Annotated in this window: 107 protein-coding genes and 2 tRNA genes (2 of these 109 running past the window's edge); 64 read left to right on the top strand and 45 right to left on the bottom strand. The window is 37.9% G+C overall.

Features of this window, described 5'->3' with window-relative positions:
• The 4 genes from AC0JIQ_RS10405 to AC0JIQ_RS10420 all read left to right on the top strand — a co-directional run.
• On the top strand, positions 1-552 hold the 3' portion of the coding sequence (locus AC0JIQ_RS10405; protein ID WP_474201604.1) for a hypothetical protein. Its footprint begins 81 nt before the window's first position; 552 of the gene's 633 nt are visible here — the last part of the coding sequence; the start codon falls outside the window, past its left edge; the stop codon is at positions 550-552.
• Positions 549-1,457, top strand: a complete 909-nt coding sequence (locus tag AC0JIQ_RS10410) for a pseudouridine synthase (RefSeq protein WP_474201605.1) — start codon at positions 549-551, stop codon at positions 1,455-1,457. The genes AC0JIQ_RS10405 and AC0JIQ_RS10410 overlap by 4 nt, the downstream gene beginning before the upstream one ends.
• Before the next feature lie 109 nt (positions 1,458-1,566).
• Positions 1,567-1,881 (top strand): type II toxin-antitoxin system RelB/DinJ family antitoxin, encoded by a 315-nt coding sequence (locus tag AC0JIQ_RS10415; protein ID WP_004661385.1) that lies wholly within the window; start codon positions 1,567-1,569, stop codon positions 1,879-1,881.
• A gap of 98 nt (positions 1,882-1,979) precedes the next feature.
• Positions 1,980-2,423 carry a GNAT family N-acetyltransferase gene (locus tag AC0JIQ_RS10420; RefSeq protein WP_005215389.1) on the top strand — a complete coding sequence of 148 codons (444 nt, stop codon included), beginning with the start codon at positions 1,980-1,982 and terminating at the stop codon, positions 2,421-2,423.
• On the opposite strand, the gene AC0JIQ_RS10425 is transcribed toward AC0JIQ_RS10420, so the two are convergent.
• On the bottom strand, positions 2,424-3,140 hold the full coding sequence (locus AC0JIQ_RS10425) for a pseudouridine synthase (RefSeq protein WP_474201606.1): 717 nt from the start codon (positions 3,138-3,140) through the stop codon (positions 2,424-2,426). It lies immediately after the preceding gene.
• A 246-nt stretch (positions 3,141-3,386) separates the two neighbouring features.
• Between AC0JIQ_RS10425 and AC0JIQ_RS10430 the strand changes: the two genes are divergently transcribed.
• Both AC0JIQ_RS10430 and AC0JIQ_RS10435 read left to right on the top strand, forming a co-directional pair.
• Complete coding sequence (locus AC0JIQ_RS10430; protein WP_474201607.1) at positions 3,387-3,902, top strand: glycine zipper domain-containing protein; 516 nt, start codon at positions 3,387-3,389, stop codon at positions 3,900-3,902.
• 144 nt (positions 3,903-4,046) lie between these two features.
• The gene (locus AC0JIQ_RS10435; protein ID WP_474201608.1) at positions 4,047-5,048 is read left to right on the top strand and encodes an LLM class flavin-dependent oxidoreductase; all 1,002 of its coding nucleotides are present in this window, start codon (positions 4,047-4,049) and stop codon (positions 5,046-5,048) included.
• A 40-nt stretch (positions 5,049-5,088) separates the two neighbouring features.
• Here the strand turns inward: AC0JIQ_RS10435 and AC0JIQ_RS10440 are convergent, their stop codons facing one another.
• Both AC0JIQ_RS10440 and ppsR read right to left on the bottom strand, forming a co-directional pair.
• Positions 5,089-5,805 carry a hypothetical protein gene (locus AC0JIQ_RS10440; RefSeq protein WP_474201609.1) on the bottom strand — a complete coding sequence of 239 codons (717 nt, stop codon included), beginning with the start codon at positions 5,803-5,805 and terminating at the stop codon, positions 5,089-5,091.
• A 66-nt stretch (positions 5,806-5,871) separates the two neighbouring features.
• On the bottom strand, positions 5,872-6,708 hold the full coding sequence (ppsR, locus tag AC0JIQ_RS10445; protein WP_004661375.1) for a posphoenolpyruvate synthetase regulatory kinase/phosphorylase PpsR: 837 nt from the start codon (positions 6,706-6,708) through the stop codon (positions 5,872-5,874).
• 158 nt (positions 6,709-6,866) lie between these two features.
• Here ppsR and ppsA point away from each other — a divergent pair, with 158 nt between their 5' ends.
• The 14 genes from ppsA to alr all read left to right on the top strand — a co-directional run bounded on the left by ppsA (position 6,867) and on the right by alr (position 22,174).
• Positions 6,867-9,245: a phosphoenolpyruvate synthase gene (gene ppsA / locus AC0JIQ_RS10450; protein WP_004661374.1), complete on the top strand. Its 2,379-nt coding sequence runs from the start codon at positions 6,867-6,869 to the stop codon at positions 9,243-9,245.
• Positions 9,246-9,310: 65 nt separating this feature from the next.
• A complete protein-coding gene (locus tag AC0JIQ_RS10455; RefSeq protein ID WP_474201610.1) occupies positions 9,311-10,072 on the top strand; it encodes an RDD family protein in 762 nt (253 codons plus the stop codon).
• Between the two features lie 300 nt (positions 10,073-10,372).
• Positions 10,373-11,425: a ubiquinol oxidase subunit II gene (gene cyoA / locus AC0JIQ_RS10460; protein WP_004661372.1), complete on the top strand. Its 1,053-nt coding sequence runs from the start codon at positions 10,373-10,375 to the stop codon at positions 11,423-11,425.
• Positions 11,426-11,428: 3 nt separating this feature from the next.
• On the top strand, positions 11,429-13,420 hold the full coding sequence (gene cyoB, locus AC0JIQ_RS10465; protein WP_050040339.1) for a cytochrome o ubiquinol oxidase subunit I: 1,992 nt from the start codon (positions 11,429-11,431) through the stop codon (positions 13,418-13,420).
• Between the two features lie 4 nt (positions 13,421-13,424).
• Entirely contained in the window at positions 13,425-14,045 is a 621-nt protein-coding gene (cyoC, locus tag AC0JIQ_RS10470; RefSeq protein WP_004661370.1) for a cytochrome o ubiquinol oxidase subunit III, read from the top strand.
• Positions 14,045-14,374, top strand: coding sequence for a cytochrome o ubiquinol oxidase subunit IV (locus AC0JIQ_RS10475; protein ID WP_004661369.1), 330 nt, complete (start codon positions 14,045-14,047; stop codon positions 14,372-14,374). The genes cyoC and AC0JIQ_RS10475 overlap by 1 nt, the downstream gene beginning before the upstream one ends.
• 10 nt (positions 14,375-14,384) lie before the next feature.
• Positions 14,385-15,263, top strand: a complete 879-nt coding sequence (cyoE, locus tag AC0JIQ_RS10480; RefSeq protein ID WP_050040340.1) for a heme o synthase — start codon at positions 14,385-14,387, stop codon at positions 15,261-15,263.
• A gap of 87 nt (positions 15,264-15,350) precedes the next feature.
• Complete coding sequence (locus AC0JIQ_RS10485) at positions 15,351-17,462, top strand: tetratricopeptide repeat protein (protein ID WP_474201611.1); 2,112 nt, start codon at positions 15,351-15,353, stop codon at positions 17,460-17,462.
• 6 nt (positions 17,463-17,468) lie between these two features.
• Positions 17,469-18,206 carry a DUF3142 domain-containing protein gene (locus AC0JIQ_RS10490; protein WP_474201612.1) on the top strand — a complete coding sequence of 246 codons (738 nt, stop codon included), beginning with the start codon at positions 17,469-17,471 and terminating at the stop codon, positions 18,204-18,206.
• A 128-nt stretch (positions 18,207-18,334) separates the two neighbouring features.
• The gene (gene rpsF, locus AC0JIQ_RS10495) at positions 18,335-18,718 is read left to right on the top strand and encodes a 30S ribosomal protein S6 (RefSeq protein WP_004654408.1); all 384 of its coding nucleotides are present in this window, start codon (positions 18,335-18,337) and stop codon (positions 18,716-18,718) included.
• Between the two features lie 11 nt (positions 18,719-18,729).
• Positions 18,730-18,957 carry a 30S ribosomal protein S18 gene (rpsR, locus tag AC0JIQ_RS10500; protein ID WP_000090661.1) on the top strand — a complete coding sequence of 76 codons (228 nt, stop codon included), beginning with the start codon at positions 18,730-18,732 and terminating at the stop codon, positions 18,955-18,957.
• A 12-nt stretch (positions 18,958-18,969) separates the two neighbouring features.
• Positions 18,970-19,416 (top strand): 50S ribosomal protein L9, encoded by a 447-nt coding sequence (rplI, locus tag AC0JIQ_RS10505; protein WP_004661365.1) that lies wholly within the window; start codon positions 18,970-18,972, stop codon positions 19,414-19,416.
• A 182-nt stretch (positions 19,417-19,598) separates the two neighbouring features.
• Positions 19,599-21,044, top strand: a complete 1,446-nt coding sequence (gene dnaB, locus AC0JIQ_RS10510) for a replicative DNA helicase (protein ID WP_004661364.1) — start codon at positions 19,599-19,601, stop codon at positions 21,042-21,044.
• 59 nt (positions 21,045-21,103) lie between these two features.
• On the top strand, positions 21,104-22,174 hold the full coding sequence (gene alr, locus AC0JIQ_RS10515; RefSeq protein WP_474201613.1) for an alanine racemase: 1,071 nt from the start codon (positions 21,104-21,106) through the stop codon (positions 22,172-22,174).
• Between the two features lie 45 nt (positions 22,175-22,219).
• Here alr and AC0JIQ_RS10520 read toward each other — a convergent pair whose 3' ends face one another.
• From AC0JIQ_RS10520 to AC0JIQ_RS10535, 4 genes are all read right to left on the bottom strand, one after another.
• Positions 22,220-22,954 (bottom strand): proteasome-type protease, encoded by a 735-nt coding sequence (locus tag AC0JIQ_RS10520; protein WP_050040389.1) that lies wholly within the window; start codon positions 22,952-22,954, stop codon positions 22,220-22,222.
• A gap of 18 nt (positions 22,955-22,972) precedes the next feature.
• On the bottom strand, positions 22,973-23,752 hold the full coding sequence (locus AC0JIQ_RS10525; protein WP_474201614.1) for a transglutaminase family protein: 780 nt from the start codon (positions 23,750-23,752) through the stop codon (positions 22,973-22,975).
• Positions 23,749-24,351, bottom strand: a complete 603-nt coding sequence (locus tag AC0JIQ_RS10530; RefSeq protein WP_474201615.1) for an alpha-E domain-containing protein — start codon at positions 24,349-24,351, stop codon at positions 23,749-23,751. Before AC0JIQ_RS10530 ends, AC0JIQ_RS10525 begins: the two co-directional genes overlap by 4 nt.
• A gap of 85 nt (positions 24,352-24,436) precedes the next feature.
• Positions 24,437-25,987 carry a circularly permuted type 2 ATP-grasp protein gene (locus AC0JIQ_RS10535; RefSeq protein WP_474201616.1) on the bottom strand — a complete coding sequence of 517 codons (1,551 nt, stop codon included), beginning with the start codon at positions 25,985-25,987 and terminating at the stop codon, positions 24,437-24,439.
• A 212-nt stretch (positions 25,988-26,199) separates the two neighbouring features.
• Between AC0JIQ_RS10535 and AC0JIQ_RS10540 the strand changes: the two genes are divergently transcribed.
• Positions 26,200-27,210, top strand: coding sequence for a helix-turn-helix transcriptional regulator (locus AC0JIQ_RS10540; protein WP_005215362.1), 1,011 nt, complete (start codon positions 26,200-26,202; stop codon positions 27,208-27,210).
• A gap of 373 nt (positions 27,211-27,583) precedes the next feature.
• On the opposite strand, the gene AC0JIQ_RS10545 is transcribed toward AC0JIQ_RS10540, so the two are convergent.
• The 5 genes from AC0JIQ_RS10545 to AC0JIQ_RS10565 form a co-directional block, all read right to left on the bottom strand.
• Positions 27,584-28,903, bottom strand: a complete 1,320-nt coding sequence (locus AC0JIQ_RS10545; RefSeq protein WP_474201617.1) for an adenylosuccinate synthase — start codon at positions 28,901-28,903, stop codon at positions 27,584-27,586.
• A 58-nt stretch (positions 28,904-28,961) separates the two neighbouring features.
• On the bottom strand, positions 28,962-30,128 hold the full coding sequence (locus AC0JIQ_RS10550) for an ATP phosphoribosyltransferase regulatory subunit (protein WP_474201618.1): 1,167 nt from the start codon (positions 30,126-30,128) through the stop codon (positions 28,962-28,964).
• A 203-nt stretch (positions 30,129-30,331) separates the two neighbouring features.
• Positions 30,332-31,393: a hypothetical protein gene (locus AC0JIQ_RS10555; RefSeq protein WP_474201619.1), complete on the bottom strand. Its 1,062-nt coding sequence runs from the start codon at positions 31,391-31,393 to the stop codon at positions 30,332-30,334.
• Positions 31,394-31,470: 77 nt separating this feature from the next.
• Complete coding sequence (locus AC0JIQ_RS10560) at positions 31,471-31,785, bottom strand: hypothetical protein (RefSeq protein WP_474201620.1); 315 nt, start codon at positions 31,783-31,785, stop codon at positions 31,471-31,473.
• A 39-nt stretch (positions 31,786-31,824) separates the two neighbouring features.
• Positions 31,825-32,850 carry a type I glyceraldehyde-3-phosphate dehydrogenase gene (locus AC0JIQ_RS10565; RefSeq protein ID WP_474201621.1) on the bottom strand — a complete coding sequence of 342 codons (1,026 nt, stop codon included), beginning with the start codon at positions 32,848-32,850 and terminating at the stop codon, positions 31,825-31,827.
• A 253-nt stretch (positions 32,851-33,103) separates the two neighbouring features.
• On the opposite strand from AC0JIQ_RS10565, the gene alaS reads away from it, so the two are divergent.
• From alaS to csrA, 3 genes are all read left to right on the top strand, one after another.
• Positions 33,104-35,794, top strand: a complete 2,691-nt coding sequence (gene alaS / locus AC0JIQ_RS10570; RefSeq protein WP_474201622.1) for an alanine--tRNA ligase — start codon at positions 33,104-33,106, stop codon at positions 35,792-35,794.
• 66 nt (positions 35,795-35,860) lie between these two features.
• Positions 35,861-37,141 (top strand): aspartate kinase, encoded by a 1,281-nt coding sequence (locus AC0JIQ_RS10575; RefSeq protein WP_004661340.1) that lies wholly within the window; start codon positions 35,861-35,863, stop codon positions 37,139-37,141.
• A gap of 240 nt (positions 37,142-37,381) precedes the next feature.
• The gene (gene csrA, locus AC0JIQ_RS10580) at positions 37,382-37,645 is read left to right on the top strand and encodes a carbon storage regulator CsrA (RefSeq protein ID WP_004661337.1); all 264 of its coding nucleotides are present in this window, start codon (positions 37,382-37,384) and stop codon (positions 37,643-37,645) included.
• Positions 37,646-37,723: 78 nt separating this feature from the next.
• On the opposite strand, the gene rnhB is transcribed toward csrA, so the two are convergent.
• From rnhB to AC0JIQ_RS10595, 3 genes are all read right to left on the bottom strand, one after another.
• A complete protein-coding gene (rnhB, locus tag AC0JIQ_RS10585; RefSeq protein ID WP_474203252.1) occupies positions 37,724-38,290 on the bottom strand; it encodes a ribonuclease HII in 567 nt (188 codons plus the stop codon).
• A 60-nt stretch (positions 38,291-38,350) separates the two neighbouring features.
• Positions 38,351-38,716, bottom strand: coding sequence for a hypothetical protein (locus AC0JIQ_RS10590; protein WP_336937257.1), 366 nt, complete (start codon positions 38,714-38,716; stop codon positions 38,351-38,353).
• Between the two features lie 146 nt (positions 38,717-38,862).
• Entirely contained in the window at positions 38,863-39,237 is a 375-nt protein-coding gene (locus AC0JIQ_RS10595; protein ID WP_004661331.1) for a hypothetical protein, read from the bottom strand.
• 215 nt (positions 39,238-39,452) lie between these two features.
• Here AC0JIQ_RS10595 and AC0JIQ_RS10600 point away from each other — a divergent pair, with 215 nt between their 5' ends.
• A complete protein-coding gene (locus AC0JIQ_RS10600; protein WP_474201623.1) occupies positions 39,453-40,007 on the top strand; it encodes a cytochrome b in 555 nt (184 codons plus the stop codon).
• A gap of 43 nt (positions 40,008-40,050) precedes the next feature.
• Here AC0JIQ_RS10600 and AC0JIQ_RS10605 read toward each other — a convergent pair whose 3' ends face one another.
• The 4 genes from AC0JIQ_RS10605 to AC0JIQ_RS10620 form a co-directional block, all read right to left on the bottom strand.
• A complete protein-coding gene (locus tag AC0JIQ_RS10605) occupies positions 40,051-41,049 on the bottom strand; it encodes an adenosine deaminase (RefSeq protein ID WP_474201624.1) in 999 nt (332 codons plus the stop codon).
• Positions 41,050-41,130: 81 nt separating this feature from the next.
• Positions 41,131-42,450 carry an NCS2 family permease gene (locus tag AC0JIQ_RS10610; RefSeq protein WP_346511121.1) on the bottom strand — a complete coding sequence of 440 codons (1,320 nt, stop codon included), beginning with the start codon at positions 42,448-42,450 and terminating at the stop codon, positions 41,131-41,133.
• Positions 42,451-42,780: 330 nt separating this feature from the next.
• Positions 42,781-42,978 (bottom strand): hypothetical protein, encoded by a 198-nt coding sequence (locus AC0JIQ_RS10615; protein WP_004661327.1) that lies wholly within the window; start codon positions 42,976-42,978, stop codon positions 42,781-42,783.
• A 333-nt stretch (positions 42,979-43,311) separates the two neighbouring features.
• Positions 43,312-45,516, bottom strand: coding sequence for a TonB-dependent receptor (locus AC0JIQ_RS10620; protein ID WP_474201625.1), 2,205 nt, complete (start codon positions 45,514-45,516; stop codon positions 43,312-43,314).
• Positions 45,517-45,802: 286 nt separating this feature from the next.
• Between AC0JIQ_RS10620 and AC0JIQ_RS10625 the strand changes: the two genes are divergently transcribed.
• On the top strand, positions 45,803-47,866 hold the full coding sequence (locus AC0JIQ_RS10625; RefSeq protein WP_474201626.1) for a TonB-dependent receptor plug domain-containing protein: 2,064 nt from the start codon (positions 45,803-45,805) through the stop codon (positions 47,864-47,866).
• A 165-nt stretch (positions 47,867-48,031) separates the two neighbouring features.
• A complete protein-coding gene (locus AC0JIQ_RS10630) occupies positions 48,032-48,256 on the top strand; it encodes a DUF6500 family protein (protein ID WP_046738726.1) in 225 nt (74 codons plus the stop codon).
• 9 nt (positions 48,257-48,265) lie between these two features.
• Here the strand turns inward: AC0JIQ_RS10630 and AC0JIQ_RS10635 are convergent, their stop codons facing one another.
• From AC0JIQ_RS10635 to AC0JIQ_RS10645, 3 genes are read right to left on the bottom strand one after another with little or no spacing between them, the layout of a single operon-like run.
• Positions 48,266-49,738 (bottom strand): sulfite reductase subunit alpha, encoded by a 1,473-nt coding sequence (locus AC0JIQ_RS10635; RefSeq protein WP_474201627.1) that lies wholly within the window; start codon positions 49,736-49,738, stop codon positions 48,266-48,268.
• Positions 49,739-49,748: 10 nt separating this feature from the next.
• On the bottom strand, positions 49,749-50,339 hold the full coding sequence (locus AC0JIQ_RS10640; RefSeq protein ID WP_087546779.1) for a PepSY-associated TM helix domain-containing protein: 591 nt from the start codon (positions 50,337-50,339) through the stop codon (positions 49,749-49,751).
• 34 nt (positions 50,340-50,373) lie between these two features.
• Positions 50,374-51,951: a DUF2271 domain-containing protein gene (locus tag AC0JIQ_RS10645; RefSeq protein WP_474201628.1), complete on the bottom strand. Its 1,578-nt coding sequence runs from the start codon at positions 51,949-51,951 to the stop codon at positions 50,374-50,376.
• 312 nt (positions 51,952-52,263) lie between these two features.
• Between AC0JIQ_RS10645 and AC0JIQ_RS10650 the strand changes: the two genes are divergently transcribed.
• The 4 genes from AC0JIQ_RS10650 (at position 52,264) to AC0JIQ_RS10665 (ending at position 57,376) form a co-directional block, all read left to right on the top strand.
• Positions 52,264-53,145, top strand: coding sequence for a DUF4198 domain-containing protein (locus AC0JIQ_RS10650; protein WP_250748492.1), 882 nt, complete (start codon positions 52,264-52,266; stop codon positions 53,143-53,145).
• Positions 53,146-54,071: 926 nt separating this feature from the next.
• The gene (locus AC0JIQ_RS10655; protein WP_474201629.1) at positions 54,072-55,073 is read left to right on the top strand and encodes an AraC family transcriptional regulator; all 1,002 of its coding nucleotides are present in this window, start codon (positions 54,072-54,074) and stop codon (positions 55,071-55,073) included.
• A 97-nt stretch (positions 55,074-55,170) separates the two neighbouring features.
• Positions 55,171-55,794: a sterol desaturase family protein gene (locus AC0JIQ_RS10660; RefSeq protein ID WP_474201630.1), complete on the top strand. Its 624-nt coding sequence runs from the start codon at positions 55,171-55,173 to the stop codon at positions 55,792-55,794.
• 133 nt (positions 55,795-55,927) lie between these two features.
• A complete protein-coding gene (locus AC0JIQ_RS10665; protein ID WP_474201631.1) occupies positions 55,928-57,376 on the top strand; it encodes a hypothetical protein in 1,449 nt (482 codons plus the stop codon).
• A 65-nt stretch (positions 57,377-57,441) separates the two neighbouring features.
• Here the strand turns inward: AC0JIQ_RS10665 and AC0JIQ_RS10670 are convergent, their stop codons facing one another.
• On the bottom strand, positions 57,442-57,774 hold the full coding sequence (locus AC0JIQ_RS10670) for a DMT family transporter (protein WP_474201632.1): 333 nt from the start codon (positions 57,772-57,774) through the stop codon (positions 57,442-57,444).
• Between the two features lie 102 nt (positions 57,775-57,876).
• Entirely contained in the window at positions 57,877-59,757 is a 1,881-nt protein-coding gene (gene mnmG / locus AC0JIQ_RS10675) for a tRNA uridine-5-carboxymethylaminomethyl(34) synthesis enzyme MnmG (protein ID WP_346511109.1), read from the bottom strand.
• Between the two features lie 252 nt (positions 59,758-60,009).
• Between mnmG and AC0JIQ_RS10680 the strand changes: the two genes are divergently transcribed.
• The 9 genes from AC0JIQ_RS10680 to AC0JIQ_RS10720 all read left to right on the top strand — a co-directional run bounded on the left by AC0JIQ_RS10680 (position 60,010) and on the right by AC0JIQ_RS10720 (position 69,265).
• Positions 60,010-60,324: a hypothetical protein gene (locus tag AC0JIQ_RS10680; RefSeq protein WP_474201633.1), complete on the top strand. Its 315-nt coding sequence runs from the start codon at positions 60,010-60,012 to the stop codon at positions 60,322-60,324.
• Between the two features lie 200 nt (positions 60,325-60,524).
• Positions 60,525-61,430, top strand: coding sequence for a 50S ribosomal protein L11 methyltransferase (gene prmA / locus AC0JIQ_RS10685; RefSeq protein ID WP_050041886.1), 906 nt, complete (start codon positions 60,525-60,527; stop codon positions 61,428-61,430).
• 14 nt (positions 61,431-61,444) lie between these two features.
• A complete protein-coding gene (locus AC0JIQ_RS10690) occupies positions 61,445-62,308 on the top strand; it encodes a DUF3426 domain-containing protein (RefSeq protein WP_250748475.1) in 864 nt (287 codons plus the stop codon).
• Positions 62,309-62,683: 375 nt separating this feature from the next.
• A complete protein-coding gene (fis, locus tag AC0JIQ_RS10695) occupies positions 62,684-62,953 on the top strand; it encodes a DNA-binding transcriptional regulator Fis (RefSeq protein ID WP_001086304.1) in 270 nt (89 codons plus the stop codon).
• Between the two features lie 80 nt (positions 62,954-63,033).
• The gene (purH, locus tag AC0JIQ_RS10700) at positions 63,034-64,608 is read left to right on the top strand and encodes a bifunctional phosphoribosylaminoimidazolecarboxamide formyltransferase/IMP cyclohydrolase (RefSeq protein ID WP_474201634.1); all 1,575 of its coding nucleotides are present in this window, start codon (positions 63,034-63,036) and stop codon (positions 64,606-64,608) included.
• Positions 64,609-64,714: 106 nt separating this feature from the next.
• Entirely contained in the window at positions 64,715-66,001 is a 1,287-nt protein-coding gene (gene purD, locus AC0JIQ_RS10705; RefSeq protein WP_474201635.1) for a phosphoribosylamine--glycine ligase, read from the top strand.
• A gap of 601 nt (positions 66,002-66,602) precedes the next feature.
• Positions 66,603-67,478, top strand: coding sequence for a MetQ/NlpA family ABC transporter substrate-binding protein (locus tag AC0JIQ_RS10710; protein ID WP_474201636.1), 876 nt, complete (start codon positions 66,603-66,605; stop codon positions 67,476-67,478).
• Between the two features lie 69 nt (positions 67,479-67,547).
• Positions 67,548-68,573 carry a methionine ABC transporter ATP-binding protein gene (locus AC0JIQ_RS10715; RefSeq protein ID WP_474201637.1) on the top strand — a complete coding sequence of 342 codons (1,026 nt, stop codon included), beginning with the start codon at positions 67,548-67,550 and terminating at the stop codon, positions 68,571-68,573.
• The gene (locus tag AC0JIQ_RS10720; RefSeq protein ID WP_004661291.1) at positions 68,570-69,265 is read left to right on the top strand and encodes a methionine ABC transporter permease; all 696 of its coding nucleotides are present in this window, start codon (positions 68,570-68,572) and stop codon (positions 69,263-69,265) included. Before AC0JIQ_RS10715 ends, AC0JIQ_RS10720 begins: the two co-directional genes overlap by 4 nt.
• 57 nt (positions 69,266-69,322) lie before the next feature.
• On the opposite strand, the gene AC0JIQ_RS10725 is transcribed toward AC0JIQ_RS10720, so the two are convergent.
• Together AC0JIQ_RS10725 and AC0JIQ_RS10730 are read right to left on the bottom strand one after the other, a co-directional pair.
• The gene (locus AC0JIQ_RS10725; protein WP_004661290.1) at positions 69,323-70,189 is read right to left on the bottom strand and encodes an arginase family protein; all 867 of its coding nucleotides are present in this window, start codon (positions 70,187-70,189) and stop codon (positions 69,323-69,325) included.
• Positions 70,183-71,169: a hypothetical protein gene (locus AC0JIQ_RS10730; RefSeq protein WP_474201638.1), complete on the bottom strand. Its 987-nt coding sequence runs from the start codon at positions 71,167-71,169 to the stop codon at positions 70,183-70,185. The genes AC0JIQ_RS10725 and AC0JIQ_RS10730 overlap by 7 nt, the downstream gene beginning before the upstream one ends.
• A gap of 372 nt (positions 71,170-71,541) precedes the next feature.
• On the opposite strand from AC0JIQ_RS10730, the gene gloB reads away from it, so the two are divergent.
• The 8 genes from gloB to AC0JIQ_RS10770 all read left to right on the top strand — a co-directional run bounded on the left by gloB (position 71,542) and on the right by AC0JIQ_RS10770 (position 82,880).
• Positions 71,542-72,273 (top strand): hydroxyacylglutathione hydrolase, encoded by a 732-nt coding sequence (gene gloB / locus AC0JIQ_RS10735; RefSeq protein WP_474201640.1) that lies wholly within the window; start codon positions 71,542-71,544, stop codon positions 72,271-72,273.
• A 286-nt stretch (positions 72,274-72,559) separates the two neighbouring features.
• Positions 72,560-72,766 carry a hypothetical protein gene (locus tag AC0JIQ_RS10740; RefSeq protein WP_004661287.1) on the top strand — a complete coding sequence of 69 codons (207 nt, stop codon included), beginning with the start codon at positions 72,560-72,562 and terminating at the stop codon, positions 72,764-72,766.
• A 297-nt stretch (positions 72,767-73,063) separates the two neighbouring features.
• On the top strand, positions 73,064-74,446 hold the full coding sequence (gene ahcY / locus AC0JIQ_RS10745; protein ID WP_474201641.1) for an adenosylhomocysteinase: 1,383 nt from the start codon (positions 73,064-73,066) through the stop codon (positions 74,444-74,446).
• 74 nt (positions 74,447-74,520) lie between these two features.
• On the top strand, positions 74,521-75,357 hold the full coding sequence (metF, locus tag AC0JIQ_RS10750; protein WP_004661285.1) for a methylenetetrahydrofolate reductase [NAD(P)H]: 837 nt from the start codon (positions 74,521-74,523) through the stop codon (positions 75,355-75,357).
• 21 nt (positions 75,358-75,378) lie between these two features.
• Complete coding sequence (locus tag AC0JIQ_RS10755) at positions 75,379-76,101, top strand: 16S rRNA (uracil(1498)-N(3))-methyltransferase (RefSeq protein ID WP_474201642.1); 723 nt, start codon at positions 75,379-75,381, stop codon at positions 76,099-76,101.
• A 115-nt stretch (positions 76,102-76,216) separates the two neighbouring features.
• On the top strand, positions 76,217-79,093 hold the full coding sequence (locus tag AC0JIQ_RS10760) for an EAL domain-containing protein (protein ID WP_474201643.1): 2,877 nt from the start codon (positions 76,217-76,219) through the stop codon (positions 79,091-79,093).
• 192 nt (positions 79,094-79,285) lie between these two features.
• Entirely contained in the window at positions 79,286-81,556 is a 2,271-nt protein-coding gene (locus AC0JIQ_RS10765; RefSeq protein ID WP_474201644.1) for an NADP-dependent malic enzyme, read from the top strand.
• A gap of 97 nt (positions 81,557-81,653) precedes the next feature.
• The gene (locus tag AC0JIQ_RS10770; RefSeq protein WP_474201645.1) at positions 81,654-82,880 is read left to right on the top strand and encodes a multifunctional CCA addition/repair protein; all 1,227 of its coding nucleotides are present in this window, start codon (positions 81,654-81,656) and stop codon (positions 82,878-82,880) included.
• A gap of 74 nt (positions 82,881-82,954) precedes the next feature.
• Here AC0JIQ_RS10770 and tsf read toward each other — a convergent pair whose 3' ends face one another.
• The gene (gene tsf / locus AC0JIQ_RS10775; protein ID WP_004661274.1) at positions 82,955-83,833 is read right to left on the bottom strand and encodes a translation elongation factor Ts; all 879 of its coding nucleotides are present in this window, start codon (positions 83,831-83,833) and stop codon (positions 82,955-82,957) included.
• Positions 83,834-83,970: 137 nt separating this feature from the next.
• Entirely contained in the window at positions 83,971-84,723 is a 753-nt protein-coding gene (gene rpsB / locus AC0JIQ_RS10780) for a 30S ribosomal protein S2 (protein ID WP_004661273.1), read from the bottom strand.
• Between the two features lie 222 nt (positions 84,724-84,945).
• Here rpsB and map point away from each other — a divergent pair, with 222 nt between their 5' ends.
• From map to AC0JIQ_RS10800, 4 genes are all read left to right on the top strand, one after another.
• On the top strand, positions 84,946-85,770 hold the full coding sequence (gene map, locus AC0JIQ_RS10785) for a type I methionyl aminopeptidase (protein WP_004661270.1): 825 nt from the start codon (positions 84,946-84,948) through the stop codon (positions 85,768-85,770).
• A 194-nt stretch (positions 85,771-85,964) separates the two neighbouring features.
• Positions 85,965-87,020: an OmpW/AlkL family protein gene (locus AC0JIQ_RS10790; protein WP_474201646.1), complete on the top strand. Its 1,056-nt coding sequence runs from the start codon at positions 85,965-85,967 to the stop codon at positions 87,018-87,020.
• Positions 87,021-87,406: 386 nt separating this feature from the next.
• Positions 87,407-88,756 (top strand): MFS transporter, encoded by a 1,350-nt coding sequence (locus AC0JIQ_RS10795; protein ID WP_004661267.1) that lies wholly within the window; start codon positions 87,407-87,409, stop codon positions 88,754-88,756.
• Between the two features lie 90 nt (positions 88,757-88,846).
• Positions 88,847-90,061 (top strand): alginate export family protein, encoded by a 1,215-nt coding sequence (locus AC0JIQ_RS10800; protein WP_474201647.1) that lies wholly within the window; start codon positions 88,847-88,849, stop codon positions 90,059-90,061.
• 195 nt (positions 90,062-90,256) lie between these two features.
• Here AC0JIQ_RS10800 and AC0JIQ_RS10805 read toward each other — a convergent pair whose 3' ends face one another.
• A complete protein-coding gene (locus AC0JIQ_RS10805; protein WP_474201648.1) occupies positions 90,257-91,441 on the bottom strand; it encodes a trypsin-like peptidase domain-containing protein in 1,185 nt (394 codons plus the stop codon).
• Positions 91,442-91,636: 195 nt separating this feature from the next.
• On the opposite strand from AC0JIQ_RS10805, the gene AC0JIQ_RS10810 reads away from it, so the two are divergent.
• The 4 genes from AC0JIQ_RS10810 to AC0JIQ_RS10825 all read left to right on the top strand — a co-directional run bounded on the left by AC0JIQ_RS10810 (position 91,637) and on the right by AC0JIQ_RS10825 (position 93,473).
• Positions 91,637-92,395, top strand: a complete 759-nt coding sequence (locus AC0JIQ_RS10810; protein ID WP_474201649.1) for a Nif3-like dinuclear metal center hexameric protein — start codon at positions 91,637-91,639, stop codon at positions 92,393-92,395.
• 144 nt (positions 92,396-92,539) lie between these two features.
• A complete protein-coding gene (locus AC0JIQ_RS10815) occupies positions 92,540-93,166 on the top strand; it encodes a superoxide dismutase (RefSeq protein WP_004670542.1) in 627 nt (208 codons plus the stop codon).
• 146 nt (positions 93,167-93,312) lie between these two features.
• A tRNA-Asn gene (locus AC0JIQ_RS10820) sits at positions 93,313-93,388 on the top strand.
• 9 nt (positions 93,389-93,397) lie between these two features.
• Positions 93,398-93,473 (top strand) — tRNA-Asn (locus AC0JIQ_RS10825).
• A gap of 111 nt (positions 93,474-93,584) precedes the next feature.
• Here AC0JIQ_RS10825 and AC0JIQ_RS10830 read toward each other — a convergent pair.
• From AC0JIQ_RS10830 to AC0JIQ_RS10880, 11 genes are all read right to left on the bottom strand, one after another.
• The gene (locus AC0JIQ_RS10830) at positions 93,585-94,241 is read right to left on the bottom strand and encodes a MiaE family protein (RefSeq protein ID WP_474201650.1); all 657 of its coding nucleotides are present in this window, start codon (positions 94,239-94,241) and stop codon (positions 93,585-93,587) included.
• A gap of 4 nt (positions 94,242-94,245) precedes the next feature.
• Complete coding sequence (gene pdxJ / locus AC0JIQ_RS10835; protein ID WP_474201651.1) at positions 94,246-94,974, bottom strand: pyridoxine 5'-phosphate synthase; 729 nt, start codon at positions 94,972-94,974, stop codon at positions 94,246-94,248.
• 55 nt (positions 94,975-95,029) lie between these two features.
• Positions 95,030-95,737, bottom strand: coding sequence for a DNA repair protein RecO (gene recO, locus AC0JIQ_RS10840; protein ID WP_346511092.1), 708 nt, complete (start codon positions 95,735-95,737; stop codon positions 95,030-95,032).
• A 9-nt stretch (positions 95,738-95,746) separates the two neighbouring features.
• The gene (locus AC0JIQ_RS10845) at positions 95,747-95,944 is read right to left on the bottom strand and encodes an NF038104 family lipoprotein (RefSeq protein WP_474201652.1); all 198 of its coding nucleotides are present in this window, start codon (positions 95,942-95,944) and stop codon (positions 95,747-95,749) included.
• A gap of 26 nt (positions 95,945-95,970) precedes the next feature.
• Complete coding sequence (gene era / locus AC0JIQ_RS10850; protein WP_474201653.1) at positions 95,971-96,996, bottom strand: GTPase Era; 1,026 nt, start codon at positions 96,994-96,996, stop codon at positions 95,971-95,973.
• Between the two features lie 4 nt (positions 96,997-97,000).
• A complete protein-coding gene (gene rnc / locus AC0JIQ_RS10855) occupies positions 97,001-97,696 on the bottom strand; it encodes a ribonuclease III (protein ID WP_251117847.1) in 696 nt (231 codons plus the stop codon).
• Positions 97,665-98,042 carry a DUF4845 domain-containing protein gene (locus AC0JIQ_RS10860; RefSeq protein WP_474201654.1) on the bottom strand — a complete coding sequence of 126 codons (378 nt, stop codon included), beginning with the start codon at positions 98,040-98,042 and terminating at the stop codon, positions 97,665-97,667. The genes rnc and AC0JIQ_RS10860 overlap by 32 nt, the downstream gene beginning before the upstream one ends.
• A 24-nt stretch (positions 98,043-98,066) precedes the next feature.
• Positions 98,067-98,930 carry a signal peptidase I gene (gene lepB, locus AC0JIQ_RS10865; RefSeq protein ID WP_474201655.1) on the bottom strand — a complete coding sequence of 288 codons (864 nt, stop codon included), beginning with the start codon at positions 98,928-98,930 and terminating at the stop codon, positions 98,067-98,069.
• Positions 98,931-98,999: 69 nt separating this feature from the next.
• Positions 99,000-100,817, bottom strand: a complete 1,818-nt coding sequence (lepA, locus tag AC0JIQ_RS10870) for a translation elongation factor 4 (protein ID WP_336937301.1) — start codon at positions 100,815-100,817, stop codon at positions 99,000-99,002.
• 157 nt (positions 100,818-100,974) lie between these two features.
• Positions 100,975-101,424 (bottom strand): acyl-CoA thioesterase, encoded by a 450-nt coding sequence (locus AC0JIQ_RS10875; RefSeq protein ID WP_474201656.1) that lies wholly within the window; start codon positions 101,422-101,424, stop codon positions 100,975-100,977.
• 118 nt (positions 101,425-101,542) lie between these two features.
• Positions 101,543-102,919, bottom strand: a complete 1,377-nt coding sequence (locus AC0JIQ_RS10880; RefSeq protein ID WP_005215282.1) for a Do family serine endopeptidase — start codon at positions 102,917-102,919, stop codon at positions 101,543-101,545.
• Between the two features lie 372 nt (positions 102,920-103,291).
• Between AC0JIQ_RS10880 and nadB the strand changes: the two genes are divergently transcribed.
• Positions 103,292-104,941, top strand: a complete 1,650-nt coding sequence (nadB, locus tag AC0JIQ_RS10885; RefSeq protein WP_474203253.1) for an L-aspartate oxidase — start codon at positions 103,292-103,294, stop codon at positions 104,939-104,941.
• 85 nt (positions 104,942-105,026) lie between these two features.
• Here the strand turns inward: nadB and AC0JIQ_RS10890 are convergent, their stop codons facing one another.
• The 4 genes from AC0JIQ_RS10890 to pabC all read right to left on the bottom strand — a co-directional run bounded on the left by AC0JIQ_RS10890 (position 105,027) and on the right by pabC (position 108,036).
• On the bottom strand, positions 105,027-105,467 hold the full coding sequence (locus AC0JIQ_RS10890) for a hypothetical protein (RefSeq protein WP_474201657.1): 441 nt from the start codon (positions 105,465-105,467) through the stop codon (positions 105,027-105,029).
• A 70-nt stretch (positions 105,468-105,537) separates the two neighbouring features.
• The gene (gene tmk, locus AC0JIQ_RS10895; protein WP_474201658.1) at positions 105,538-106,143 is read right to left on the bottom strand and encodes a dTMP kinase; all 606 of its coding nucleotides are present in this window, start codon (positions 106,141-106,143) and stop codon (positions 105,538-105,540) included.
• Between the two features lie 8 nt (positions 106,144-106,151).
• Positions 106,152-107,222 carry an endolytic transglycosylase MltG gene (gene mltG, locus AC0JIQ_RS10900; protein WP_005215277.1) on the bottom strand — a complete coding sequence of 357 codons (1,071 nt, stop codon included), beginning with the start codon at positions 107,220-107,222 and terminating at the stop codon, positions 106,152-106,154.
• Position 107,223: 1 nt separating this feature from the next.
• A complete protein-coding gene (gene pabC / locus AC0JIQ_RS10905) occupies positions 107,224-108,036 on the bottom strand; it encodes an aminodeoxychorismate lyase (RefSeq protein ID WP_474203254.1) in 813 nt (270 codons plus the stop codon).
• 404 nt (positions 108,037-108,440) lie between these two features.
• Between pabC and AC0JIQ_RS10910 the strand changes: the two genes are divergently transcribed.
• The 6 genes from AC0JIQ_RS10910 (at position 108,441) to AC0JIQ_RS10935 (ending at position 113,949) form a co-directional block, all read left to right on the top strand.
• On the top strand, positions 108,441-109,448 hold the full coding sequence (locus tag AC0JIQ_RS10910) for a sulfate ABC transporter substrate-binding protein (protein ID WP_288402721.1): 1,008 nt from the start codon (positions 108,441-108,443) through the stop codon (positions 109,446-109,448).
• A 34-nt stretch (positions 109,449-109,482) separates the two neighbouring features.
• On the top strand, positions 109,483-110,085 hold the full coding sequence (locus AC0JIQ_RS10915) for an RBBP9/YdeN family alpha/beta hydrolase (RefSeq protein WP_087546814.1): 603 nt from the start codon (positions 109,483-109,485) through the stop codon (positions 110,083-110,085).
• Positions 110,086-110,163: 78 nt separating this feature from the next.
• Entirely contained in the window at positions 110,164-110,997 is an 834-nt protein-coding gene (gene cysT / locus AC0JIQ_RS10920) for a sulfate ABC transporter permease subunit CysT (RefSeq protein WP_005215272.1), read from the top strand.
• A complete protein-coding gene (gene cysW, locus AC0JIQ_RS10925) occupies positions 110,994-111,878 on the top strand; it encodes a sulfate ABC transporter permease subunit CysW (protein WP_050041906.1) in 885 nt (294 codons plus the stop codon). The genes cysT and cysW overlap by 4 nt, the downstream gene beginning before the upstream one ends.
• A gap of 11 nt (positions 111,879-111,889) precedes the next feature.
• Positions 111,890-112,960 carry a sulfate/molybdate ABC transporter ATP-binding protein gene (locus AC0JIQ_RS10930; RefSeq protein WP_005215270.1) on the top strand — a complete coding sequence of 357 codons (1,071 nt, stop codon included), beginning with the start codon at positions 111,890-111,892 and terminating at the stop codon, positions 112,958-112,960.
• A 65-nt stretch (positions 112,961-113,025) separates the two neighbouring features.
• Positions 113,026-113,949: a CysB family HTH-type transcriptional regulator gene (locus tag AC0JIQ_RS10935; protein WP_004661220.1), complete on the top strand. Its 924-nt coding sequence runs from the start codon at positions 113,026-113,028 to the stop codon at positions 113,947-113,949.
• Between the two features lie 107 nt (positions 113,950-114,056).
• Here AC0JIQ_RS10935 and carO read toward each other — a convergent pair whose 3' ends face one another.
• Positions 114,057-114,812: an ornithine uptake porin CarO type 5 gene (carO, locus tag AC0JIQ_RS10940; RefSeq protein ID WP_005215268.1), complete on the bottom strand. Its 756-nt coding sequence runs from the start codon at positions 114,810-114,812 to the stop codon at positions 114,057-114,059.
• A 290-nt stretch (positions 114,813-115,102) separates the two neighbouring features.
• Here carO and dapD point away from each other — a divergent pair, with 290 nt between their 5' ends.
• Positions 115,103-115,343, top strand: the start of a protein-coding gene (gene dapD / locus AC0JIQ_RS10945) for a 2,3,4,5-tetrahydropyridine-2,6-dicarboxylate N-succinyltransferase (protein ID WP_004661218.1). It continues 581 nt past the right edge of the window; the window shows 241 of its 822 coding nt (coding positions 1-241); its start codon is at positions 115,103-115,105; its stop codon lies beyond the right edge, outside the window.

Here is a 115,343-nt window from a genome sequence, read left to right on the forward strand (position 1 = left end):
GGCGGTCGTCTCCATAACTCAGATAAACAGATTATTAAACAATGGGCAACACAGTCATGGATTCATTGTTTAACAACATTCGGTAATATTAAAAGAGAAGTTTTTGGTGATTCTTATTCAGAATTATTTTTTTTAGATGAAGTCACAGCTTTATCTGCAGGACATCGTCCATGTGGCGAATGCCAAAGAAAACGTTATCAAGAGTTTAAAAAAATCTGGTTAAATATCAACAATACAGACCGATCAATTTCAGCAAAAGAAATGGATAAACGTATCCACCAAGATCGAATCAATGCTGAAAAAAAGCAGCATACAGTCCAAGCAAATCTTTCAAAACTGCCTATTGGAACTTTTTTCGAATATGCTTCTGAAGCGATCGTAGTTTATAAAGAAAACTGTTATTTGATTTGGTCTTTTGATGGCTATCAAAAGAAAATTGAATTACCCCAAAATCTTACAGTTACTGTATTAACACCTCAAACTTTTGTAAAAATGTTTGACCATGGATATGTCCCAAATTTTCATTCTTCAGCATCACTAAAAATAATATGAATACAGTTGAAAATTTTATCCCTCCAATGATCAATGGTGTTAGTGCCAGTAAAGTCTTTTTACCTCAAAATATTTCGGCACACACCATTTTTGAATATCTTTGCCAACACTTTCCACATATTCAATCAAGCGAATGGCAACAACGTTTTAGCGATGAATTAATCTATGCTGCGAATGGTGAAAAATTAAAAATAGACAGTATCTATACGCCCAATAACCATATTTTTTATTATCGTTTCCTAGCTCAAGAAATTCATGTGCCTTTTCAGCATGAGATTTTATACGAAAATGAACATTTACTCGTCGTTGATAAACCCCACTTTCTAACAATGACACCATCAGGACAATACGTTCAAGAAACATTACTCGTCCGCTTAAAGAAACAAACAGGCTATGAAGCACTGACGCCAATCCACAGATTAGATCGAGAAACAGCAGGTGTCGTTTTATTCTGCAAAAAGCCAGAACAAAGAGGAATATACCAACAGCTTTTTGCAGATCGAAAAGTACAAAAAATCTATCATGCGATTGCAGCTTATCGAGCTGAATTACATTTCCCGCAGATATTACAGCTCCATTTAGAAAAAGGTCAGCCGTTTTACACGATGCAAATTAATTCTGAAAAACCTCAGAATTCTGAAACTTTGATAGAGCTTCTGGAACACAATCAACATTACGCAAAATATCAGCTTAAACCCAAGACAGGTAAACAACATCAATTGCGTGTGCACCTTAATTACTTAGGTATTCCAATTTTAAATGATTCATTTTATCCAGTTGTCGCACATAAAGCTGATGATGACTTTGAACAACCGCTCCAGTTGTTGGCAAAACAGATTTATTTTATAGATCCCGTTTTAAATCAAGAAATGCATTTTAATTCTAAATTTGAATTGACACTGTAAATACAACGTAATGACAAAATTTCTATTTTTTCACTTCAAAAATATTGAAATTACATTGCAATGGTTTAGAATACATGACGATAATTAAAAATATTTGGTCGTATTCTGTATGCGAAAAACAGAAGTTTATCAAGTTCGCCTTGATTCACAGGAAAAGAAACAAGCTTTTGCTGTTTTTAAGCAGCTAGGTATATCCCCTGCTCAAGCTGTTCGTCTTTTCTTTAAACAAGTTGTGTTGACGAAATCAATTCCTTTTGCAATTGAAAATCAAAACATTAATATGGAACAGTTACTCAAGCTCCGTAAATCTAAAAATGCAGCAATAAATGATCCTGCAGCTGCTGTAGATTTGGATGTTGAAGACGATCATGAAGATCTATTTGAAGAATTAAATGCACTGTTAGGCGAAAGTGACAAAACTTAACAATGTTGCATTTATAAACAAGTTTTTATTTTTTAAGCTTAAATTTTTTCGTTATTCTGACAGTCCAAATAAAATTATAAGTGCAAGGATGGACAGGAATGATTGTTAAACGAGCAACAAAAGAAGATCTTCACCAACTTGCTGTCTTGTTTGATGAATACCGTCAATTCTATGGTACATCATCCAATGTTGAACAATCCTATCAATTTCTAAAACATCGTTTCGAAAATAAAGATAGTGTCATTTTCATTCACGTCAAAGATGATGTCCTCACAGGCTTTGTTTTACTGTACCTTGCTTTTTCGTCTGTTTCTTGCGAAACCTATTATATTTTAGATGATGTTTATGTAACCCCATCTTATCGAAAACAAGGATCGGCTAAACAATTAATTGACACTGCAATCCTTTTTGCTCGCCATGAAAATGCACAAAGAATTAGTCTTGAAACACAAAAAAATAATTATGAGTCTCGCCGTCTTTATGAACAAATGGGATTTATTCAAGATGATGAATTCAAAACCTTTCACTGTTTTTTAAAATAGTTATTCATCATCTAAGGCAATATTTTGACTCAATTGTTTTTGAGAAGATGTAAGATAAATCCATTCACCTTCTGGTAATTCAGGAAGCTCAAGTAATCCTATTTGCTGGCGGTGTAAGAGCTCAACTTTATTTCCTACTGCTGCAAGCATACGTTTAACTTGATGGTAGACACCTTGATGAATTGTCATTGCCAATTGATGCGTGGAAAATAGTTGAAGATTGGTTGCGGCATAAATACCTTTTTCATTCCTTAGCTCAACTCCCTGTTCTAAAGCCATTAATTGCTCAGCTGAAATCGGATCGGCAGTCGTTACATGATAAACTTTTGGCACATGCTTACGGGGATTGGTTAAAGCTTGTAAATATTGACCATCATCAGTCAATAACAATAATCCAGTAGTATCTTGGTCTAGTCTTCCCACACATTGAATACCCCGATGGATCAAAATTTCAGGTAGTAAGCTAAATACACTTTTATGATGCGTTGCCTGATGTGAACATTCATAACCGTTCGGTTTATTTAAAACAATGTAGAGATGTTCTCGATATTGGTATTCTTCGCCAAATACTTGAAAGCAAAGCTGATCCGTATTTATATTCTGTTTAGGGTTTTCACAAACTTGTCCTTCAATCTGCACAGAACCATTTTTAATTAACTGTTGGCAATACTTTCTTGAACCAAAGCCTTGCGATTGCAAAATTTTTTCCAACAGCATAACTACATCCTCATCTCAAACTGAGTCTATTGTACTCGATTCAGCTAGGCATCGTTGCTTACAGCATACTCATTCTTATTTTTTATAATTTATTCACAATCTGTTCATTTGTAATAGAACATATACAAAACTCTCGCCAAACTCTCTCAATCATCCTATTGCGCTCCATATTTTCACTTAAAAGTCTTGTTACATTTGTCTCAAGCAAAAGAATACTGTCCAAAAGAATGGATAAGGAGTTTCACCATGAAATCGAATATGTGGTTATGTAGTGTCATCTTGGCAACCTCTTCAATGATGACCGTTGCACATGCAGATAATACAGCACGTGTTGCAGCAACTTCAGCACTCGGTAGTATTGTTGGTACAGCAGTTGGTAAACAACTTGGCGGTAATACGGGTGCCATGATTGGTTCCGCAATTGGTGGTGCTGGTGGTGCTGCGGCATCAAGCAATAAACGTGATCGCACTGAAGCCGCAATTGGTGGTGGACTTGGCGGTGTTGGTGGTTACACCGTTGGACGTAATGTCGGTGGAACGAATGGCGGCTATATTGGCGCTGGTTTGGGTGCAGCAGGTGGTGCGGCTTTAGGTCAAAAAGTTGGTCAAGATCGTGAAGAAGACCGTCGCTACGAAAATCGTCATTCTTACGATGACCGCCGTTATAACAACCGTCGTTCTTATGATGATCGTGGATACTATAAATCTCGTCATCATTACCGTCATGATAATGGCTATCACCGTGGTTGGTATAAGGATTAATCATCAAATCTTAACATTTTCTCTTTTGGCGCCTTCGGGCGCTTTTTTTATTTTATCCAATTTGCAACAAATATCGACAATATTCGATATACAAAAACAATCTAATATCGTATTATTTCGATATATGATTTTGAGAGTCAAAAAATGAAGTCACTACAAGAGATCAAATTTTCAATTTTGGAGTTAGCTCCTGTCAGAGACGATAAAAGTATTGAATTTTCACTTCGTCATGCACTAGAACTTGCTCAACATGCTGAAAAGCTTGGTTATGAACGTTTCTGGTTAGCTGAACATCACAATATGGATGGAATTGCGAGTTCCGCAACGGCAGTTTTACTAGGATTCATCGCAGCAAATACACACAAAATTCGCTTAGGTTCTGGTGGCATCATGTTACCTAATCACGCACCATTAGTTGTTGCAGAACAATTCGGGACTTTAGCAACACTTTATCCTAATCGTTTTGAACTTGGTTTGGGGCGTGCTCCAGGAACTGATCAAATGACGATGCGTGCATTACGACGCGGGCGTCAAGAAACCGAAGATCAATTTCCTCAAGATGTAATGGAAATTTTGCAATATTTTAAAGTACCACAACCAAATCAAAAAATAATTGCAACGCCAGGTCAAAATACCCATGTCCCTGTTTGGTTACTTGGCTCAAGTTTATTCAGTGCACAATTGGCCGCAAAGCTCGGACTTCCCTATTCTTTTGCATCACATTTCGCTCCACGTATGTTAGGTCAAGCAATCGAAGTTTACCGTGAGAATTTTCAAGCATCTGAATATCTTGATAAACCTTATGTTTCAATGGGTGTACCAACAGTCGTTGCGGCAACTGATGAAGAAGCACAATATTTAGCAACTAGTTCTTATCAAAGAATTTTAAATCTGATTCGTGGCAATAGCCTAAAGTTAAAACCACCAATTGATTCAATCGAAGGATTGGCTTCAGTTTCAGAACAGATGGCGATTCAAAATTTTTATGCGATGGCACAAATTGGTTCAAAAGAAACTGTGAAAACTGGATTAAATAAGATTGCTAGTCAATACGATGTTGATGAATTCATTTTTACATGTGATATTTATGATACTGAAAAACGACTAGAAAATTTTAGTTTGTTGATGGATCTTAAAAACAAATAATTTCTCATTTTCAAGTAAGCATTATTCACAACAATAATGCTTACTCCACCACACCCATATATTGATAAGCAGTATTGTTTTTACTGTAACGTAAATATTTTCCTTGTGGTTTATAATTTTTATCTAACAACATAATATAAATATTATTCAAATTCTTATCCATTCGAATATAATCAGGTATATCACTCGGCCCTTCATGATTTTTACAGTCAAAATCAACTTTGATGTGATCAAATTTTGCTGTTTTTGTCTGAAAAATTTTTATCGGTTGAATTCTCCCTGTCTTAATAGGTTGAAACGCATGAATTGCATAAGCTCCGATACAACTACTCCCTTTATAATAGTTTTCAACCAAATAAATAGGTTGTTTAACGAAATCAGATTGTTTTACATCTAAGATAAAGCCCGTATCTATAGGCGTTAAAGTAAATTTCCGTTCATTTTGAGTTTGCACATAAGAAGAATATTCCCCCATAGTACCTCCACTTCCCACATCGAAAGTATAAAACTTTAAACGTTTATCAGGTGAATAATGAATACGTAGATTATATTGGTCTTGAAATGTAGGAAAAGTATAATTAAAACTTCTAGAATCACTTTCTATTTTTGCAATGATTTCTGATTCAATCGATTGATTCACTTCGTAGAAGTCTTTTTGCGTATAGTATTGAATTAATTTTTTCTCAAATTGAGCTAACGTTTCTGCGTGTGTTTCTGAAATTAGAATTAGTGATAATAAAAATACAATTTTTTTCATTATTATTTCCTGTGGATTGGATTCTTCAAAAAGCGCAGAAAGTTCTACGCCTTTTGAATGGCACAATTATCCAATACGACGTTTTAAACCAGTTAACTGTAAAATACGCGTTGAAATCTCTTCAATCGACATTTCAGTGACGTTCAAATACTTAATACCTTCAGAAATATAAATACCCTCAATGGCACGTAATTCCATTTGGCATTGACTAAAACTTGCATAACGACTATTGGCTTTTCGTTCGCTACGAATAGCGACCAACCGCTCAGCATCAATCATTAAACCAAAGAGCTTATTTTTGTGTGCTCGTAGCACAGCAGGTAGACGATTATCATCTAAATCTTCTTCAGTTAAAGGATAGTTCGCAACACGAATTCCAAACTGTAATGATAAATAAATCGAGGTTGGTGTTTTCCCAGATCGAGAAACGCCAACTAAAATCAAGTCAGCTTTATCATAATGACGAGTTCGAGCACCATCATCATTGTCTAATGCAAAATGTACTGCATCAATACGAGCCTTATAAGATTCAGAATCTGTTACAGCATGGGTCTGTCCAACTAAAGTTGTCGGTGGTGTCCCCAACTCTTGCTCAAGTTTACTAATCAATCCCTCGAAAACATCCAAATTTACGGCTTTAGCTGTATTAATAATTTCACGGACATGTGGGTCTACCAATGTGTCAAAAACAAGTGGTAAACATCCATCTCTTGATTGGCATCCATTGATGTCAACAACCACATTCATTGCAGCTTCTTCAGTGGTAATATAAGGCATAATATGAATATCAAAATCGACATTCGGAAATTGCGCAAGTAGTGAATGTCCAAGGGTTTCTGCGGTAATTGCAGTACCATCCGAAATAAAAAATACACTCCGTTTAATTTGTTTACTTTCGGGCATCAAAATTCTCCTTAAACATTTGTCTTAGTGCTCTATAATCTTTATAGTAAACTCATCTAACATGACTGTCGCTTAGTAAAATACTAAATCTAAGCACATTCGTATAATTTCATACCAATGATGGTCATTCATACTGCAAAAAAAGTGGAGTAAATACTTTGGAAGCGCGCGTAATCGGTCTGGAAAAATTAGGGAAACACGATGTCGAACTCGTAGGTGGGAAAAACTCATCTTTGGGTGAAATGATCAGCCATTTATCCAATGCTGGTGTATCGGTACCTGGTGGTTTTGCAACAACTGCAGCTGCCTATCGTGAGTTCTTGGATCAAAGCGGCTTAAATGCTCGAATTCAGGCTGAACTTGAGCAGCTAAATGTTGATGATGTAAACGCACTTATAGAGACAGGTGCTAAAATCCGTAAATGGATCGTTGATACTCCACTTACTGCTAATTTAGAACAAGAAATTCGTGACGCGTTTACAGCACTTTCAAACGGTAATCCAGACATCGCTGTTGCTGTACGTTCTTCTGCGACTGCAGAAGATTTACCTGATGCTTCTTTTGCAGGACAACAAGAAACTTTCTTAAACATTCGCGGAATTGATAACGTTCTTATCGCGATTAAAGAAGTTTTTGCTTCGCTTTATAATGACCGTGCCATCGCTTACCGTGTACACCAAGGTTTTGAACACAGTGTTGTTGCCCTATCTGCGGGTGTACAACGTATGGTTCGTTCAGAGACTGGTGCTGCAGGTGTAATGTTTACGCTTGACACAGAATCTGGTTTTCGTGATGTGGTATTTATTACTGCATCATACGGTCTGGGTGAAATGGTTGTTCAGGGAGCTGTTAACCCTGACGAATTCTATTTGTCAAAACCATTGTTAAATGCAGGTAAACACTCAGTTTTACGCCGCAATCTCGGTTCTAAACACCAAAAAATGATCTATGGTGAAGAAGGCGCTGCAGGTAAATCCGTTGTTGTGGTTGATGTTGAAAAACCAGAACGTCAACAGTTTGCATTAAATGATCATGAATTACATGAATTGGCAAAACAAGCCTTAATCATCGAACAACACTATGGCTCACCGATGGATATCGAATGGGCAAAAGATGGCGATGATGGTCAAATCTATATCGTTCAAGCACGTCCTGAAACTGTAAAAAGCCGTCAAAATGTCGGCACCATGGAACGTTACTTATTAAAACAACGCGGTACTGTCATCTGTGAAGGTCGTTCAATCGGTCAACGCATTGGTTCAGGTAAAGTGCGTGTTGTAACGTCGATTAAAGAAATGGATAAGGTTCAGGACGGTGACGTACTTGTATCTGACATGACTGACCCAGATTGGGAACCAGTGATGAAGCGCGCTGCAGCGATTGTGACCAATCGTGGTGGTCGTACTTGTCACGCTGCAATCATTGCACGTGAGTTAGGTGTACCAGCAATCGTGGGTTGTGGTAATGCAACAGAAGTATTAACTGATGGTCAAGAAGTAACCGTTTCTTGTGCTGAAGGTGATACAGGCTTTATCTATGAAGGCGCATTAGATTTTGAGGTTCAACGCAACTCAATTCACTCAATGCCAAAACTCCCATTTAAGATCATGATGAATGTTGGTAATCCAGACCGTGCATTTGACTTTGCTCAAATTCCAAATGAAGGGATTGGTCTTGCACGTCTTGAATTCATCATTAACCGTATGATCGGTGTACATCCTAAAGCGCTTCTCAATATTGACAGCCTACCACGTGAAACGCGTGCTGCTGTAATGACACGTACATCTGGTTATTCTTCGCCAATCGAATTCTATGTAGAAAAGTTAGTTGAAGGTATTTCAACACTTGCAGCTGCATTTGCTGAAAAACCAGTCATCGTTCGTATGTCTGACTTTAAATCAAATGAATATGCGAACTTAATTGGCGGTAAATTATACGAGCCAGAAGAAGAAAACCCAATGTTGGGCTTCCGAGGTGCAAGTCGTTACGTATCTGACAACTTCCGTGACTGTTTTGAGCTTGAGTGCCGTGCTTTGAAGAAAGCCCGTGATGAAATGGGTTTAACCAATATTCAAATCATGATCCCATTCGTGCGTACAGTGTCTGAAGCAAAACGTGTGATTGAGTTGCTTGCTCAAAATGGTTTAAAACGTGGTGAAAATGGTCTAAAAATCATCATGATGTGTGAGCTTCCAACCAATGCTTTATTGGCTGAACAGTTCCTTGAACATTTTGATGGTTTCTCAATTGGTTCAAATGACTTAACACAATTAACACTTGGTCTTGATCGTGATTCTGGTATCGTATCTCACTTATTTGATGAGCGTGATCCAGCGGTTAAAGCCCTTCTTTCTATGGCAATTCATGCATGCCGTAAAGCAGGAAAATACGTTGGTATTTGTGGTCAAGGTCCTTCAGACCACCCTGACCTTGCTAAATGGCTCATGGAACAAGGTATTGAATCTGTGTCACTTAACCCTGACTCAGTGCTTGATACTTGGTTCTTCCTTGCTGAAGAACAAATCAAGAAAGCCTAGTCTTTTTTAAAAAAGACCCTTTCGTAGGGTCTTTTTTCATCTTTAGTCATTGAGAATTTTTAATTATGCAAATTTACTTGGCTCGTAATAACCAACAAGCTGGACCTTATAGTTTAGACCAACTGAACCAAATGCTTTCTAGCCAACAAGTATTACTTACAGACTTGGTTTGGCACGAAGGTATGAGTGAATGGAAAACTCTTGGCGAACTCACTCAAGGAAAACTTGTCTACGAACCTGTAGGTTATTCATTATTCAATCATCAAATTAACAATCAAACTGAGCAGTCAACTTTTAAAATTAAAGTTGAAAAAAAAACATCTGAACTCGCCTCATTTCATTCTCGTGCACTCGCTAAAGTGATTGACTTAACACTTTGGCTTCCAATGGCCGCTATACCATCTTTTTTCTTTAACGAAAGCCAGTACACAGAATTATTTAAAATTCAAAAGCAATTACAAGCAAGCCAAGTCGCTTCAAGTGAAGCAGTTGAGTTGCAGCATCAACTTATGCAGCTTATTCCAAATGAAGCATGGATGAGTATTTTTGTTTATTTGATCCTCATGCTAATGCTACAAGCTTTTTTAATTGCGAAGTCAGGACAAAGCATTGGTAAAAAAATAACCAAAATTAAAATCGTAGATGCTGAAACACATACGGCAGTCAATACGATTAGAGCTTTTTGGTTGAGAAGTGCTTTATTTATCATTCTGAATTTATTGTTTATGCCATTTATTACCATTATCGACTATGCTTTCTTTGCATTTAATAAAAATCGCCAAACTTTGCACGATAAATTGGCAAAAACTAAGGTCGTAAAGCAATAATTTTTAATTAACTAAGCAAAAGAGGATTTATTCCTCTTTTTTGCTCTATAAAATTGATATTTATAGAAAAAATATACATTTCAATAACAATTCCTACAAAATAAATCAGGTTTTAAAACAAGTATTTCTGACTGTGTTAGATGTAGCTTAGTTTTTCAATATGAGGCATAATGCCCGACAACGTAGCGGTGTCGCATGATTGCTAAGCATTTCACAAAAAATTCTTATCAATCATGCGACACTTTAATCGCTATCCCATAATTTAAATTAGGGAATGGGACTCTTCACCGAGGTTGTAAAATGAGACAAACGATTTTAGCTGTATTGTCTTTATCAACGATGGCTGCACTCTTAACTGGGTGTGGTGGTGATATGGTACTTCTAAACAATAAAGGTCCAGTTGGTCAAGGTCAAAGTAGCCTGATGATGACTGCGATCTATCTAATGCTATTGGTGGTGATTCCATCAATCGTTATGGCATTATGGTTTGGTTGGCAATATCGCGCATCGAATAAAGATGCAGACTATAAACCTACTTGGGCACACTCTACGACAATTGAGATCGTTGTTTGGGGTGTTCCTGTCATTATTATTGGTATTTTAGCTTGGTTAACTTGGTGGGGTTCCCACAAGTACGACCCTTACCGTCCGTTAGAATCAGATAAAGCACCATTAACTATTCAAGCTGTCGCTGAACAGTTTAAATGGATTTTTATCTATCCTGAGCAAAACATTGCAACGGTAAACGAAGTACGCTTCCCAGAAAAAACGCCTGTAAGCTTTAAGATTACTTCTAACTTTACGATGAACTCATTCTTCATCCCACAGTTAGGTGGTCAGATCTATGCAATGGCGGGTATGCAAACTCACCTTCACTTGTTAGCAGATGAACCAGGTGTTTTCCGTGGTTTCTCAGCAAACTATTCAGGTTACGGTTTCTCTCAAATGCGCTTTAAAGCACACAGCGTAACTGAAGCTGAATTTGCAAAATGGGTAGAAGCTGTTAAAGCTGGTAATGGTACAAGTATCAATGCTGAAGCAATTCAAAAAGGTACACTTGACCAAGCTGAGTTAGCAACGCTTAAAGATGGTGATCGTTCTAAGCATCAGATCGAGCATTTAGTGAATCGTGCTAAAGCTGCTGGTGATGAAGAAGCACTTGCTAAAGCTGAAGCAATGAAACCGTTCCCGACTAAGCCACACCCTGTGACTTATTACTCTTCTGTTGAGCCTAAGTTGTTTGAAACAATCATCAACCGTTATATGAGTAACTATCACGGTGCTGACCACTCTGCTGGACATGCAACAGCAGAAACTCATGCTGCAGCTGAACACGCTGCTCAAGGGGAATAAGACATGGATATGATTTTTGGTAAACTGGGTTGGGACTCTATCCCGACAGAGCCAATTGTACTTGTCACCATGGTCCTTATGGCACTTGGTGGAATTGCAGTTCTTGGCGGTATTACCTATTTCAAAAAATGGGGATACTTATGGAACGAGTGGTTTACATCAGTAGACCATAAGAAAATTGGTATCATGTATATCATCGTATCAGTAGTCATGCTTTTGCGTGGTTTCGCCGATGCGATCATGATGCGTTTACAACTTTTCCTCGCGAAAGGCGGTGGTGAAGGTTATTTACATCCTGACCACTACGACCAGATTTTCACCGCTCATGGTGTAATCATGATCTTCTTCGTAGCGATGGGTCTCGTTGTCGGTATGATGAACATCTCAGTACCATTACAAATCGGTGCTCGTGACGTTGCATTCCCATTATTAAACTCTTTAAGTTTCTGGTTATTCGCAGGCGCTGCTGGTTTGATGATGGTTTCACTTGTATTAGGTGAATTTGCTGCGACTGGTTGGATGGCTTACCCTCCTCTATCTGGCATTCAATATTCTCCTGGTGTCGGTGTTGACTACTATATCTGGGCACTCCAAGTTTCTGGTTTAGGTACTCTTTTATCTGGTGTTAACTTCTTTGTTACCATCATTAAAATGCGTGCACCTGGCATGAAATTAATGGACATGCCTATTTTCACATGGACTTCACTGTGTACGGCTGTATTAATCATTGCATCATTCCCTGTATTAACAGGTACGCTTGCAATGCTTACTTTAGACCGTTACTTCGGTTTCCATTTCTTCACTAATGAGCTTGGCGGTAGCCCAATGCTTTACGTGAACTTGATCTGGACATGGGGTCACCCTGAAGTATATATCTTGGTATTACCAGCATTTGGTTTATACTCAGAAATCGTTGCAACCTTCTCTCGTAAAGCGTTGTTCGGTTACAAGTCTATGGTGTATGCAACTATCGCAATTACTGTACTTGCGTTCGTTGTATGGCTTCACCACTTCTTCACCATGGGTGCTGGTGCGAACGTTAACGCGTTCTTCGGTATCATGACCATGGTTATTGCGATTCCTACAGGTGTGAAAATCTTCTCTTGGTTATTCACGATGTATAAAGGTCGCATCACCTTTACTACTCCAATGTTATGGACGCTTGGCTTCCTAGTAACATTCGGTATTGGTGGTTTAACTGGTGTACTTATGGCTGTTCCGCCTGCGGACTTCCTTGTACACAACTCACTCTTCTTGATCGCTCACTTCCATAACGTAATTATCGGTGGTGTGGTGTTTGGTATGTTTGCCGGCATCATCTTCTACTGGCCGAAAATGTTTGGTTGGAAGCTCAACGAAGCATGGGGTAAAGCTGCGTTCTGGTTCTGGTTCTTCGGTTTCTATTTTGCATTCATGCCACTTTATATCCTTGGTTTCATGGGTATGACTCGTCGTTTGAATACATATGACAACCCAGAATGGGATCCATACTTAGCGATCGCATTATTTGGTGCTGTTCTTGTTGCTATTGGTATTGCATGTTTCTTAATGCAAATCATCGTTGGTTTCTTACAACGTAAAGACAACATGGACTACACAGGCGACCCTTGGGATAGTCGTACACTCGAATGGTCTACGTCATCTCCTGCTCCGTTCTATAACTTTGCACATGTACCAGAAGCTAGCGGTGTTGACCGTTTCTGGACTGACAAAGAAAATGGCGTAGCATATGCACGTAACACTAAATATGAAGACATCCACATGCCGACTGATCGTGCTGCTGGTTTCGTGATTGCAATGTTCATTACTGTACTTGGCTTTGCTCTCATTTGGCATATTTGGTGGCTAGTCGTTGTTTCATTCGTTGCTGCAGTTGTTAGCTTGATCGTAAGCTCATTCACTAAGAATGTTGATTATTATGTTCCTGCTGCTGAAGTAGAGCGTATTGAAAACGAACGCTATGCATTACTTGAAAAACACTTGAAGAAGGACTAAGGAAATGGCTGAAGTACTTCATCACGACAACCACGGTCACGATGGTCATCACGAACATGATGATACCGACTTAACCGTCTTTGGTTTCTGGACATACTTGATGAGTGACTTGATTCTTTTCGGATCACTCTTCATCGCGTTCGCTGTATTGAGCAGTCATGTCCCACCTGGTACTCCAAGTGCAAAAGACTTATTCAGTGAATCATTGGGTTATGTATTAGGTGAAACCTTTGCCCTTTTGATCTCTTCTGTAACTTTTGGTTTTGCAGTACTTGCATCTTATAAAAAGAATGTAAATCAAGTCATCACTTGGTTATTCATTACATTCCTTTTCGGTGCAACCTTCATCGGTATGGAAATCAATGAATTCCATCACCTTGTTCATGAAGGTCACGGTCCAACTCATAGTGCATTCTTATCTTCATTCTTTACTTTGGTTGGTACACACGGTATCCACGTAACTTCTGGTTTAGTGTGGATGTTAGTATTGATGTATCAAATCAAAAAGAATGGTTTGACCTTACCGAATACACGTCGTCTTGCTTGCTTAAGCTTGTTCTGGCACTTCCTTGACATCGTTTGGATCTGTGTATTCAGCGTCGTTTACTTACTGGGAGTTCTCTAATGAGTGGTCATGACCATAATGCTGCAGGTGCGTCGCACGGTAACTTTAAGCAATACACTGTTGGGTTTATCCTATCTGTTATCCTCACCATCATCCCATTCGGGATGGTGATGGCGGGTGGTTTTAGCCGTGGCATCTTAGTTACTGTTATCGCAATCGCTGCTGTTGCTCAGGTAATCGTACAACTTGTGTATTTCTTACACATGAATACATCATCTGAACAGCGCTGGAACCTTATTGCATTTATCTACACTATCTTATGTATTGCTGTACTTTTAGTCGGCTCTGTGTGGATTATGAATTACCTACACTACAACATGATGATCTAAACTGATTGTCATGTGGAAAAAGTATTTATTCCTGACTAAACCAGGAATTCTCTTCGGTAATTTTATTACCACCTTGGGCGGCTTCTTTTTAGCCGCCCAAGGCTCTATAGACTTCCTCTTATTATTAATTACATTACTTGGAACAACTTTTGTGGTTGCTTCTGGTTGTGTAGTCAATAATGTTATTGATCAAGACATCGATCAAAAAATGCAACGCACAATGAATCGTGCTCTTGTTAAGAAAACCATATCTCCTACTATTGCGATGTTTTATGCTCTTGTCTTAGGTGTGATTGGTTTTAGCATGCTCTGGTTCTATGTGAATGCCTATGCATTTTTATTCGCAGTCATTGGTTTTGTCGTCTATGTCGGTTTTTATAGTTTGTGGACGAAACGTACCACGATCCATCAAACCGTGATTGGTAGTATTTCTGGAGCGAGTCCACCTGTTATTGGTTATACGGCTGTAAGTCATCATTTCGATATGGCTGCTCTTCTCATTTTTATTGCATATGCCTTATGGCAAATGCCGCATTCATGGGCAATTGCGATTTATCGTTTTGAAGATTACAAAAATGCAGGCGTGCCTATTTTACCCGTTGCACGTTCTATTCATAGAACTAAAATCGAATCGCTGATCTATGTGGTTTTATTCACTGTTGCGATGAATGCTTTGTATATATATGGATATACCAATATTATTTTCTTGGTCATCTGTAATGCACTTTGTATTTACTGGTTTTACATTGGTATTTTAGGATTCAAAGCTGAAGATGATCAGCTTTGGGCAAAACGCTTTTTCCTTTTTTCAGTAATCTTAATTACTGTGATTAGTTTGAGCTTTAGCTTTACATTTAAAAGCCCTGCACCCTTCCTCCCTATTTTTTAAAAAGATAGAGACTTCTCTGTCTTTTTATTCCCTGCTTCAATTGTTATCATTTCGTGCAATAAAAACATTTCACCCTTTATTGCCTAAATGAAACTACAAAACAAATTTATATTCAAATCAATTGTCTATTCTTCACTTTCACTCGTAATTTACTATAGCCCAATCACCTATGCTGGTGTAGAGCAATTTTGCGAGCCAAACCTTGCCATAAATGACAAAAATTTAAACGGTTGTAGCAATCTTCCTGTGTTATATCCAGCAAATGATAGTCAAACCAATATGACATTATTACTCAGCGACTTAGGGCTTGCGACAATTAAGCCGATGACAGCTGACGCCAATTTATGGGATGCGGTATATGGAATGGTACCTTTTGATGCAGCGAATCTGTCATCTCTAACTCAGAATAAAATGCCAAATCAAAGAAAACTATTAGAAAGAAATGAAACTGTTTTTGACGAACGTTGCACGAGCTTTGATTCAGGTAATCAAGCTTTTAATACACAAGTGCAAAATAATAAAGCGATCCCAAATCTAGAAAAGCAAATTTTGATTTCTGAACGCAAGAAAATGAATCAGTGTGGTGACAAAATTGAATTGATTGCGATTAATCCAAATTGGTCAATCACAACACGTCAATATGCTTCTTATTTAAATGCGAGCATTTTGTTTTATAATAGCAATTATTCAGCAGCGACTAAAATTTATACCGTCTTAACTACCGTCGAAGATACATGGTTAAAAGAAACATCACAATATATGTTAATTCGAACATCGTTGAATTCAGCCTATGCAACTGGTGTAGATAAATATGGTGATGTCTATTTAGACAATATTAACCAAAATTTACTTAAACAATTCTTGGATAATATTAATGCCTATTTAAAAGCCTATCCAAATGGACAATATGTCGCGAGTGCTCGTGGTTTTATGCGTCGTGGTTTTTGGCTTTCAAAACGCCAAGATTTATTAGTTAATGAAATTGTCTGGCAACTCAAAAATCCGACATCAAAATTTTATAATTTGGAGATGAGTGAACTTCCCGCCGAAATTGATCGCCGAATATTTGATAGCTCAGCTTTTAATGTTAACAATCTAAAAGATCCTTTCTTTTTGGCAGTATATGATTTGATGCATATGCGTGAATCGAGTTCAGCGAATTATCGTCCGATTTCTTGGGCACAACTGAATGCACAAAAAGATTTTTTCAAAACCCAACCTGAACTATTTCAGTATTTACAAGCTGCTCACTTATTTTTTGTTCAAAATAAAGCTCAAGAAGCTCAAAATTACTTAGCTAAAGCAAATGCTAAAAATAGTAGTTATTTGCAGTTAAGCCAAACTTTTTTGAGAGGACAAATTTTAGAAAAAATTGGACAACCTCAAAATGCTGAAGAATATTGGCGTCAGCAACTTGCACAGGCCAAAGACAGTTATCAACGCGGTTTATTTGAAACAGCATTATCCAATCATTTGGCAATAAAACAGGACTATTCAGCATTTATAGGAAAAAAAGCTCAAATTACTCAGCCGAACCTACAGAGAAATTTTATTACCCAAATCGCAGATACAAACAGTTTGCAAAAATTGATTCAATCTGAACAAAGCAACATCAATCAAAAACAAGCTGCGATCTACACCCTTCTAAGTAAAAGCTTAGTACATCAACAATTCGAATTGTTTAAACAAAGCTATGCTTTTATGCCCAAAAATGCCATGCAATATAAAGGTTATAACAGTGACAATGAACAATTGAAGAACAAACCAGATTTTTCTAATTTCATTTGGAATGGAGCGAACATTACACCACAACTAAGATGCTCAAATTTAGAGACTTTAGTTAACCAATTGGCTCAGACACCTAAAGATTCATTATTAAATGTTTGCTTAGGAGAATATTTCCGTAGCGAACAAGGATATTCGTTGCAGCAACTTTCTTATAATGAAAAACAAACATCAAATTTTTCAGGCAAAATTTTTGCTCGTGGTCAGATTTATCAAGATCTCATCAAATCATCAAACAAAAGCGATTTACAAGCTTACGCCCTTTATCGCGCAATACAATGTTATGCGCCAAGTGGTATTAATGATTGTGGGGGTAATGAAGTAAACAAATCTATCCGCAAACAATGGTTTGATCAAATCAAAACAGATTATCCAAATACTAGTTGGGCAAAATCACTGAAATATTATTGGTAATTGACGATGTTGAAGTGGCTGAAAGCGATCATTTTCACTTTTTTTATTTTTAACTTATTTGCTTGCCAACCTGCACAATCTGCAAAGTCAACAATTGATGCTAATCATTTCGATTCATTTTGGATTTGGGGAAACATTCAATCTGCGCCTTACTTAAGTAAGGCGAAAGAACTGTATATTTTGCAAGGAGAAATTCGATATTCAAAACAAAAACACAGCTCTATATTGATCCCACAGGGTGTTTCTATCCTAAAATTACCACGTCAGAAAATTTGGTTAGTTTTTCGAACACATCATCTGGCTTGGAACGAACAAAACTATCAAACTGTTTTCCAACGTTTAGAACATTGGAGAAATCAAGGGAATCAAGTTCAGGGAATTCAAATTGATTTCGACAGTCGAACCAATGATTTAAAAGAATATGCCCTTTTTCTAGAAAGTTTCAGAAAAAGACTCCCTCCCTCTTATCAACTTAGCATTACAGGATTACTTGACTGGACAAATTTTAAGGATCAGAAAACTTTAACTATTTTGAGAAATAATATCAGTGAACTTGTGGTCCAAACCTATCAAGGTACAACCACCATTCCCAATTACCCACAATATTTAAAACGTATCTCTGCAATGCAACTGCCTTATAAAATTGGTTTTGTACAAAATGGGTTACGTCAAAATAACTCAAACGATTTTAATGACCCTCATTTTAAAGGCTATGTCATCTTTTTACTTCGATCTAAAACATGAATTTACTTGCGATTTAAATGAAATGTGTCTAAAATCCCAGCTTCGCAATTTGCGACATAACTTTTTAGTTATGACTCCTTGCTTCTGACTTTTTAGTTAGGGGCTGCTTAAACCGTAAGGAGCTGACAATGCGTCACTACGAAATCGTACTATTGGTACACCCAGACCAAAGCGATCAAGTTGTAGGTATGGTTGAACGCTATATCTCTCAGATCAAAGAAGCTGAAGGTCAAATTCACCGTTTAGAAGATTGGGGCCGTCGCCAATTGGCTTACCCAATCAACAAGATTCACAAAGCACACTACATTCTTATGAATGTTGAATGTGGTCAAACGACTCTTGATGAATTAGAAGAATTGTTCCGTTATAACGATGCAATCATTCGTAACATCATCATCCGTCGTGAACACGCAATTACTGAAGAATCTTTACTTGCTAAGAGTGCTGAAGAGAAACGTGCGCGTAAAGCTCAACGTGAAGAAGCACAACAAGCAATTCAAGAAGCTGAATAAGGAGAACCTCAATGGCACGTTTTTACCGTCGTCGCAAGTTCTGCCGCTTTACAGCTGAGAATGTTGCGTACATCGACTACAAAGATATCGACACTTTAAAACAGTACATCACTGAAAACGGCAAGATTGTTCCTAGCCGTATTACAGGTACTAAAGCTCGTTATCAACGTCAATTAGCGTTAGCTATTAAACAAGCTCGCTATTTGTCTTTGATTCCGTACACTGACAACCATAAGTAAGTGAGGTGAGCTGTGGACGTTATCTTATTACAACGCATTAAGAATCTTGGTAAATTAGGCGACAAAGTATCAGTTAAAGCTGGTTACGGTCGTAACTTCTTGATTCCTCAAGGTAAAGCAGTTGCTGCTACTGAAGCAAACACTTCTGCTTTTGAAGCACGTCGTGCTGAACTTGAAAGACAAGAAGCTGAAGTATTAGCTGCTGCGAATGCACGTGCTGAACAATTGAACGAAGTTAACATTGTAATCACTGCGAAAGCTGGTGACGAAGGTAAACTTTTCGGTTCTATCGGTACTCGTGACATCGCTGATGCTTTAACTAATGCTGGTCTTGTTGTTGACCGTGCAGAAGTTCGTTTACCAAACGGTGCGCTTCGTCACACTGGTGAATTCAACATCGCAATCCAATTGCATCATGATGTTGTTGCTGAAGTTCTCGTTACTATCGTATCTGAGTAATTTCTGCAAAGAAAAGAGCATGTTTTTACATGCTCTTTTTTTATGCCTAAAATTTTATATTTTTAGTACACTCTACTTTTCCACCAATTAAACAATTTTCTTCCAATTAAATTCTCCTGTCTGTGTCCATTTGGATTAAGATAGTCAGTCGTTACAGTTTCATCTTTTTATTAGGTCTTGCTATGTCACAGGCGAATGCCAATTTTACGAAAAATTCTCCAAACACAGAGAGTAAAGTGAGTGACTCAGGTCAATTAAAAGAATTTCGTACACCACCCCACAATCTCGCAATTGAACAAGCTGTATTAGCAGCGTTAATGACAGTTGCCGAATCATTTGAACAAGTCAGCGATTTGCTTAAAGAAAATGATTTTTATGCGACACGTCATAAATATATTTATCGTGCCATCGAAAAACTAGCGCAAGAAAACTCGCCTTATGATGCTGTATTGGTCAATGATTGGTTACTCAAACAAAACCTGCTTGATGCAATTGGTGGTGAAGAATATTTAATGCAATTGATGGCAGATTCACCTTCAAGCTTTTACAATCTTGAAATCTACGCCAATAAAATTAAAGAATTTTCAACACTACGCGCAATGATTAAAGTCAGTAGTGATATTTTGCAAAATGCTTATGACACCAAAGGTCGCCCTGTCAGTGAAATCCTAGATTTAGCAGAAACCAGTATTTTCTCTTTGGCCGAACAGCATAACAATAACAAGAAAGATTCAGGGCCAAAATCGATTAGCTCTGTCACTGCTGATGTGATTTCTAAGCTCGATGAACTTTCTAAATTAGATGGCAACATTACAGGTTTAACCACAGGTTTCTTAGAGTTAGATAATAAAACCTCAGGTATGCAAGCTGGGGATTTGATTATTGTTGCAGCCCGCCCTTCGATGGGTAAAACTACCTTTGCCATGAACTTAGTTGAAAGTGTACTGCAATACAACCGCTTACCTGCTCTCGTATTCTCAATGGAGATGCCAGCAGACTCGATTGCTATGCGTTTGATCTCAGCAATGGGTAAAGTCCATCAGGGTCATCTACGTTCAGGTAATCTTGATGCAGACGAATGGACCAAAGTCACAGGAACTATTCTTCAATTACAAGAAATGCACCTCTATATTGATGATTCCTCTGCTCTACCACCAACCGAACTGCGTGCACGTGCTCGGCGTATTGCCAAAATGCATGATGGAAAAATCGGTTGTATCATGGTCGACTACTTACAGTTGATGAAAGTACCTGGCATGGGCGATAACCGTGTGGGTGAGATCTCAGAGATTTCACGAAGCTTAAAAGCACTGGCCAAAGAAATGCAATGCCCTGTCATTGCACTGTCTCAGCTTAACCGTAGTTTGGAGAACCGACCAAATAAACGCCCTGTCATGTCAGACTTACGTGAATCAGGCGCAATCGAGCAAGATGCCGACTTGATCATGTTTATTTATCGTGATGAAGTCTATAACAAAGAGTCTAAAGAAGCTGGTACAGCCGAAATTATTATCGGTAAACAACGTAATGGTCCAATTGGTTCAGTTCGTCTTGCCTTTGAAGGTCAATACACTCGTTTTAGTAACCTTTCACCTGAGTTCTATGCTCAATACGATGACGAGGAATAACCCCTCCGTTATTGATCTGCCTTAAATACTTTCCATGTCGACCCAAAGGAGAAATCAGGGTGCGCCAAGCAACAGTTTATATTGATAGTGATGCACTACAATATAATTTAAACCGCGTTAAACAACTTGCTCCACATTCACAAATTGTTAGTATGGTCAAAGCAAATGCTTATGGACATGGAGTTAAAGACTGTTTAGCCGCCTTGGATGCCACAGATGCCTTTGGTGTCGCCTGTTTAGAAGAAGCTTTAGAGATCAGGCAACTGGGATATTCTCAACCCATCACTTTGATTGAGGGCATATTTTCAGAAGACGAAATGCAACAAGTAATTGAGCACAAACTCGAATGCCTGATTCATCAAAGTCAGCAAGTTGAATGGTTGATTCAGCATAAGCAAGCTTATAATGCTTTGGGCTTAAAAGTTTGGGTCAAGCTAAATAGCGGAATGAACCGTTTAGGCTTTAAAGTGACTGAAATTATCGATGTCATTCAACGTTTAAAATCGGAAGGCTTTAGCTGTGTCCTCACCATGCATTTTGCCAATGCAGATGCCGATCACCCTTTAAATGAACAACAAAAGCAGCAATTTCTCCATGTCAAAGAAGCATGCGCCCCTATCTTAGCATCATGTTGTAACTCCGCTGCGATCTATAAATACCCTGAATTGCATTTCGATTTCGTTCGCCCAGGTATCATGCTTTATGGCGCAAGTCCATTTGCTGACAAAAATGTATATGAACTCGATTTAAAGCCAGTAATGACTTTTAGTGCAGAAATCATTGCGCTTAATCAAATTCAACAAGGTGAATTTGTAGGATATGGTTCTAGCTTTACGGCTTCATGCTCATCAAATATTGCCATTGTTTCCATTGGATATGGTGATGGTTACCCACGTGCTTATTTAAAACCAAATTTCGTTGCGATTGATCAACAACTTGTTCCTGTTATTGGGCGTGTCAGTATGGATATGATTGCGATTGACGTTACTCAGGTTAAAGCTACATTAGGTACTACAGTAGAACTATGGGGCAAACATCGACTCGTCGATGATGTCGCTGCGGCAAATGGAACGATTGGTTACGAATTATTATGTCGGTTAAGTAATAGACCAATTCGAAAAGTGATTTAAAACAGATAAAAATCCAAGCCTTTGCTTGGATTTTTTCTTAGATGATTACAAACCATAATCAGTCGTAGGCTTTGGTAACTCTTGAAGTCCACGGCGTAATGTTTCAGACCATTGTTTACTAATCTGAGTAAAATAAGGATCATCTTCTCGGATGCGTTTCCCTTCAGGAATTTTAAAACTATCTTTATGATAAACCAACGCGTCTAAAGGTAATCCAACAGAAACATTAGACCTTAATGTTGAATCAAAAGAGATCAAACTGCAACGTAACGCATCATCTAATGGCATCGTATAGTGCAGTGCACGATCTAAAATTGGCTTTCCATATTTACTTTCACCAATCTGAAAATATGGCGTATCAGTAGTGGCACAAATAAAATTGCCTTGAGGATAGACATTATAAAGTTGCATCTCCTCACCCTGTATCTGTCCACCTACCAAAATACTACAGGAATAATTCATCTGTTCCTGAGTATCAGTCGTAACATCCTCAAGTACCTTACGCAAAGTCTTTCCAATTAATTCAGCAACTTCAAACATGGTATTTGCGCTATATAAATTTGGCTCTTGATGTAATGCTAAAGCATTTTGTAAATGACCAATAACAGCTTGAGTTGTTGCTAAATTACCTGCTGTTTGCAATGCAATAAAACGCTCACCCTCAATACCAAAGGTATGTAATTTACGAAATACAGAAATATGATCGACCCCTGCATTAGTTCGAGTATCACTAATCAATACCAAACCTTGCTCTAATCTTAATGCACAACAATAGGTCATCTCTTTTTCTCTTTACCTTCAACAAGCCAAAACTTGAACCGTAGATATCATACTTTCCACCCCACCTTGCTCACGGATACCTCGAATTGGTGCAACATCTAGATAATCACGACCAACTGCGACATAAATATGATTTTTTGGGGTAAATATCTGGTTACTTACATCGAAACAATACCACTCATTTTCTACAAAAACCTCAGCCCATGCATGACTGGCTAGGTGCGGTTGATTTTCATCATATATATAGCCAGATACATAACGAGCTGGTAAATGTAATCCACGGCACATCGCAATTAAAATATGTGCATGATCTTGACATACACCTTGTCTTGCATGAAATGCATCAATTGCAGAAGTCGTCACTGAGGTGGTCTCAGGCTGGTACTGAACTTGTTGTAAAATTTTCTCAGATAAAAGTATTAAATGCTTACGATCTTTTACTTTGACCACTGCCTGAGCAAAATCAAGCATACTTGGATCGCAACACGTCATCATGGTACGCTGCAAAAAAAGCATTGGAGAAACATCCGTTTCTACATAGCCGAGTTCTGTTGCATATAAATCAACGACACCTTGCGCCATAATGGTCAAGTAGCGATATTCATGCCTCTGAGTTGCAGTAATCCATAAATTATTAAATGCGTCTCTTTGACATGCATATTGTCCCGGCACACTAATATGCCAGTTTTCTATGCTTTGGTGCATAGAACTCTGCGGCATCATTTTAATCGATTGCACACTATTTCGAGCAACTTGCGTATAACTATAGTGCGTTTGATGATTCACCATGAGTTTCATGAGAATGCCTCAAATTGATTTTCTAGCTTATAGGTAAAAGCATAAAACTGATTTAAATAAGGTTGCTCTTTTAGAATCTGCCAATTTGGCTGCAAGTCATCCCAACCTAGTTCGAATAACTGTTTAATAATCGGATCAATTGAAGCTATAACATCTTGAATATTATGTTGAAAACGGAAATGCGTATCAATTTTCTCAATACATTGTCCAACATGAAAGAATAAGAAAACATCGTTTTGTTCTGTTTTTAAGAGAGCACAACACTTCCCTACGACGGCTTGAATCTCCTCACCATGAGACACTGCATTTTTAATTATATGATTCAGCTCAGCATAAGTATGAGCTGTCAGTAAACCACGTAATTCTTGAATATTATCTCGAGCAATCTCAAGCTGGCTCAATAAAGAATAGGGTTGTTGATGATCTAGCATAAAATTATTCAGATTCTCAGCATCATCGATATGTAAACAAAGCGCTTGAGCAAAATCTGCTGCTTGTTCGTCATCACAAAATGGCAAATGGCTAGCAACATGACCAATTCTGAATAAATAACGACCTAACCAATAAATATGATGAGCGCTTGAATTAAGTAAAACCATAAATGTCCTCCCTTATATATGATCAAATTCCCCAAAGTACGGCACTAGGCCAAATACTTTGGACTAAAACTCTTAAGGAAAACGTTCAAGAATGTAATGTTTCTACAACCCATGTATCTTTGATACCACCGCCTTGAGAAGAATTAACCACTAAAGAACCCGCTTGCATCGCAACTCGAGTCAGACCTCCTGGAACAATCTCGGTACGATAAGGCGAACTCAAAACGAATGGGCGTAAATCGATATGTCGTTCAGCAACCCCTTCAGACGTTAATGTTGGTGCTACAGAAAGTGCCAGAGTTGGTTGTGCAATATACAAATGTGGTGTTTCAATAATTTTTTGTCTAAATAGTTCAATTTGTTGTTGATCTGCTTGTGGTCCAATCAACATCCCGTATCCACCCGAACCTTGAGCCTCTTTAACAACCAATTTTTCTAAATTACCAAGTACATAATCCAAGTGTTCTTGATCACGACATTGATATGTCGGAACGTTATTTAAAATTGCTGTTTCACCCAAATAAAACTTAATCATTTTATCAACATAAGGATAAATTGATTTATCGTCAGCAACACCTGTACCCGGTGCATTTGCAATCACAACATTTTTTTGCAAATAAGCCGACATCAACCCTGCAACCCCTAATGTACTATCAGGTCTAAAAGTTAACGGATCAAGAAAGTCATCATCGACACGGCGATAGATCACATCAACTTGCTGACGACCACGGATTGTTTTAACAAAAACTCGATCATTTTCAACAAATAAATCTCGACTCGTGACTAATGGCACATCCATTTCTCGTGCTAAAAATGAATGCTCATAATAAGCACTGTTAAAACGACCCGGTGTTAATACCACAATAAGTGGCTTATCCACATAAGCGTTCTCTTCTAAAATTGCTCTTAATAAAGTTGGATATTGTTCTATGCCTTGCAAATTATTACTGATGCACAAATCAGGCATTAGTTTTTGACTAATTTTACGACTCTCAATCATATAAGATACGCCAGACGGTGTTCTTAAGTTATCTTCAAGTACGAAGAAATCACCCTGACCATCACGAATAATATCAATACCGCTAATTTGTGAATAAACCTTCCCTTTAAGATGATGATTTAACATATGTGGCTGAAATGCTTCATGTGCAATCACTTGATCAGCAGGAATAAGCCCCTCTTTTAAGATATTTTGCCCATGATAAATATCATCTAAAAATGAATTGAGTGCTTTCACACGTTGTGCGCAACCTGATGAAATTTTTTCCCATTGTTTTTTTTCAATCACTCTTGGAATCAAATCATAAGGAATGGTTCGCTCAGCACCCTCTTGATCGCCGTAAACATTGAATGTGATTCCCTGATAAAGGAAATGTTGCTTCGCTTGACTACCAAGTGTTCGTAACTCATCAAGGCTACGAATACTCAACCACTGTTCAATTTTTTTCGAAGCTTCCGCATTAAAACTTTTGTCATCAAGCATCTCGTTAAAAAACTCAGATTTAAGCTGTTCAAACAAGTTTGTGCTGACACTAAGCTGTGGGATAAATGTAGACGAATGGACTGATACCGATGCCGTTTGCTCTTGAGTATAATAATCAGCACTGACATGTAGGTTGTGTTCTTGTTCTGACATAGAAACCTCGTCTCATCATTTATTTATATCTTAAATAAGCAATTTCAATGCCACTTATATAAAACGATTATTTTTTCATCAGACTTAAGATCATTCAATAAATCGACAGTTGTTTCAGTCGTAAATACGTAATCTCAAGATCATGGGCTTGCTAAATAGTGCTAGTTTTTTTATTGTGTCTGCTTTAGACCATTAAATTACGTATTACGCTTATGTCATCCGTACAAGAAAAAGAAACTTCCAATAGCCTTTATCGCCAATGGCAGATATTGTCTCGTCTTTCTACAGGGAAATGGATGGGGACACGTGAATTACAAGAAACATTACAACGTGAAGGAATCGAAATTAGCCTGCGAACCATTCAGCGGGATTTAAATCAGATTGCTCAACGCTTTCCCATTGAAAGTAATAAGACTGTACCGCAAGGTTGGCGTTGGCGTTCAGATGCACCAATCCAAAGCTTGCCACATATGACCAGCTCTCAAGCTGTAACTTTTATGATGGTAGAAGAGCATTTAAGACACTTACTTCCGCCAAGTTTACTTGAAGAAATGACACCTTGGTTTGATCTGGCAAAACGTAGTTTGTCTACACAAAACAATGTCAGACAATGGATCAATCGAGTTCGTATTGTTCCTGCTTCGCAACCATTAATCCCTCCGATGGTTGATAAACAAGCTCAACAAGCAATTTATGAAGGCTTGCTACAAGATAAACAAATTGAATGTGTATATAGAGCACGAACCAATTCAGGCGAAGATAAATCCTATATTTTAAATCCTTTAGCTTTGGTTCAAAAAGGTGCAGTAATTTATTTAATCTGTACCAGAAATGACAAAACTGAAGTACAAACTTTTGCCTTGCACCGCTTTAAAGCAGCAACTGTACTTGATAGCCGTGCTTTACATCCCGTAAATTTTGATATTGATAATTATATCGAATCAGGCGCGTTGGGCTTCCGTGTAGATTACAGCAAACCGACTGAACAAATTCAGCTCAAACTAACGATGACCGAAAGTACAGCAAAAAGCTTTTATGAAAGTCAGTTAAGTAAAGACCAAAAGATTACGCCGTTAGAAGAAAATATTGTTGAGGTTAGTGCAACAGTTCCGTTTACCTCTCAACTGGTTTGGTGGCTCAGAAGCTTTGGCAAGAAACTACTAAATATTGAACCTACTGCTGCTTATAATGCAGTGAAAGAGGTTGAGGAAAATACTGAATAAAAAAAGAGAACCTTTCAGTTCTCTTAAATCTTTTATCAGTCTTATATTTAAGCTTAAGGTTTGTTCTTATTATATTAAACACAGTCAAACCAATTTCTCTCCCCGCCTGATCAAAATTGGTCTGTACCTTTTTGCTCTTTTTGACATGAATTAACATTGGCATGCTAATTCATATCCATTGTAACGAATTCTCTTTTTCGTCATCATTAAAGCCCTCTTTGTTTGAATGTTTAGTTAATATAACGAGGATTTTTTAAGCTGTGAAATAATAAAGATTGAAATCAAAAGCTGATTTTTTGCTAGGTCGTTTGAATAACTAAATCTATAAAATAAAAAAGCTCCCATACGGGAGCTTTTCAATCGTCACATCAGCTTATGCTGAAAATGGATGACGTAATACAATTGTTTCCGCACGGTCTGGACCTGTAGAAACAATATCAATTGGGCATTCAATTAACTGCTCAAGACGTTTTACATAAGCTAACGCATTTGCAGGAAGTTGATCAATTTGAGTTAAACCTACTGTAGACTCACTCCAACCTAGCATTGTTTCATAGATTGGTTTTAAGCTTTCAAATGAAATTGCATCAGAAGAACCTGCACAGCCTGAATCAACATCTTCATAACCTACACAGATTTTGATTTCTTCTAAACCATCCAATACATCAAGCTTAGTCAAGCAAATACCAGACAATGAGTTTACTTCAACTGAACGACGTAGGATTTCAGCATCGAACCAGCCACAACGACGTTGACGACCAGTAGATGCGCCAAATTCGTGACCCACAGTACCTAAATGACGACCAATCGCATCACCTGTATCTGTAGCAGCATCGTAATGCAACTCAGTTGGGAATGGACCAGCGCCTACACGTGTTGTATATGCTTTAGTAATACCTAATACATAATCTAAATGTAATGGCCCCATACCAGAACCAGAACTTACGCCACCAGCGGTTGTATTAGAACTTGTTACAAACGGATAAGTACCATGATCGATGTCAAGCAATGAACCTTGAGCACCCTCAAACATAATTGACTTACCTTCTTTGCGGTAATCATGTAACACTTTGGTCACGTCAATCACTAATGGTGCAAGCACTTCACGCCATTGATTACAAAGCTCAAGTACATCTTCAAATTTAACTTCATCAACGCCATAGAATTGAGAAAGTTGGAAGTTATGAAGCTCTAGCATTTCCTTAAGTTTTTCTTCAAGTAATGCGCCACCACGAATCAAATCAGCTACACGTACAGCACGACGTGCAACTTTATCTTCGTAAGCTGGACCAATACCACGACCTGTCGTACCGATTTTTGCGTTACCACGTTTTTTCTCACGTGCTTGGTCTAATGCAATATGGTTTGGCAAAATCAAAGGACAGTTTGGTGAAATACGTAAACGCTCTTTAACAGGTACGCCTTCCGCTTCCAGAATTGCCATTTCTTTGATTAATGCTTCAGGAGAAAGAACAACGCCATTCCCGATTAAGCACAATACGTTTTCACGTAAAATACCTGATGGAATGAGGTGTAATACAGTCTTCTTACCACCGACGACAAGTGTGTGACCTGCATTGTGTCCACCTTGATAGCGTACGACCGCAGCCGCCTGATCTGTGAGCAGGTCGACGATCTTACCTTTACCCTCGTCGCCCCATTGGGTACCCAGTACCACAACATTTTTGCCCATAATAGCCTCATTACATCATGCTGTTAAAATTGGAAGCTAAGCCTTTTAAACTTAGCAATTAAATTTTTTCAATTACCCATTGCCCATTTTGCGACACCATTTGATGCGTCGCATAAGGTACAGAGCTTAAATCATCATTACCTAACAATTGCACTACACTTAAACCTTGAGTACGTGCATCAGCAATTGCATTCAATAAATCTTCTTGATTGCCTTTAGGGGCGACCACTGTTTCAATTTCAGCAAATTGCGTAGCGCCTAAAGCATATAAATCACAACTAAAACCTGTTGCTGGACGAGCACGACCAAAGTGCTCACCAATACCATCATAACGCCCACCCTGAGCAAGTGGCGCAGCGCGATTAGGCGCATAAATGGCATACATCAAACCCGTATGATAGTGGTAACTACGCAGTTCAATCACATCTATACCAATATCAAGGCTAGACCAGCGAGATCTTATTTCTGCAAAAGTTGTTTTCAATGCATCAAACGCATTTTTAAAATCAATATCATTTAAAACATCTGGACTTAAATGTGCTTGCAAAGCTTCAAGATCGCTCGCATAACGACCTAGAGCATAAAAATCAGTACCCATTGGCAAGTCTTGAGTAAATTCTTCTAATTCTGGTAAAGCCTTACGCTGATATAAATCAGACAACTGATTTTCAGTATTTTTATTTAAACCAGCGCGCTTAACCAGACTACGGAATAAACCAACATGACCTAAGTCTAGGTGAACACCTTGTAAACTATCTGTTTTTTCCAACAAACCGAGCATAACATCAATCATTTCGACATCAGCTTCGATGCTGTCATGACCATATAGCTCCGCACCCAACTGGAGTGGAGCGCGTGTTGCATTAAAGTTTTGTGGTTTTGTATGAAGTACTGTACCTGCATAGCAATAACGAGCTACACCTTCAATTGGTCGAACATGCGCATCAATGCGTGCAACTTGCGGTGTCATATCCGCTCGCACACCAAGCAAACGACCAGAAAGTTGATCAATAACTTTAAATGTAACCAAATCTAAATCTTGATTTGATTCTGAAAGTGAAGATAACGATTCGATGTATTCAATAAATGGTGTATATACCAATTGATAGCCGCGAACTGCAAGGAAATCTAATGCTTGTCTACGCAAAGCTTCAACAACTTGCGCTTGTTCGGGCAATACATCTGCTACCCCGTCAGGGAGCAACCATGTCTCTGAAATGGTCATGTTCAAACCTAAAATCTGTTCAATGTGGAGGCATCCACACAAAAAGCAACCACATAAAAAAATCGGGTGAATGCCCGATTCAGCATAGTGTAGCACGAAGATTTATATGATGCACCTGAGAATTTGAAGAAATATGATTGATTCAATTCTCTTTATCTTAAATCTTCAAACTACAATTAACGAGTTAATTCAATAGATTGAAACTATTCACTAATACGAGAAACCCATGTTCTCGTCCCTAAGAACTGCCCAACATCTGAACTATCACCCTGCTTCCAGTTAATCAAGTTTAATTTTTTTACTGCATTAATTGCCTGTGTATTGAATGCAAAACAGCCTTTTTCTAGTTTGGCGATTTTTAAACGTTGATTTTGCATCATCCATAAATCTATTGGAGTGTCTCCACCTGAATAGAGATGACTTTTCTCATAGGCCAAATTTTTATTCACACTCCATAATAAATTAGAACTAAATTGAGTATCTGCTGCTTTATTGTCTCGATTTCCCAATAAGCTTTGTGTTTCACCTGTTTCTAAATTATCTAAGGAAATTAAGTTATAACCATGCCATTGAGTATCTAAAAACTTAAAATACCTTTTGTCTTCACCTAAATTATTATACCTAGAAAGCATTTGCTGCTTCTGTTCATCAAAAAATGAGAAAGTAGAAAACACCAATTCAGACTCTAAAAAAGACTGATTCCATTGAGTTTCTTTTAAACGATAGCAATAACTATCTTTGGGAAATACTGAATCTTTATAATTTTGATAAAACTTAATTAAATCTTGATCAAGCCGAGTATCTAAATGAGAAGTTAAATCAATATTTTCTCGATAGCCAGGTAATAGCCGATCAAATACTTTTTCTCCATCCAATTTCACCAATTCAAAACTTAAATTTTGCTTGAGTTCTGGTGTACGCTCATAAGTCCATTGCGTAGAGGATATTCTTTTAATGATATTCGGTTGTGGTGTACCCTTTTCTAAAATTTTAGTCTCAGTCAATATCACTAGATCTAAGGGTTGATTATGAGACTTTGTGAAATTAATTTCATCATTTTGAATAGAATATTTTGTTATTTCAAAATAATCATTGATAACATCATTAGTAATATTGGGCGCCTGATAATAAACTTGATAAAGTACATTATCCTGAATTGGTTTTTCTTCAACTTGAGACTGATTAATTTGACCACTTCCGCATGCGGTCAAAAGCAAAGAACTCGATATAATAAAAAAAACACATTGATGTAAATTAATTTTCATACAACCACTATAAAGTAAATATTATTTATTATGGAACCTATATTATATAAAGTGGCAGTATGAATACAAATAAATATTTAAAAGTTTTTATTACTTCCTTTGACCATAATCTCCAAAACATTCACCAGCTCAACATTTTGTTTTTCTAATGCAGCAATATTGGCAACAGTTTCATCTAAAACTTCTTGTTGTACATGCATTTTTTTAGCAAGATCCTGCATAATTTCCAAACTCTTTTTTAAATGCAACTCTAAATGCACTACTTTTTCTTCTAATTGCAAAACATGAATATCTTGGCTTTGTACAGTTGAAGTTTTAAACTGAAACCAAAATAAAAAAATAATAGCTACTAATAAGATAATTAGGAAACCCCAAATCAACATCAATGTCATAATTTCATCCCCAAATTTTCTTTTTAATATATGATCTGTTTAATTACAAAAAGATTCACACAAATCAAGTAGTCGATTCGCATATCCCCACTCATTATCATACCATGCAAACACTTTAGCTTGATGACCCACCACCATGGTTTGAGTTAAATCGACGATTAAAGAATAGGGTGAATGATTAAAATCACTTGAAACCAAATCTTCATCTGTCACTTGCATGATCTGCGCATAATCATATTGAGCTGCTTTACTCAAAACCTTATTGACTTTGTGTACTGTAATTGGTGAATGCGAAACAAAAGTTAAATCAATTGCTGCGACATTAATGGTCGGTACACGAATCGAATACCCAGCAATTCGACCTTCCATTTTCGGCATGACCTGTTTCAATGCACCCAAGGCACTCGATGTGGTTGGAATAATATTTTGTCCTGAAGCTCGCGCACGACGTAAATCTCGATGTGCATGGTCTAATACCGATTGATCTGCTGTGACTGCATGGATTTCTGTCATTAAAGCGGTATCAATCCCGAAAGCATCATCAATGATTTTAACCAACGGAACCAAAGCCTGTGTGGTACATGAGACACTGGAAATGATTTGATCTGTGGCCTTTACGTCATTGTGATTGACACCATAGACAATCGCCGCGTCCACAGAATCAAAAGGTGCAGCGCCAATAATCACACGCTTCGCGCCTGCCTCAAGATGGCGAGTTGCATCAGCACGTGAACGGAATAAACCGGTACATTCAAGCACCACATCAATATCTAAGTCGCCCCAAGGCAATAATTCTGGCTGAGCATGCTTAAAGACTTGTAGTTTTAACTGACGTTGATGGGACTGAATATTTAAAAATATCTGTTCATTTTCAATCTGAATTTCAACTTGACCTGCAAAACGTCCATGAGTGGTATCGTATTTAAACAAATGTACCAAAGTCTGCACATCGGCAATGTCGTTGATAGCAACGATATCAAATTGAAATTGTTTTGGACTCTCAAACCATGCACGTAATACATTTCGACCAATTCGACCAAATCCATTGATAGCGATACGTTGCATGCAGAGCCCTTTCATCAAAACATCATCTTTTCTATGCTATATGGTAAAACATGAACAGCGCTATTGAATATAGATTTTTAGCTTAAACACAGTTTTATATGATATTGCTTGTAAAATCGTTGGTTGGGATCATATTTTCCGTTATAATTTAGCACTTTTAAAATCTATGTCATGCAATAGGTTCGATTGTAGAACTTAAAACAACGTGTTCTGTTGCATATAGCCAAATTCAAAATTATGGAGTGTCTTGGTTGTGAGTACTCGTTTTATGACATCCGCTGAAATCCGTGAAGCATTTTTGCGTTACTTCGAATCGCAAGGGCATACACGTGTTGCTTCGAGTTCTCTCGTTCCTGCCAACGACCCAACTTTACTGTTTACCAATGCTGGTATGAACCAGTTTAAAGATTGTTTCTTAGGTTTAGAAAAGCGTGATTATGTTCGAGCTGTTTCATCTCAAAAATGTGTACGTGCAGGCGGCAAACACAATGACCTCGACAATGTAGGTTATACCGCACGTCATCACACTTTCTTCGAAATGTTAGGTAACTTTTCTTTCGGTGATTATTTTAAAGAAAATGCACTGAAATTTGCTTGGGAATTTTTAACCAGCGAACAATGGTTAGGCTTACCTAAAGATCGTTTATATGTCACGGTTTATCATACCGATGATGAAGCATTTGATATCTGGAACAAAGAAATCGGAATCGATGCTGAACGTATCATTCGTATTGGCGATAACAAAGGTGGCAAATACGCATCTGATAACTTCTGGGCAATGGGCGATACAGGTCCTTGTGGTCCATGCTCTGAGATCTTCTATGATCATGGCGATCATATCTGGGGTGGTTTACCAGGCTCACCGGAGGAAGATGGCGATCGTTTCATCGAAATCTGGAACAATGTATTCATGCAGTTCAACCGTACTGCGGATGGTGTCATGCACCCTCTTCCAGCACCTTCTGTAGATACTGGTATGGGCTTGGAGCGTATTTCTGCGGTTCTACAACATGTCAATTCAAACTATGAAATTGACCTGTTCCAACACTTATTAAAAGCAGCCGCTGAAATCATTGGTTTGGATACCACTACAATTGAAGCTGAAGCGAAAGCTCAAAATAAACCAGTTGAATACCCAGCTTCTTTAAAAGTAATTGCAGATCATGCACGTTCATGCTCATTCTTGATTGCTGACGGTGTTAATCCTTCAAATGAAGGTCGTGGTTATGTGTTGCGTCGTATCATTCGTCGTGCAGTGCGTCATGGTAACAAGTTAGGTGCAACAGGTTCATTCTTCTATAAGATGTTACAACCGCTAATTGAAGTGATGGGCAATGCCTATCCTGAACTTGCAGCGCAGCAAGCTCGCATCGAAGCACAGCTTCTTAAAGAAGAAGAGCAATTCGCGAAAACACTTGAGCAAGGCTTGAAGTTGTTAGAAGGTGAATTAGCACAACTGAAAGGCAATGTGATTGCTGGTGAAACCGTATTTAAACTTTACGATACTTACGGCTTCCCAACAGATTTAACGGCTGATATTGCACGTGAGCGTGACCTTACGATTGACGAAGCTGGTTTTGAAGTTGAAATGGCTGCACAACGTCAACGTGCACGTGATGCAGGTAAGTTTGCAGTTGATTACAACAGCATTGTTAAAGTTGAAGGTGAAACTCAATTTGATGGCTATGATGCAACTCAAGGCCAAGGTCAAATTGTTGCAATCTATAAAGATGGCATTCAAGTTGATGAAATCAACGAAGGCGACGAGGCACTGATCGTATTGAACCAAACCCCTTTCTATGCAGAAAGTGGTGGTCAAATCGGTGACACAGGTCTATTCAAAAACGATACAGGTATTTTCGAAGTTCAAGATACTAAAAAATCTGGTGGTGCTTTTGTCCATCAAGGTATCGTGACCATGGGTAGCCTCAAAGCCACTCAAAATGTTGAAGCAACGGTTAAAGCCGATATTCGTGCTGCGACAGCACGCAACCACTCTGCGACTCACCTTCTACACGCAGCTTTACGTCAAATTTTGGGTGAGCATGTTCAACAGAAAGGTTCTTTGGTTGCGAGTGATATTTTGCGTTTCGACTTTGCCAATGACCAACCCGTTTCATTTGAACAATTGCAACAGATTGAGCGTTTAGTTAATGCTGAAGTGATTGCCAATACAGCAGTAAGCACTGAATTACTTGATATTGAATCAGCGAAAGCCAAAGGCGCAATGATGCTTTTTGGTGAAAAGTATGGCGAAGAAGTTCGCGTACTTTCTATGGGTTCTATTATTGAAGAGAAAAACTTCTCTATCGAGCTTTGTGGTGGTATTCATGTTAAGCGCACTGGTGATATTGGTTTATTCAAAATCACTTCTGAAGGTGGTGTAGCAGCTGGTGTTCGCCGTATTGAAGCTTTAACAGGTACAAAAGCACTTGAAGTTGTTCAAAAAGCTGAAGCTGATATTCAGACGATCAATGCTTTATTAAAAGCGCAAAAAGATCAAACTGTAGAAAAAGTTGAATCAATTGTTGAAACAGCATCAGGTCTGCAAAAGCAAATTGAACAATTGAATCAAAAATTAGCCAGCTTCCAAGCAGCTGATTTATTAGATCAAGTCAAAGAAATTGCTGGTCGTCAAACGCTTATCACATCAGTAAAAGGTTTAGATGCTAAATCATTACGCAATCTTCATGACAGCGTAAAATCAAAATTGGAAGATGCAGTCATTATTTTAGCTGGTGTTGATGGTGATAAAGTGAGTTTAATCGCCTCCGTCGCTAAACAATACGCTGCAACTCTAAAAGCAGGTGACATCATCAAACATTTAGCTCAAGAGCTTGGTGGCAAAGGTGGTGGTAAACCTGACTTAGCACAAGGTGGCGCGCCACTTAACGAGAAGTTTGATCAAGTGATCGCAGCATTGCCTGCTTGGCTTGAGCAATAATAACAACTTCACTTTTGTGTAACTGACCCTGATGCCTCTCAGGGTCATGGCTTATATGGAACAACTATGGCTTTAATCGTTCAAAAATATGGCGGTACCTCTATGGGTACTCCTGAGCGCATTTTAAATGTTGCTCATCGTGTCAAGCGTTGGCATGATCACGGTCACAAAGTGGTCGTGGTTGTATCGGCAATGAGTGGTGAAACCAACCGCTTACTTGCGCTTGCTAAAGCCATTACTAGCACCCCTAACCCACGTGAACTTGATCAAATGGTGTCTACGGGTGAACAAGTAACGATTTCCATGTTAGCTATGGCACTGAATTCAATTGGTGTAGAAGCTAAATCATACACTGGACGTCAAGTTGGTATTAAAACTGACAGCGCGTTTACCAAAGCGCGTATCGAATCTATTGATACCGATGTCATGACAGCTGATTTAGACGCTGGTCGTGTGATTGTTGTCGCAGGTTTCCAAGGCTTCGATGCTGAAGGAAATATTACAACATTAGGTCGTGGTGGTTCAGATACCTCTGGTGTAGCACTTGCAGCTGCATTAAAAGCAGACGAATGCCAAATTTACACTGATGTGGATGGTGTTTATACCACTGACCCTCGTGTAGCACCTAAAGCGAAAAAAGTTGACCGTATCTCTTTTGAAGAAATGCTTGAAATGGCATCTTTAGGTTCAAAAGTTTTACAAATTCGTTCGGTTGAATTCGCAGGCAAATATCAGGTTCCATTACGAGTATTATCAAGCTTTGATAATGACAATGATGGCGCATTTGATGAAGATTTCAAACAAAACGTAGGCACACTAATCACGACTGAGGCAGAAGACGACATGGAACAACCAATTATTGCAGGCATTGCATTTAACCGTGACGAAGCAAAATTAACGATTTTGGGTGTTCCAGATGAACCGGGCATTGCCTCTAAAATCTTATCACCGATTAGTGATGCTAACATTGAAGTGGATATGATTATCCAAAATGTTGAAGAAGATGGTACTACTGATTTTACCTTTACTGTAAATCGTAATGATCTTGCTAAAGCTAAAGCAATCTTGGATCAAACAGCAAGTAGCATTGAAGGCTGTGAAGTTGTCACTCGCGATGACATCGTAAAAGTGTCTATTGTTGGTGTAGGTATGCGCTCACATGCTGGTGTAGCAAGCAAAATGTTTACAGCTCTTGCAGATGAAAGCATTAATATTCTCATGATTTCTACTTCAGAAATTAAGATTTCTGTAATCATTGAAGAAAACTACTTAGAGCTTGCTGTACGTTGCCTACATACTGCTTTTGGTTTAGACCGTGAACATGGCGAAAGTAGTGCACGTGCTTAATTAATAGCAGAATAAACATATTTACTTTCAAGTAAATAGTAAAAAATACAGAGCCACTATAGTTTTTATTACAGTGGCTCTGTTATATTAAGTTATGAGGTTTTTCAGAAGAACTCGACAGAACTTACGAAAAAAAGCTGTTTTTTACATATTTCTGTTAGAATTTTCTGTATATTAAGGCTGTGCTTTCAAACAATGAATTCCCTGTCGCAAGTTTAAGCGTTTAGCAAGGAGATAAACATGCTGATTCTGACCCGTCGTGTCGGAGAAACATTAATGATTGGGGATCAAGTCAGTGTTACTGTGCTTGGCGTAAAAGGTAATCAGGTGCGTATTGGTGTAAATGCTCCAAAAGAAGTTTCCGTGCATCGTGAGGAAATTTACCAACGTATCCAACATGAACGTGCTATGCATGAGCATTTACAACATCTTGATCAAGATTATCAACTTTCTTTTGAAGAAGATAACAACGATTTCACTCGACATAATAACTTCAATCGTTAATGTACAGAATTCTTCTCTAACAATTAAAGCGACTAATCATTAGTCGCTTTAATTTTTTATGGAGACTCATTTATATATTTATAAACCCAGTGCTTTTTTTACTGGCGCATAACTACGACGATGCTGATCAATCACGCCATACGCTGCGATTGCTTCAAAATGCGCTTTGGTTGGATAGCCTTTGTGTTTTGCAAAACCATAATTAGGGTATTGCTGATCTAGTTCATGCATTTGACGGTCACGTGTTACTTTAGCCAAGATACTTGCTGCGCTAATCTCCGCATGACTTGCATCCCCACCAACAATCGCCTCACACGATATTTCAATTCCTTTCGGAATTTGGTTGCCATCAACAATCACTTTTTCAGGCTGAATGTTTAAGGTATCTACAGCACGACGCATGGCTAAAAATGTTGCCTGTAAAATATTAATTTCGTCAATTTCTGCATGGGAAGCTTCTGCAATTGACCAAGCTAAGGCCTTCTCTTGAATTTCTAAGAAAAGTTTTTCACGTTTCTTTTCAGTTAATTTTTTAGAATCATTTAAACCCTCAATTGGATTATTAGGATCTAAAATTACCGCAGCAGCAACAACTGAACCGACTAAAGGCCCACGCCCTGCCTCATCTACACCAGCAACAAACATGATATTACTCACAAATATTAGCTGCTTCAAAGCAGCTAATTACAACTTATTTAAACTGTTCTATTTTATCACTTCTGATACGCAAGCGTTCATCGTTTTAGCGACAGCAACGCCTGTTAATGCTGTTCTAGCTTTTGAATCAACTGCCGCTAAAGCAAGCTCTGATGGAGATAATACAGTAGGTGCATTTTTACCAACACATTTACAAATTTGCTTTTTCTTCTGTTGTTTTTGGTTCTTGGTCATTAATTTACTCGCAACTTTCCAAGCCGCGAAATCATCAATGTCATGCGTACATTTGGTTTGTGCTGCAAATTGTATTGCTGACGTACCCATTTTCAGTTTAGTTGGTTCAGCACTTTGTGCGTCAACACATACAAATAAGGTAAAGAAAGAGAAAAGAATAAAAAATTTGTTCTTATTCATATAAAACCTATTCTAAATGTAAGTATTTTTATAATTTAATCATATAAATTTATTAACACGATCTCCAATTACAAGACTATATCAATTTCATATAAAAAAAGCAGAACCAAGTTAAACCTAGCCCTGCTCAGCGTATCTCATCAGAATTATTTCTTCAACACTTCTGCAACACATGCATTCACTGTTTCAGAAACAACCTGATTCACAATCGTTGCACGCGCTGTGGGATCAATCGCAGCTGTGGCCAATTCAACAGTGGTTACACTATTTGGTGCTTTTTCACTAACACATCCACATACATTCGTTTGAATATTTTCACGTTGCTCAGATGTCATTAAACGTGTCGCTGTTTTCCATGCTGGTAATGTATTGATCTCATTAATACATTTTGCATTCACAGCAATTTTTAATGCAGCCATACCTAGCTGCTGAGATGTTGTTGCAGTGGAATTATTAGTATTTGGCGCAACACACCCATTTAAAGCAAATAACATAGGCACGATAAAGAATAATTTTTTCACGAACTCAAACCTGTATCCAAAATTTTAGCACGCGTATTGTGCCTAAAGGATCACTTGAAAGAAATGACTGTGTAGATTCTTTACATAATATAACAATCAATTTGCATTTTACTTACTGTTCTACACGTAAAACGCTCTGTTACATATACGCTGTATATGAAGAAAAATGAGCTATTTAAAATCGTAAAAATCATACTCACCGCTAGGATGTTGCGATGTCAACCTCAGCACAATATTACACTCGCACAGCGCAAATTTTACACTGGCTGATGGCGGCTATTTTTATCACCGCTTGGCTGATCGGCTTTTACAGCGGTAATTTTCTCAGCTATGACGTTGATGGAAGCTTTAAAGGAAATGTTATTACACTACATAAAAATATAGCGACCACCATTATCTTTCTGGTTGTGATTCGAATTTTTTGGCGTTATACCCACCCAGCCCCTAAACTTCCAAACACCATGTCACCTATGATGAAGACTTTGGCTCATATCGGCCATTTCTTACTGTATCTCATGCTACTTGCACTACCAATTACTGGTTGTTTATTTAGTTGGAGTGCTGGACATCCAGCCCCAGTTTTATATTTATTTGAAATTCCTCGCCTAGTTCAAGACAATCCTGACCTGCTTGAAATAGTGAAACCATTACACATTTATCTTTCTTGGTTTGCAGGTTTACTTATTGTTGGTCATGCTTTAGCAGCAATAAAACATCACATCATTGATAAAGATAATGTCTTATTGAGTATGTTGCGCCAACCTAAATAAATCCTGACACATAAAAAAACCGCTTAACGCGGTTTTTTTATATTTAAATCTTTTTCACTTCCGCAATCCATTTCTGTTTCTCATCATCAGAAATAAAGGATGCCTCAAAAGAGTTAATTGCAAGTTGCTTAAGCTCATCATTCGATAAATCTAAAGCCTGCTGAATTGCTACAAAGTTATCATTCATATAACCACCGAAATATGAAGGATCATCCGAGTTTACAGTAACATGCACACCTTTTTGTAATAAACGGCGGATGTTATGCTCGCCCATATCATTCACAACACAAAGCTTTAAGTTACTTAAAGGGCAAACTGTTAATGGCATTTTTTCTGCGATTAAGCGTACCATTAACTGCTCATCTTCTTCTGAGCGAACACCATGATCAATACGGTTTACTTTGAGTAAATCCAAAGCTTCCCAGATATATTCTGGTGGGCCTTCTTCACCGGCATGTGCCACAATCAAGAAACCTGCTTCACGTGCTTTAGCAAAAACACGTTCAAATTTCGAAGGAGGATGCCCTACTTCACTCGAATCTAAACCAATTGCAATAATGTCATTTTTAAAAGGCAAGGCTTGCTCAAGTGTTTCAAATGCTTTTTCTTCACTTAAATGACGCAAGAAGCACATGATTAATTGAGAACTAATCCCTAATTTTTCTTGAGCATCTTTAGAAGCACGCTTTAAACCTGCCAGTACCGTTGCAAATTCAACCCCACGCTCAGTATGTGTTTGTGGGTCGAAGAACATCTCTGTATGCACTACACGATCTTCAGCACATTTCTCGAAATATGCCCAAGCCAGATCATAAAAATCTTGTTCATGCACCAGCACGTTCGCACCAGCATAATAGATATCAAGAAATGATTGAAGATTATGGAAGTTATAGGCTTGCTTTACTTCCTCAACTGATTGGTAAGGAATCTGAATCTGATTACGCTGTGCAATTGCAAACATCAGTTCTGGTTCAAAAGTCCCTTCAATATGCACATGCAATTCGGCTTTGGGTAAAGCACGAATCAGCTCGACTTGATTCATATTAACTCCACGTCTAAATAAAAAAGGGTGTTGCCTGTTCGGTACACCCTTTAAAGGTTTTATCAATAACTTTTAAATGGCTTAACCACCAAATGCAATAAATTTAAATACCCACAGTGCAGCAATAATCCAAACCATATAAGGAACTGTTTTTGCTTTGCCTGTAAATAATTTTACTAATGCATAACTAATAAAGCCCATTGCAATACCGTCCGCAATTGAATACGTAAATGGCATGAATACAATCGTTAAAAATGCAGGCACTGCTTCTGTAATATCATCCCAATCAATATGTGTGATTCCTTGAATCATCAACACACCGATAAATAATAATGCAGGAGCTGTTGCAAAACTTGGAACAGATTGAGCTAATGGTGCCAAGAATAAGCAACCAATAAATAAGAATGCAACGACAACGGCAGTCAAACCCGTTCGGCCACCCGCAGCAACACCCGATGCAGATTCAATATAAGGCGTAGTTGAAGATGTGCCTAATGCTGCACCTGCAACAATTGCTGTTGAATCAGCAAACAACGCTTTCTTCAAACGAGGTAACTTACCATCTTGTAGTAAACCTGCACGGTGCGATACACCAACTAAAGTCCCTGTACTATCAAATAAATCGACAATAAAGAATACAAAAATTACCCCAACCATACTCGCAGTAAATAGACCTTCAAAATCCATTTGCATAAAGGTGGGTGCAATCGATGGAATTTGTCCAACAACTCCTTTAAATTCATTTAAGCCTAAAGCTGTCGCTATTGCAGTCACAGCAAGAATACTAATGATGATCGCACCACGAATTTTAAACTGGTGTAAAATGACAATCATTAAAAAGCCAAATAAAGCCAATAAAACTGTTGGTTGTTTGATATTTCCTAAACCCACTAAAGTGGCTGGGTTATCTACAATGATGCCTGCATTTTTAAGCGCAATGAGGGCAAGAAATAAACCGATACCCCCGCCAATCGCAAATTTAAGCGACATAGGAATGGCATTGACAATTGCTTCACGAATTTTAAAAAAGCTGATTGCCAAAAAAATTAAACCTGATACAAAAACAGCCGCAAGCGCCGTCTGCCAAGGTACACCCATGCCTAAACAGACCGAATAGGTAAAATACGCATTTAAGCCCATTCCTGGTGCAAGTGCGATTGGATAATTGGCAACAATCCCCATTACCAAGCAACCAATAGCAGCAGCTAAACAGGTTGCAACAAACACGGCACCATGATCCATTCCAGTTTCGGAAAGAATAAGTGGGTTTACAATAATGATGTAACACATCGTCAAAAATGTAGTTACACCCGCTAGAACTTCTGTTCTGAAGTTGGTTTTGTTCTCACTTAATTTAAATAAGCGTTCTAAAACACCAACCGAAGCATTAGGCGTTGTCATAACATAGCACCTGTTAAAATCTGAGATCTTAGGACTTGAAATCTATACTCTTGCATTTCAATCTTTTTTGAATTTGCGAAATGGCATACACAACGACAAAGCAATCTATATGCCAGCCGAATGCTTGTGACACCAACAAGATGTATAAATGTGACCCGCTATCAAAATGTAAAAAGCTGCATAACGAGATGCAGCTTTTTATTCAATGGTAAATATTTTAACAGATTCTAAGCAAAACTTGATGGCTTCGGATCAAAAAAAGCCTAGTGATCATACATCCAACAAAGACACATACACTGAATTGCAATAATTATTGATTAATATCAATGACTATTGATTGTTCTTATACGATGACAAATGTGTGTGCTTGGTATAATTAGGATTATTCTGGATCACATGCAAACTATGTTCCGCATCATTTACAATTTTCATGAGCTCTTGGCGTCTTTTATCTTGGGCATCTACATATGCAGCGTAACCCAAAACGACAATGGAACAAACAACAAGCAATGGAAGGAATATCTTCATTATTATTATCTCAATTGTATGCTTTTCTTGAATATTAACAAAAATAGACAAAAACGAGAACTAGTTAACATTAAATAATCACAAATTAAAAATAAGTCACAATTATATGATTATTTATGAATTAATTTTGTATGTTTTTCATCCAAATAAATCTTAAATTATTTATATTCTTAATGCAATTGCATTTTATATAATTCAATAAGATAGCTTGAAATTTAAGCATTTTTTATAACATTTGGTAAAATTAAAGATGAATTATTATCAAAAAATCAAATAAAAAAGCATCTTTAGTTTAACTAAAGATGCTTTTACTCATATGCGATCTAAACAAGTTTAAAACTGATAATTGAATCGAACTAGAACATTACGTGGTGTTCCAGGCATTGACTCTGAGCGCCAATAGTCTTTATTGGTTAGGTTATTTACAGCAATCGTGACATTCCATGGATCAGCACTATAGCCAATTGCAGCATCTAAACGCGTGAATCCTTGAAAATCGATAGGCGTATTATCTAAATTGCCATTTGAATATATCTTCGCATCACCAACATAAGTTGCGCCAATTTCACCATAGATCTTCTCGACTGGTAAATAGCGTATAAATAAGTTTCCAGTATGGCGTGGAGTATTATTGAGTACTTTACCAACATTGGTCGCTTTATTGTCTTTAGAAATCTCTGTATCCATATAGCTATAGCCTCCCCGTACAAACAAGTTATCTAAAGCACGTCCAATAAAGCTAAACTCTATCCCTTTAGACTGATGCTGTCCCCCAACAACCCATTCTTCTGGTTTATTTACTGAATCAGGCTGGTAACGAATATTATTTTTACGGATATCATAAATAGAAAGCTGAGTATTCAATCGATCATTAAGCCAATCACTTTTTACCCCAATTTCGTACTGTTCGTTATATTGTGGTTTCGCATCGAAAGCATTTAACTTGCTATCTCCAGAGACCACATTAACACTGACCCGCCCACCAAAAGGTGCGAAGCTCTTGCTATAAGCAGCATAAAAACTTTGGCTCTCTATCGGTTGCCAAATAAAACCAATATTCGGACTGAAGCTTTCGCCATCGATACTACGATGATAGTCTAAAGCATCACTAGCCTTCAAACGATTGGTTGTTTCAGATTGAAAATAATCATATCGACCACCTAACATCACTTTAAAATAATCATTAAAACTAATGAGGTCTTGAACAAATAAACCATAAGCTTCATTTTGGTTATAGTTGTGAGTTCTAATTCTTAAATCACCTGTACCTCGAGAACTACTACGCTCTCCTGTAATTGGATTAACATAGCCATATATAGCTGAGCCATTTTTATTTTGATTGGCTAAAAGTGGTTCTCGTTGCTCGTATGTCCAATCAGCACCAATCAATACATTATGTTTTAACAGTCCTGTATCAAATTCTCCACGTATATCAAAAGTGTTACTGGTGGTTTTGTTATTGGTTTGCTGCCAATAATAAATCTGCGAAATTTCACCGACATGCCCTTTACATGAACCCGCATTTGAAATCACTGTATTTTCAGTGGTGCAAAGCCCTCCCAAATAGAAATGATCAAAGTTTTGTTGAGCCTCTCGGTAGCTCACAGCCCAGTGAAAATTCCATTTTGGCTCAAATTCATAATTCAAATCAGAACGAGCAACCTGTAAAACATCATTTACGTAGTCACCCTCTTGTGCAAAACCTGTTTTAATTGAAGTTCCCTCTGGTAGTGCAGAAAATGATGGACCACGATCAGGCACACGATGTAGTTTGTCGTAGGTATATTGCATCGTCCACGTTAGACCATCATCATTTTTATAAGTAAAGCTTGGCGAGAGCATTTCAATTTTATTTTCGATCCCAGAACGAAAACTATTTGACGCTCCATATTCACCAGTCAAACGTACAGCTAGGTTATCTGTAAGCACTTGGTTTAAATCAGCTGTCGTACCGTAATTATCATAAGAGCCTGTATAAAGACCAACTGAACTTTTGGAATCAAAGTTGGCAAATTTACTCACCATATTGATCACCCCACCGCCTGAACTACGTCCGTAAAGAACAGATGCTGGGCCCTTCAATATTTCAATGCGCTCAATATTTGCAGTACTACGGCGAACTTGACCACTTTCACGCACACCATCACGATAAATATCGCCTGTATCCGCATTAAATCCCCGCAAGTTGATGCCATCACCACGCATATCATAGCTCGTTGATACCCCAGGTGTTCCCTGTAACATCACACTTAGATCATTTGCCCCGTAGATTTTATATTTCTGAACATCAATCGTATCAATGGTTTGAGGAATATCTTTTTTCTTTAGCCCATTTCGAGTCACACTGGCTTGTTCATAATCAATATAGCTTTTAATTGGATCAAGCTCGCTCATTGCTTCAATTTTAATCGTTGGCATAACCGCAGTCTGAGTATTGTTCTCGTTGGCAAATAGGTACTGCGCTTGTAAGAGCATTAAGTTTAATGCACTAAATCTAAAAATAGGCTTGTGAGAGAGCGTAACATATCGAGATGTCATAAGAATTCCAAACAAAAAAATCAGACAAATATTAAGAAAAACTTAAAATATAAAAAACAATACAATATTAATGAAAATAATTCTTATTTTCACCATATTTTACATAAATTCTTTATCACAGCTTATTTAGCAGTCAATTTTTACGAAATCATGCTCTTTAATAGCGCATAAATGATTAAAAAATATTTTTAAATCTGAGGCTTATTTAAGCTAAATTCCATTTTTCTACACAATTTTACATTAGGCTACACACAAAATAATTTGATCTTTCTTTTGGGGTACTTGAATGAAATATCCACTCTATTCTGGGAAATTGAGTGTACTTAGCTCGGCATTACTCAGTATCAGCACTTCAGTTTTCGCCGCTGATAGCAACATAACAGCACCCACAGAACCGGCAACGCAGGTTTTACCTACCCTATCGTTTAAAGCATCAGCAGAGCCACAAAAACCAAAAGATGATGATATAAGTGCTGTACCTAAAACCATTATCACTCGTGATGAAATGCTACAGTACGGCGATCAATTCGTCATGGATGCATTACGTAGAGCTGCTGGATTTCAACTTCCAACACCAGGACAAGGTCCACGCGGTGGTGGCGGCGCTTCTGGAATGCGTTTCCGTGGTGGAGCTGGTCCAACATTCCTTATCAATGGTGAACCTGTGCAAGGTGGACCACGTGGTGGGATGTCTATTATTGACACGATTACCCCTGAAATGATTGAACGAATTGAAGTTGTGAAGCAGCCAAGTGTTGCCCAAGCGTCTGTTGCGTCATCAGCTGTTATCAATATTATTTTGAAAGAACCTCTCGATAGTCGTATCAGTGGCTCGATAAAAGTAGGTTATGGTAAGTACGAGGATTCTGAGAAACAATCAAAGAGCGAACAAAAAATCAGCCTACAAGCTGATGGTCGTGAAAATCAATGGTCATATAGTGTTTCTGCAAATCAAATGTGGGTTGATAACACCTCCCTAACCAAAACAGAAACATCAGCGGGTACACGTGAACAATCGCGCACGGTCAATCGAAGCATGCAAATGTTTTCACCTCGCTTGCAATACGATCTCGATGATCAACAAAAATTGATTGCCGAATTATTCTATCGCAACATCAAAATGGATGGTTATTCAGCCAATCAAACGCAAGATGATAAAAATGATAGCATTCGTTTAAATACACGTTATGAGCGGAAAGACAAAGACTTAAGCGATAAGATTCGGCTATCCGTTGAACGTCAAACCGAAACTCAACTCACCCGCTCACCACAAAATACCATTTATACCGATGAAACCATTCATGAATATGGTCTCGCTTATGATGGGATGCGTAAATTAGATCCGACTCGTCAAATCAAATTTGGTGTTGATACACGGAGTAGTAATTTAGACAGTAATGTGAGCAATAGTTTAGATGAGCAACGTTATGCTTTATATGCTGAGGGAAGCTGGCGTTTCACAGATCGACAAACGATTACGTTGGGCGCACGCCAAGAATGGTTAAATCGCTCTGGTCTAGTTGATTATCAGGACCAACATCTTAGCCCTGTACTTGCTTATCGTTTTGATCTAACCGAACAATGGTCGATTCAAACCAACCTGAGCCAAGCATTTAACAGTCCAAAAACTGATCGTCTAATTCCGAACGTAACTGTTTCTACAGATAGCGATGCTGGTTCATTGAATAATCCTGATCGCGGCGGTAATCCTGACTTAAAAGCAGAGAAAACAAGCGCTGTAGAGTCAACTCTGGCATATGACTCAGCGAATGGTGGTATGAGTTTAACTGCATATCATCGCGAAATTAAAGATTACATCGAAAAGGTGATTGCACTTGAAGGTTCACGTTATGTTGAACGTCCACAAAACCAAAATCAAGCAACGACCTATGGTGTTGAACTTTCTGGACGTTATGCACTGAAACAAACGGATGCAGGTCATTCATTTATGCTGAATGGGCAAATATCAACGATTCGTGCCAAAGTTGAAGATGAACAGCACAATGAGCGTTTAGTCAGCGATGTTGCCCCATATAATGCAAGTGCAGGTTTATCTTATAACTTTAAGCCTTGGCAACTTTCTACCAGTATGAATCTAAGTTATACGCCTGAGTTTACGCGTGGCTTAGATGGTCAGCCTTATGATCGAACAACCAATCAACGTTTTGGATTAGACCTCAGTGCAACCAAACGTTTCACTGGTGGCTGGGCAGCAAGTTTGAATCTCAACAATCTACTCAGCACAGATTATAAAGAACGACTGACCAATCAATCTGACGGTAGTTTATATCAAGCAAGAACAAATCAAGGTATGGCGAGTTTCCAATTCTCTGTTGAGAAAAAGTTCTAACTTTACTACCTAGGCTAAGTTGATTCACCATTAACAAAAGCCAGTTATGAAAATAGCTGGCTTTTTAGATTTCAAAATAGATATTAAAAATCGGATTATGAAAATTTTCGATATTGGGAATGCTATGATCTGCATATTATTTTATTTAATGAATAAAGGATAATAATGAGAGCCGAACTCAAAGCCAAAATCCTACAGGTCTGCGATGAAAAAATTGCAAAAAAAGGCAGTAACGTGGGACTTTCTTTTTATGCTTTCTTTGCCAATAAAAATGATGATCCTGAATGCTTAATGGAAGCTGCTCATTGGTGGATCATTGAACATCGACTTGATCATTTTGAAAAAGCTGACAAGATCAAAGCACTGGTCCTAGCCCAATCTGACAACTAATCGATAGACTTAATACACATCGCGTTGATAACGCTGTTGCTGCTTAAGCTGTTCTACCTGTTCATGCCCTAGAATCTGTTTTAGTGCTTGATCAACACCGCTCGCCATACCTTGTAAACTACCACAGACATATATCGCTGCACCTTGTGCAATCCATGCTTGTAATTGAACCGATTGTGTTCTTAGACAATCTTGCACATAGACTTTTTCAGCCTGATCACGTGAAAAAGCATAATCCACATGCTCCAGAAAACCATGCTGCTGCCAATACCGAATTTCTGTTTGATATAAATGATCAAACTGCTGCTGTCTTTCACCAAAAATTAGCCAATTATTTTTGTATCCCCAATGCTCACGTTGGCGTAAATGCGCAACTAGACCTGCGATTCCCGTACCATTGCCAATTAAAATCAGTGGTCGTTCATCGTGAACTAAGTGGAAACTTGGATTATGTCGTATATTGGCTTGCAGCGATTGGTCTTGCTCCAACCCCACTGTCAACCAACCTGAGCCTAGTCCTAAACCTGATTCAGTCTGTTGCTGTCTCACCACCAATTCGATTAAACCATTTTCAGGTAAGCTTGCAATCGAATACTCACGCTGAGCTAAGGATTCAAATTGTGTAATCCATTCAGCAAATGAAAGTGATGCACGCGGTGGTAGTTCTCTTAAATTTAAGCGGCGCAGTTGAGGAATGAAATCCACTGCATCTTTTTGCTGTTGTGCTGCTAAAAAATTCTGAATATCAATCGTATTATTTTCACATTGAATTTCTAAAATATCGCCTGATGACCAAACCAAATCTTGTTCAGGAATCAATTGGATTTTATAAATTGCTTCCCCAATACTGCCTCTATTCAAGCATTGGCGATGAGCAAACTTTAACTCTACATGCTCTTTTTCAATGGATAGCGCTGAAAATTGAGTGGTGGTTAACTGCTCTAAGCCCAGCAACCATTGTTCTAAATCACGACTATTAAGTTGATCAACACAGACCGTCGGAAATAGAGCTTGAGCTTGCTGCTTCAATAACCATTGTTCTAGTATTTTCCCAAACTGACAAAAATTCGAGTAACGTTGATCACCCAATGCAAGCACTGAAAATGATAAATGCGATAAATCTAAAGATTGGGACAATATTTTATGCACAAATGGCTGGGCAGCATCAGGTGCATCCCCTTCGCCATAGGTACTCACTACCCATAAAATACGTTGATGTTGCGTTAAATCAGCAATACTCAGTTCTTGAATATTTCGAATTGCAGTGTGATGATCAATTAAACGCAATTGTTCAGCGGTGTGATTTGCCCAAGATTCAGCATGTCCAGATTGACTGGCATACACCACTAAATAAGCAGGATGATCTTGCTTGGCTTTTTGCTTCACATAACGTTGTTGCCATAACAACCAAACGATTATAAGGAGATGTAGACTCAATAATATTGCCAATATCACAATAATCGTCAGTACAGCTTGAGTCATCCTTTCACCCTTAAATGGCAGACCAAATGAGCAAAATAATTGCCGATAAACTACATGCCGTTAAAAGCAGATGTGTCACTAGACGGGTTTTAATGGTCAGAAACAGAATATAACCAGCCAACGATAATAAAATAATGATGATTGCACTGATATCAATTAACCAATGCCAAGCCGCTCCAACATTTTTCCCACGATGCAGATCATTCAATAGTGAAACCGTAGTGGCTGGTTTCTGTGTCATCTCAACATCACCATTGTCGAGCAACACCCATAAGTCTGTTGAACCTGCTGGGCTTTCAAGACGAATCATGACTTCACCATCCATCACTTCGCTACTTTTATAACGACCAATTAAAGGCTGTTTTGTACGAACATATTCAATAATACTTTGACTTGGATTCTCTTGTTTTTGCAGAGACTCAACCAGTGTTGGCGGCAAAGTGAATGTAGTCGTTTGCTCTTCATTCTTTGATTTAAACCAATCAGGGTTATTAAGGAATAAACCTGTAGCAGCAAAGAAGATCAAAACGATAAAGGCAAAGGCAGAAAGCCAACCATGCACATAACGTGCATGGCGGTAAAAATCACGGCGTTGATACAAGGGACTAGCCTCATAGATGGAGTGATGCTAGAAATTAAGCACCACGTTGGAAATTCAGTTTAACTGTACCAATTTCTGCTTGAGCAGGCAGCGTTTGTGTTGCAGCTTTTGGTGTGACATTCAACTCAATGGTTTGATAAGAATGATCACCATGCTCACGCGAGGTTTCAATATGGATAATATATTTACCCGCATCCACCATTTTACCTGCTTCATCTTTACCATCCCAAGCTAACTTATACTGTCCTGGTTGACGTGAAGGTTTTGCAACAGCATCTAAGTTTGGCATTTGACGACCATATCGACGCCACCAAACATAGTTTGAGTTAATCCACTTCTCATCTTTACCCCAGACAGCCAGTGTACGCACAATCTTTTTATCGCTATCTGTAACCCAAACTGACACATAAGGTGCACGGTAGTTGTCTACTGCGATCTTTGGAATATTCACTTCTAATTGAGCTTGGTAGCCTTTTGGCCAAGCTGTTGCTGTACCAGTTGCAGCTACATGACGCATTGTTTTAGGTTGATTGGCATCTAATAATGATGACCAGCCTGAACTTTGATAACGTGTGCCATCAGTTGCAATAAGTTGAGCTTCATAACCAACGAGTTGTTCAATCAGTTGCATCCCTTCATGTGCAGGCATTGCGGTTAATGCTGTTGCTAAAGCATCTGAATCGGCTGCACATTGCCCAACCACGACACATTGTTCAACGTTCTGAATCGGATGTCCTGTATGTGGATTTAACAAATGCGATTGATTTGCGAACCCACGATAGCCTTGACCACTAAAAGCTACAGCTTGATCTTTAAGGTTGAGTACTTGAGTTGGTGCAACATTATCAAAACGTTCATTCGGGTCTTGTACACCAACTTTCCAACCCGCTAGTTGAGGTGATTGCCCCCATACACGCATATCGCCGCCAATATCGATTAGAATACCTTGTAAATGTGGCACTGCTTGTTTAGCTGCTAATAAAGCACGATCAATTACATAGCCTTTAGCGTAAGCATCAGGTGCGATTTTAATAGCTGATGCTGTTTTAATCTGCTTTGTTACAGGGTTAAGTTCAATACTTTGCGTTTGTAACTGTCGTAATAAAGATTCTTGAGTGTTGTCATCCAAACGTTGGACTTGATTGCTATTTTCCCATAATTGGATCAATTGCCCTAAACGTGCATCAAAGCCACCACACGTTGCACTACGCCACTGTTCACAAGCTGCGACAACATCATAAAGCTCAGATGAAGCCGAAATTTGCTGCTCACGATTTAATTGGCTGATTTCACTATCATCACGCCAAACAGAAAGAATCTGATCAAGCCTCACAATTTCTGTTTGAATCGCTTGTAAAGCTTTTTCTGCATCTTGTTGCTGGGATGTAGTGACAACAACATCTAAAGATGTGCCTAGTACATGATCTTGATGAAAACGATAACTTGGTAATTGGATTGGCGCGGATAATTGATGTGCATCTTTTATATTTATACTTAGTTCATCTGCTTGAGTCGCCGTAAATGGGGACATCATAACAGTTAACGCAGCCATCAACGGAGATAAACGAAAAATTATCTGTATTGGACGAAAAATTTGTTGAGTTGATGACATACGGGGATTCCATTTTCCAAGATTTACTTAAAATCTACTGGTCGCTCAATTAAAGTAATGCTCTTCTCTTTCTGTCTCAATACTTAACTTAGACTACGATATAATTTGATAAAATTTTTCAATAAAATCAATAACATTAATCTTCATTAAAAATTAAGCTAAAAGAGAGGAATAACTTTTTAATCATCAACTTAGTTTTTGAACATGACGATTAAAAATTTATCGAAATGATATTGCAATTGATACTCGTTATCAAGTAGATTGTGGCAAATCTTTTGCATTTTTGTATATTTCTCTTTTAAGGAATTTTTCATGCGTCATTTGATTACGACTGGATTACTCGCGCTGTTACCAACCTTGAGTTTTGCTCATACTGCCAGCCCATTTTTACTGCCTGAAGTCTTCGATAGCAAATCTGACAGTGTGAGCTTTCAAAGTGGTATTACAGTAGAAAAATTCTTTGTCCCAAGTAGAAATTTTAAAACCAGCTATCAAGTCACAACGCCTGAAGGTAAAACTGAATCTTTCAATGCAGCAGCTGAACTCAAAAAATTTAATATCGCTGAATTCAATTTAACCAATGATGGTACCTATCGTATTCGCACAAAAGAAGCGACTGGTAATCCAACTAAATATGCTCAAATTGATGGGCGTTGGTTACGTGTTCGTCCATCACGACCTGCAAATGCTGCACCTATGCAACCTCAAGCAAATGCTGAACAAAAAGCACCTCAGCAAGCAAGCCAACCGCCACGTTTTGTGACAGAGGATCAAATCCCAGCTAATGCAAAAACAATTCAAACAACAAACTATTACCTTGCTGAAAGCTTTGTGACCAAGGGCAAACCTAGCCCAATTCCACAAATAGAAAATAAAGGTTTTGAGTTTAAGTTTTTAACTCACCCCAATGAACTGTACGCTGGTGAGTCATTAAAAGCTCAAGTTTTAATAGATGGAAAACCTGTACCAAATTTAGAAGTTGATGTATTTAAAGGTGCGAGCAGCTATCAACCAAATGCTAAACGTGAACAACCGCACGTGAAAACTAACGCTAAAGGTGAGCTTGAAATTAAATTTAATGAAGCTGGTATTTATTTAATTGCAGCGACTTATCCAGAAGCGAATAGTGACAATACTAAACAACCTGTTGCTCAAACATACACGTATAGTGTTACAGTCGAAGTAACTGAATAATTAAAATCTATCTTGGAAATGGTTGTTTTTAAGCGGCCATTTCTAACAAATATTCCCTCAACCTTACTCTCCGAATAAATCGTGGGTTTCATCATAAGCAATAAACTTTCATTCTTTTTACGTGGACAAAAATAAAAAAACAATTACTCATGAATGAAGAATTGATCGAGGTCTTTACGAAATATAAGATTAACCAGTTTGGCATTTCACCGTACAATAGCAATCTAGGCGAATACTATACAGGGAATGAAAAAATACGCAGCCTACGTTTACTATGTAACCTGTCTAGTCTAAAAACTCATGCTAGATTTATTTAAAGCCAATTCCTTTCTAAGGCTAATTAAGTAAATAGAAAGTGCCATCAATAACAGAAAAAATACTCCGAATACACTAAAACCAGTTAATCTTAAATGAAACAAAGTATACTCTTCGGTAATATATTCATGTAAAGAAATTTCCCTCATAAATAATGGGATAAACCAACGAATAAAATAAAAATACGGTGGAAATATCGTAAAAATAATATAAAAGATCGTTGGTAAAGCCAAGTACTTACGGACTTTTCTTAAGTACAGAACCAAACATAAAAAATAAAATATAGAGAGAAAGAATGGGTCTCCATAAAGAGTATTCGCAAAAGCAGGCAAAAATAAAATAATCCATGCAATACACATCATAAATTTAGACTTTGCGAAATAGCTTAATAATCTGCTCATTCATCATCCCTCTATGAGGCATTATAAAATAAAAACAGATACTTAAATCTTTTATGGGGGTAAAATCCTAGACACCATTAACTAGGTTTGAGATTTTCTCAGCCTGTAAGAACGAGTTTAAGTATCTTCCCTTTTAGATTTAAACTCAATGCATTTCTATCTTGAAAAGAACAGCGTATATTGTTTTAAAACGTTAAGTTACTTTGTTTTATGACTTCAAAGAAAACCAGTGATGCAGGTATTTTTTTATGGATGGTTTATCAAACCATGCAGAAGATGAATTTAGATGCCGCAGCCATTTTTGCTAGTGTGCATTTACCAGATCAACCTCCAGACAAATTCGTTCGCCGCGATAACTCAACTCAATCGCGTTTTTGGCAAGCAGCAGCAGAAATTAGTCAAGATTCAGATATTGGTTTGCATGTAGGTTCGAATGTGCCTGCATTTCGCGGACAAGTAATTGAATACCTTTTTTTAAGTAGCCCAACCTTTGGGGATGGTTTGAAACGAACCATTCGATACCAAGCATTATTGACAGACGCAATGTCATTTAAGCTTTTATCCAAAAATGAAACGACTGCAATTATTTCTGGTCTTAACCATCCAATTCGACATTATTTAGAATGTGCGATTGGAATTTTACTCAATTTTTTTAAATATATGAGTGAAAATGCTTTTGTCCCGATTGAAATTGGTTTGCCATATCTTGATGGTGCAACACAAGAAGAATATTTTAAAACATGGGGTTGTCCTGTCAAACTCGGACAAATCGACGGTTATATTGAATTTAATAATGACTTATTAAGAAAATCTTCTCCTGCCTACGAACCTGAATTATTAAAAATCCATGAACACCATGCAAAATCACAACTTGAACTCCTCAATAAGCACAAACTCATAGAACAAATAGAAAAAATTCTGGCGAGTGGTTTATTAGAATCAGGTGAATTTGACCAGAATAGCGTTCCTAAACATTTAAATCGGAGCGCTCGCAGCTTAAGAGCCGATTTACATTTACTTAATACCACTTACGAAAAAGTCATTGCGGGTTATCGTGAACGTTTAGCAAGACGTTTATTGTCTCAGACACAAGAGAATATTGATCAAATTGTTTACTTAACAGGATTTTCTGAACCCTCAGCCTTTTCTAGAGCATTTAAACGTTGGACTGGGGAAACACCAACAGCTTATCGTCAAAGAAAACAAAAATAATTTGATTTAATAGGCAGATTAAAACTGTCAGAGCGGTCAAAACATTTCCTTTTTATTTTTCTAAAATTCAATGCATGTTTTATTCGGTATATTCAACATGATTGGTTTCCCTGTAGGTATCTTTGTTGCAAATGGTATGGAATGGTATTTTCATAGAGTTTGGTTACATGAATTTCCAAGTAAAAATAGAAATAGTCCTTTTTTTACTCATATTGCTCACCATAAGCGTGCTCGTTTGAATAACTTTCATGACCAAGGTTATGCAGAATCCATGTTTAAAAATGGTGAAATGTATAATGAAAAATCAGCACTTATCGGTCTAGCAGCGGCATCAACTATTTTTCTGCCTGTTGCCCCCTTCTTTACTGCTGGTTTGTATTACGGCATTTGGAACTATTGGAAAGTTCATGCCAAATCACACTTAGATCCAGAATATGCAAAAAAACGGATTCCATGGCATTATGATCATCACATGACCAGCAACCAAAATGCGAATTGGTGTGTCACTAAACCTTGGTTCGATTATATTATGGGAACACGTGTTTTAACTGATGTATCGCACACAGAAACAAATCCTCTAGCCATCAAAATGCCATTATGGTTAGAAAAAAAAGTGAATCGTGTTGCTCACCGTGTATTACCTAAAGCCTATGCAAAAATTGATGCGAATACTCAACTAGATCAGCAGAATTTAAAACAAGGGATTGAAATTGCTTTATAAATTTTATTTTATTGAAGATAAACAAGCCTAATCGCTACGATTAGGCTTTAAAAATTATTAATTTGGGAGCTTTTAAACACAATAATAAATCGATATTATTCTGCTACAAAATAATCCTAGTAGAAAACTAACAATGTTAAATATTAAATCGAGTGTCGCTGTCTTAACTACATCATTAATACTATCTGCTTGTGGTAGTGATAATCATCAATCTAAAGAAAATAATTCGACTAGCCCTGCAACCTTCGCAACAGAGTTTAAAAGTGATTTAACTTTACAAAAAGATTCAGAACCAGTCATTAAGATTGTGGGAAGAGCGAGCAATCAAGATGATAATATAAATGCTTATTCAGTTACACACCACTTTGATCGTGGTAGCTCATCTATCATTTTAAGTTATAATTTTGATAAAAGTGATATAAGCAAAACTTTACACATTAATTATGATCCTATTTTAAAGAAGGTATTGAGTGTTTCTATTGGGAAAACTTACCTAACCAAACTTAATATTAATTCATCGAATGACAACTCTCTCGCTTGTTCAGATTCTATTCTTTTTGAAGTATGCAATAATATCAATGTGAAATTTGATGAAAAGACTGGTAATAGTGAAATTAATTTTGAAAATCTAAAACTATCAAATACAGCTCCTATAACAATAACTCCAGTGATGCCTCGGGATGGCATTCAATTACCACCAATAACTAAAAGTTATACTTATTTATCAGGTAAAATATCAGGTTCATTATCTACCCCAGCTCAAACATTTGAAAATATTAGAAAAACAAGCCAAATTAATATATCTGCAAACCAAAAAACAATTTCTCCTTCAGATGCTATTTATGATCCAGAAGCAAAAGAGATTTTATTCAGTTCCTATGCAGATAATTGGATTGATTCAGGTTTAAAACTAACCAACTTCACGACTTCAATTGAAAATACAATTACGAAATATGCTTTGGTTGAAGCTGAGACCTTACATGGCTTTACAGGTGCTTGTATGCCTTTTGTCGTGAACACCCCAATTAAAGATGTTGCATCAATTCAAGCCAGTGAAAATGCCAATGATATTAGCCTAAAATTCAATCAATCTATTTATCAAGATAATACCATTCCTCCTTTACTTTCAAACATTTCAATTCAGCAACCGTGTGCAACCACATTTATACAATTGGATGGTGTGGTTAAAGTTAACAAGCCACTGACCCAATTCCAAATTACACCAACATTTAAAAATGGGGAAAATAGAACCTTTATCCAACCTGCATTATATTTTGAAGTTATCAACCATAACCAACAAAAGTTTGGAAATAATGCAATTCAGATAGAACTTAAAAATAACAAGATCGAGAAGATAAATTTTAAAGACTTCTTAGTAGGCGTTGATTTAAGTACGGGTTCATTAAAACGTTTTGAATATAACTTTACTTGTGACACCGTTCAATCTTGTCAAGGTATAAGCTACAGTCCAAAAGATAATCAACTTAAATTTAGCAATACGACTTTATTCTATCGAGGTGAACACCCTGAATTAAATAAGGATATTCATATTAATGGTATATTTGACTTCGCAGGGCGTTAATTCAGACTGGTAAAATTTAATTAAAAAGCCGAGCCAATAATAGCTCGGTTTTTATTATAATAGAATTAATGTGAACTACTTTTCGACAATAAGTTTAAGATCAGTACACCACTCATAATTAGTAAAATCCCAAGAATTCCCCAAACATCTAACTTTTGATCAAATACAAACCATGCCACGGTGGTAATCAAAACAATTCCAACACCCGACCATACCGCATAAGCAATACCAACGGGAATTGTTTTCAATGTGAGAGATAAACAATAAAATGCAATCATATAACCGAGTACAACAACAATAGATGCAATCGGCTTAGTAAACCCTTCACTACTTTTTAAAGCAGAAGTAGCAATCACTTCAGCAACAATTGCAATAAATAAAATGAGCCAATTCTTCATTCAATTTCCCATAGATAAATGGTTAAGAACAAAATCATAAAAATTAAAAAAATACCCTCTTATAATAAGAGGGTATTTTTAAAACGTAACTTTATACAAGAATTATGCTGATTTCTTCGCCATATTGTTTTTACGAATGGTGATCATCAATAATTGTACTGCTGCGGGAGTCACACCTGGGATGCGACTAGCTTGTGCCAAAGTTTCTGGACGAACCGTTTTTAACTTCAAGGTAATTTCACGTGATAGACCTGAAATTCCATCATATTCAAAATCAGCAGGAATTCGGGTTTCTTCTAGACGTTTCAATTGTGCAACATCTTCATGCTGACGATTAATATAGCCTTCGTATTTCACCGCAATTTCGATTTGCTCACCCACTTGCTCTGAAACTTCAGAACCCGTTAATTCTGCAATTTGACTGAAATTGATATTTGGACGTTTCAGTAAATCAATCGCACTACATTCTTTACTAAGATCAGCACCCGTCATTTCAACGAATTTTTTACCCATTAGATTGTTTGGCGCAGCCCACAAATGTTGTAAACGAGAAGTTTCGCGCTCAACCGCTTCCATTTTTTCGCTATATGCAGCCCAACGTTCATCATCCACTAGGCCAAGCTCACGACCAATAGATGTTAAACGTTGATCAGCATTGTCTTCACGCAACATCAAACGATATTCCGCGCGTGAGGTAAACATACGGTACGGCTCTTTAGTGCCAAGTGTAATCAAATCGTCAACCAATACGCCCATGTAAGCTTGATCACGTTTTGGTGTCCACTCTTCTTGTTCCCACGCACGGCGTGCAGCATTCAAACCAGCAAGCAAGCCCTGTGCACCCGCTTCTTCATAACCCGTGGTACCGTTGATTTGACCAGCAAAGTACAGATTTTGAATCGCTTTGGTTTCAAGTGTAAATTTCAATGCTTGTGGATTGAAATAGTCATATTCGATCGCATAGCCCGGACGCAAGATATGCGCATTTTCCATACCACGGATCGAACGAACTAAATTGAACTGTACGTCAAACGGTAATGATGTTGAAATGCCATTTGGATAAAGTTCATGGGTATCCAAGCCTTCTGGCTCCAAGAACACTTGATGTGAATCTTTATCAGCAAAACGGTGAATTTTATCTTCAATTGATGGGCAATAACGCGGGCCTACACCTTCAATTACACCCGTATACATAGGTGAACGATCTAGACCACCACGAATAATTTCATGGGTTTTTTCGCTTGTATGGGTAATATAGCAATTCACCTGTTCAGGATGCATAGATGCATCACCCATAAATGACATTACAGGCGATGGGAAATCACCTGGCTGCGGCGTCATAACAGAGAAATCAACAGTACGGGCATCAATACGTGGCGGCGTACCTGTTTTTAAACGACCTACTGGCAAGTTAAGTTCACGCAAACGATGAGCTAATGCAATTGACGGTGGATCGCCCGCACGACCACCACTTGAGTTTTGTAGACCAACGTGGATCACACCGCCCAAGAAAGTACCTGTCGTCAATACCACAGTTTTGGTATCAAAACGGATGCCCATTTGGGTTACAACGCCTTTAACTGTGTCGCCTTCAACAATCAAATCATCCGCAGCTTGTTGGAAAATATCCAGATTCGCTTGATTTTCTAAAGTATCACGAATTGCAGCTTTATAACGAACACGGTCAGCCTGTGCACGTGTTGCACGTACAGCCGCACCTTTACGAGAATTTAGAATACGGAACTGAATACCACCTTTATCCGCAGCAAGTGCCATTGCACCACCTAGTGCATCGATCTCGCGGACAAGGTGTGATTTACCAATACCACCGATTGCAGGGTTACAGCTCATCTGCCCCAAAGTTTCAATATTATGCGTCAACAATAATGTTTGTCTTCCCATACGAGCAGCAGCAAGCGCCGCTTCCGTACCAGCGTGACCGCCACCAATTACGATAACGTCGTAAACTTTAGGATAGTGCATAGTGGTAAATGTGTATTCAAAAAATGACAGAGTATTATACAGGATTTTTCATATTAAGTTGACAAAAACCGTCAATATTCTTATTCACTAGAAATCAATGATCTGTATACAAAACACACAAAAAAGAAACCTTCTGTTGCATTTTTCTTCAATGGTTAACAAAGCGCCACACAATCATTAACCTGATCACCACTGTTTTATTGAATGAATTTCTTATTCTAATTAATGCATAAAATACTTTAGGAAAATGATATGAACAAAAAGCTTTTAATTTCATCGTTTCTTTGTAGCCTATGTTTAGCTTTAACTGCGCAAGTAAATGCTAAATCGACTGTTGATGCTCAAGCTCAAAAGTATCAACAAGTTTGTAAAAGTAAAAAACAAGGTGATATGGTTTCTTTTGCTTATAAAGGTGTTGTTTATAATGGCACATGTGAACCGAATGAAGCTGGAAAACTAGCATTCCAGCCACCGATGCCTGCTAACAACGCGACACCTGAAACTCAAAGCAAAATTTCAGAAACTCAGTCCGCACCTCGTCCAGTAAGTTCAGTACAAACACCATAGATTTGTGCAAATAGGAAATTTATAAATATTTAAAATGATAAAAGAATGTGACCTAAGCGCATTCTTTTATCGTATTTGATGTGATCAACACACTAAATTCAAAAAAAAGATCTTAAAATTGTAATCTGCCTATTTTATAATCCCTTTAGGCAAGCTGAATCTATTACAATAACCCCAAATACATTTACTTAGGTTTTCCTGTGAACTGGCTACAAATTCATATTACCGTTGATCAAGATCAAGTTGAGCTTACTGAAACACTCCTTCTCTCTCTAGGTGCTGTGAGCGTAACTTTAGATGATGCTGAAGATCAGGCACTTCTTGAACCATTACCGGGTGAAACGCCATTATGGAATAAAGTTATTGTTACTGGAATCTATCAACAAGAAGAAGATGATCCTATCGATGTTGATACCTTAGAAGCTTTCCTCAAGGCGCAACTTCCTAACGTTCCGATGCGTCATGAATATTTAGAAAATCAAGTATGGGAACGCGCATGGATGGACTATTACGAACCAATCCAAATTGGCGAGAAATACTGGATCGTACCTGAGTGGTTAGAACCACCTGAAGCTGATGCAACAAATATTAAACTTGATCCAGGTCTTGCTTTTGGTACAGGTAACCATGCCAGCACTTTCTTGTGCCTACAGTGGTTGGGTAAAACCGATGTAAAAGATAAAATCGTCATTGACTACGGCTGTGGCTCGGGCATTTTAGGCGTTGCAGCTTTACTGCTTGGTGCTAAAAAAGTTTATGCCACTGATATCGATCCTCAAGCAGTATTGGCTACAAAACAAAATGCAGAATTAAATGGTGTACTTGAGCGTCTTTATGTAGGATTACCTGAAGAGTTTGAGCAAGAATTCAAACAACAACAAGCGGACATACTTGTCGCGAATATTTTAGCGGCGCCGCTAATGGCACTTGCGCCTGAATTCTCAACTTTATTGAAAAATGAGGGTGAATTCGCACTTGCTGGTGTAATCGAAGAGCAAGTTGCTGATGTTTCTAGTGTTTACTCTGAGTTTTTTGATATATTACAGATCGAAAAACGTGAAGAGAACTGGTGTCGCATCTCAGGAAAACGTAAAACAACAATTTGAGAAATTTGTTCCTTATGAGTGAAAAACAAACCCGCTGCCCTAAATGCTCAACCGTGTATAAAGTAACCCTTTCACAACTTAGCGTTGCACAGGGCATGGTTTGTTGCCCAAAATGTATCATTAATTTTAATGCATTAACGAATCTAATCGATTCTGAAACGGCTGACACAACCCTAACACCACCAAATCGTTCATTATTTTCTTCGATTCAACCCGATAGTTCTTTTGCTGAGAAGCAAATGCAAATTTTGAGTATTTTTGATCAGAAAATTGAGAACTCAAATATTGATTTATTGACTTATTTAAATAATTTAAATTACTTTAATACTGAACCTGTTACGGCATTGCCTAATTTGAACTTATCAGAAGATAACTTATTAATCGACCATGAACAAAATCATAAACAACATGGCTGGCTTTATTACACATTATGGGGATTAGGCAATATTGCATTAATTCTAGTTTTTGCTTTTCAGATTTTATGGTTCAATCCAAAACTCATGCATGATAGTCCAGCATTGAATCGCATCTTTAACTATGCCTGCAATGTAGTAACGTGCAAAATAAAGAATGAACAATATAAATTTCTTAGTTTTGAAAAAGTAAAAATTAAACGTGTAGGAAAAGATGAAACAAGCTTCACGGGTGTATTAGTAAACCGTCACAAAGATAGTCTTGTGATCCCCTCTATTAAAGTGATTCTAAAAGAAAATGGAGAAGTCATCACCGATATCACGCTAAAGCCACAAGATTATTTAGTGGATAGCTTAAAAAGCATCCAAAGAATCCCAACGAATAGCCCTTTTCGATTCGAATTTACAGTACCAAAGAGTAAAAATAGCTTCGATGATTATAGTTTAGAAATTGTACAACCTTAAAAGCGTAAAAAAATGACAAAAAAATAAAAAAAAGTGCAGTTAATTTGCTCACTTTTTCGCAGACAGTGGTATGATACGCGCCACGAATGCTTAACCCACTTACTCCTCGTTATTTATAGACAATAAAATCGTTAAACGAACTGTGCTTCTAACACATAAGCGCATTGTTGGTTTTTTTGTTTTTGAAAGTAGGCTGTAACAAATATTTAACTATTGTTACGCTTATTTTTTACACAAATTGAGGATTTGTGGCAAGCTAATAGTCCCTTTGTTTTAGAGTCACTGTTTTAGGATCTAAAACAGGACTCAGTAATTTAGACCACATTTACATATCACTTTATCCAAGTGGTATTTTGATTTTTCGGATTAACACGCATGAATAGCAAATCTCCTATTTTTACGGCTCAATCTGATGTCGCTCTTCGCATCCATGTAGATCGCGCAGTTCGTCATTATTTTGCACAATTGCAAGGTGAGCAACCATCTCAAGTTTATGACATGGTTTTAGCAGAAATGGAGAAACCTCTTTTATCTGTGGTCTTAGAATACACTCGTGGCAATCAAACGCGCGCTGCTGAGATTTTAGGCCTTAACCGCGGAACTTTACGTAAAAAGTTAAAAGCTCACGGTTTAATGAGTGAATAATTGATAAAATGCTCACGTTCTCGTGGGCATTTTTTTTGCCTTTGTTTTAATCTGTAGACTTCAAACTGTTGACTAGAATCATGACTATCAAACGTGCTTTAATCTCTGTTTCCGACAAAACTGGAATCGTTGAATTTGCTCAAAACCTTGCTGGATTAGGGGTAGAAATTTTATCTACGGGCGGTACATATAAGTTGCTTAAAGACAACAATATCGCTGTAGTAGAAGTTTCTGAACATACAGGTTTTCCTGAAATGATGGATGGTCGTGTTAAGACACTACATCCAAAAATTCATGGTGGTATCTTGGCACGTCGTGGTCTAGACGAAACTGTGATGCAAGAACACAATATCGATGCCATTGATCTTGTCGTAGTAAACCTTTATCCATTTGCTGCAACAGTTGCTAAACCAAACTGCTCACTAGGTGATGCGATTGAGAACATCGACATTGGTGGTCCAACAATGGTGCGTGCAGCAGCGAAAAACCATGCTTCTGTGGGTATTATTGTAAATGCTTCTGACTATGATTTAGTCGTTGCTGAATTAAAAAATCATGGTGCACTTTCTTACGAGACTCGTTTCGACTTAGCAGTAAAAGCGTTTGAGCACACAGCACAATATGATGGCATGATTGCATCTTATCTTGGTGCTCGTGTTGGCAAAGCTGAGGGTGAAGCAGATTTATTTCCTCGCACGTTTAACACCCAACTTAATAAAGCTCAAGATTTGCGGTATGGTGAGAACCCTCATCAAAATGCAGCATTCTATGTTGAAGCAAATGCGAAAGAAGCATCAGTTTCAACTGCGAAACAATTACAAGGCAAAGAATTGTCTTATAACAATATTGCAGATACAGATGCAGCACTTGAGTGTGTTAAATCATTTGCAAAACCTGCTTGTGTCATCGTTAAACATGCAAACCCATGTGGTGTTGCAGTTTCATTAGATGGTATCCAAGCAGCTTATGATCTTGCTTATGCAACTGATCCTGAATCTGCGTTTGGTGGCATCATTGCATTCAACCGTGAATTAGATGTTGCAACTGCACAAGCCATTGTGGATCGCCAATTTGTTGAAGTGATTATTGCACCAAGTATTGCTGAAGGCGTACTTGAAGTTACTGGCGCGAAAAAGAATGTCCGCGTGTTAGTGTGTGGTGAACTTCCTGCAATCGATGCACGTACCGCTCAACTTGACTATAAACGCGTGAATGGTGGTTTGTTAGTTCAAGATCAAGACTTAGGTATGATCACCAAAGATGATCTAAAAGTAGTAACTAAGCGTGCACCAACTGAACAAGAAATTGATGATCTTATCTTTGCTTGGAAAGTAGCAAAATATGTGAAATCAAATGCGATTGTTTATGCTAAAAATCGTCAAACGATTGGTGTAGGCGCTGGTCAAATGAGCCGCGTAAATTCTGCTCGTATTGCTGCGATCAAAGCTGAACATGCTGGCTTAGTGGTTGAAGGTGCGGTCATGGCATCTGATGCATTCTTCCCATTCCGTGATGGTATTGATAATGCGGCTAAAGCTGGCATTAAATGTATTATCCAACCGGGTGGTTCTATGCGTGATGAAGAAACAATTGCAGCCGCTGATGAAGCTGGTATTGCAATGGTGTTCACGGGTATGCGTCACTTCCGTCATTAATACCCCTAAGTCCCTCTTTCGTGCGACACCTAAATCGCATCCTAGGGGGACTTTTTTATTCTGAACAGGTATATTCTTAAATACGGAAAAAGGAAATAACTTAATAATGAATATTTTAGTTTTGGGTAGCGGTGGCCGTGAACATGCACTTGCATGGAAAATCGCACAAGATTCAAAAGTAACACAAGTTTTTGTTGCGCCAGGTAATGCAGGCACAGCAACTGAAGATAAGTGTCAAAACGTTGACATCGATATTTTAAATAATCCTGCCATTATCGAATTTGCAAAGGCAAATGATGTGGCATTGGTTATTGTTGGTCCTGAAGCACCTTTAGTCAATGGTGTGGTTGATGCAGCACGTGAAGCAGGTTTAAAAATCTGGGGGCCGACCCAGTACGCTGCACAGCTTGAAGGTTCTAAAGCATTCGCTAAACATTTTTTAAAACGTCATAACATCCCTACAGCATTTTATGATGTATTTACTGAAGTTGATGCTGCAAAAGCTTATATCGAACAGCATGGCGCACCAATCGTAATCAAAGCGGATGGCTTAGCGGCAGGTAAAGGTGTAATCGTTGCAATGACCAACGAAGAAGCTTTTGCTGCGATAGACGATATGCTTGCAGGCAACAAGTTTGGTGACGCTGGTTCACGTGTTGTCATCGAACAATTTCTTGCAGGTGAAGAAGCAAGCTTCATTTGTATGATTGATGGCAACAACATTTTACCGATGGCAACTTCACAAGACCATAAACGTATTTTTGAAGGCGACCAAGGTCCAAATACTGGTGGTATGGGTGCTTACTCTCCTGCTCCAGTTGTTACACCAGAAGTATTTGAACGTGTAATGAATGAAGTCATGCGCCCTACAGTTGATGGTATGGCAGCTGATGGTCATGTTTACACAGGTTTCTTATATGCTGGTTTAATGATTGATGAACAAGGTCAACCTCGTGTTATTGAATTTAATTGTCGTTTCGGTGATCCAGAAACACAACCGATTATGATGCGCTTAAAATCATCTTTGGTTGATTTGGTTGAAGCGGGTATTGCTGGTAATTTACCAAGCGAAGCTGAGTGGGATGAACGTAAATCAATCGGTATTGTACTTGCAGCTGGGGGATACCCTGATACTGTACGTAAAGGTGATGTGATTTCTGGTATCGGACAATCTCCTGAAGATACTAAGATCTTCCATGCAGGTACGGCAACGACAGAAGATGGCCATATCATCACAGCTGGTGGTCGCGTTCTTTGTGTAACAGCATTAGGTGATACAGTACTTGAAGCACAGATCAATGCTTTAGAAGTATGTGGTCAAGTGACATTTACAGGTATGCAGTATCGTAGTGATATTGGTTACCGTGCAATCGCTCGCGAAAAAGCTGAATAAGCCTTATCACGATGAAAGGAAGCCTTCTTCGGAAGGCTTTTTTATTCACAAATAGTGCATAAATCAAGCATCTATATTCATTATATAAATAACAAATTCAGAAAAATATATATTCAATTTAAAGTAAACCATTTGCAATCTGTATTCAGAAAAATTCATAAAACTATCATTCATTTATATTTACTTAGAACATAATTTTTCTTAAATAATCATACCGTTAGACTTTGAAGTATCTAGCATAACTACTATAACAAGATCTAAATTATTGGTATGATTGGTAAACTAATAGATGAATTGTTAACTATAGTTAAGATTCTTTTTGATTATTATCATATATTTAGAATATTAATTTTAAATTATGACATTTCATCTACCTCAAGATTTAGCGTAAGAATAATTTGGTTGGCTCTTCTTCTTAATCTAGTAGTATTAGAGTAGAACATGAACAATCATCTATTTTTCGATGTTGTAAAACGTCTTAGGTTCAAAATCTAAAATAATTTTGAATGATGATGCCAATTTACAACATACAAAACGATTGCGATTCCTGATGCTAGAGAAATGAAGATTTTCTCGGCATTGTTCCGACTAGGATTTATACATGAAAAAGCTGATTAGCCTTTTTTTAAGTGTATCTGTGTTATTACTTGCAGCATGCAGTAAACAGCCTGATACCGCATCTACTGAGCAAAAAGCAAATGCTGGTGGATTACAAACTGTTGTTATGGCATCTACTGGCTCAGATGCTGATATTTGGCGTTATATTGCAACTTTACCTGAAACCAAAGCCGCAGGTATTAAGCTTGAAGTCAAAAACTTCACTGACTATGTTGCAATGAATACAGCTGTTGCTAATAAAGAAGTTGATATTAATGCCTTCCAATCTTACGCTTACCTTGTTGCTTTTAATGCGGCAAATAAAGATAAGATTGCACCTGTTTCAACGACTTATTTAGAACCGATGGGTATTTACTCAAGCAAAGTAAAAAAAGTTGAAGAATTTGCTCAAGGCGCAACCATTGCAATCCCAAATGACGGCGCAAATGAATCACGTGCATTGTTACTTTTACAAAGCGCAGGTTTAATCAAATTAAAAGCTGATTTCGATCCAGTGAAAGGCACGCCTGCTGACATTATCGAAAATAGTAAAAAAATCGTAATCAAACCAATTCAAATGGCGACAGCTGTACGTGTAAAAGACGAAGTTGATGCGATTTTATTAGGTAATACCTTGGCTTTAGAAGGTGGTTTGAACGTTCTTAAAGATGCAATCTATTACGAACCAATTGATCAAAGTACTAAATTAAATGTCAATGTTTTAGCAACTGCTGAATCTCGTAAAGACGATGCAATACTACAAAAAGTCGGTGCGCTTTATCATACAGAAGCTGTGAAAAAGTATGTACAAGAACATTTTGCAGGTACAAAAGTTGATGTAAACAAACCGACAAGCTATCTCACTGAAGCAAAATCGTAATATAATATTTTCAATGAAACAGGCAAAGATATTTGCCTGTTTTTTCTTTTTTGCTTAGTACTGACGAACATGATCCAATTTAAAAACATTTCGAAACACTATCAACTGAAAGGTCAAACGATCAACGCACTGGATCAAATTAATTTAGAGATCCCAGAAGGCAGCATCTTCGGCATTATTGGTTATAGTGGTGCAGGTAAAAGTACGTTGATCCGTTTGATTAATTTGCTTGAACGCCCGACTCAGGGACAAGTGATTATCAATCAGAAAGACTTTACTGCAATGGATGCGCGTACGCTTCGTCAAGAACGTGCAAATATCGGCATGATCTTTCAACATTTCAATTTACTGCAAACTAAAACAGTATCTGAAAATATTGAAATGCCACTCAAATTATTGGGGCATAACAAAGCTGATCGTGAAAAGCGCCTAGCAGAGCTGTTAGATTTCATCGATCTCAAGCATAAGAAAGATGCCTATCCTGATGAACTTTCAGGTGGACAAAAACAACGTGTAGGTATCGCCCGCGCGCTTGCAAACCATCCCAAAATTTTACTATGTGATGAAGCAACCTCTGCACTTGACCCTCAGACCACACAATCTGTTTTAGCGCTATTAAAAAAGATTAATAAAGAACAAAAGATTACCATTGTGATGGTCACCCATGAAATGGATGTAATTGAGTCAGTCTGTGACTATGTTGCAGTCATGGAAGCAGGCCAAGTGATTGAAACAGGGCCTACCCTCAATATTTTTAGTCAACCCCAGCATTCGACTACAAAGACCTTCATTCAAACAGTTTTGCAACAACAGTTACCAATTAATATCCTCAATAACCTTGAACATAAGCATCACAATAGTATTTATAGTCTGCAATTCTTAGGGACATCTGCTCAAGAAACCGTCATTCAAGCTGTGATTAAACAATTTGATTTGAGCTTAAATATTCTTTTTGCCAACATGACTGAAATCAATGGCACTGTGATTGGACAGATGTTTATTCAACTTTTGGGTGATTCTGCGACTATTCAAGACGCTATTAAGTTTCTTGAGCAACAAGGCGTGAAAGTTGAACAATCAGGAGTGAGCCAATGAGAGATTTAATCGTACAATGGCTTACTGAAGCTTCCGCGCCGTTTTGGCATAGTTCCCTTTCAATTGACCAATTCGTCACTGCATTACAAGAAACCTTTCAAATGGTTTTTTTCTCATTGCTTTTTGGTTGTATTTGGGGATTGATTCAAGGTGTAACTTTAGTTGTCACTCGCACAGGTGGTATCTTACAAAACCGTGCAATCTATTATTTTCTCAACCCAATTGTAAATGCACTACGTTCTTTACCATTTATCATCTTACTTATTGCAGTCATTCCATTAACCAAATTATTAGTTGGGACTTCGATTGGTACTTGGGCTGCGATTGTTCCACTCACCATTTACGTAGGTCCGTATTTAGGGCGATTGATTGAAACTTCATTACTTGAAGTGAATGAGGGTATTATTGAATCAGCTCAAGCTATGGGTGCCTCACCTTGGCAAATCATTTTTAAATTTATTATCCCCGAAGCACGTAGCTCATTAATTTTGAACCTGACCACAGGGACGATTTCCTTAATTGGTGCAACTGCAATGGCTGGCGCAGTTGGTGCAGGAGGTATCGGTGATTTAGCTATTTCCTATGGTTATCAACGCTTTGATACCAGTGTTGTTATTTTAACCGTGATTGTACTGCTAATTTTAGTTCAACTGGTTCAATCATTTGGTGATTGGTTAGCAAAATTACGCTAATCACAGCATAAGACGAAGCTCTCATTTTGAGGGCTTTTTTTGTATCTTTCTACTATTTCAAGGAAAGTAAATTTCATTTGCAGCTTTGAATGTATTGACATGTAAAGGCACTAAATCATCCAGTTCTTGATACCCACCCGCCAATACAAACAGTAATGGAATTTTCATTTTTTTTGCCATTTCAAAAACCAGGCGATCTCGTTCATATAACAACTCAGTGGTAAACCATTTTGAGCCATATTTATCTAGTTGGTGGCAGTCCATACCAGCTTGATAGATGATTAGATCTGCTTCCCAATGTGAGGCATATTGAAACGCTTCAAAAATTGCTTCGCGATACAAATCAAAATTACCCTGTTTAGGATGAATATAGCGAGTCAAACTACGTTCACCAGCCTTACAACCAAAACGAACTCCAAAAATACTAAAATTAATCAAATTGGTCATCCGATTGGTAAATATTGCTGTGCCATCGCCTCCATGTTGATCACAATCTAAAATAAAAATCCGCTTCTCAGGATTTTGTTTTGCAACCAATGCCAAGCCATTAAAAGTACAATATGCTGCACCAGATTCATAACTCGCATGATGAAAACCTTGTGCAATATTTGCAGCAATCCCTTCTTTCAATGCGATCTCAGCTCCTAAAAGCTGCCCCGCTTGCACCGACAGGATGGCATCCCGTAATTGCTCATTCCAAGGTTTAAAACCCTGAATAGTAGCAAATGCAGATTCTCCCGATAAAAAGGCTTCCACATATTCTGGGTTATGTAGTTTTTTTAATATCTCAGTATCAATTAAACCTGGATCAATTAAATCAACCATTTGATGAGTTCGCAGCACATCAGCGACGGCTGTCAGTTTTTCCATACTATTGGTATGTGTTCTTGCAAAATAGCGTGGTGCGTAACAAGCTTTTAGCATGGATGCCCTACATAAATTTGATCTTTTGCAATCTCAATCAGTTGACTTAGTTCCGTCGTATCAGGTCTAAATAATCCATTATCTACCTGTTGTTTAAAATGATATCCAAACGCACGTGCACGGTTTTTTGGCGAAACAGCCAGTGTCGTTAATCGTAAAAACCAAAAACCATTCATTTGAGCAATTGGGATCACATATCCTTTATATTGTTTATTAGGCTTCTTTTCCAGCGCATCAACTTCATAACTTGCAGAGAAAAGACTTCCTGCCGGTAAGCGCACCCCATTCATCATCAATGGCACGAGACTGATACAGGAGTGATTATCCCCCATATTCAGTTTCTCCATCATAATGGGTAAACTGTTATCATCCACGAAAATATTAATTTCACCTTGTCTCAATAAACGATGATGTGCAATTCGCAAGAAAAATTTTTCTGCCATCGGACATGAGCCAACTTTCGGCTTTTCCTCTAAAGAATGACACTCAATCATTTCAATTTGATCAATTGTTTGTGGAAGAATAATATCTGCAAGTAATTGGCAAATTAAAATGCTTTCTTCAAGCTCTGCATATTGATGGATTTTTCTAAGCTTCGCTTGAAAATCAACTTCTTGTTGCAAATTTTGAGTAAATGTATCTTGTGAATTAGAATGCTCTAAATATTGTTGTACATCAGCGTTAATATCCAAATTACGCCAAGTTTCTAACACTAAACCATATGAAGAACTTTGATTTAAAATGTTTTTCAATCCTTTAACCTCGTAGTCTTCAAAAATACGAAAATCTTGGAATCCCAACATATCACGAGGTTGTGAAACAAATTCAGCGATCACACGAGTGGCTTGAGTATAACCACAACCACGGCGCTCTGTTTGATGGCTAAAATGCTCATTCAACATTTCTGTGAGTTTGGAAGACAAAGGATATAAATATTTTTTGAAGATAACGACAATCTCATGATCTACCAAATCAGTCATAATGCTCTCACTTTATTCTTATGATTTATTTTTCATTTCATCTTTAAATGTTTTACTTCGTTAAATATTGTTAAATCTAATTTTTAAACTATGTTAGCTTTAATTAAGTATTTTTCACACCACCAAAGATGAATATAAACCATTAATTTATCAAAACTTTATATCATATTTATAGAAAAAGTATAACTTGTCAACTTGAAAAATACTTCATGATTGAAGCTGTCATAATATGCCCTAAAAAGTCAGCATTATGTATCAATTCTTACCAAGCTTTTGCACTCTTATACATTTACACTTAAACTAATTATGATTTGATTATTCAAATACTCTATTGATCAATAACCACATAAAACAGAGATTTAGGATTCGGCCATGCATTATAAGATTCATGCAATTGACGTAAAAAATGCCTTAAAAAACTATATTTGGTTATTAGAAGATACTCATACGCAAGAAGTCGTAGCAATTGATCCAACAGAAGCAGCACTTGTTACCGATTTTTGCGAACAACATCAACTTGAGTTGAAACAAATCTGGTTAACACATTGGCATCGCGATCATACTGATGGTGTACAAGGTCTATTGGCTGACCAAAATTTACCTGTTTTCGGTCCACGTGATGAACTCAGTAAAATTTCGTTTATATCGAATCCGCTGCAACATAACGACCATTTTCACTTTAATGATTTAAAAGTTGAAATTATCGCCACACCAGGACATACACTAGGTCATATTGTTTATTTTATTGAAGAAATACACACACTTTTCTCTGGTGACACATTATTTGCAATGGGCTGTGGGCGCCTATTTGAGGGTTCTGCTGAACAAATGTACCACTCATTAAATCGCTTAGCAGCATTGCCAATACAAACCAAAGTTTATTGTACACATGAATATACGCTTGCAAATGCTGAGTTTGCATTAACAATTGAACCTCATAACGTTGCACTACAAGAACGCATAAAGGAAGTCAAAGCATTGAGAGATGCAGAACAAATTACTTTACCGAGTACAATTGAATTAGAGCTTGAAACAAATCCTTTCTTGCGCACAGAAAGTGTCGAAGATTTCGCACGGATCAGAGCGCTTAAAGATCAGTTCTAATTTTAAAGTTCTACTTTTTAAAGGCTAAAATTTAGTTTTTAAAAAGTAGAAAGTGAAATCATTTTTTACATTTATTTTGGATCAAGATCCAATCCGAGAAAAAACAATACAAATAAATGAAATCAAATATTTAAATAATATTATCAGATAAAATTTAAGTTTAATTTCAGTTTCAATTAATCTAATTTTACATTAGTTACATGAAGAAAAATAAATATATGCAATCCCCCTTTAAAATTTTTTAGGTCACCCTTATTAATAAATACAAGTTAAAAGGAGTTCTGGAATGAAAAACAGAGTTGTGAAAGCAAAAAATTTATTGGCTTTTCGTATTTGGTTAGAAAAATTAGGATATTCAGTAAAAAGTTTAGCCGACAATAAAGGTTTTACCTTTAGTTTTAAAAAAGAATACGGTTTGGTCACGTGTGACTTATCTGGAAATGCCTTAGCCATGCAGCTTGGCGAAGAATTTGAAGATCATTTAAAAGCTTAATGCGATTCTTTTGTGCATACATAAGGATTTCAAAGGGATTTGGAATCCTTGATCGTTCATTCAAAAAATTTAATCACTTATCCCAATCTAATTCTTCATTTTATAGTCATCTCAAACAAAATAACATTGGAACTAAAGTCATTTCCAAGTATTATAATGCCCAGTCGAGGGATGCTGCGACGATTGATTAGCACTAAAAATCAATTTGCCAGGCTCGACGATCGGTTAGACACTCGTGCTAACCAACAACGGCATCCGCGAACAGAATGATCCATACTATTTTTCTAGGAGATCCTGATGAACGCGGTTACTGCTTCATTTACAGATTATAAAGTCGCTGATATTTCTCTTGCTGACTACGGCCGTAAAGAAATCAAACTTGCTGAAGCAGAAATGCCAGCTTTGATTGGTTTACGTAAGCGTTATTCGGCTGAAAAACCACTTGCTGGTGCAAAAATTTTGGGTTGTATTCATATGACAATCCAAACTGCAGTTTTAATCGAAACACTCGTAGAACTAGGCGCCGAAGTTCGTTGGACATCATGTAACATCTTCTCTACTCAAGATCACGCTGCTGCTGCTATTGCTGCTGCGGGTATTCCTGTGTTTGCGTGGAAAGGCGAAACTGAAGAAGAATACATGTGGTGTCTTGAACAACAAATCAATGTAAATGGCACACCTTGGGATGCCAACATGATTCTTGATGATGGTGGTGATTTAACACTACTTGTTCACGAAAAATACCCTGAAGTGATTGCAAAAATCCACGGTGTAACTGAAGAAACAACAACAGGTGTTCAACGTCTGTATGAAATGTTACGTGATGGTACTTTAAAAGTTCCTGCAATCAACGTAAATGATTCCGTAACGAAATCTAAAAATGACAACAAATATGGTTGCCGCCATTCTCTAAATGATGCGATCAAACGTGGTACAGATATGTTGTTATCTGGTCGTCGTGCACTTGTGATCGGTTACGGTGACGTAGGTAAAGGTTCTGCACAATCACTTCGTCAAGAAGGTATGATTGTACGTGTAACTGAAGTAGATCCAATCTGTGCAATGCAAGCATGTATGGATGGTTACGAAGTTGTATCTCCATACAAAAATGGCATTCAAACAGGAAAGAAAGAAGACATCAACCTCGACCTTCTTCAAAGCACTGACCTTATCGTAACGACAACGGGTAACTACCACGTTTGTGATTCAGCAATGCTTGATTCATTAAAAGCAGGTGCAGTAGTGTGTAACATCGGTCACTTTGATACTGAAATTGACACGAACTACCTCCGTGGTTATAAATGGGTTGAAGTTAAGCCTCAAGTTCACCAAGTGTATCGTTCAGAAAATGAAAATGATTACTTAATCCTTCTTTCTGAAGGACGTTTGGTTAACCTAGGTAATGCAACAGGTCACCCATCACGTATTATGGATGGTTCTTTTGCTAACCAAGTGTTGGGTCAAATGCACTTGTTCGCTGAGAAATTTGCCGATCTTCCTGAAGATCAAAAAGCTGCGAAAATCCGTGTAGAACTGATTCCTAAGAAATTAGATGAAGAAGTAGCTGCTGCAATGGTGCTTGGCTTTGGTGGTGTATTAACCCAGTTGACTCAAGTACAAGCAGATTACCTTGGCGTTCCTGTAGAAGGTCCATTCAAATCTGACGCTTATAAATACTAAGAAAATCAGGGCAGACGTTTACGGACTGCCCTTTTTTCTAAAATAATGTCTAAGCGATTAAAAAAGGATTTGAAATGACGAAACGTGTTCCTATTTCTTTTGAATTTTTCCCGCCAAAAACTGATGCTGGCGCTGAAAAGTTACGTATCGTTCACCAAGAACTACAGCTATTAAACCCAGAGTTTTTCTCAATTACTTATGGTGCTGGTGGTTCTACTCGTGAGCGCACTTTAGCAGCCATTAATGATTTTAATGGCAAAGGCACGCCCGTCGCCCCTCACCTTTCTTGTATTGGTGATGATAAAGCTCGTATTGCTGAGCTCTTAGATTTATATAAATCACAAGGGATTGACCGCATCGTAGCATTGCGTGGTGACTTACCTTCAGGTCAAGTTGGCCTTGGCGAATTACCTTACGCTCAAGATCTTGTTCGCTTTATCCGTGAACATTCAGGTGATCATTTCCATATTGAAGTGGCTGCGTATCCTGAAATGCACCCTCAAGCCGATACATTTGATGGTGACATTCAACGTTTTGTTGAAAAAGTGAATGCAGGCGCGAACGCAGGTATTACCCAATTTTTCTTCAATCCAGATGCTTATTTCTATTTCATCGAACGTATTGCCAAAGCTGGTGTGGATATTCCCGTTGCACCAGGCATCATGCCAATTACCAATGCAAGCAATTTAATTCGCTTTGCGGATGGAACTGGTGCAGAAATTCCACGTTGGATTCGCAAACAACTTGCTGCTTATGGTGATGATAGCGAAAGTATTAAAGCATTTGGCCATGAAGTGATTGTTAAACTTTGTGAACGTTTAATTGCTGGCGGAGCACCGACCTTACACTTTTACTCAATGAACCAAACAGAGCCAACTCGACAACTCGTTGTTGATCTTGGTTTAAACTAATTTGTACGAGCCTTACCCAGCATGAACCGTTTTTATATCGAAACAGAATTAAATACTGGCAATACGATTGAATTAACAGAATCGGTATTTCATCACTGGGTACGAGTGCTTCGTGCAAAAGAGCTAGATCAAGCCATCTTTTTCAATGGAAAAGGTGGTGAATATATCGTAACACTTACTGAAATTAATAAGAAAAATGCTTTTGTTTCTATTGATCAATTCAACCCTATAGATCGAACAGCACCTGTTAAAGTAATTTTAGGCCAAGTCATGAGCAAAGGTGATCGTATGGATTATGCGATTCAAAAAGCCACTGAACTTGGTGTCACAACTATTCAATTATTGACTAGTGAACGTTGTGAAATGCGGTTAAGATATGAACGTGATCAAAAGAAATTAGATCATTGGCAGTCAATTGCGATTGCAGCGTGTGAACAATGTGGAATGAACAAAGTTCCAAATGTTCTAGCACCAATTAGTTTAACCGATTGGGTAAAATCGGCACAGCTACCACAATCACGTTTTGTGTTAGCGCCAAACAAAGACCAAGAAAATGTAGTACTAAATAGCCAGCCTGATTTAGCCCTACTGATTGGTCCAGAAGGTGGTTTAAGTGAAGCAGAAATTGATGCTGCTAATCAAAATCATTTTCAAAACTGGTGTATTGGAGATCGTGTTTTAAGGACTGAAACCGCTCCAGTTGTAGCTTTATCAATTTTAAATTATCACTTTTCAACCAAATAAAGTATTTGCATTGCTTTCCATCTGGTTTAACGGTAATTTAAAATAAAACTATATCGTGTTTACAAAAAATAATGATTGTACGCATAGATAAATAATGAAAAGGACTATTCTTTGTATGCTCGGGGTTCATGAAAAAAATTTGCCACAATTTGTTTATACGGATCAAATTAACTATACGAATCATGTACGTCTATTTATATTGAGTGTGTTTTGCATTTCTCTCTTAGATTATGTTTTATTTGGATTTTTCTATTCTTTTAGTGAAAATATTTTTACGACTTGGATTAGTATTTGTCTGAGCATTTTATTTTGCTTTTATTGTATTTGTCATTTTTCGATAAAACATTATTCATCTGTTAGGTTTGCACATAAAACAAATATCGCCTTTCAAATTATTTGCTTTTTCACAGGATTATTACTAGGTATCAGTACGATTATCATCAATTATTTTTTGATCAAAGATGTACCAAATTTATCTGGTTCCCATATTTTAACTTTAACAGCACTACTACTCACCTCCTCACATATTATTGCCTTAACCTTTCTTACCCAACACGTTAAATATTTCTTTTTATTTTTTATTCCAAGTATTACCCCATTAGTTTTTTCTCAAATTTTACATCGCGACCAAGAACATACGCTTTTTTATCTTGCTTATTATTCATCTTTCTTTGCGACACTTTTATGTGCACAAGCAACTTTTAAAATTCACCAACGCTTATACCAAGTTTTAGAAAAAAATAAACAATTGGTCGATGTAGCTGAACAACACAATCAATGGACCGAAGAACTTTGCCAACAATTACAACGTGAAGTGAATAAATCGAAAGATATTGAAGCTCAATTACAATTTAACAATCATTTATTAGAACAAAAAGTTCGCGAGCGTACTTTTGATTTAACAGAAATCAATAATAGTTTGCAGGAACATCGTCAAAATTTAGCTTTTGCACATGAAACTGCAGGTATTCGACCTTGGGAATGGAATTTAGAAAATAATACTGTTGGGATTACCAATTCTCATCGTAAAGAAGTTACGCGTGATTCTGAGAATCACTATTCGTTGCTGCATAAAATCGTACATCCTGATGATGTTGAACGTGTTAAAAACACACTTTATAAACATCTATGCGGCCAAACTAAACGTTACGAAGAAACCTTCCGCATTAAACGACCGAGTGGTGAATGGGTTTGGATTCATGATGTTGGCCAAGTCATTTTAAGAAATCCTAAAGATGAGACCCCCCTACGCATGGTCGGTATTCATCGTGATATTAACCAAGAAAAGAAAGATCAAGAACGATTAAAATTAGCAGCGAGTGTATTCGAACAAGCTTCAGAAGGTATCTTTATTCTAGATGATAGCTTCCACTATCTTGAAGTTAATCCTAAATATGAACAATTAACGGGTTTAGATAAACAGTTCATATTAGAAAAACAACTTTTTGAGATTACTAAACAAAATAAACAGCATCATCATAATTTTCATCTGTCTATCCTTGATACTTTGCACGAAGAACATGAGTACGAAGGTGAGTTTCAAGAAACTTATCTTTCTGAAAAATCATGTTTCCTTTGGATCCATATCAATGCTGTAAAAGATGAATCAGATCGTGTGATTAATTATATCGGGATTGTCTCTGACCAAACTGAGCGTAAGCATCAAGAGCAACGTTTATCATATTTAACCAATTACGATACCCTGACCGACCTACCTAATCGCTTCTATTATCATCAGCAACTGCATCAATATCTGGTTAATGAGGCTTCGATACAGAATTTAGCCGTTATTAGACTCAACATTGATCGTTTCCGTGCCTTGAATGAGTTACTCAGCAATCAAGCGGGTAATGAACTTTTAAAACAAGTGGCTCAACGTTTACGTATTAGTAATATTGATGCACTTTTAGTCTCACATTTAAGTGCAGACGATTTTGCAATCATTTATGAAATGTCACCGTTACATCCGCCAATTAATCAGTTATGCAGTAACATCGTCGAAGCATTTAGTAAACCCTTTTATATCGCCAATCAAGAGTATGTGGTCAGTATTTCGATTGGCGTGGCGATTTACCCTGAGCACGGGCGTCAAGTCGACAACTTAAATACCCATGCCGAGCAAGCCTTAACAGAAGCCAAACGCTTAGGTGGAAATACAATCCGCTACTATTCTAGTGAGCGAACCAACTTCGTCGTTAAGCATACTGATTTAGAGCTTGATTTGAGAAAGGCGATTCAAAACAATGAACTCGTAGTTTATTATCAGCCAAAGATCACTGCTCAGAATTGTCAAATTAATGGATTTGAAGCACTCATTCGTTGGAAACATCCTACGAAAGGTCTAATCATGCCTGATATTTTCATTCCTTTAGCAGAAAGTACCAGTCTAATTTCTGATATTGGACGATTTGTCCTGTATGAGGCAGCGAAACAGTTACAAGAATGGCAAAAACTAGGTTTTACTAACATCCATATTGCTGTAAATATTGTTGCTCAACAAATTTTGCGTGGTCAGTTATTGCATGATATTGATGCCGTACTCGATCAATACTCTATTACAGGTAAAAATTTAGAGTTAGAAATTACTGAGTCAGCATTTTTAGAAAATACTGAGAGTGTTAAAACAATTTTGTGTGCACTGAAAGAACGTAATATTTCAATTGCACTGGATGACTTTGGTACAGGCTATTCTTCTCTGGCTTATTTAACTGAATATCCGATTGATATTTTAAAGATTGATCGTGCATTTATTTCAAAAATTGGTAATGCAAAACAAGATGCGATTGTTAATGCCATGATCGCGATGGGTAAAACAATTGGCTTAAAAGTTGTCGCTGAAGGCGTTGAAACAGAACAGCAATGTGAATACTTGAAACGACAAAACTGTGACATATTACAGGGTTACTTATTTGCTAAACCCTTAACTGCCGTACATGCGACTGAGTACTTACAGCAACATATGCGTCTAGCAATTGCAAGATATTCCATTTAAAACCATATTTTGAGCTTTTTGGCAGTTTAATTTACGCCCAATATAAATTGTCAATAAGCCTATACGTTCAGTGAAAATAAGCTTTTTTGACTGGGCGAAAACATGAACTAGTGCTATATTCTTGTGCACTTATCTTAATATAATCATCAGCCATGTATATGCCTGATTATTATCGGAACAATCGAGACTCAGATGGACGATCAATCTTTAAAAGAAGCCGCTTTGTATTACCATGAATTTCCTACACCTGGAAAAATCAGCGTGACACCGAGCAAGCAACTCGTAAACCAACGAGACTTAGCACTTGCGTATTCTCCTGGTGTTGCTGCTCCATGTCTGGAAATTGAACGTGACCCTTCTGCTGCTGCAAAATATACAGCACGTGGAAATTTGGTTGCCGTCGTGAGTAATGGTACAGCCGTGCTTGGTTTAGGAAACATTGGTCCTCTTGCTTCTAAGCCTGTTATGGAAGGTAAAGGCGTTCTATTCAAGAAGTTTGCTGGTGTTGATGTATTTGATATTGAAATTGCGGAAAATGATCCAGACAAAATCGTTGATATTGTTGCTTCATTAGAACCAACTTTTGGTGGTATCAATCTAGAAGATATCAAAGCACCAGAATGTTTCTATATCGAGAAGAAACTTCGTGAACGCATGAAAATTCCTGTGTTCCATGATGACCAACATGGTACAAGTATTATCGTAGGTTCAGCGTTATTGAATGCTTTACAACTCGTTAATAAAAAAATTGATGAAATTAAAATCGTTGCATCAGGTGCTGGTGCTGCTGCATTGTCATGTTTAGATTTACTTTGTGCATTAGGCGTAAATAAATCGAATATTATTGTAGCTGATTCTCGTGGTCTTCTAACAACTTCACGTGAAGGACTTGATGAATCGAAAAAACGTTATGTTCAAGATATTTCAGCGACTCAATTACATGAAGTAATGACTGGCGCAGATATGTTCTTGGGTCTTTCTGCAGCAGGAATTTTAACCAAAGAAATGGTTAAAGAAATGGCTGAAAACCCAATTATTTTTGCACTTGCAAACCCAGATCCAGAAATCTTACCTGAACATGCGCACGAAGTTCGCCCAGATGTGATTATGGCAACTGGTCGTTCAGACTATCCAAACCAAGTAAACAATGCGCTTTGTTTCCCATATATTTTCCGTGGTGCACTCGATGTCGGTGCTACAACGATCAACGAAGACATGAAAATTGCTTGTGTACATGCGATTGCACGTATGGCGCATGTTGAAGCAGATGCTGCGACTTACGGTGAAAAATCTGCATCATTCGGTCGTGATTACTTGATCCCTCGCCCTTTAGACCAACGCTTGATTTTAGAAATCGCGCCTGCGGTTGCTAAAGCTGCAATGGATTCTGGTGTTGCGACACGTCCAATTGAAGATTTCTCTGTATATCGTCAAAGACTTTCTGAGTTTGTATATAACTCAGCATTCTTAATGAAACCGATTTTCTCACAAGCAAAAACTGATCCTAAGCGTATTGCATATGCCGAGGGTGAAGATCAACGTGTATTACGTGCGGTTCAAATTGTTGTAGATGAAGGTCTAGCTAAACCAATTCTTGTTGGTCGTACAGCCGTTATTGAAGACAATATCAGAAAACTTGGTTTACGCTTACAGCACGGTGTCAATATTGAAATCGTCGATCAAGAAAAAAATCCTTTATATGATGATTTCTGGAAAGACTACTACAATACAATGCAACGTAAAGGCGTAACTGTTGAATATGCACAACGTGAAGCACGTCGTCGTTCAACCTTAATCGCCGCATTGCTAGTTAAATTTGGCAAAGCTGATGGTATGTTATGTGGTACTTATGCGAGCTACGATATCCATTTAGATTTCGTTAAAAACGTAATCGGTTTAAAAGATGGTCGTAGTACATTCTTTACACTCAATGCATTAATGCTTGAAGATCGTAACTTGTTTATTGCCGATACCTATGTAAATACCAATCCAACTGCTGAACAACTTGCAGAGATGACTATTTTAGCAGCCGAAGAAGTGCGTCGTTTTGGTATGACCCCTCGTGTCGCTTTACTTTCTCACTCAAGTTTTGGAAGCGATCAAGTTGATCCAAGTGCTCAGAAAATGCGTGAAGTTTATCGTTTACTTTCTGAACAAGCGCCTGAACTTGAAGTTGAAGGTGAAATGCATGGTGATGCTGCATTAGATGATAATATTCGTCATTTTGCATTTCCAAATTCACGCTTTAAAGGTTCAGCAAACTTGTTGATTATGCCGAATTTAGATTCTGCAAACATTTCATTCAACTTGTTAAAAGCAACATCTGGTAATAATGTAACGATTGGTCCAATCTTGTTAGGCGCAGCAAAGCCAGTTCATATTTTAACACCGACAGCAACTACCCGCCGTCTAGTGAATATGACAGCTTTAACTGTTGCTGAAATTCAGCAAAGCCAAAACTGATACAGTTTAAGCATAGCTTTTAACATTAAAAGCTATGCTTAGTGCTTGAGAAAACCTCTATTCTGTAGCATGATTGTGTGAAGAATAGAGGTTTTTTATGCAAGTTTATTTAGTAGGCGGTGCTGTTCGAGATCATTTACTCGGTCACCCCTATCACGAAAAAGATTATGTTGTGGTTGGAGCAACACCTGAACAATTATTATCTGAAGGCTACCAACCCGTTGGAAAGGATTTTCCTGTATTTCTTCATCCAAAAACAAAAGAAGAATACGCACTAGCACGTACTGAAAGAAAATCAGGCATTGGCTATCACGGATTCCAATTTTTTACTGATACCACTGTTAAATTAGAAGAAGATTTAATTCGCCGTGACTTAACGATTAATGCAATGGCAATGGATGAAACTGGACAAGTTTATGATCCATATGGTGGTCAAAAAGATCTTGATCAGAAAATCCTACGCCATGTTTCTGATGCATTTACAGAAGACCCCTTACGTGTGCTACGTGTTGCTCGCTTCGCTGCTCGTTATGCTAGTTATGGATTTGAAATTGCACAAGAAACTTTGCAATTAATGAAAAGGATTGCCAATTCAGGAGAACTCAATGCTTTAACACCTGAACGTGTATGGAAAGAGACTTCTCGTGCATTGATGGAAGATCATGCCGATATCTATTTTCAAACATTAAGAGATTGTGATGCGCTAAAAGTACTGTTTCCTGAGATAGATGCGTTATTTGGTATTCCACAACGCCCAGAGTACCATCCTGAAATAGATTGTGGTGTACACACCTTAATGGCACTAAAACAAGCTTGTCAGGCCAACTATGGACTAGATGTACGTTTTGCTGTTTTGGTGCATGATTTAGGGAAAGCACTTACCCCAACTGAGGAATTACCACGGCATATCATGCATGAGGAACGTGGATTAGAACCCGTTACAAACGTATGTGAACGCTTGAAAGTTCCCACACATCTTAAAAATTTAGCTTTAATTGTTTGCAAAGAACATCTGAAATGCCATCAAATCAAGAATTTGAAACCTGGTACTGTATGGCGTTTACTACAGCGCTTGGATGTTTTACGAAAACCAGAAAAAGTCATTGCTTTTGTGCAGGCTTGTGAATGCGATGCTAAAGGTCGATTAGGTTTAGAAGATCGCCCTTACCCACAAGCACAGTATATTTTGGATGCCATGGAGATTGTTCGGAATATTAGAGCACAGGATTTACCAGAACATGTTCAAGGTGCAGAAATTGGCGAAATGCTCATTCAGTATCGGATTGAAGCATTGGCAAAACTTAAAGAAACACATGAGGAATAATTTTAAAAAATTAACATAAATAAAAACCCAGTCATTATGACTGGGTTTTTTAACTTTTACTGATTCAATAAAAATTATTGAGCAGCAGCAGCTTGAGCAGCAGCAACTTCGTCAGCAAAGCTCATTTCAGCTTTCTTCTCAATACCTTCACCTACTTCGAAGCGAACGAATTGAGCTACAACTGTACCCGTTGCTTTTAATACGTCAGCAACTTTCTTGTCGTTATCGATAACATACATTTGACGATCAAGTGCAACTTCGTTCAAGTATTTCTCAACTGAACCAGTTACCATCTTCTCAACGATGTTTGCAGGCTTACCTGATTCTAATGCTTTCGCTTCAGCAATTTCTTTCTCTTTAGCGATCAAGTCAGCAGAAACAGATTCAGCATTTACTGCAACTGGGTTGAACGCAGCAACGTGCATTGCAATACCTTTACCAGTGTCAGCATCACCTGTGTAAGAAACAACAACACCGATTTTTAAACCGTGCTTATAAACAGCCAAGTTTTCGCCTTCAACGATTTGAGCACGACGAACTTGAATGTTTTCACCAATTTTTTGAACAAGTGCAACACGAGCTTCTTCTACAGTTGCGCCATCTTCAAGTTTAAGTTCAGCAATTTTTGCAGCATCAGTTTCGTTTGCAGCAAGTGCAGCAGCAGCAACTTTATCAGAGAAATTTTTGAAGTTTTCGTCTTTAGCAACGAAGTCAGTTTGACAGTTAACTTCAACAAGAATTGCTTTATTACCGTTTTGGATGATAGTGATCGCACCATCAGCAGCAATGTTACCTGCTTTTTTAGCAGCTTTTGCTTGACCTGATTTACGAAGGTTATCAATCGCAAGTTCAATGTCACCGCCTGCTTCTGTTAATGCTTTTTTGCATTCCATCATTGCAAGACCAGTACGGTCACGTAATTCTTTTACCATGCTTGCAGTAATTGCAGTCATGTTGATCTCCTAAAATCGGTAGAAAATAAATCTGTTCAACAAAAACGGCCCAAAGAAACTCTGGACCGTTTGCAATCTCGACGCTTAATTTGCCACCATTACATGTCGCAAAAATGACAAGCTTGCGTCAAACCGCATTAAGCCTCAGAAGCGTCTTTTGCAGCGTCATCGCCTTTAGCTTGTGCATTCGCTTGTGATTGAGCATATTCTTTACCAGCAAGAATTGCATTTGCCATAGCTGATGCATATAAAGTTACTGCACGGATCGCATCGTCATTACCAGGAATAACATAATCAACGTTATCTGGGTTAGAGTTTGTATCAACGATACCGATTACAGGAATACCTAAGTTTTTCGCTTCTTTGATTGCAATCGCTTCGTGATCAACGTCGATTACAAATAATGCGTCAGGTAAACCACCCATGTTTTTAACGCCGCCTAAAGCACGTTCAAGTTTTTCCATCTCACGAGTACGCTCTAAAGCTTCACGTTTAGTAAGCTTAGCAAAAGTACCATCTTGAGATTGAGTTTGAAGATCTTTTAAACGGTTGATAGATTGGCGAAGTGTTTTCCAGTTCGTCAACATACCACCTAACCAACGGTGATCTACATAAGGTTGACCAGCACGTTGAGCTTGTTCACGGATGATGTTAGAAGCAGCACGTTTAGTACCAACGAACAATACTTTGTTCTTTTTGCTTGCAAGATTGTTAACAAAGTTCAAAGCATCATTTAACGCAGGAACAGTGTGCTCAAGGTTGATGATGTGAATTTTGTTACGCGCGCCGAAAATATATTGACGCATTTTTGGGTTCCAAAAACGAGTTTGGTGACCAAAGTGTGCGCCTGCTTGAAGAAGGTCGCGCATGCTTACGTTGTAATCTGCCATTTTCTTTACCTTAAAGTTTGGGTTAGGCCTCCATATATCCGCATTCTCCACCTATTGCTAGGCACCCAGAGTAATGTGTCGATATATGTGCGGATTTTTGATAACTATTCATCAGTTTTTCGCACAACTTTTATAAGCAAAATTGTCACGAAAAGCATTTGATAAAATAGGCGGCTATTTATACCATAGACGCTTGCAAATTACCAAAAGTTTTTAGAGATCATGAACACGACTTATACAGCTCCTCGTCGATTAATCAAAACGCCCGAAGAAATTGAAAAGATGCGTGTTGCAGGAAAACTAGCGGCTGAAATTTTAGACATGATTAAGCCGTATATTAAAGCAGGCGTAAATACCCTAGAACTTGATACAATTTGTCGTAATCACATTGAAAATGTACAACAAGCAATTCCAGCATGTGTTGGCTATGGCGCTGCACCTGGTCGCCCAGCATTTCAACATTCGATTTGTACTTCGGTTAACCATGTCGTTTGTCATGGTATTCCCTCTGAAAGTAAAGTTTTAAAAAATGGTGATATTCTCAATATTGATGTAACAGTCATTAAAGATGGTTATCACGGCGATACCAACATGATGTATATCGTCGGTGGAGAGACTTCTATTCTTGCGAATCGTCTCTGCCAAGTTGCACAAGAAGCCATGTATCGCGGTATGGCCACGGTTAAACACGGCTCATATCTTGGCGATATTGGACATGCAATCCAACAATATGTTGAGTCTGAACGTTTTAGCGTTGTACGTGAATATTGTGGTCATGGTATTGGCAATGTCTTCCATGATGAACCACAAGTTTTACACTATGGTCAGAAAGGTACAGGTATGCGCTTAGAAGCAGGCATGACCTTTACCATTGAGCCAATGGTCAATGCAGGGGTTTGGCAAACAAAACTTTTAGGTGACAAATGGACTGTCGTTACTAAAGACCACAAACTTTCAGCTCAGTATGAACATACGATTTTGGTAACAGAAACAGGCATCGAAGTACTTACTGCTCGTCCTGAAGAAGATTTATCTCGTTTTATGTAATTTATTTCGTTAAAGAAAAGCTACTTTGGTAGCTTTTTTTCATATTCATAATTTCTTCATCAATTCATCTAAATCAAACAAAAGTCTTCATAAGCATAACAATTATAAATTTTAACTAAACAAACCGTTTAGTAAAAAACGTTATTTTTATCATAATAAAAAGTTTCTTATAAATCGGACATGGAGTCCTCACTATGAAAAAACGCATGCTATGCATTGCAGTAGGAATTGCTGCAACCCTACCCACTATTAGTTTTGCGGAGTCACCTTATTTTAGTTTAAAAGATGGAGATGGTTTCAAACGTTTCTCTCTTTCAGCTGGTTGGTTACATGCCATGCCACAAGGTTCTGCAAATCCTATTAATATCAATACGACTGTAGCTGAGGGAACACAATCTAAAGTAGGTGATGTATCTAAACAAGCCGTATTAGATGCAGCAGTCAAAGATTCCAATCCAATCGTTTACGGCGCCATTAATTTATGGCCAACCGATACTGTATCTGGACTTGCAACAGGTACAGCTACAATTAAAGGATTATCCAACTGGCAAAGCCAAGGAACAGGTTTAGAAGCAGACAATGTAGATACCGTTGGTATTATGGCGAATTATCACTTTACTGATAATTTATCTCTAGAGATTAAGGCAGGAATTCCTCCAAAAGTTGATATTAAAGGGAAAGGCGACATATACGCGCCATTAAATGGATCAGCAAGTACTATTTTAGGTGATATTGACTTAAAACAGGATATTCATATCACAGATCTGACCCAAGGAGGCAAAGCAGCAACTGCACGTGCTTGGCTACCTGCGGTGGAACTCCATTACCAGTTTGGTAAATCAGGCGTGAATAAATTCCGACCTTACGTTGGCGCAGGCGTGATGTATGCTTATTTTAATGATCTTAAAATGAACTCGGGCATAGAATCTGATTTAGTAAAAGCTGGTCACATGATCCAAAATATCCATGACGGCAAAGCGGGAGCTGCCTTAGATGGTAAGACATCATCAGCAGATCCTATTGTCAAATTGGAGGCGACTGATACTTTTGCTCCGATTGTCACAGTAGGCGCAACTTATGATTTCAATCCGAATTGGTTTGCCGTTGGATCCGTTTCTTATTCCAAAATGAATAATGAAGCAAAAATCTATGTGACAGACCGCAATACAGGTAAAGAATTGATCCAAGCAAATACCAAAATTGATATAGACCCACTCATTACTTATTTAGGCGTTGGCTATCGTTTTTAGCTAAAATTAAAAAAACAGCTTCGGCTGTTTTTTATTTATCGCCACCTTTTAAATCATCATGCATAAAAAACATGCACCAATTGCAATCATTTTCGAAATAATGAAGAAATATAAATATTAATAAAGCATATGAGATTCATTGATAAATAGCACCCATCAATAGAAATAATATTTTCAATATAATTATATATTTATAATTATATAGTTAATTTTAAATTTTGATCAAATTTGTTTTTTGGCACACCCCTTGCTTAGTAACAAGCATCATGAATCAACGACGATTCATAAAAAATTTGCTGACGGCCAATGAAGTCCGTTCTGTTCGGTTTGTGTATGCAGAAATATTGCATAGCAAAAATATATTTCGTTCAGTTCAGGGGAAGGTTATGTCTTCAAAAATGAATCTAAATGCTAAAAAAGCAACTGAAATAAAATTATTTAGCTTTTCAACGCCTGCCATGCGTGCTTTTCATATGACTTGGCTCGCATTCTTTGTATGTTTCTTCGCTTGGTTTGCTTGTGCACCATTAATGCCAGTCATCAAAGGTGAATTTAATCTAACCAAAGACCAAATCGCAAACATCAATATCGCTGCGGTTGCAATCACAATTCTGATACGACTCATTGTTGGCCCACTCTGTGACAAATATGGACCACGCAAAACCTATACTGCTCTTCTCATTGTTGGCAGTATCCCTGTTTTCGGTGTTGCAGCAGCAAATACTTATGAATCGTTCTTGTTTTTCCGTCTCTTGATTGGTGCAATTGGTGCGAGCTTTGTCATCACCCAATATCACACCAGTGTCATGTTTGCGCCTAATGTTGTCGGCACAGCAAATGCGGCTTCTGCAGGCTGGGGAAATGCGGGTGGAGGTGCAACACAAGCAATCATGCCATTAATTCTCGGTGCAATTGTGATGTTTGGTGTTGAACAAGCAATGGGTTGGAGAATTGCGCTACTTGTACCTGGCATTATGATGGTAATTGTTGGTGTACTTTATTGGAAACTTACACAAGACTGTCCACAAGGTGACTTTAAAGAATTACGCGCAAACGGTGTTGAAGTTGGTAGCGGTAAAAAAGGTGGTGTTGCTATCTTAATGCAAGCTGCTCGTAACTATCGTGTTTGGATTCTATTTGTTTCTTATGCAGCATGTTTCGGTATAGAAATCTTCATTCATAACATTGCAGCAATGTATTACGTCGACCACTTCAACATGGGTTTAAAAGAAGCAGGTTTAACTGCGGGTATCTTTGGCCTACTTGCCTTATTCGCTCGTGCTTTAGGTGGAATTGTTTCAGATAAAGTTGCGATTTCAAAAGGTTTAGATGGTCGTACAAAAGTATTATTTATTCTTATCTTATGTGAAGGCTTGTTCCTGATTCTCTTCTCACAAATGAATACTGTAGCTCTTGCTATTATCAGTATGACTGTCTTCGCGCTCTTCACACATATGTCTTGCGGAGCAACTTATGCTTTAGTTCCTTTCATTGACCGTAATGCACTTGGTGGCGTGGCGGGCATTATTGGTGCTGGTGGTAATGTTGGTGCGGTTGCAGCAGGCTTTTTACTCAAAGGCTTACTAGATGTTCAAACTTGCCTCATGATTTTAGGTGGTCTTGTAACTGTGGCTGCCTTTGGTGTCATCCTCATCCGATTCTCTGTAGAACATAAAACGAAAGAACAGCAACTGTTTGACCAAGCTGTGCTTGAACGCAACTCTGTTACCTCTTAATCATCATTCACTTAGTGCAGGGAAACCTACCTTTCCCCTGCACAATATCTAAATTAAATCTAGAAATTATAATCTTTCAGGGGTCTCAATATGAAATTGAATCTTCTTAGCTTTGCTATGCTCAGTGTTTTAACAACTACGACATTTGCTGCAGATAACTTTTTAAGCCAAACTAAATTTTCTCTCGATAGTCGCCTACGTTACGAATTGGTTGACCAAGATAACCAACTAAAAAATGCTGATGCTTGGACTTTGAGACTACGCTCTTCACTGGAAACTGGCTCTTGGCATGGCTTAAGCGCATTTGTACAAGGAGAAGGCACTGTCGAAATTAATGATCATTTCAATAGTACACGTAATGCTGAAACAAACTACAGTACAGTCCCTGATCCTCAAAACTTACAATTGAATCAAGCTTATTTAAAATATGCTTATAGTCCAAAGTTTGATTTAAGTATTGGTCGTCAAGCTATTAATTTAGAAAATCAGCGCTTTGTAGGCTCCGTAGCTTGGCGTCAAAATGATCAAACCTTTGATGCGATTAGTTTAAATATTAAACCTTGCAAAGAGTTTGGTTTGTATTATGGCTATATTGATCAAGTCAATACTATTTTTGGTAGTGAAGATGCAAAACCTAAATTTGTAGCAGCCCAAGATGGTAAACAAAACAGTCAAATTCATTTAATTCAAGCTAAAATGAATTACAACCCATTGTTCAACGCAACATTATATGGGTATTTGATGGATTTCGAGGATTTAAGTGCTTGGTCAAATCAAACCTATGGCTTACGCTTAACAGGTAAGAAAAACAATTTTAGATACGTTGCTGAATATGCCAAACAAAGTGAATATGCTGAGCAACCTATAAATTATGATACAGATTATTATGCATTAGAATTAGGTTATAGCATCACGGATAAAGGCTCTGCACTGGGTGAAATCGCACTTGGCTATGAAGTGCTTGGTAGTGATGATGGAAAAATTGCATTTCAAACCCCATTGGCGACTAAACATAAGTTTAACGGATGGGCTGACTTATTCTTGACAACGCCTGTGAATGGTTTAACTGACTTGTACATTTCATCAAATTTTAATGTATTTGGGAAAGGTAAATTAGGCACTGAACTACATCAATATCGTAGTAATGAAAAAAATATGGATTATGGTCAAGAATTCTCTATTTCTTATTCTCATGCTTTACATATTAAAGGTTTGTCTGCCCTAGCAAAATTCTCAGATTATCAAGCGGAAGAGTTTTCTGTAGATACTCAAAAGTTATGGTTGCAAATGGATTATAAATACTGATATTGAGTCGTTGTAATTTATTTATAAAAAAACTGTCATCAAATCATCAAATTTCGATGGTGTAATAAAAAATAAAAAACTCCAAAATTTGCAAAAAGCTTGCTGATCGACCTTTATCAGCAAGCTTTTTTCTTTTCATAAATAAAAAGGCTACCTAAGTAGCCTTTCATATGCAAATTAAATCATAAGATCATATTAATCTTGACGCTTAGGTAATGGAATATATTGCGACTGCGCATTTTGTTGAGTTTTTCTCTCTCCAACTTTTACTTGCATGCTCTGTTGCTTACCATCTCTTTCAATCACTAGATCAATTACACTTTGTGGTGCTTGCAATGCAACATAGTTGATCAAATGTGAAGCTGAAGTAATTTGCTCATTATTGACTTGAATAATCTTATCACCACGTTTTACGCCTGCCGCATCTGCTGGACCATCACGCAAGACATCAGCAACAACGACTCCAATAGGTTTCGCAGCCAATACGTCGTCATCCATTGTATTAGGAATTAAACTAATACCTAACCAACCACGAACAACACGACCATCTTTCAAAATTGAATTTAATACTTGTTGACAAATTTTCGCTGGAATTGCAAAACCAATCCCTAATGAACCGCCTGATTGAGAGAAAATCGCAGTGTTTACGCCGATTAAATTCCCCGCAACATCAATCAATGCACCACCTGAATTACCGGGATTAATCGCCGCATCAGTTTGAATAAAGTCTTCATAGGTATTGATACCTAAATCTGAACGACCTGTCGCCGAAATAATCCCTTGGGTAACTGTTTGCCCCACGCCAAATGGATTACCGATTGCAAGAACAACATCGCCAACTTCATTACCACTGAGCTTAAACGGTAGAACAGGAAGCTTGTCTAACTCAATTTTAATCACGGCTAAATCAGTATCAGGATCTGTACCAATGACTTTCGCCTCAGCACGACGACCATCATTCAATGCCACCACAATATGCTCTGCCTGAGCAATCACATGGTTATTCGTCAGAATATAACCATCTGCACGAACAATAACACCTGAACCTAAACTATTTTCATTTTGAGGCTGTTGAGGAATTTGATTACCAAAAAACTCACGAAATACAGGATCATTCAATAAAGGATGATTCATCTGTTTTACTTTCTGTGTGGTAAAAATATTCACAACCGCTGGTGCAGCAACTTTTACGGCAGCACTATAGGAAACCACCCCACCCGTTCGAGTTGTATCAATAAGGGGCTCAACTTTTTCAGCAGGCATTTTCACCCCATCAGCAGCAACTGTTGGTTTAGGCTGATGTGATTTCTGCCATGCTAGAAAACTGAATATAACAATGACAAGTAAAACCCAAGGTAACCATGTAAATGCACGGCGCACGATTATTATCCTCTAAGCAAAATTATGTTATGGACAAGCTTATTTATTGAAGAAGAACAAGAACTTTCAGTTATTGTAAAGTAAATTGGTTTAAAGCAATGTAAAAGTTAAAAAAGTTTTGTCTAGCTTTAGTTACATTTAAAAATATGCTTTTATTAAGCTGAATCTATATATGTCATTCAGTTGAGGAATCGCATGGCAAATTTGCATGATATTGTGCAATGGTGTAATCAAACTTTAAAAATTAGTGAGTTTAAAGATTACGCACCCAATGGCTTACAAATTGAAGGCACGCCTGAGGTAAATAAAATAGTCTGTGCTGTTACAGCCTCAGAAGATGCAATTAATGCAGCTATTGCGCAGCAAGCAGATGCCTTACTTGTCCATCATGGTTACTTTTGGAAAGGTGAAGCCTACCCTATTACAGGTATGCGTGGTAATCGAATCAAAAAATTAATTCAGAACAACATCTCTCTGATCGCCTACCATTTGCCTTTAGACTCACATCCCACACTTGGGAATAATGCTGCAATTGCAGATTTAATCGGTTTACAAAATCTAGAAGCTTTAGATCCATTCGAAAAGCATCCGATTGGGAATATAGGCTATTTGGAAAGTCCATTAAGCCCAGAGCAATTTAAAACAAATTTACAAGCTATTTTTGATTTTAAAGTGATTCATTTGCCGAGCGAGAAAATTCAAATCCAAAAAGTAGGATTTTGCACAGGCGGCGCTCAAGATTTTATCAATAAAGCAGCAGAAAAAGATTGTGATGCTTATATTTCTGGCGAAGTCAGTGAGCGTACTTTTTATGAAGCCAAAGAATTAGGTGTTCATTATTTTGCCTGTGGTCATCATGCAACTGAACGATATGGCGTACAACGTCTTGCTCAAGCAATTACAAATCAGTTTGCTGTAGAAACTATCTATTTCGAACTAAATAATCCGATTTAATAGAATTGACGAATCCGATTTTATTTATCGTTTTTAATTGAACCTTTATTGTATATCGTTCTTTAAAAGACTGCCCTATTATCTTTGGAATCATTTACAATAGAGCCACTTAACGTAAAACCCAGCAATTGCAAGGATTGGAACATGACAACCATTACTTTACCTGCACTTCCATATGGCTATGATGACTTAGCTCCGCACATTACTCGCGAAACTTTAGAATACCATCACGATAAACATCACAATACTTATGTTGTTAACTTAAACAACCTAATCAAAGGCACTGACCTTGAAGGTAAAACTTTAGAAGAAATCATCAAAGCATCTGCTGGTGACGCTTCTAAAGCAGGTATCTTTAACAATGCTGCACAAGTATGGAACCACACATTTTACTGGAACAGCATGAAGCCAAACGGTGGTGGTAAACCAACTGGCGCAATCGCAGCTAAAATCGAAGAAGCTTTTGGTAGCTATGAAAAATTTGCAGAAGAATTTACTGCTGCTGCAACGACTCAATTCGGTTCAGGTTGGGCTTGGTTAGTTGCTGACGAAGTAAATGGTAAATTATCAATTACTAAAACTGCAAATGCAGATACTCCACTTGCTCACGGTCAAATCGCAGTATTAACAATTGACGTTTGGGAACATGCTTACTACATCGACTTCCGTAACTTACGTCCAAAATACATCGCAACTTTCCTAGAAAGCTTAGTGAACTGGGACTATGCAAATGCAAAACTTGCTGGTCAACCAGCAGGTGTTGAGAAATAATTTTTATTTCTTGAATAAAAACTGCCCACTTCGGGCAGTTTTTTTATAATTAAAAAATTAAAAGCATATTTATCAAGCAAACGATTCATTTTATTTATTATTCTTATTGACGCATCTGAAATTCATCCCTAAAATGCGCATCAGATTCTCCAATAGCTCAGTCGGTAGAGCGACGGACTGTTAATCCGCAGGTCCCTGGTTCGAGCCCAGGTTGGAGAGCCAATCTACTATTCTTCCATAGCTCAGTCGGTAGAGCGACGGACTGTTAATCCGCAGGTCCCTGGTTCGAGCCCAGGTGGAAGAGCCAAGATTCTAAAAAGCCCCGATCAATAATCGGGGCTTTTTTATTACTTAATAACAAAAATGACCAATAAAAAAGCTCCTGATCAACAGAAGCATTTTTGTCTTTTAACTCAACTTAGGCAGCAACCCGCGTTGGCACACCGCTATGGAAGCGGAACGTATCATCGGGGCTTAAAATTAGATTCTTTTCCACTTCACGAATATGCTCAATCCGTTGCTGGATCGTCTCTTCTGGATCTTTAAGTTTCGCTGTTTTTGCAACATCTAAAGCTAAAGCCAAATAGTCCTCGAAATGACGAGATTCAGACTTAAGTAAGTAGCGGTAGTAACGCCCCAGCTCATCGTCCACAACAGGTGCCAAAGCATAAAAACGTTCACACGAACGTGCTTCGACAAATGCTCCAATAATCATCACATCAATTAAAGCTTCAGGCTCATAGGTACGGATTTCTTTACGTAATCCACCCGCATAGCGCCCTGCACTCAAACCCTTCCACTCTTGGCCGCGTTTGTTCATGAACTCCAAAACCTGCTCATAATGCAGCATTTCTTCACGCACCAATTGTGCCAATTTCACTTGCAAGTCCGTAAAGAAACTATAGCGGAACATCAAGTTCATTGCTGTACTCGCTGCTTTTTTCTCACAGTTGGCATGGTCTTGCATTAAGATGTCCAGATTATTAATGGCTTCATCCAACCATGCTTGGGGAGTCGCACAACCTAAAAATGCGATGACAGGTTGCATCAACTCATCATAATTTATACTACTCATCAACTTATCTCGCAGCAGCCTGAATTGCTGCTTTCATATCTGTTACCGCTTGGGTCAGACCAACAAATACACTATCGGCAATAATCGAATGACCAATGTTGAGTTCATGAATTTGAGGGATCGCCGCAATTGCTGCCACATTATCCAAATTCAAACCATGTCCAGCATTCACAACCAAACCTTTTGCCGCTGCATATTCAGCACCTTTGATAATACGAGCTAATTCAGCTTGTTGCTGCTCATCTGTATCGGCATCAGCATAAGCACCCGTATGGATTTCAATGGTTGGTGCACCACATGCCACAGCTGCATCAATCTGTGCAAAATCTGCATCGATAAACAAAGACACATCACTGCCAATCGCTTTCAGTGCTTCAGTTGCCGCCTTTACTTTTTCAAAATGACCTACGACATCCAAGCCACCTTCTGTGGTGACTTCTTGACGACGCTCGGGTACAAAGCACACATGTTGCGGCTGAATCTCTTTGGCAAATGCAACCATTTCATCAGTCACAGCCAATTCAAGATTCATACGTGTTTTTAACAATGGACGCATACGACGTACATCATCATCTTGTATATGGCGGCGATCTTCACGCAAATGTAAAGTAATCCCCTCAGCACCTGCCTGTTCACAGACTAAAGCAGCCTGAACTGGATCAGGGTAAGTTGTACCACGTGCTTGTCTTAATGTCGCAACATGATCAATGTTTACACCCAAGATTGCAGCCATAAAAAATATCCTATCGGTTTAGCCCTGAATCATTATTTTCAATACATCAGGAATATCAAGTTTGTGTACTTTGAATCCAAAGTTGACGGCTTTTCAGCGGTCGATCACCCAACAAGGAGCTAATCATTTGACGGTATAGTTTACCCAATAATTGCAATTGTTCGTGAGAAAAATCCTGCCCATCTTCATAACTTTGCATGGAGGTAATCAATTCACCATCAAGTGTTGAACGCGAAGCTTGTGAAACTGGTAAAAAACCATCATTGATTTGAAATTGATAATGCTGATTGACCTGAATGTCGTGTTGATTTGCATCTGCTGAGAAATCAATGGCATAGCCAAGTTCTGGCAAGAGTACATGCTCAAATTGACGCAAAATCTGCCGAAGAAATACACCAGCTTGTTCGTGTGTCGCCAATTGCTGTAACAACACTAAAATCAACTGATATTGTTCAAATGTTTGCGGCATCATCTCTTCTAAAGGACATAGTCGCAATAGAATTTCATTTAAATAAAAACCGGCAAAAAATGCATCACCATGAAAAAATACAGGTTGATTCAGAATTTCCAGTTTTGTAAAGTTTTTTAGTTCAGATTTGCCTGTGGCTTGCAGACGAATAGGCTGATATTGCGGCGGTGGGGTCTGTCTTAGAATCCCATCCACCCGACCATATTCTTGTGTAAATAAATGCACAATATGGCTTTTTTCACGATATTTACGATGATGAATCAAATAACCATGTAGGACTTCATTGCGCATCATAGTACGAGACTAGTCCTTCTTTTTCTCATCCTTTGCTTCATCATCGCCATCGGGAATGACTGCACCAACAACCGCAGCAGTTCCTTTAACAACACCTTTAGTGGTCTTATAAGCAACTTTAACAGGTACGGTCACAAGCTTGTGAATACAGCCTTGCAACATAAATATACATGTCACAATCGCGAGTATACGAATTGTTGTTTTCATACCTGTTTCCGTTATCTTAAATGCGATTAAATATCGCTATACCCCAAGCTTTTGAGTGCACGCTCATCATCAGACCAACCACCTTTGACTTTCACCCAAAGTGTTAGCATGATTTTTTGCTCAAACATTTTTTCCATGTCTGTACGTGCATCCATACCAATACTTTTCAGCTTCGCACCTTTGTCGCCAATCACAATGGCTTTTTGACCTTGGCGTTCCACAAAAATGGTCGCATCAATATACGTACATGGCGGCTTTAAACGACCTGTTTTTTCATTTACCGCTGCTTCTTCAGTTTTAAATGATTCAATTTGAACCGTTAAATCATATGGAAGCTCCTCACCTAACTGACGCATAATTTTCTCACGAATGATTTCACTCGCAAGGAAACGCTCAGAACGATCGGTAATCTGATCCAATGAATACAAAGGTGGCTGATATGGCAAATATTTTTCAATCGTGTCACGCAAATGATCTAGATTTGCACCACGCAATGCTGATACTGGCACAATTTCAGCAAAATTCATGAGCTTGGCACGCTCTCGAATCAGCGGTAAAGCCTCATTTTTATTTTCAAATGTATCAAGTTTATTGATCACAAGGATCACTGGCATATCAGCATTTTTAAGTTTTTCCAAAACCAATTCATCGTTTTGAGTCCACTTTTGTGCATCAACTACAAATAAAACCAAGTTCACATCACGTAATGCTGAATGTGCAGCACGGTTCATCATCTTATTGATGGCACGTACTTCTTTTTTATGCATCCCAGGTGTATCGACAAATACGGCCTGTGATTTCTCACGTGAATCAATCCCTACGATCTTATGGCGTGTGGTTTGTGGCTTACGTGAGGTAATGGATAGCTTCTGACCCAAGATATGGTTCATCAAAGTTGACTTGCCCACATTTGGACGGCCAACGATTGCAACAAAACCGCTTTTGAAATCTGAAGGAATTGTGCTTCCTTGAGAACTAAAAAATTGATCAACTAGATTATTGCCATCTTGCTGTTCAGTTGCTTCTGGCTTATTTTCTTCTGAATGAGACATCAGGTTATTGCTCCAATAATTTTAAAATCTCTGCCGCTGCCGTTTGTTCGGCAAAACGACGACTTGAGCCCTCGCCTATAATTTTTGGCAATCCCGCTACATCACATTCCACTTTGAAATGTTGATTCGGGGCATCACCCTGAATATCTACAACCTCGTAAACTGGGAGAGGTTTTTTACGTGCTTGTAAATACTCTTGCAAACGTGATTTAGGGTCTTTCAGTTGATCTGTCGGTTCGATATGATCAAGATATGGTTCATACCATTTTAGCACAATGCGTTCGAGCAAGTTGAGATCATTGCTGTCTAAATAAATAGCACCAATAATGGCTTCAACTGTATCCGCCAGAATTGACTCTCGGTGATGTCCACCAGATTTTAACTCGCCTGTACTTAAAATTAATGACCGACTTAGTTGCAAATCATTTGCGATTTTTCCTAACGCTTCCTGTCGAACCAACGTCGCACGCATTCTCGTTAAACGACCTTCATTTTCCAGTGGATAAGCATTGTACAAATAATTTGCGACGATCATCCCTAATAATGAATCGCCTAGAAACTCTAGGCGTTCATAATTATGTTTATGGCTGACCGAGCGATGGGTCAAAGCCAGCTTTAACAAGTCAAACTGTTTAAACTGGTGACCTATTCGCCCTTGCAGCCGTGTATCATTGAGCTTGTTTTGCAGATTTTTGGTCAAAAGTCTTCTCAAAATTCATAACTAAACTGATATTTAGCATGAAAGGCTTACGCACTTCATACTTCTTTATTACCACAAGGTCATCTTTATAAGTCACTTGCGCAATATCTTTAAAATGGATATCACGGATATTATTCATGTCCAAACGCTGTTCCATTTGGGTATAAAATTTTCCAGGTGTTATATTTTCTGGACTTTCCTTTAATAAAGCTATTATTTGATTATCGATAATTTTATCATCCCAATAGACTGGCCAAATTGCAATTAGCGCTTTAGCAGTGATAGCAAAAACAACCACTCCAAATAATATTGCAAAATATGACATTCCTTGTTGAGATTTACGCATCTTAGTACTTCCTATGTATTTTTATTAGTTAATCTTACCATTGCGATCGAAACTTGGTAGGTTAAAACCAGGTTCTTTATGCATCCAAACATAAAAAGCACGACCTGTTAAATTCGCTTCAGGAACAAATCCCCAAAAACGACTGTCTGCACTTTGATCTCTATTATCACCCATTGCAAAATACTGTCCTTTTGGCACAGTGACTTCCCAATCCTGCCCATTACTTTGAATAAAAACATTATTCTCCTTGGCAACAAATGGAACTAGAGCATCAGCTCCACGTAACTTTGCAAATTGAAATTGTTCTGCTAAAGGATTACGGCCATCTAAATAACGAATTAAATGTTGGTGTTCACCTAATGTTTCTTTAAAGTAATAAACTGCAGGAGTTTCTAATTGATCTTTATCACGTTTAAATTCAGTTGCTACTTTAGCAATTTGCTTTCCGTTAATAATTAATTGGCCAGCTTTAAACTGAATGTGATCGCCCGGCAAACCCACTACGCGCTTAATATAGCTAATGGTTGGTTGTGGTGGATAACGAAATACGATGACTTCACCACGTTTTGGCTCACCTACATTAATTACTTTTGCATTTACAATCGGTAAGCGCACACCATAATCAAATTTATTTACTAAAATAAAATCACCTGTTTCCAAGGTGGGCACCATAGAATCAGATGGAATATTAAATGGTTCATACAAGAATGAACGAAGGATTAAGACTACTGCTAACACGGGCCAAAAATCATATGCCCACGTTATAACAAAATTTTCCTGATCACGCCCTTTATTTGCACGTTGTTTTAGTACAAATTTATCGAGTAGCCACACTAGAAAAAAAATCAGTGTAACTGGTACCAGAATCAAATTAAAATCAAAATCCACACGCCCTCTCCCGCAGTCTAGCTGCTCGTTTTGCAGCTAGGTAAATTTATTTACCTAGCCTCTCTCTTTTTATCTATCCACTTTCAATACAGCTAAGAACGCTTCCTGAGGAATTTCAACACTTCCTACTTGTTTCATACGTTTCTTACCTTCTTTTTGTTTCGCAAGAAGTTTCTTCTTACGCGAAACGTCACCACCATAACATTTTGCCAATACGTTCTTACGCATGGCTTTTACGGTAGAGCGTGCAATAATTTGTGCACCAATTGCTGCTTGAATTGCAACATCATACATTTGGCGTGGAATCAAATCTTTCATCTTCTCAACCAATGCAATACCGCGATGACGTGCATCTTGACGGTGACAAATCATAGCTAAGGCATCGACCTTTTCACTATTAATTAACACGTCAACCTTAACTAAAGATGAACTCTCAAAACGCACGAAGTTGTAATCTAAAGATGCAAAACCACGTGAACAAGATTTCAACTTATCAAAGAAATCCATGACCACTTCTGCCATAGGAATTTCAAAAGTGATTGAAACTTGATTACCTAAGAATTTCATATCTTTTTGAACACCACGACGTTCAATACACAAGGTCATGACATTACCTAAATATTCTTGTGGCACAAGAATATGACACTCTGCGATCGGCTCACGCAAATCTTCAACTGTTGAACCATCAGGCATTTTTGATGGGCTGTCGATATAAATAATATCGCCTTTTTTAGTCAATGCTTCATAGATTACTGTTGGTGCAGAACTGATCAGATCAAGATCGTATTCACGCTCTAAACGCTCTTGTACAATTTCCATATGAAGCATGCCTAGGAAGCCACAACGGAAACCAAAGCCTAAAGCATCTGAACTTTCTGGTTCAAAGAACAGCGCTGAGTCATTAATTTGTAATTTTTGTAGTGCTTCACGGAATGGTTCAAAGTCACTGGCGTCAATTGGGAAAAGACCTGCATACACCTGCGGTTTAACCTTCTTAAAACCTGGTAAAATAGCGACATCTGGTGTGTTAGACAAAGTAATTGTATCGCCCACAGGCGCACCAAAAATATCTTTAATACCAGCGATCACGAAGCCAACTTCACCCGCTTCGAGAATATCTGTTTCAGTGTGTTTAGGATTGAATACGCCAACAGATGTAACTGGGTGAGTTTGCCCCGTTGATTTCACCAACATTTTGTCGCCCTTGCGGATACGACCTTGCTTGATTCGAACGAGAGAAACAACACCTAAATAGTTATCGAACCATGAGTCGATAATTAATGCTTGTAAAGGTGCATCGCGATCACCTTCTGGTGCTGGAATCACATCAACTAGGCGCTCTAAAACACCTTCAACCCCTAAACCAGTTTTTGCTGAACAGGTTGGTGCATCTGTCGCTTCAATTCCGATAATTTCTTCAATTTCGTGGATCACACGCTCAGGTTCTGCTTGTGGCAAATCAATCTTATTCAAGATTGGTAGAACTTCTAGCCCCTGCTCGATCGCCGTATAACAGTTTGCTACAGATTGTGCTTCAACACCTTGCGCAGCGTCGACGACTAAAAGCGCACCTTCACATGCTGCCAAAGAACGTGATACTTCATAAGAAAAGTCGACGTGACCTGGTGTATCAATAAAGTTTAATTGATACTCTTGACCATTTGGATGCGTGTAATACAACGTTACAGATGCAGCTTTAATGGTAATCCCACGCTCACGTTCAAGCTCCATAGAGTCCAATACTTGAGCTTGCATCTCGCGATCTTGTAAACCACCACACATTTGAATGAATCGATCTGCCAAGGTTGATTTACCATGGTCAATGTGAGCAATAATCGAGAAATTACGTATATTTTTGATATCTATGGATTTTTTAGCTTGCGCCATGGGTTACCTTAACAAAATAGAGTGCTCTAACCTTACAACAAGTCATGAGCCAAAGCGGTTTAACAAAATTGTTGGGGATTATAGCAGAACACCATTTCAAAGTATTCAAAATAATTACCCCATCAAAGCCTCTATATGGTGATTTCAGTCCTTCGATTTACTCATATAAAGTTGAAAAATCCATCGGATTTAGATCCGATCCAATCGGTTGGTAGGCATGAGTAAAACTCGGTGACATACGCTTTGGACGGCCTGTTGTAATTTCAATACACGCCCATTTGGTATTCCCTACGAATAAAATACTTTGATCCTTTGGACGGTAAAATGCATACTGACGAAAGGAATAGAGCGCATTGATATCATCTAACCATGTACGTAAGATGACTTCTTCACCTTCAAGTGCTGCTTTCCGATACTGAACATGATGCTCTACCGCCACCATTGCATGTTTGAGTTCTAAATATTGAGCTAGACCTAAACCTAATCTTTCAATATGCGCTGCTGCGACATCTTGCATCCACTGAATATACTTGACGTTATTGACATGACCTAAAACATCAATATGTTCAGGTTGTACAGTTATTCTCAAATCAAAAATAGTACTCATAAACCTACTTATTTCGTCAATCCAAGCTCAGTCGCATACACTAATCTAAACACTTATACATTACAAAATAAAAACCACCCTATTTTCAGGGTGGTTTAAAAAAAACTAACAATATAGCTTAAGGCAAACGTAAACCTAAAATTGCACGCTGGCCTTGGCGAATAATAGCTACTCGAGCAACACTATTTTTTGGTAGAGCCGCCATTGTTTTTACAAACATTTGACTATTTAAAATAGGTGTACCATTCACTTGAAGGATAACATCACCTGCAACAATGTTTGATAATGATGCTAAGCTACCGCGTTTAACATCCTGCACCAATATCCCACCACGGACATCCAATTTTGCTTGCTCTTCAGGCGTCAAATTACGGATGCTCATTCCTAGACCACTGGTTGGATTGTTTTTATCCTCAGCGGCTGGTGTATCGTCTGGTGCAGTACCTAAAGTTGCTGAAATAGTACGAACTTTATCGTCACGTAATACTTCTAATTGAACAGTCTGACTAGGTGCTACGCGATTTAATACATTTAACAAATCGCTAGTACGGGAAATAGAAGAACCATTAATTTTTAAAATCACATCCCCAGACTTTAAACCTGCTTTTTCAGCTGGTGACTTCGGTGTAACCTGATTAATCAATGAACCTTCTGGTTTTGGTAATTTGTATGCTTCTGCAAGGTTACGATCAATATCTTGCAACATCACGCCAAGGTATGAACGAGTCACTTTACCATTGGTTTTAAGCTGTTGGACTACATCCATCGCGACATCAATAGGAATAGAGAATGACAAGCCCATATAACCGCCAGTACCACTAAAGATACGCGAGTTAACACCAACCACTTCACCACGTTGGTTAAATAGCGGACCACCAGAGTTACCAGGGTTTAATGCAGCATCTGTTTGAATGAACGGTACTGACGTTTCACCACTCATATTTCGAGATTTAGCGCTCACAATCCCTGCTGAAGCAGAATAGTCAAAGCCAAAAGGCGAACCAATTGCTAAAACAGGCTCACCAACTTTTAACTGGTTTACATTACCAATTTTTAATTCTGGGAAATTTGCACCATTTACTTTAAGCACAGCAACATCAGTGCGCTCATCACTACCAACCAAAGTTGCATCAAGTTCACGTCGATCGTTTAAAGTAATACTGATACGAGACGCATTTTCAATCACATGATGATTTGTAACGAGATAACCATCTTTACTAATAAAAAATGCACTACCGTATGCAGTTTTTTCTTGCGGCCCTTGTTGTTGAGGGATAATGACTTGATTACCAAAAAAACGTCGTAAAATTTCAGGCACTTGTTGCTGTAACAACTCTTCCTGAGTCATTTTTTTTACAACATTGACACTGACAACCGCAGGACTCACCTGCTCAACGAGATTTGAAAAATCTACTGGTGAAGCAGCATTAACCTGTACTGCAGCAACCGTAAATACCGCAGCATACATTCCTTGTTGTAAATAGCGACTTTTCATGAAGTGAGAACCTACGTACTAATGATCTATAGAATATTAAGATTATGTTTGTATCATAACCCAACTGTAATCTTCGTAAAAATATGTTGATATTTTCAATGCATACAACGATGTAGCATATTGAAATGTGAATAAATTATGGAGAAAATCTCCATGATTTATAAGCTTATTAACTTTTTATCGTGGGCAGCTTAATATTAGATTAAAATGATGTATTGAATACTTATCCTTGTTAGACTTTAAGGTGATTGACAATTCATATCAGTAAAAATTGTTTACATTCGCTAAAAAATCGTTCAATTCTAGGCAGATTGGCACTTGCCTTTTTTGCTAAAAAGCGTTGTCATTAGCGAACGTTTAAAACTGAAGCAGATCGACATGCCTGATTTAAAAACAATTCACCATTTTGACGTGATAATTGTGGGCAGTGGCGGTGCAGGTTTAAGTCTTGCACTCTCTTTACCGAGTCATTACAACATTGCCATTTTAGCAAAAGCTGAGCTCACAGAAGCCAGTACTTTTTATGCTCAAGGTGGTGTTGCTGCGGTCTTAGACGAGACTGATTCAATTCAACAACATATTAATGACACTATGATTGCAGGCGGACATCTTTGTGAATTAGATGCCGTTAAACATACAGTCGAAGGCGGCAAGCCTTCTGTTGATTTCTTATTAAAGCAAGGTGTTCAATTCACTTTAGATGATGATGAGCAATTACACCTCACCCGTGAAGGTGGTCATTCACAACGCCGTATCATTCATTCTGCTGATGCAACAGGTAAGGCAATTTCAACTACTCTCGTTGAACGTGCTAAAGAACGAAAAAATATTACAATTTTTGAAAATTATATTGCGATTGACCTCATCACATTACATAAGCTTGGTCATCAAGACAAAAATAATCGTGCGATTGGTTTATATGCATTAAATGAAAAAACAGAACAAGTTCATACATTCTTAGCCCCTTTCACAGCTTTGGCCTGTGGTGGTGCAATGAAAGCTTATCTCTATACTTCTAACCCTGACATTGCAACCGGTGATGGTATCGCGATGGCTTATCGAGCTGGTTGTCGTGTTGCCAATATGGAATTCAACCAATTCCATCCAACGTGTTTGTATCACCCGAAAGCGCGTTCTTTTCTCATTACCGAAGCCATGCGTGGTGAGGGTGCGTATCTACGTTTGCCCGATGGTGAACGTTTTATGTTACGTCTTGACGAACGTGCTGAACTTGCGCCACGTGATATTGTTGCGCGTGCAATCGACTATGAAATCAAACGTCTAGGTATTCGTCATGTTTGGTTAGACATCACACATAAATCACCTGAATTTATCACCGAGCACTTCCCTACGCTTTATGCACGCTTGCTCGAACTTGGGATTGATATTACTAAAGATATGATTCCTGTTGTTCCAGCAGCACACTATACCTGTGGTGGCGTGGTTGTAGATGAACATAGCCAAACTGACTTAGATGGTTTATATGCAATTGGCGAAACTTCATATACTGGCTTACATGGTGCTAACCGTATGGCAAGTAACTCACTGCTTGAATGTTTCGTTTATGGCATGAGTGCAGCGGAAGATATTCAAAGCAAACATAATGTTAGTTTTGAATTTCCAGATGTACCTTCTTGGGATGAATCTCAAGTGACTGATGCCGATGAAGATGTTGTCATCTTACAAAACTGGGATGAATTACGTTCAACCATGTGGAACTATGTGGGTATTGTTCGCACCACTAAACGTTTGCAACGTGCTTTACATCGTATTGAAATGTTAAAACGTGAAATCAACGAATATTATCAAGGCTACCGCGTCAGTAAAAACTTGATTGAATTACGTAACCTCGTTTTAGTTTCTGAAATGATTGTACGTTGTGCGATGGAGCGCAAGGAATCACGTGGTTTACATTACACACTGGATTATCCAGAACTCTCAGATGAGATTCGCAAGACCGTTTTAACTCCACCAAACTTTAAAGTGGAACAACCGTTGGTGAATGAGTGTAAGCTAACTTGATACAAGTATTAATTGCTGGGCTAGTATTACTAGATAATATGACCCCAGCAAAATCGTACACAATAAAATTTAGTAATAAAACATCCTAACCAAAATCTATTGAGTCATAATACCCTTGTTTAAAAACAATAAATGACTTTATTGGATGCATATATTCTTCTTCATAAAATGGTTCATAAACTCCCACGCCCAATTTAAAAGAAATTAACCCATCCGCATCAATCATCACATCTTGATCTAATTTTTTTATTAAGGCATAAACTTCAGAAGCTGTTATGCTAAAAACATCTAGCCCATTTAATACAACACAAGCAGGTTCACTAAATTCTAATGCTTCAACTTTATCACTAGAATCATAAGAAATATTAAGACCCATATCATCATAACCATCTATAGGGGACTCTGAATAAGAATTTCTTCTAAATATTCTATATTCATAATTCAAAAGAGTATTTCTTACACCCTCTCTAGACATTCCAAATTTAATTGAATTAACGCCAACATATGAATTCACTTCAAATATCATTATTGAATCCTTGTTATTTTAATAAAATATACATAAAACAAAACTAATCATAATAAATATAAAACAGCTCCTAGAACTGTTTTACATAATTCAACGCTTCTTCAAACACAATATCCGCATTCTGTGTTGCATCCAAACGCTTGATCCGTTCAGGCTCTGCTTGCCACAAGGTCTCATAACCCGCACGCACTTTAGCAAAGAAACTCAACTTCTCTTGCTCAAAACGATCCAGTGCACCACGCTCTCGCGCACGAGTCATTCCCAACTCAATCGGCGCATCCAACCAAAAGGTAATATTCGGCATTTTCACCACAAAAGTTTGATTTAATAATTGCAACTTTTCCTGACTTAAACCACGTCCAGAACATTGATATGCATAGCTGGCATCAGTAAAACGATCACTTAAAACGATCTTACCTGCATTTAAAGCAGGGATAATGACTTGTTGTAAATGTTGCGCACGTGCTGCATAAATCAATAATAGCTCAGTATCATGACTCATTTGTTCTTCGTGATTCACCGCTAATAATAAAGAGCGAATCTGTTCAGCTAACGGCGTTCCACCCGGTTCACGCGTCAAAACGACTTCTTTACCTTGCTGTTCAAAGTACTGATGAATTTTACGGATGAGTGTCGTCTTACCTACACCTTCCGTACCTTCAAAACTAATAAACATCATTCATCCTACTTTTGCTTTGCGCGTAACGCAGTTAAATATTCTTGAACTGCACGATTATGATCTTCTAAAGAAGCTGTAAATTTATGCCCACCATTACCTGTAGCAACAAAGTAAATATTTTTAGCATCGTCTGGATGCATTGCTGCTTCAATCGCTTTTTTACTTGGCAATGCAATCGGAGTTGGCGGCAAACCATTGATCGTGTATGTATTATAAGGCGTTGGTGTCCGTAAATCATTGCGAGTGATATTGCCCTTATAATTATCCCCCATACCATAAATTACAGTTGGATCAGTTTGTAAGCGCATACCTATTTTTAAACGACGTACAAATACACCTGAAACTTGTTCTAGTTCACTATCTAAACTGGTTTCTTTTTCAATAATCGAAGCCATGATTAAAGCTTGATATTTATCGTTATAAGGTAAGTTCGGTGCTTTTTTTGCCCAAGCTTCATCTAATGATTTCATTTGGCGACGATATAAATCCGTTAAGATTTTTTTATCTGTTTCACCCTTGGCAAAGAAATAAGTATCTGGTGCAAATAAACCCTCAGGGTGTGAATAAGGAATATCTAAAGCTTTTAATAATTGGTCTTGTGGTAGATCTAAAATAGTCTTGCTAACATTCGGGTCTTTCTTTAAATTTTGTAGCAATTGTTTAAAAGTTGTCCCTTCAATCACCAAAATACGATTCATTTGTGCATTTTCAGCGTCAGACAACATATCCAGTACTTGACGAACACTCATCCCTTTATTGATTTCATACACACCAGCTTTCAAACTGTCATGAATCATAAATTTTTGATAAATCTTTAAAATAATAGGGAAATTAACTTTGTTTTCTTTGGCTAGATGATCAATAAATTTTGAGTAAGTATCTCCCGAAGAAATGACTAGAACCTGCTTTTTCCCTTCGACTGGATAGTTCTTAAATAAGCTTGCCCAAAGCACACCGAATACGAGCAAAAGAAAGACGACGATTACAATCAATAAGGCTTTAATAGAAAACTTAGACTTCGGTTGAGCTTTTGGCTTTTTCTTTGTTTTGGCTGGAGTCGTTGGTGGCTTTGGCATATTAATCAATCTGGCTAAGTTTCAATGTTTCAAATAAATCAAGGTAGGGTTGCTGCTCAAAAGCCCGACCATTAAATCGAATAACCGCTTTCATCGGATGTAAAGCGTTGCAGAAAAATAGACTTTGAATACGTTCAATATCATTAATCTCTACACAACCTTGTTCACATTCAATATTCTGTTGCTTCATACGAGATAGAATCTTGGCTCGCATGACGCCATGAACGCCATTATAACGAAGTTCTGGTGTAATCCATCGGTCATTTATACGAATAAAACAATTACTGCTCACCCCTTCTACAATATAACCTTGTACATCGGTTACCAATGCTTCAAGCCACCCCACATGGTCAGCCTCCTGCTTTAATAACACTTGTTCTAAACGGTTTAATGTTTTTAAACCCACTAAATGGGGCATGTTCAAACCTAGAGCATGATTCAGCACCCCACTCTCAATCCACTCTGGTTGAAAAACTTGCATGACTTTAGGGTAATACCAAACATAAACATCAGCAGCATGTAGCGGCAGACTGTATCCTCGATCTCCCTCGCCCCGACTAATCACGATTTTTAAAGTGCCATTCAATGTAAAATGCTGTTGTTGTAGTTGTGCTAAGGATCTATCTACGACCGATAAATCCACATCAAGATTTAATCTTTGGCAAGCCAATGCCAAACGAGCAAAGTGTAATTGTTTTAGTTCAAACGTATCTTGAAAAATTCGCGCAGTGGTAAAGCAACCATCTCCATAATGAAAGGCTCGATCTAACAATGGAATCGAATCAATCATTTGTCCATTTTTATAACACTGCATGATCAAAAATTCAGTCTCAAACATATCGTCATCATACCCTGAAACCTAAGTTTGGCAAAAGCATGTACACAGTCCATGCCTAATTAATCATGATCTAGAATCCTATCGTTTATTAACAACTCGAATTAGCACGGTCTCTCTAAATATATTCAGGCTTAATCTGCCGAAAATCATTTTTAGATAAACATTCAACATGAATCAAAGTCAACTTTTTGTTTTATAGCTATATACAAAATGATTATCAGAAATTAAGCATAGGTTATCTCTTTTTTATATTTCTTTTTTACTCATATCAAATTCGATTTTAATTATTTTTTTTGCAAAAAAACTGGCGCTATGCTGCATCCATATTCCAAACAATGATTGAAGATCTGCTGATAACAGATCGATTTAAGGGGTTTTTCATGCGTTTTTCTCAAGTTAAAGTCGGTGTTATTGCCGCATTACTTTCAGTTTCTTCATTTGCGGCACAAGAATTTTTAAATGTGTCTTATGACCCAACTCGTGAGCTATATACAGATTTTAATAAGCAATTCGGTACATTCTGGAAACAGCGTACAGGACAAGATATTGAATTTAAGCAATCTCATGGTGGTTCAGGTAAACAAGCGCGTGCCGTTATTGATGGTCTAAATGCTGATGTCGTAACACTAGCACTTGCTGCGGATATTGATGAAATCGCTGAAAATGCAAAATTACTTCCAGCTGATTGGCAGAAGAAACTACCAAATAACTCTACTCCTTACACCTCAACGATTGTTTTCCTTGTGCGTAAAGGCAACCCAAAACAAATTAAAGATTGGGGTGATCTGGTTAAACCAGGTGTAGAAATTATTACACCAAATCCAAAAACATCAGGTGGCGCACGTTGGAACTACTTAGGTGCTTGGGCATGGGCAAAACACCAAAAAGGTGGTAACGATACTAAGGCACAAGAATTTGTTCGCCAAATTTACAAACAAACTAAAGTACTTGATTCAGGTGCACGTGGCGCAACCACTACATTTGCTGAACGCGGTATCGGTGATGTTTTACTGGCTTGGGAAAATGAAGCATTCCTAGCAGTACGTGAACAACCAGGTAAATTTGAGATCGTTACACCGTCACTTTCAATTCTGGCTGAACCTCCTGTGGCGGTTGTAGAAAAAAATGCTGAGAAAAAAGGTAATTTACAAATCGCTCGTGGTTATTTGAACTACTTATATTCTCCAGCGGGTCAGGAAATTGCAGCACGTAACTTCTATCGTCCTCGCAACGCAGCTGTTTTAAAGAAATATAGCACCACTTTTAAACCTCTTAAGCTTGTCACGATCGATAAAGAGTTTGGTGGTTGGACAAAAGTACAAAAAACTCATTTTGATAATGGCGGTATTTTCGATCAAATCGTCAAGATCAACAGCACCACAAAATAATTTACTAATTAGGTAAATAATAAGGAGAGCGGACATGATTCATACCGTAATTGTTCCTGGTGTTGGTGGTAGCGAAGCTCAACATTGGCAATCTTGGTTACAACAACAACTCGTGTCTAGCTCTCGCGTTCAACAGAAACATTGGGACCGACCCGTTTTAAACGAATGGGTTGCTCAATTTGTTAAAACCGTTGCAACTATAGAAGCACCAATACAAATTGTTGCTCATAGCTTTGGCTGTTTAACCAGTGTTGCTGCTTTAGCTGAACATCCAGAGTTACAAACAAAAGTAAAAAAATTAATTTTGGTTGCACCTGCAAATCCTGCACGGTTTGGCGAAGCGGGCTTTGCTCGTCACAGCTTGACTGATTACAAACAGTATTTTCATCAGCTTAATATTGATGTGCCAACCACCTTATTAATCAGTGAAAATGATCCTTGGTTAGGTTATTTCGATGCTTTACAACTGGCTCAAGCTTGGAAACTGACACCAATCAATTTGGGGCAAGTAGGTCACATCAATGTGGCATCTGGATTTGGCCCTTTTCCAGACATCCTTAATTACATGTTGCCTGAAGAAAAACTGCAACCTGTAACTCGAATGAGTCAGGCAAATTTTAATTTGAAATTTGCCTAGATTCCGCTCTCAGTATTTTTTGGTTTTAGTGTTATTTATTTGCTGGTTTTAGCAAATATTTCTCTTTGAGGAAATATCATGTCGCAGCGTTCCCGAGTGCTGCCTGGGTTTGGTCTGTCTTTGGGCTTCACCCTCGCTTATGTATCTTTTATCGTACTTATTCCTTTATCAGCTGTATTTATCAAATCTTTAGGGATTGGATGGGATGGATTATGGGAAATTCTTACTTCAGAACGAATTTTAAAATCGTTACAACTCAGCTTTAGTGCTGCATTGATCGCTTCTTTAGTCAATGTAATCTTTGGCATACTGCTGGCTTGGTGCTTGGTTCGTTATAATTTCCCAGGTAAAAGAATCGTCGATGCTTTGGTCGATTTACCTTTTGCTTTGCCTACCGCAGTTGCAGGGATTGCATTAACCTCGTTATATGCACCTACAGGTTGGATTGGTCAATATCTTGAACCTCTGGGAATTCAAGTGGCGTACACTCCGATTGGTATTACCCTTGCATTAATTTTTATTGGTTTACCGTTTGTAGTACGTACCGTGCAACCTGTTTTGAGTGACATTGAAACTGAACTTGAAGAAGCAGCTTCTGCACTCGGTGCAAATCGTTGGCAGACAATTACTAAAATCATTTTACCCATCCTATTCCCTGCACTATTAACTGGATTTGCTTTGGCATTTGCCCGCGGTGTTGGTGAATATGGTTCTGTTATTTTTATTGCAGGGAATCAACCCTATAAGACCGAAATTGCCCCCCTCATGATCATCTCTCGTTTAGAGGAATATGATTATGCTGGAGCGACTACGATTGCTGTCGTCATGCTTGTTCTCTCTTTTGCCATTTTATTTTTAATTAATTTAGTACAAGCATGGGCGAGTCGTCGTACAGGGAGAACTGCACAATGAGTTTAAATACCAATAGCAATGCTTTAGCCATAAAGTTGCAGTCTCGTGATTCAACCCGTGAACCAACATGGGTCCGTTATACATTAATTAGTATTGCACTGATTTTCTTCTTAAGTTGCTTAATACTACCGCTCATTTTGGTTTTTGTTGAAGCATTTAAACAAGGTCTTTCAGTTTACATCAATGCTTTAACTGATTCTGACACACTGTCGGCAGTCAAACTAACCTTACTGACAGCAGCGATTGCTGTACCGATTAATGTAGTTTTTGGTGTCGCGGCTGCTTGGGCTGTAGCTAAATTTCAATTCCGTGGCAAAGCTATCCTAACCACCATTATTGATATGCCATTTTCAGTCTCCCCTGTAATTGCAGGTTTAATGTTGGTTCTAATTTTTGGTTCACAAGGTTGGGTTGGCGGTTGGTTAATGGATCACGATATTAAAATCCTGTATGCCGTACCTGCCATTGTTTTAGCCACAATTTTTATTACTGTTCCTTTTGTTGCTCGTGAATTAATTCCACTCATGGAAGCACAAGGGACCGAAGAAGAAGAAGCTGCGATTGTACTCGGTGCTTCAGGTTGGCAAACCTTTTGGAAAGTGACCCTACCAAATATTAAATGGGGTTTGATTTACGGTGTGATTCTGTGTAATGCCCGTGCAATGGGAGAATTTGGTGCGGTGTCTGTGGTTTCAGGACACATCCGCGGTGAAACCAACACGTTACCTTTACACGTCGAGATTCTTTATAACGAATATACCTTTAGTGCTGCATTTGCTGTGTCTTCGTTACTGGCATTTTTAGCGATTATCACATTGATCTTGAAAACTTGGTTAGAAATACGCCAAGACCAAGCAAATGAACATCAACCGAATCACTAAGGAATGAACACATGAGTATTCAAGTTAAAAATATTGAAAAACACTTCGGTGCATTCCATGCACTCAAAAATATCTCTTTAGACTTTCCTGAAGGTGAATTAGTTGCTTTGCTTGGTCCTTCAGGCTGTGGAAAAACAACATTATTACGCATCATTGCGGGTTTAGAATCTGCTGATAATGGTCAAGTTTTACTTGAAGGCGAAGATGCGACCAATATCCATGTTCGTGAACGTCAAGTCGGTTTTGTATTTCAGCACTATGCCTTATTCCGCCATATGACTGTGTTTGATAATATCGCTTTTGGTTTGCGCGTTCGCCCACGTGCAACTCGTCCATCAGAAGCAGAAATTAAAAAACGTGTCACGCGCTTATTAGATTTGGTTCAACTGGGTTTCTTAGCTGATCGTTACCCTGCTCAACTTTCAGGTGGACAACGTCAACGTATTGCACTAGCACGCGCCCTTGCAGTAGAACCACGTGTTTTATTACTTGATGAGCCTTTCGGTGCACTTGATGCCAAAGTTCGTAAAGAATTACGCCGTTGGTTACGAACCTTACATGATGAACTACATATCACATCTATTTTTGTTACACATGACCAAGAAGAGGCTTTGGAAGTCGCAGACCAAATTATTGTCATGAATAAAGGTGATGTTGAACAAATTGGTTCACCTCGTGAAGTTTATGAAAAACCAGCAACACCGTTTGTTTTTGATTTCTTAGGTCAAGCAAATCGTTTTGAAGGCGAACATACTAGCGGTATCATCCGCATTGGTGATGATCGAATCCAACTACCAACCTCATTAGAAGCACCGCAAGGAAAAGTGATTGCATTTGCACGACCAAATGAATTACATATTCATACCCGTCCCCAAGCGAATACGATTGAGGCAACGTTTATACGTGAGGTCTGGATTGCGGGCAAAGTGATTGCGGAATTACAAGATCGCAGTGGACGTACCATTGAGATTTTACTTAGTGTAGAGGAAGCAAATTTACATCAATTTAGACCGAATCAAACAGTCTGGATTAGTGCTGCTCAACTTCATTTATTTGCAGACCAAACGACTCAAGTTGCTTAGAATAATATCTTGAGGGCGGTTAAATAAATTTGATCGTTCCTCATCTTTTATGTGGAAAAATTATTATGAACTTTCAACAACTCAGAATTATTCGAGAAACTGTTCGCCAAAACTTTAATTTAACTGAAGCTTCTGCGGCACTTTATACCTCCCAATCTGGTGTCAGTAAGCACATTAAAGATTTAGAAGATGAGTTAGGTGTACAACTCTTTGTACGTAAAGGTAAACGCTTACTCGGTTTGACTGAACCAGGTCAATCGTTATTAAGCATCGTGGAACGGATGTTAGTCGATGCTGATAATATTAAACGTCTTGCTGATGACTTTAATAAAGTTGATGAAGGCACTTTAACAATTGCAACAACACATACCCAAGCACGGTATGTTCTTCCACCGATTGTGAATCAATTTAAAAAATTATTTCCAAAAGTACATTTGGTTTTACAACAAGCGAGTCCTGTTGAAATCGCAGAAATGCTACTCCAAGGTGAAGCAGATATTGGTATCGCAACTGAATCTTTGACGACGGAAGAGAACTTAGCAAGCGTACCTTATTATGAATGGCATCATAGTATCATTACACCTAAAGATCACCCTTTGACTAAGTTAGATAAAATTAGTTTAGATGTATTAGCCGAATATCCATTGATTACATATCATGGCGGCTTTACTGGGCGTTCTAAAATCGATAAAGCATTTGAAGATGCTCATCTACATGCTGATATCGTGATGTCCGCTTTGGATGCCGATGTCATTAAAACTTATGTAGAACTCAATATGGGGGTTGGTATTGTCAATGATGTCGCTTATGACACAGACAAAGATTATCGCTTAGAACAATTAAAAACTGATGTTTTTGGAGTGAATACAACATGGATTGCTGTGCGTAAAGGGCATCTTTTACGTGGCTATGGTTATGAATTTATTTCTTTATGTTCTCCAAAAACAAACATCAAAGAACTTAAAAAAGTGGCTTATCCCGAAGAATAAATCAAAAAAATGAATGGCTTTACTACTATTAGCCATTTATTTTGACCTAAAATTTGAGCATAAAAAAACGAGCTTAAAGCTCGTTTTTTTTATGCAGAATTCGTGGATTAGAACTTAAAGCTCACACCCACTTTAGCCACTGGCATCCACTCATACTTACTTTTGTTTTCAATATTACGTTGCTCTTTTTCAACAGCACTTTCTAATGTATTACCATTGCTACCAATGATTTGATCATCACCAGATGTTTTTAAGCTAACTGTTGGATTGCCTGTGTAATAAGCACCTACCTCACCAAATAAACCAATATTTTTATATACTGGTGCATTTAAACCAAAGCCTAAATATGGTGAGATATTATTATCGTAGTTCATCGTACCATCAATTTTGGCGCTTTGAGTAGAAGTTGTAGTGAATCGCTCACCATTAACTTTTACTAAACTATTGCTACCAACATTTTTTGTCAAACCATATTCATTATCCAAGTAAGCAACACCAGCAGCTACATAAAGTGAACGTGCGAATGCATTTTGACTAGCACCCCAGGGATAAATCTCTGCATTAAGATATGTGTTGTTGTTATCCATATCCATATCATATTTGGTACCGTCAATTTTCAAATTGTCAGACCATGAAATATCACCACCATTGTAACCAAGGCTTAAACCTACATATGGATTAACACGATAAGAAATCGCACCACCATAACCTGTAGTACCGACCTCAGCACGAACTGAGACTGGATTTAAATAAGAAGGGAATGCATAAACTGATTCCTTCACAACTTGCTCATCAGCTGCAAATGTAGAACCTGCAATTGCTGTTAAAACACTCGCTGCTAACACAACACGCAAAGCTTTCATTGATGTCTCCTCAAAAACTACTCTTTTACATATAATTGTTTGTGTAATCACATCTTAATAGAGTGAACGCTATTTTTTTATACAGAAACTGATTACTTTTTGTTATTTTTTGATACAAATTCAGAGTAATTGTGTATTCATAAATTATGGATAAAAAACAATACACTCCGAGTTTATTACAATCTTATTGCTTATATTTAAAACAATTTATTGTAACGACTTTTTTCAAAGATTCTTGTGTCAAATTAGTGTAAAATCTCGGAAATTTATTTTTTGGAAGAATGAAGATCATGTCTCAGCTTTCTACAATCATTGAACAAGCCTTTGAAGACCGTGCAAACTACAGTGCAGCAGATTGCCCTACTGAAATTCGTCAAGCTGTTGAAGAAGCGCTAACAGGTTTAGACAATGGTACACTTCGTGTCGCTGAAAAAATCGATGGTGAGTGGGTTGTTCACCAATGGCTAAAAAAAGCGGTTTTACTTTCATTCAAACTGAATGACAACCAGCCAATCGAAGCATGTGATCTAC

Source organism: Acinetobacter sp. FB, assembly GCF_056033405.1.

What these genes read in the sequence shown, in the direction of transcription:
- AC0JIQ_RS10410 (WP_474201605.1), top strand. Translation starts at nt 549, where the DNA reads ATGAATACAGTTGAAAATTTTATCCCTCCAATGATCAATGGTGTTAGT.
- AC0JIQ_RS10415 (WP_004661385.1), top strand. Translation starts at nt 1,567, where the DNA reads ATGCGAAAAACAGAAGTTTATCAAGTTCGCCTTGATTCACAGGAAAAG.
- AC0JIQ_RS10420 (WP_005215389.1), top strand. Translation starts at nt 1,980, where the DNA reads ATGATTGTTAAACGAGCAACAAAAGAAGATCTTCACCAACTTGCTGTC.
- AC0JIQ_RS10425 (WP_474201606.1), bottom strand. Translation starts at nt 3,140, where the DNA reads ATGCTGTTGGAAAAAATTTTGCAATCGCAAGGCTTTGGTTCAAGAAAG.
- AC0JIQ_RS10430 (WP_474201607.1), top strand. Translation starts at nt 3,387, where the DNA reads ATGAAATCGAATATGTGGTTATGTAGTGTCATCTTGGCAACCTCTTCA.
- AC0JIQ_RS10435 (WP_474201608.1), top strand. Translation starts at nt 4,047, where the DNA reads ATGAAGTCACTACAAGAGATCAAATTTTCAATTTTGGAGTTAGCTCCT.
- AC0JIQ_RS10440 (WP_474201609.1), bottom strand. Translation starts at nt 5,805, where the DNA reads ATGAAAAAAATTGTATTTTTATTATCACTAATTCTAATTTCAGAAACA.
- ppsR (WP_004661375.1), bottom strand. Translation starts at nt 6,708, where the DNA reads ATGCCCGAAAGTAAACAAATTAAACGGAGTGTATTTTTTATTTCGGAT.
- AC0JIQ_RS10455 (WP_474201610.1), top strand. Translation starts at nt 9,311, where the DNA reads ATGCAAATTTACTTGGCTCGTAATAACCAACAAGCTGGACCTTATAGT.
- cyoA (WP_004661372.1), top strand. Translation starts at nt 10,373, where the DNA reads ATGAGACAAACGATTTTAGCTGTATTGTCTTTATCAACGATGGCTGCA.
- cyoB (WP_050040339.1), top strand. Translation starts at nt 11,429, where the DNA reads ATGGATATGATTTTTGGTAAACTGGGTTGGGACTCTATCCCGACAGAG.
- cyoC (WP_004661370.1), top strand. Translation starts at nt 13,425, where the DNA reads ATGGCTGAAGTACTTCATCACGACAACCACGGTCACGATGGTCATCAC.
- AC0JIQ_RS10475 (WP_004661369.1), top strand. Translation starts at nt 14,045, where the DNA reads ATGAGTGGTCATGACCATAATGCTGCAGGTGCGTCGCACGGTAACTTT.
- cyoE (WP_050040340.1), top strand. Translation starts at nt 14,385, where the DNA reads ATGTGGAAAAAGTATTTATTCCTGACTAAACCAGGAATTCTCTTCGGT.
- AC0JIQ_RS10485 (WP_474201611.1), top strand. Translation starts at nt 15,351, where the DNA reads ATGAAACTACAAAACAAATTTATATTCAAATCAATTGTCTATTCTTCA.
- AC0JIQ_RS10490 (WP_474201612.1), top strand. Translation starts at nt 17,469, where the DNA reads ATGTTGAAGTGGCTGAAAGCGATCATTTTCACTTTTTTTATTTTTAAC.
- rpsF (WP_004654408.1), top strand. Translation starts at nt 18,335, where the DNA reads ATGCGTCACTACGAAATCGTACTATTGGTACACCCAGACCAAAGCGAT.
- rpsR (WP_000090661.1), top strand. Translation starts at nt 18,730, where the DNA reads ATGGCACGTTTTTACCGTCGTCGCAAGTTCTGCCGCTTTACAGCTGAG.
- dnaB (WP_004661364.1), top strand. Translation starts at nt 19,599, where the DNA reads ATGTCACAGGCGAATGCCAATTTTACGAAAAATTCTCCAAACACAGAG.
- AC0JIQ_RS10520 (WP_050040389.1), bottom strand. Translation starts at nt 22,954, where the DNA reads ATGACCTATTGTTGTGCATTAAGATTAGAGCAAGGTTTGGTATTGATT.
- AC0JIQ_RS10525 (WP_474201614.1), bottom strand. Translation starts at nt 23,752, where the DNA reads ATGAAACTCATGGTGAATCATCAAACGCACTATAGTTATACGCAAGTT.
- AC0JIQ_RS10530 (WP_474201615.1), bottom strand. Translation starts at nt 24,351, where the DNA reads ATGGTTTTACTTAATTCAAGCGCTCATCATATTTATTGGTTAGGTCGT.
- AC0JIQ_RS10535 (WP_474201616.1), bottom strand. Translation starts at nt 25,987, where the DNA reads ATGTCAGAACAAGAACACAACCTACATGTCAGTGCTGATTATTATACT.
- AC0JIQ_RS10540 (WP_005215362.1), top strand. Translation starts at nt 26,200, where the DNA reads ATGTCATCCGTACAAGAAAAAGAAACTTCCAATAGCCTTTATCGCCAA.
- AC0JIQ_RS10545 (WP_474201617.1), bottom strand. Translation starts at nt 28,903, where the DNA reads ATGGGCAAAAATGTTGTGGTACTGGGTACCCAATGGGGCGACGAGGGT.
- AC0JIQ_RS10550 (WP_474201618.1), bottom strand. Translation starts at nt 30,128, where the DNA reads ATGACCATTTCAGAGACATGGTTGCTCCCTGACGGGGTAGCAGATGTA.
- AC0JIQ_RS10555 (WP_474201619.1), bottom strand. Translation starts at nt 31,393, where the DNA reads ATGAAAATTAATTTACATCAATGTGTTTTTTTTATTATATCGAGTTCT.
- AC0JIQ_RS10560 (WP_474201620.1), bottom strand. Translation starts at nt 31,785, where the DNA reads ATGACATTGATGTTGATTTGGGGTTTCCTAATTATCTTATTAGTAGCT.
- AC0JIQ_RS10565 (WP_474201621.1), bottom strand. Translation starts at nt 32,850, where the DNA reads ATGCAACGTATCGCTATCAATGGATTTGGTCGAATTGGTCGAAATGTA.
- AC0JIQ_RS10575 (WP_004661340.1), top strand. Translation starts at nt 35,861, where the DNA reads ATGGCTTTAATCGTTCAAAAATATGGCGGTACCTCTATGGGTACTCCT.
- csrA (WP_004661337.1), top strand. Translation starts at nt 37,382, where the DNA reads ATGCTGATTCTGACCCGTCGTGTCGGAGAAACATTAATGATTGGGGAT.
- rnhB (WP_474203252.1), bottom strand. Translation starts at nt 38,290, where the DNA reads ATGTTTGTTGCTGGTGTAGATGAGGCAGGGCGTGGGCCTTTAGTCGGT.
- AC0JIQ_RS10590 (WP_336937257.1), bottom strand. Translation starts at nt 38,716, where the DNA reads ATGAATAAGAACAAATTTTTTATTCTTTTCTCTTTCTTTACCTTATTT.
- AC0JIQ_RS10600 (WP_474201623.1), top strand. Translation starts at nt 39,453, where the DNA reads ATGTCAACCTCAGCACAATATTACACTCGCACAGCGCAAATTTTACAC.
- AC0JIQ_RS10605 (WP_474201624.1), bottom strand. Translation starts at nt 41,049, where the DNA reads ATGAATCAAGTCGAGCTGATTCGTGCTTTACCCAAAGCCGAATTGCAT.
- AC0JIQ_RS10610 (WP_346511121.1), bottom strand. Translation starts at nt 42,450, where the DNA reads ATGACAACGCCTAATGCTTCGGTTGGTGTTTTAGAACGCTTATTTAAA.
- AC0JIQ_RS10615 (WP_004661327.1), bottom strand. Translation starts at nt 42,978, where the DNA reads ATGAAGATATTCCTTCCATTGCTTGTTGTTTGTTCCATTGTCGTTTTG.
- AC0JIQ_RS10620 (WP_474201625.1), bottom strand. Translation starts at nt 45,516, where the DNA reads ATGACATCTCGATATGTTACGCTCTCTCACAAGCCTATTTTTAGATTT.
- AC0JIQ_RS10625 (WP_474201626.1), top strand. Translation starts at nt 45,803, where the DNA reads ATGAAATATCCACTCTATTCTGGGAAATTGAGTGTACTTAGCTCGGCA.
- AC0JIQ_RS10630 (WP_046738726.1), top strand. Translation starts at nt 48,032, where the DNA reads ATGAGAGCCGAACTCAAAGCCAAAATCCTACAGGTCTGCGATGAAAAA.
- AC0JIQ_RS10635 (WP_474201627.1), bottom strand. Translation starts at nt 49,738, where the DNA reads ATGACTCAAGCTGTACTGACGATTATTGTGATATTGGCAATATTATTG.
- AC0JIQ_RS10645 (WP_474201628.1), bottom strand. Translation starts at nt 51,951, where the DNA reads ATGTCATCAACTCAACAAATTTTTCGTCCAATACAGATAATTTTTCGT.
- AC0JIQ_RS10650 (WP_250748492.1), top strand. Translation starts at nt 52,264, where the DNA reads ATGCGTCATTTGATTACGACTGGATTACTCGCGCTGTTACCAACCTTG.
- AC0JIQ_RS10655 (WP_474201629.1), top strand. Translation starts at nt 54,072, where the DNA reads ATGACTTCAAAGAAAACCAGTGATGCAGGTATTTTTTTATGGATGGTT.
- AC0JIQ_RS10660 (WP_474201630.1), top strand. Translation starts at nt 55,171, where the DNA reads ATGATTGGTTTCCCTGTAGGTATCTTTGTTGCAAATGGTATGGAATGG.
- AC0JIQ_RS10665 (WP_474201631.1), top strand. Translation starts at nt 55,928, where the DNA reads ATGTTAAATATTAAATCGAGTGTCGCTGTCTTAACTACATCATTAATA.
- AC0JIQ_RS10670 (WP_474201632.1), bottom strand. Translation starts at nt 57,774, where the DNA reads ATGAAGAATTGGCTCATTTTATTTATTGCAATTGTTGCTGAAGTGATT.
- mnmG (WP_346511109.1), bottom strand. Translation starts at nt 59,757, where the DNA reads ATGCACTATCCTAAAGTTTACGACGTTATCGTAATTGGTGGCGGTCAC.
- AC0JIQ_RS10680 (WP_474201633.1), top strand. Translation starts at nt 60,010, where the DNA reads ATGAACAAAAAGCTTTTAATTTCATCGTTTCTTTGTAGCCTATGTTTA.
- AC0JIQ_RS10690 (WP_250748475.1), top strand. Translation starts at nt 61,445, where the DNA reads ATGAGTGAAAAACAAACCCGCTGCCCTAAATGCTCAACCGTGTATAAA.
- fis (WP_001086304.1), top strand. Translation starts at nt 62,684, where the DNA reads ATGAATAGCAAATCTCCTATTTTTACGGCTCAATCTGATGTCGCTCTT.
- purH (WP_474201634.1), top strand. Translation starts at nt 63,034, where the DNA reads ATGACTATCAAACGTGCTTTAATCTCTGTTTCCGACAAAACTGGAATC.
- purD (WP_474201635.1), top strand. Translation starts at nt 64,715, where the DNA reads ATGAATATTTTAGTTTTGGGTAGCGGTGGCCGTGAACATGCACTTGCA.
- AC0JIQ_RS10710 (WP_474201636.1), top strand. Translation starts at nt 66,603, where the DNA reads ATGAAAAAGCTGATTAGCCTTTTTTTAAGTGTATCTGTGTTATTACTT.
- AC0JIQ_RS10715 (WP_474201637.1), top strand. Translation starts at nt 67,548, where the DNA reads ATGATCCAATTTAAAAACATTTCGAAACACTATCAACTGAAAGGTCAA.
- AC0JIQ_RS10720 (WP_004661291.1), top strand. Translation starts at nt 68,570, where the DNA reads ATGAGAGATTTAATCGTACAATGGCTTACTGAAGCTTCCGCGCCGTTT.
- AC0JIQ_RS10725 (WP_004661290.1), bottom strand. Translation starts at nt 70,189, where the DNA reads ATGCTAAAAGCTTGTTACGCACCACGCTATTTTGCAAGAACACATACC.
- AC0JIQ_RS10730 (WP_474201638.1), bottom strand. Translation starts at nt 71,169, where the DNA reads ATGACTGATTTGGTAGATCATGAGATTGTCGTTATCTTCAAAAAATAT.
- gloB (WP_474201640.1), top strand. Translation starts at nt 71,542, where the DNA reads ATGCATTATAAGATTCATGCAATTGACGTAAAAAATGCCTTAAAAAAC.
- AC0JIQ_RS10740 (WP_004661287.1), top strand. Translation starts at nt 72,560, where the DNA reads ATGAAAAACAGAGTTGTGAAAGCAAAAAATTTATTGGCTTTTCGTATT.
- ahcY (WP_474201641.1), top strand. Translation starts at nt 73,064, where the DNA reads ATGAACGCGGTTACTGCTTCATTTACAGATTATAAAGTCGCTGATATT.
- metF (WP_004661285.1), top strand. Translation starts at nt 74,521, where the DNA reads ATGACGAAACGTGTTCCTATTTCTTTTGAATTTTTCCCGCCAAAAACT.
- AC0JIQ_RS10755 (WP_474201642.1), top strand. Translation starts at nt 75,379, where the DNA reads ATGAACCGTTTTTATATCGAAACAGAATTAAATACTGGCAATACGATT.
- AC0JIQ_RS10760 (WP_474201643.1), top strand. Translation starts at nt 76,217, where the DNA reads ATGCTCGGGGTTCATGAAAAAAATTTGCCACAATTTGTTTATACGGAT.
- AC0JIQ_RS10765 (WP_474201644.1), top strand. Translation starts at nt 79,286, where the DNA reads ATGGACGATCAATCTTTAAAAGAAGCCGCTTTGTATTACCATGAATTT.
- AC0JIQ_RS10770 (WP_474201645.1), top strand. Translation starts at nt 81,654, where the DNA reads ATGCAAGTTTATTTAGTAGGCGGTGCTGTTCGAGATCATTTACTCGGT.
- tsf (WP_004661274.1), bottom strand. Translation starts at nt 83,833, where the DNA reads ATGACTGCAATTACTGCAAGCATGGTAAAAGAATTACGTGACCGTACT.
- rpsB (WP_004661273.1), bottom strand. Translation starts at nt 84,723, where the DNA reads ATGGCAGATTACAACGTAAGCATGCGCGACCTTCTTCAAGCAGGCGCA.
- map (WP_004661270.1), top strand. Translation starts at nt 84,946, where the DNA reads ATGAACACGACTTATACAGCTCCTCGTCGATTAATCAAAACGCCCGAA.
- AC0JIQ_RS10790 (WP_474201646.1), top strand. Translation starts at nt 85,965, where the DNA reads ATGAAAAAACGCATGCTATGCATTGCAGTAGGAATTGCTGCAACCCTA.
- AC0JIQ_RS10795 (WP_004661267.1), top strand. Translation starts at nt 87,407, where the DNA reads ATGTCTTCAAAAATGAATCTAAATGCTAAAAAAGCAACTGAAATAAAA.
- AC0JIQ_RS10800 (WP_474201647.1), top strand. Translation starts at nt 88,847, where the DNA reads ATGAAATTGAATCTTCTTAGCTTTGCTATGCTCAGTGTTTTAACAACT.
- AC0JIQ_RS10810 (WP_474201649.1), top strand. Translation starts at nt 91,637, where the DNA reads ATGGCAAATTTGCATGATATTGTGCAATGGTGTAATCAAACTTTAAAA.
- AC0JIQ_RS10815 (WP_004670542.1), top strand. Translation starts at nt 92,540, where the DNA reads ATGACAACCATTACTTTACCTGCACTTCCATATGGCTATGATGACTTA.
- AC0JIQ_RS10830 (WP_474201650.1), bottom strand. Translation starts at nt 94,241, where the DNA reads ATGAGTAGTATAAATTATGATGAGTTGATGCAACCTGTCATCGCATTT.
- pdxJ (WP_474201651.1), bottom strand. Translation starts at nt 94,974, where the DNA reads ATGGCTGCAATCTTGGGTGTAAACATTGATCATGTTGCGACATTAAGA.
- recO (WP_346511092.1), bottom strand. Translation starts at nt 95,737, where the DNA reads ATGATGCGCAATGAAGTCCTACATGGTTATTTGATTCATCATCGTAAA.
- AC0JIQ_RS10845 (WP_474201652.1), bottom strand. Translation starts at nt 95,944, where the DNA reads ATGAAAACAACAATTCGTATACTCGCGATTGTGACATGTATATTTATG.
- era (WP_474201653.1), bottom strand. Translation starts at nt 96,996, where the DNA reads ATGTCTCATTCAGAAGAAAATAAGCCAGAAGCAACTGAACAGCAAGAT.
- AC0JIQ_RS10860 (WP_474201654.1), bottom strand. Translation starts at nt 98,042, where the DNA reads ATGCGTAAATCTCAACAAGGAATGTCATATTTTGCAATATTATTTGGA.
- lepA (WP_336937301.1), bottom strand. Translation starts at nt 100,817, where the DNA reads ATGGCGCAAGCTAAAAAATCCATAGATATCAAAAATATACGTAATTTC.
- AC0JIQ_RS10875 (WP_474201656.1), bottom strand. Translation starts at nt 101,424, where the DNA reads ATGAGTACTATTTTTGATTTGAGAATAACTGTACAACCTGAACATATT.
- AC0JIQ_RS10880 (WP_005215282.1), bottom strand. Translation starts at nt 102,919, where the DNA reads ATGAAAAGTCGCTATTTACAACAAGGAATGTATGCTGCGGTATTTACG.
- AC0JIQ_RS10890 (WP_474201657.1), bottom strand. Translation starts at nt 105,467, where the DNA reads ATGATATTTGAAGTGAATTCATATGTTGGCGTTAATTCAATTAAATTT.
- tmk (WP_474201658.1), bottom strand. Translation starts at nt 106,143, where the DNA reads ATGTTTATTAGTTTTGAAGGTACGGAAGGTGTAGGTAAGACGACACTC.
- mltG (WP_005215277.1), bottom strand. Translation starts at nt 107,222, where the DNA reads ATGCCAAAGCCACCAACGACTCCAGCCAAAACAAAGAAAAAGCCAAAA.
- pabC (WP_474203254.1), bottom strand. Translation starts at nt 108,036, where the DNA reads ATGCAGTGTTATAAAAATGGACAAATGATTGATTCGATTCCATTGTTA.
- AC0JIQ_RS10910 (WP_288402721.1), top strand. Translation starts at nt 108,441, where the DNA reads ATGCGTTTTTCTCAAGTTAAAGTCGGTGTTATTGCCGCATTACTTTCA.
- AC0JIQ_RS10915 (WP_087546814.1), top strand. Translation starts at nt 109,483, where the DNA reads ATGATTCATACCGTAATTGTTCCTGGTGTTGGTGGTAGCGAAGCTCAA.
- cysT (WP_005215272.1), top strand. Translation starts at nt 110,164, where the DNA reads ATGTCGCAGCGTTCCCGAGTGCTGCCTGGGTTTGGTCTGTCTTTGGGC.
- cysW (WP_050041906.1), top strand. Translation starts at nt 110,994, where the DNA reads ATGAGTTTAAATACCAATAGCAATGCTTTAGCCATAAAGTTGCAGTCT.
- AC0JIQ_RS10930 (WP_005215270.1), top strand. Translation starts at nt 111,890, where the DNA reads ATGAGTATTCAAGTTAAAAATATTGAAAAACACTTCGGTGCATTCCAT.
- AC0JIQ_RS10935 (WP_004661220.1), top strand. Translation starts at nt 113,026, where the DNA reads ATGAACTTTCAACAACTCAGAATTATTCGAGAAACTGTTCGCCAAAAC.
- carO (WP_005215268.1), bottom strand. Translation starts at nt 114,812, where the DNA reads ATGAAAGCTTTGCGTGTTGTGTTAGCAGCGAGTGTTTTAACAGCAATT.